The sequence below is a fragment of the Burkholderia cepacia GG4 genome, from assembly GCF_000292915.1.
Lineage (GTDB): Bacteria > Pseudomonadota > Gammaproteobacteria > Burkholderiales > Burkholderiaceae > Burkholderia > Burkholderia cepacia_D.
Genome location: NC_018514.1, coordinates 1,488,285 through 1,602,011, shown reverse-complemented (window position 1 = coordinate 1,602,011; position 113,727 = coordinate 1,488,285). Strand labels below are relative to the sequence as shown.

The window sequence follows — 113,727 nt, the reverse complement described above, 5'->3', positions numbered from 1 at the left end:
GTGCGCAGGTGCCGCGCGGGCGGGGCACCGTGGTCAGGGCTGGCGCGCGCTCAACAGTGCGGGGATTTCCTTCTTCAGCAGATCGACGACGACCCGCACGCGCGGCGGCAGCGGCCGTTGCGCCTGCACCAGCGCGTGGAGCGCGAAGTCGGGGATCGTGTATTGCGGCAGGAGCTCCACGAGCTTGCCGTGCGCGACCGCATTGATGCAGGCCGGCTCCTGCACGACGCCGATGCCGCCGCCGGACAGGATCGTATCGAACATCGGGCGCCAGTGACTCGTCGTCATCACCGTCTGGATCCGCGCGTATTCGAGTGTCTTGTCGTCGCTCTGCAGCGGCAACTGTTCGTTCGCGAAGATGCCCTTGACGCGGATGAACGGGTGATTCACCAGATCAGCCTTCGTTTCGATCGGGCCGTAGCGGTCGAGATAGGCGGGGGCGGCCACGAGCATGCGGCCGACCTTGCCGAGCGGGTGCGCGACGAAGCCGCCGTCACCGAGCTGGCCGAGGCGGATCGAGATGTCGACGCCTTCCGTGACCGGATCGACGATGTTGTCGTTCAGCACCAGGTCGATGTACAGCTGCGGATACGCGATGCGGATCTGCAGCAGCGCCTGCGGGATCACGACCTCGCCGAAGCATTGCGGCGCCGCGAGCCGGATCGTGCCGCTGAGCGTGTTTTCGGTTTTCGATACCGATGCGATGGTGTCTTCCGCCGCATCGAGCAGTTCCTTGCTGCGTTCGTAGAAGACCCGGCCTTCTTCCGTGCAGGTGAGGGTGCGTGCACTGCGCATCAGGAGTCGCGTGCCGAGAAATTTCTCGAGCTTCTCGATGCGCTCGCTCACGGCCGGTTGACCCATGTCCAGATCCCGGGCCGCGCCCGACATCGTTCCGCGCTCTACGACCCTGACGTAGATGCGCATTGTCGCCAACAAATCCATGAAGTCGCGTCTCTTGTCTGATTGATGATCGTTTCCAATCGGTATGGAAATTCGATAATTCGTTCTTCAGTGATGCGTAATTCGATTCAGTTGCGATGGATCGTCGGGAAAATAAAGCACATTCACAACCATCCGGAAATTATTTCGCGTTTCGATCGAATTTCCAAACGGAAGATGGTACTAAAGCCGCTTTCGCTGGATGATGCGCGTGAGGCCGATACTGGATATCGGCCGCGCGGGCTACCGCCAAACCCTTACACGCATTGACCTTCGCCGCGACCTGCCGTGGTTGACGGGACGTGGTTCGCGCATGCGCCCACGAAGGGCCGGCTGCCGGGCAACGCCATGCGACAACCGCGGCGATGCGCGCGGGCCGGGCGATTTTCCCCGATGCACCGCATTCGTCTCTTTCCCCGAGTCAGGCTCCCGCTTCAACGCCGATTTCCGGCGACGTTGCTTCAGGTGTTCCTTGGCGTTGGTCGGGTTCGGATGCCTCCGCCTGTTCCGATGCTTCGCTTTTTCAACAACTGGGTGATTCGCATCGCTGATCAGTTGAGCCGGAACGTTGAACCTCTACGAACAGAATAGACAGGACCATCTGGAATGAATCGATCCGCGCATGGGTAGCGGTTCACGAAAGCACCGCGGCGTGCGGAAGATCGACGCGCAGCACGCGCCGGCGCGTATCGCGCGGGCTGCTCGCGTTGCACATCGCCGCGTGTATTTGTCGACCGCCTGAGCGAGAATCGATGTCCGGTGCGATCGCACCGACCGCGCGCATCGATCGACGGGAGACGACATGACGCAACAGGACGAAGCGACGCGCACGCGATGCGTCGCATGGCAGATCGTGCAGACCTGGCAGGCGGCCGAGTGGTGCCGGCTCGTCGAGACACGCGCGGGTTTCGACCTGTCGGGTTCGGTCGCGGGCGCGATCGGCGGCACGCCGTTTCGCGTCGACTATGCGATCGCATGCGGCACCGACTGGCTCACGCGTTCGGTGCGCGTGACGCGCTGGCTCGGCACGGCGCCGCCGCGGCAGCTCGACATCGGATGCGAAGCGGGGCGTTGGACGATCGACGGGGGCCACGCGCCGGCGCTCGATGGCGCGACCGACATCGACCTCGGCTTCAGCCCGTCGACCAACACGCTGCCGATCCGGCGTCTCGGGCTGGGCGTCGGCGCGTCGGCCGTCATCTGCACCGCGTGGCTGCGTTTCCCGGACTTCGAGTTCGTGCGCGGCGAGCAGCGCTATGCGCGCACGGCGGAACGCACGTACCGCTACGCGAGCGGCACGTATGCGGCCGACATCGCGGTCGACGACGCGGGCCTCGTCACCGATTACGACGAGTGGCGGCGGATCGGCGCGGCGCGTGCGCCGTAACGGGTCGCATCGGCGGCGCGTCAGCGCGCGTTGGCGACCGTCACCTTGCCGGGAATCAGCTTCAGGGTGCTGAACGCGTCGGCGATGTTCTGCTGGTACGCGAGCGTCGCGTCGGTGATGGGCTGCACGCCGTAGCCGGCGCGTTTTAGCGCGACTTCGAGTGTCGGCGCGTCGAGGCCGACGAGCGGCGACAACTGTGCGGCGACTTCGGGAATATGGTCGCGTCCCCAGCGATCGACCGCGTCGACTTCCTCGAGCAGCGCGCGCAGCACCTGCGGCTGCGCGGCCGCGTATTTGCGCGCGGCGAGGTAGTACTGCGTGTTGCGCACAAGCCCGTCGCCGTTCGCGACCACGCGTGCGCCGAGCTGCCGCTCGGCGGCCGCCAGATACGGATCCCAGATCACCCACGCGTCGACGCTGCGCTGCACGAACGCGGCGCGCGCGTCGGCGGGCGTCAGGTAGATCGGCTGGATGTCCGCATACGTGAGGCCCGCGTGTTCGAGCGCCTTCACGAGCAGATAGTGGACGTTTGAACCCTTGTTGAGCACAACCTTCTTGCCGCGCAGCTGCGCGACGGTGCGGATCGGCGAATCGGGCAGCACGACGATCGCCTCGCCGTGCGGTGCGGGTGGCTCGTTGCCGATATAGACGAACTCGACGCCCGCTGCCTGCGCGAAGATCGGCGGCGTCTCGCCGACCGTGCCGACGTCGATCGCGCCGGCGTTCAGCCCCTCGAGCAATTGCGGGCCGGCCGGAAACTCGAGCCATTGGACCGTCACGCCCTGGCTCGCGAGCCGCTTCTCGAGCGTGCCGCGCGCCTTGAGCACGACGAAGTTGCCGTATTTCTGGAAGCCGATGCGCAGCCGCGTGCTGTTGCCCTGGGCCTGCGCGGGCAGGCCCGCGAGCGGGCCGAGCGCGAGCCCGGCCAGCCCGGCGGCCGCGCCGTGCAGCCACTGGCGGCGGCGCGGGTTCGCCGGGGTCGTTTCAACGTCTGCGTGCGGTGTGTCGTTCATCGGGGCGTCCTGCTTGCGGGTTCACGGGCCGCGCGGGGCGCGGTCGGCGCAGGACGGAAACCGGATGCGGCCGATGCGCGCAGCCGGCCGGCCCGCGCCGGATTCAGGACGATACGTCCGCGCGGGCCGGCGGCCAACCAATGAATCCGCATATGCAAATCAGCGACGGGCCGATGCGGGGACGACGGCCCGGCATGCGGCGTGCCGTTGCCGCGCACTCAATCCGTGCCGAGCGGGCTTTCCTCGATCGAGTCGACACGATCGGGATAGAACGCGAGGTGCGCGCGAATCGATTCGACGGCCGGATACGGGTGCTCGTACGTCCACACCGCATTGGTCGCGCGTTCGCCGCCGGCCGGAATCGAGTAGTACGCGCAATCGCCCTTGTACGGGCAGTACGTCGCGTGGTCGGTGCGTTGCAGCAGCGACAGGTCGGCATCCTCGCGCGGGATGTACAGCACGGCCGGATAGCTCGCCTCGCGCAGCGCCAGCGCATGGCGCGTATCGGCGACGACCTTGCCCGCGACCTTCACGACCACGCGCGACGGATGCGCTTCGATCGTGATCGGATGATCGGGGCCCGGCGACTTCACGGGGCGAGCGGGCGTATCGGGACTGATCGACATCGTGGGTCCTCCAGGAAGCGGCGACGCGCCGGCAGGCACGCCGTGCCGGAACACGCGCGCCGGGCGGATTCCCGCGCGCCGGTACCGGCGTTGGCCAATCGATACGATGCGCCGATTCCGGAGAACCTGCAGGGGGACGGAAGGCGGCGCGACGGGACTGGCACACGACGTCGACGCACGGCGCGATGCGGGCCGCTGCATCGGCGCGCATCGGCATATCCCCGGCGCTCGCATGGACATTTTCATGCAACGGCAGCGGGATGCATCCGCCGCGATAAGCAACGCGGAATTAATTGGTAAGCCATCGGCGGGAGGCGCGCGAAGATCGGCGGTCGTCATTCGCATGACAGTTCTTTCACGACCGCCACCATGAAGACTCCATTCGTTTCATCCGCCGCGCATCGTGCGCGGCGCGCGCCCCATGTCGTTGCGTCGCTGCGCCGCATCGCCGCGTCGCTGCTGCTCGCCGGCGGCCTTACGCACGCGTTTGCCGCGCCGGCCGGCAAGACGCTCGTGTACTGCACCGAAGGTAGCCCGGCCGGCTTCGATCCGGGCCAGCATACGACCAGCACCGATTTCGACGCGAGCACGTACACGGTCTACAACGGACTCGTGCAGTTCAAGCGCGGCACGCTCGATCTCGAACCGTCGCTCGCGACGAGCTGGGACGTGTCGTCCGACCAGCGCGTCTATACGTTCCACCTGCGGCGCGGCGTGAAGTTCCAGACGACCGCGTGGTTCAAGCCGACGCGACCGTTCCAGGCCGACGACGTCGTCTTCACGTTCCACCGGATGCTCGATGCGGACGATCCGTTCCGCAAGGCTTATCCGGTCAGCTTCCCGTACTTCAGCGATCTCGGTTTCGACCGCAACATCGAGCGCATCGACAAGGTCGACGACTACACGGTGCGCTTCGTGCTGAAGTCGCCCGACGTCGTGTTCGTGCGCAATCTCGCGATGGCGTTCGCGTCGATCCTGTCGGCCGAATATGCATCGCAGCTGACCGCGCGCCATCGCGAGGCCGACATCAACCAGTTCCCGGTCGGCACCGGGCCGTTCCTGTTGCGCGCGTACCAGAAGGACGCGGTGATCCGCTACGACGCGAACCTCGACTACTGGAAGCCGGACGACGTGAAGCTCGCGCATCTCGTGTTTGCGATCACGCCCGACCCGGCCGCGCGCCTGCAGAAGCTCGCGGCCGGCGAGTGCCAGGTGTCGGTGTTCCCGCGGCCGGCCGACCTGGAAACGGTGCGGCGCGACCCGAAGCTGACGCTGTTTTCGGGGATGGGCTTCAACGTCGGCTTCGTCGCGTACAACACGCAGCATCCGCCGCTCGATCGCGTCGACGTGCGGCGCGCGCTCGATATCGCGATCGACAAGACGGCGATCATCAAGACCGTGTTCAACGGCGACGCGAAGATCGCGACGAACCCGATGCCTCCCAGCCAATGGTCGTACAACCCGCGCCTGAAGGACGCGCCGCGCGATCCGGCCGCCGCGAAGGCGCTGCTCGCGCAAGCGGGATTCCCGAACGGCTTCGACCTGACGTTGTGGGCGATGCCGGTGCAGCGTCCGTACAACCCGAACGCGCAGCTGATGGCGCAACTGATCCAGCAGGACTGGGCGAAGATCGGCGTGCGTGCGAAGATCGTCAGCTACGAGTGGGGCGAATACAACCGCCGCGCGAAACGCGACGGGCAGCACGACGCGATCCTGTACGGCTGGTCGGGCGACAACGGCGATCCCGACAACTGGCTCGGCACGCTGCTCGGCTGCGACGCGGTGCACGGCAGCAACCTCGCGAAATGGTGCAACGCGGATTTCGAGCGGCTGGTTGGCTCGGCACGCACGAATGCGGACGTCGCGAAACGCACGTCGCTCTATGAGCAGGCGCAGGTGGTGTTCAAGGACCAGGTGCCGTTCACGCCGATCGCGACGTCGATCGTGTCGCTGCCGGTCTCGAAGCGCGTGCACGGGCTCACGTTCTCGCCGCTCGGCGGGCACCGGTTCGACGGCGTGTGGCTGGACTGAACGAGGGAAGACAGGCCGGCGCGTGATGGCGCGCCGGCGGTCAGGGTGCGGGTCAGTTCAAGGCGACCGCGGCCGCTGTCTCGACCGGCGAGCCTTCGAGCGCGACGGATGGCCGGCCGTCGGGGCCGACCGGCAGGTCGCCGGCGAGCGTCGTGCGGTAGAGCTGGCGGTCGAAGTCGAGATCGAAGATGTCGACGGGCGCGAGGTGCGCGGTCGCGCGGTTGTCCCAGAACGCGATGCTGCGCGGTTCCCACTTGAAGCGGATCGTGAAATCCGGCCGCGTCACGTGTTCCCACAGCAGTTCGAGCAATGCCTGGCTCTCGCGCGGCGTCAGCCCGACGATCGACTTCAGGAAACTCGGGCTCACGTACAGCGCGCGTTCGCCGGTCTCCGGATGCACGCGCACCAGCGGATGCTCGGTCACGAGCGGGCGCCGCTCGACGGCTTCGTCGAACGCACCGGTGGCACGCGCGCCGGCCGGCGGCGTGAAGCGATGGATGCCGCGCAAGCCGTCGACGAAGCCGCGCAGCGGCGCGGACAACGTCTCGTAAGCACGCACGAGGTTGGTCCAATGCGTGTCGCCGCCGTATGGCGGGATGGTCACGCCGCGCAGGATCGACGCCCATGGCGGATTGACGGCAGCCGTCACGTCGGTATGCCAGCCCGTCCATGGGCGGCGCACCGGCTCGCCTTCGAAGCGCGTCGCCTTGCGATGCTTCGCGATCGAATAGACGGCCGGATGACCGTCGACGTGTCCGAATACCGGATGACCGACGGTCGGCTTGCCGAACTGCGCGGAGAACGCGACGTGCTGCTCGTGCGTGAGGAACTGCTCGCGGAAGAAGATCACGCGCCACTTCAGCAGCGCCGCGCGAATCGCGGCGATCTGCAGCGTGGTCAACGGCTCGGTGAGGTCGATGCCGCGTATTTCCGCGCCGATGTGGGCGGACAGCGGGATCACGTCGACCGGCTGGGCGGCGGGTTCGAGTAGGGCGCTCATGCGACGCTCCTGGCGGAAGTGGACGGGGCGGACGGCCGGCGACATCGTTGCGCGTGCACGCGTCGGGCCGGTGGCGGGAAGGTCATGGTCGGATCCTCCGGTTGGGCATGCGGGAGTACAGGGCTGCACGAGGGGAGCCAGCACGGCGGCGGCCGGTGCCGCCACCGTGCGGAGAACGTCATTGCAACGTCGCGCCCGGCCCTTTCAGCACGACGCTGCGGCGGCCGTCGATGCCGACCGGCACGTCGCCGTGAACGGTCGCGCGACGCACGACGCGGCGCGCATCGCCGTAGTCGTTGATCGCATAGTGCTGCGTCGCGCGGTTGTCCCAGATCGCGACGTCGCCTTCCTGCCAGTTCCAGCGCACGGTGTTCTCGAGGCGCGTCACGTGTTCGTGCAGCACCTGCAGCAGATGCGCGGAATCCTGCGACGACAGCCCCTTGATCTTCTGCACGAAGTGTCCGAGCACGAGCGTGCGCTCGCCGGTCTCCGGATGCACGCGCACGACGGGGTGTTCGGTTTCGTAGACGGTCGACGTGAACACGTCGCGGTAGCGCTTCAGTTGCGTGTCGTCGGCATGCACGTGCGTCGACGCGTAGTCGTAGGCATTCGTGTGCAACGCCCACAGCGTGTCGGCGAGCGCGCGCAGCGAATCCGGCAGGTGCGTGTACGCGGCGGCCGTGTTGGCCCACACGGTGTCGCCGCCGAACGGCGGGATCACGACCGCGCGCAGGATCGACACCTTCGGGTACGCGTCGACGAACGTCACGTCGGTGTGCCACGAATTGGCGCGCGCGCCGTGCGCGGAATCGAGTTCGAGCAGGTGTGCGCTGCCGTCGACGGACGGCACGGTCGGGTGCGCGACGGTATCGCCGAAGCGGCGCGCGAACGCTTCCTGCGCGGTGTCGTCGAGATGGCCCTGGTTGCGGAAGAACAGCACCTTGTGGCGCAGCAGCGCAGCCTGGATCGCGTCGAACGTCGCGTCGTCGAGCGTGCCCGACAGCCGGACGCCGGCGATCTCGGCGCCGATCCAGCCGGCAACCTGGCGGAGCTGAAGCGGGGCGGCGGCCGTGTGCGGTGCGGCGGCGTGCGAAACATGCGATGACGGTTGAGCGGCGTGCTGGACTTCGGACATCGGGAGTCTCCTGGGTCGGGTCGATCGAGTCTCCATTCAAGCAGGGGCCGCGCGGAACCGGAACCGATGAATCGTCACAACCTTAGCGTGCGCCGTGATGATCGATATGCGTCGTCATGCTGAGCGATTCGCGTGCGACCACAGGCCGGGCCGGCCGCGTCACGTTGGCCTCGTCACGGCGCTACCACGCGAGCCGCCACGCGCCGATCCTGCGAGCCGCCGCTGCGCCGGCGCGGGTTCCGCCTGCGCCGCCGTCGCCCGGCGGTTCGCGATCGTCGAAATCGGCGAGCACCGTGTCGCGCAGCCGTGCGAATTCCGGCGAATCGCGCCGGCGCGGGCGCGGCAAGGCGACGTCGACGATGTGTGCGATGCGCCCCGGACGCGGCGCCATCGTGACGACGCGATCGCCGAGATAGACGGCTTCGTCGACATCGTGCGTGACGAGCACCATCGTGATCCGTTCCTGCTCCCAGATGCGCAGCAGCTCGTTCTGCATCCGCGCACGCGTCTGCGCATCGAGTGCGCCGAACGGCTCGTCGAGCAGCAACACGCGCGGGCGGTTCACGAGGCCGCGCGCGATCGCGACGCGCTGTGCCATCCCGCCGGACAGCTGGTTCGGGTACGCATGCTCGAAGCCGTTCAGGCCGACCAGCGCGATATGCTCGGCCACGGCGCGACGCTTGCCCGCCGCATCGAGCGGCGCGTTGCGCAGCGCGGCTTCGACATTCTGCGCGACGGTCAGCCACGGGAACAGCCGGTGATCCTGGAACACGATCCCGCGCTGCAGCGACGTGTCGCGCACCGGCTCGTCGCCGGCGCGGATTTCGCCGGTGTAGTCGGTATCGAGCCCGGCGATCAGCCGCAGCAACGTCGACTTGCCGCAGCCGCTCGCGCCGACGATGGTGACGAATTCGCCGGCACGCACGTGCAGCGACACGTCGTCGAGCACGGCGAGCGACGCGCCGCGTTGCGCATAGCGCTTGCTCACGTGGAGGATATCGAGCGAATCGGAAGCGAGGGTCGTCATGGCGGAAAAGAAAGCGACAGGAAGGAAGAGGGCGATCAGCGGTGCAGGTTGCCGCGGCGGGCCAGCACCTTGCGCTCGAGCGCGCGCGCGAGCGCGTTCAGCGCCCAGCCGGTCACGCCGACGACGATGATCCCGAACAGCACGAGGTCCATCCGGAATTGCTCGCTGCCGTCGATCAGCGTGTTGCCGATCCCGCTGCCCGCGACGAGCAGGTATTCGGCGCCGAGCGTCGCGAGCCACGAGTAGATGAGGCCGAGATACAGTCCGGTGAAGATCGATGGCAGTGCGGCGGGCAGGATTACGTAGCGCACGAGCTGAAGCCGCGAGTAGCGCAGCGCGCGGGCGACGTCGACGTACGCGCGCGGCACCGCATGGAAGCCGTCGCAGGTATGCGCGGTGACCGGCAGCAGCGCGGCGAGCGACAGGAACACGACCTTGGCGACGTCGCCGAGGCCGAACCACACGGAAATCAGCGGAATCCACGCGAACAGCGAGATCTGCTTGAACGTATCGAAGCTCGGCCCGACCACGCGCGCCGCGATGCGCGACAGCCCGAGCGCGGCGCCGAGCAGCAGGCCGCCGGCCGCGCCGATCGCGAAGCCGCACGCTTCACGCGCCAGCGACGCGGACAGCGCGCGGACGAGCGCACCGCTGCTCGCCTGCGTCCATGCGGTGTGCAGCACGTCGGCGGGGCCCACCAGCAACCCGCTCTTGACGAGATGGGCGGACGCGACCGCCCACCAGAGCGCGAACGCGGCGAGCGGCAGCACGAAACCGCGCCAGTCGGGCGCGCGAAGACGACGGGCGATCGCGACGGCGGGCGTTGCGGCGTCGGGTGTCGACGTGACGGAAAGCGGCACGGGAAGGCTCCTTGAGTCGGGTTCAGCCGCGGAACGCGGACGGCACGCCGCGGCGCAGCCGTGCTTCGAGCGCGTCGAGCAGCCGGTTGATCGCGAGGCCGACCGCGCCGACCACGATCACCGCCGCCATCACGAGATCGAGCTGGAACAACTGGCGGCCGTACACGATCAGGTAGCCGAGCCCTTCCGACGACGCGACGAGCTCGACGACGACGAGCGCGAGCCACGACTTCGTGAATGCGAGCCGCACGCCGGTCGCGAGCGTCGGTATGGCGGCCGGCAGCACGACATGGACGATGCGCTGGCGGCGCGTATAGCCGAACCCGCGCGCGACTTCGTCGAGTGCGGGCGGCGTCTGCCGGAATCCTTGCAACGTGCTCATCGTGACGGGCACGAGCGCCGCATGCGCGATCAGCAGGTACTTGAGCGGCTCGCCGACGCCGACGAGCAGCAGCAGGAACGGCAGCCAGCCGAGCACGGGAATCTGCACGAGCGCGTTGAAGCTCGGCAGCACGTAGGCCTCCAGCGTGCGCGACAGGCCGAGCGCGGTGCCGATGCCGAAGCCGAGCAGCGTGCCGGCCGCGAAGCCGACCAGCACACGCTGCAGGCTGATCAGCGTATGACGCGCGAGATCGCCGCTCGCCGCGAGTTCGGCGAGCGAGTCGGCCACCCGTTCGGGCGGCGGCAGGATCTGCGGCGCGATCCAGCCGCGTGCGCTGCCGATGGCCCACAAGGCGAACAGCAGCGCGGGCAGCGCCCACGGCGCGAGCAGCCATGCCACGCGCTTCGCGGCCGCGGCGCGGGACGGCCGTGCGGCGAGCGCCTGCGGGCCGGACGACGGAATCGGGATCGCGGTGTCGCTCATCGGGACGGTCCGGGTCAGGCGATGGGCTTGCCGGCCGCGTCGTAACGCGGCCAGTACTGTTCGAGCTTCAGCGTGCGCAGCGCATGGTCGAGATACTTCGGCTCGAACCAGCCGTCCACGTCGACCGGCTGGCGGATCAGTTTCAGCTTCAGTGCATCCTGTGCGACGGCCTTGTAGCGCGCGATCACGAACGGGTCGATCAGCGGCGACAGGCGGTCCTTCAGGCGCTGGTTCGCATAGTCGGCCTGCCACGACGTGTACGGCACGCCGCTTTTCGCCCACAGCTTGAACAGCGCGTCGCGGTTCGCCTCGTCGGACGACCATTGCGCGCCCTTCACGAACGCGGTGACGACGCGCTGCACGATGTCCGGATGCGCGCGCTCGAACGCATCGAGCACGAGCAGGTGGGTCTGCCGCGTGAGCTGCGGGCCGTCGTTCTGCGATTCGTAGATGATCTTCGCGAGGCCCGCGTCGCGCAGCTTGTACAGCTGATAGTCGCCGACCGATGCGTCGATGCCCTTCGACGCGAGCGCGGCGAGCGCACTCGCCGAGTCGAGGTTGATCACGCGCAGGTCGCGCTCGCCGAGGTTGTTCTTCGCGAGTGCGTTGTCGGCGACGAGCTGCAGGTTGGTGCCGCGGAAGATCGACACGCGGCGGCCTTTCAGGTCCGTGATCGAGCGGATGTCGGAGTCGGGCGGCACCGCGATCTTGACGCCCGAGCGCACGCTGGCCGCGAGCAGCAGGCGCGTCTTGATCCCGTTCGCACGCGCGAGCACAGCGGGCAAGTCGCCCTGGTACGCGAAGTCGAGCGCGTTGTCGGCGATCGCCTCGTTGACGGCCGGTCCCGCGCCCTTGAAGAACAGCCACTGCACCTTGATGCCGTCGGCCGCGAATTCCTGTTCGACGCGTTGCTGGAGCTGCACGGTGGCGGCGCTCGACCCGCCGAAGGTCGGCGGATCGCCGGCGCCTTGCTGGGCGACGCCGATGCGGATGGTGGCGGGCTTGTCGGCGTGCGCGGCGGCAGCCGGCAAGGCAACGAGGGTCGCGATCAGCAGCGATCGCAGCAGGCGCAGCGGAGACGGGAATCGATCGATCATGGCGCGTCGGGTAGCGAGGAGTGGAAGTCGGGCCGGAGGGCGTGGAACCATTCTGGAGGACGCTTCCGGCGCGGGACAAGCAACGATTTGAACTATGCTTATCGCCACTTTTCGGGTTGGCAAATCACGCGATTGCCGCGTGGAAACGGCGACGCGTGCGAGCGCGGCGTGCGGGTCTCGCACGCCGATCGGCAGTGCATCGATCGTTGGCGAGAGGGCAGTCAACCTGGATCAGCCAATATGATCGGGCTGCGTAATATTTTCTGAGGCGGGCGCACGATGCGCGAAAAGATTGCCGATCAACACGCGTGAAAGGGCCGTTTGAATTCGCCCATTCGAATCCCGCGGCATATCTAAAAACCGAATCAAAATCATTGAATTGTGCCGCGGTCGCAATAATGCATGCCGGTATTAACATTCTTACGCCAAGCCCTGCGCGGCCTAACGCACCGCGACGGAAAAGGGGTAAATGACGCGCGTGTATTTCATTGTTGGAGGGGGCTGTCCATAAATGCACTCTGACGCTAAATTATTTGAAATCGCCGACGAAATTGTGTATACCCTAGACGCAACAGACGCGCGAATTGAATGAAGCGGCCGATGCCGTTGCCGCATGCGCGCGTCGCAACGATCGAAAGGATTCCGGGGTATGCGAACGGCCCGATGCCTGGGCCGCCGCATGAGTCGAGAATGGGCGAACGCAGTGCGCCGCCACCGAAGCAACGCCGCGTCTTTACATTCAACGGTCGATCACCGACCTCGTCACACGGAGGTTGTCATGCTGCAATACGTCAAGTCCCTGCTGCGCGATGAACGTGGCGTCAGCTCGCTCGAATATGCGGTCCTGGCCGGCATCGTCGTCGTCGCACTCGCGGCGGTCGGCGTGATTCTCAGCAGCAATACCGGTGGCTTGCCGAGTGTGTTTACGGCACTGATCAACAAGGTCACCGCGCTGATCTGATCTCCTGAACCCGCGCGCCGCCGACGAACACACGGATCCGCAGCGGTACGACGTATCCAGCCGGGGCGCGCCGACGGACGGCTCTCCGATGCTCTTTCTCGTACAGTCGGCGGCGACGCTCGTGCTGGTGTCGCTCGCTGCGCAGGACCTGCGCGAGCGACGCCTGTCCAATCGCACGGTGCTGGCGTTCGCGATGCTGTATCTCGTCGCGGCGGCGCTCGCACGCGACGGGCTCGCGCAACTCGCCGGTCACATTGCGACCGCCGCGGCGATGTTGCTACTGTTCGGCGGCCTGCGTCATGCGGGCTGGCTCGGCGGCGGCGACGTGAAGCTGGCGGCGGCGGTATTCCTGTGGGCCGGCCCGACGCTGGCGCTCCCGGTGTTGACGATCGTCGGTGCGAGCGGCGCCGCGTGCGGCCTTGCCGCGCTTGCGGTCGTCGCGCGGCAGCGTCGTAGTGCGCCGGCGCGTGCGCTCGCGACGCGCGGCGTGCCATACGGCGTCGCGCTCTCGCTCGGCGGCGCGCTGGCCGTCTGGGCACCGTTTCCTCACGCGGTTTCGCTTACCTAACCGGGGCCGCACGCCGCCATGCCCAAACCCCTGAGAATGGCCGTGCTGATCATCGCTGCCGGCATCGGTGCGTTCATCCTGCGCCAGTTGTACGTCGCCGCGTCGACGCCGTCGGCACCCGGCGAAGTGGCCGAGGCACGCGTGCGTGTCGCGGCGGCCGACCTGCCCGAAGGGCTGCTGCTGCGCGACAACGATCTCGCGTGGAAGCGCGTGCCGCGCACCCAGCTGCCGCCCGGCGCGTTCGTCGAGTCGCAACCGGGCGCGGACCTGAAAGGCGCGCTGCTGCGCACCCGCGTCGACGCCGGTGCGCCGATCCGTGCGGAGAACGTGATTCCGGCCGGCGCGCCGGATTTTCTCGCGGCCGCGCTGCAGCCCGGCATGCGCGCGATCTCGGTGCCGGTCGACGACGTGTCGGGCAACGCCGGGCTGATCCAGCCGGGCGACTTCGTCGACGTGGTGCTCACGCAGCAGATCGGCGGTTCGGCGACGACGCCCGGCACGTTCGAAGCGGAGACGGTCGTGCGGCGCGCGCGCGTGCTCGCGGTCGGCTCGGAATTCCAGCGTGCGAAGGCGCCCGCGCCCGTGAGCGCACCAGATGTGCCGGTCCGCGCGCGCACGGTCACGCTCGAGGTCGCGCCGCGCACCGCGCAGGTCGTGCTGGTCGCGACGCGTCTCGGTTCGCTGTCGCTGGCGCTGCGCAGTTTCGCGACGAGCGACCGCCGCCAGGCGGCGGGCGGTGACGAACCGGAGCCCGACACGCCACCGGTATGGGCCGGCGACGTGTCGCGCGCGGCCCGCGAAGCGGCACGCGCACCGTCCGAGCGGACGGATGGCGGCGCGCGGCCGACATCGCAGGGCAATACAGTCGTGATCTATCGCGGCTCGTCGGTCGACGACGGCTCGCGCGGCGGCGGCACTGGCGCGCCGGGCGTGCCGCCGCTGCCGTCCGGGTGGCCGGGCATGCAGGCTGCGCCGGCCGGCGGCAATGCCGCCGCGGACGTGACGGCGCAACTGCCGCGGGTGGTGGCGCCGCAGTGATGGCGTGACGGGGTGACGATTCGGGCCGGCCGCCTGGCGGCCGGCATTTGACGGGAATACGCATGGTGCGCATGGTTCGTTGGATCGCTTTCTGGTGCCTGGCCTGCATCGTCGCGCCGGGTGTCGCGCTCGCGCAGCGCACGCAAGCGGCGGATGCCGGCGCGGCGCTGTCGATCGCGACCGGCAAGGGCGAGATGCTGTCGTTGCCCGAACCCGCGACGGCGATGTTCGTCGCGGACCCGAGCATCGCGGACATCCAGGTGCCGTCGCCACGCACCGTGTTCGTGTTCGGCAAGAAGGCCGGTACCACCACGCTGATCGCGCTCGGCGCGAACCATCGGCCGATCCTGCGCAGGACCGTGATCGTGCAGGTCGACACCGCGTCGCTGCAGGCGGTGCTCGACAGCCGCTTTCCGCAATTGAAGCTGTCGGTGTCCGGCGCGCCGGGCTCGCTGATGGTGTCGGGCAAGGTGCCGAGCGCGGCCGACGCGGACGCCGTGATGGAGTCGCTCACGCCGTACCTGCACGACAAGGAAAAGATCGTCAACCGGCTCACGCTGTCGCGTCCGATCCAGGTGAACCTGCGCGTGCGCGTGACCGAGGTGAGCCGCAACATCACGCAGCAGCTCGGCATCAACTGGAGCTCGCTCGGCGCGGCCGGCAACTTCATCGGCGGGCTGTTCAACGGGCGCACGCTGATCGATCCGACGACCAAGCTGTTCAACCTGTCGCCGACCGGCGCGTATTCGGTGCTCGGCGGCTTCCACGCGGGGCGCTGGTCGATCGACGTCGTGCTCGACGCGCTCGACCAGGAAGGCCTGATCACGATGCTCGCGGAGCCGAACCTCACGGCGATGTCCGGCCAGACCGCGAGCTTCCTCGCGGGCGGCGAGATTCCGATTCCGGTCGCCCAGGCCGGCACCACGACCGGCGCGATCACGGTCGAGTTCAAGCCGTTCGGCGTGTCGCTCGACTTCACGCCGACCGTGCTCGCCGACAACCGGATCAGCCTGAAGGTACGGCCGGAGGTGAGCGAGGTCGACTCGAACAACAGCGTGACGACCGGCGGCGTCACGGTGCCGGGGCTCAGCGTGCGGCGCGTCGAGACGACGGTCGAGTTGTCGAGCGGGCAGAGCTTCGCGATCGGCGGGCTGCTGCAGAGCCAGACGGCCGACACCGTATCGCAGATCCCGGGGCTCGGCCGGCTGCCGATCATCGGCCGACTGTTTTCGTCGAAGAACTTCCAGGACAACAAGACCGAGGTCGTCGTGATCGTGACGCCGTACATCGTTCAGCCGACCGGGCCCGGCCAGCTCGAGCAGGCGCTCGACACCGTCGCGCGGCCGAGCAGCGACCTCGAGTTCGCGGTGCAGCGCAATCTCGGGCTCGACCTGCTGTCGGGCGACACGCCGCGCCTCGTCGGCGCGGCGGGCTTCGTGTACTGACCGGAGGAGCGCACATGCGAATCCGACCCACCGTCTCCGTCCTGCTGCCGCTGGCGCTTGCAGGCTGCCTGTCGGCGCCGCCGCCGCTCAACCTGCCCGATGCACGCGCGATCGGCTTCGACGGCGTGCACGCGGTGCCGCCCGACTGCGCGAAGCTGATGCAGCCGTCGCATCTGGTCGATGCGGGGTTCGGGCGGCCCGGCGTGCCGTTCGGCTGCGCGACGTATACGAATCTCGCGACGATGCTGGCGCGGCCGGAGGATCTGGTTGCGCCCGTGCCGTACGGCGGCGCCGACGCGCAAGTCGCCGCCGACGCGGTGCGCCGCTACGTCGAGGATCGCGTGAAGCAGCCGGCGCCCGACAAGACGCTGACGACGACCGGCTCGCCCGGCCATTGACCCACTTCCGAGGCCATTGCGATGCTGCCCATGAACGTCCTCGATCGCCAGAACGCCAAGCGCGCCGCCGCCGCCGGAGCGGCGGATGTCGTCGCGGTCGTGTCCGATGCGGGTAGCGAAGACGTGATCCGTCGCGTCGTGCAGGACCTGTCGATCTCGCGGGCCCACGTACAGCCGGGCAACTGCGACGACGCGATCCGGTTGCTGCAGCAGCACGAGCGTTCGCCGCGCCAGTTGATCGTCGACGTGTCGGACTCGGTGCTGCCGGTGTCGGACCTGATGCGGCTCGCGGACGTGTGCGATCCGTCGGTGCGGGTCGTCGCGATCGGTACGCAGAACGACGTCGGGCTGTTTCGCAACCTGCTCGGCATCGGCGTGCAGGACTACATCGTGAAGCCGCTGACCGTCGAGCTGATGCGGCGCGCGCTGACCGCGACGGAATCGGTCGTGCAGGTGCGCACCGGCAAGATCGTCAGCTTCGTCGGCGCGCGCGGCGGGGTCGGCGCGACGACGATCGCGGTGAGCCTCGCGCGCTGCCTGGCGGGCGAGAAGCGCCGCCGCGTCGCGTACGTCGACCTGGACTTGCATGGCGGCGGCGCGAACTCGATGCTCGGGCTGTCGAGCAACAACGGGCTGATCGAATTGCTGAGCATGGAGCAGCGTCCCGACGAGGCGCTGTTCGACCGCATGTTCGTCACCAAGGGCGACCGCCTGCACGTGCTGTCGGCCGAACTGGCGTACGGCGACGACGCAACGCTGCGCGACGATGCGCTCGCACAGCTGGTCGACATGCTGAAGGACCGCTTCCACTACGTGCTGTTCGACGTGGGCGAGCGCACCGGCAGGCTGTTCGAGGATGCGCTGGAGGCATCCGATCTCGTCTACATCGTCGCCGACCGCTCGGTGCACGCCGCGTACGAGGCCGCGCGGCTGGCGCGCTTCGTGAAGGAGTTGCCGGGCGAGCGGCTGCTGTCGATGGTGCTCAACAATCCGCTCGAGCCGGTCAAGGGCCGCGTCGCGCCGGCCGATTTCGAGGACGCGTTCGGCGGCGTGCGGCTGCGCGAGCTGCCGCACGAGCCGCAGCCGCTCGCGGTCGCCGAGAACCTCGGCGAGCCGATCGAGGGCTCGAAGCGCCGTGGCTTCGTGGAGGAGATCTGGCGGCTCGCGAACGGCATCACCGGCGAATCGGCGGTCGTCGCCGGAACCGTGGTACGGCCCTCTAATCTCATCCCTACAGGCGTCGAAGGCAGCGACATGCTTGGAACCGCTGCGAATGAGCGGGGCGAGTATTTCTTCTCCGCGTGACCGACCCGTCAAGTACATCGCCGAGCAATTTTGGCGGCACTGCATGAAATGGGGTCAATCCGTCCCCGAATGGATCGACACGCGATCTCCTTCTGGCGCGATCATCATCGTTCGTCGATAAAAGAAGTGTCCGTGTCGAATTGACGGGCGCCTCATTACTGTAGATGGCGACTCGGTGCCGGCACTAGAGCACAATCATCGGCGTCGTGAATTGAATCCGTCACGTTCGCCGCGGTCCCAACGTCGCGTGATTCCGGCGGATCTCAGCAACTCCCTGGTATGTCGAGCGCAACATGCGTGGGGCTTGAGACGGAACGTCTCCATACTGCGTCGTATTTGACTGGATTAGCTGTTGCGCAGATTCGGCCGCATCCGGTCATCAGAGCGGTAAGTGAGCGTTCGCGGCTGAGGCCTGCAATATCGGTCATACCGACGGCGTCGGTCTTTAGCAATTCGTGCGACTTCATGCCTGAAACGACACAACGACCGACTCTGACCGGGGAATGAGATTTCGTGCTGATCCTGGCCGTGCGGAACATGGATCAGTACAACGCGCTCACGCGCGAGCTGTTCTTCGCGAACAACAACGTGAAGCGGTTCAAGACGCTGGTGAGCATGAGCCGCGTGAAGGTCGGGCTCGAGGTCCCGGTGGATCTCGACGCGATCCTGAACGACATGTTCGGCGTCGGGCCGATCGAGCCGCTGCTCGCCGACGACACGGTCACCGACATCCTCGTGAACGGCCCCGACCAGGTGTATGTCGAGCGCGCGGGCCGGCTCGAACTCACGTCGCTGAAGTTCCGCGACAACGCGCACGTGACCAGCGTCGCGCAGCGGATCGCGGCGGCGGTGGGGCGCCGTGTCGACGAGAGCAGCCCGATGGTCGACGCGCGCCTGGCCGACGGCAGCCGCGTGAACGTGGTGCTGCCGCCGATCGCAATGCGCGGCGCGTCGATCTCGATCCGCAAGTTCGCGAAGCGCGACATCACGCTTGCGCGGATGGCGAATCAGGGCAACATTTCGCACGGGATGCTGCAGGTGCTGAAGATCGCATGCGCGTGCCGGCTGAACATCGTGATCTCGGGCGGTACCGGCTCGGGCAAGACGACGCTGCTCAATGCGCTGTCGCAACACATCGAGGAGCACGAGCGGATCGTGACGATCGAGGACGCAGCCGAACTGCAACTGCTGCAGCCGCACGTCGTCAGTCTCGAAACGCGCCCGGAGAATACCGAAGGGCTCGGCGGGATCTCGCAGCGCGACCTGGTGCGCAACGCGCTGCGGATGCGGCCCGACCGCATCATCCTCGGCGAGATCCGCGGCGCGGAGGCGTTCGACGTGCTGCAGGCGATGAACACGGGCCATGACGGCTCGATGACGACGATCCACGCGAATTCGCCGCGCGACGCGATCAGCCGGCTCGAAAGCATGGTGATGATGGCGAACGCGAACCTGCAGCTGCTGTCGATCCGGCGCCAGATCGCGAGCGCGGTGCACCTGTTCGTGCAGGTCGAGCGGATGCGCGACGGCGTGCGCCGCGTGACCCGGATCACCGAGATCGTCGGGATGGAAGGCGAGGTGGTGATCACGCAGGACATGTTCGCGTTCCGCCAGGAAGGCGACACGACGCGCGACGCGGTGAAGGGCGTGTTCGAGGCGTCGTCGCTGCGGCCCGCATTCGCGCCGCGCGCCGCGTACTACGGCGTCGAGGATGCGCTCACCGAGGTATTCCGGCAATGAGGGCCGCAGACCTGTTCGCGCTCGGCGCGTTCGTCGTGATCCTCGCGGTCGGGGTCGCGCTGTCCGCGCTGTTCGATCGCGCGCGCCAGACGCCGGAGCAGCGTATTCGCGAACGGCTGCAGCGCCTCGCGCCGTCGCTGGCGAGGCGGGATGCCGGCGCGGCCGATCCGTCCGGCGTCGCGCTGTTCAACCTGCCGCGCCGGCAAAGCCGCGCGCGCGCGTGGCTGCAGCGCTACGTGACGCGCGTGCGCGCGGTCGGCGGCGACGCCGGGATGCGGATCGTCGTCGCCAGCACGATCGCCGGTGCGCTCGCGGCGATCGTCGCGGTGAAGCTGATCGCGCTGCCGGGCGTGCTGCATCCGCTGATCTACATCGGGTTGCCGCTGGTTGCCATGCGCGCCAGCTACCGCGGGCTGGTCGAGCGTTTTCGGCTGCGCTTTCTCGAAGCGTTCCCGGACGCGATCGACCTGATCGTGCGCGCGGTGCGCGCGGGCATTCCGGTCACGCAGGCGATCAGCACGGCCGGCGACAGCGCGGCGGAGCCGGTGCGCTCGACCTTCCGGACGATGGGCGACAGCCTGCGCGTCGGCGCGGATCTGAAGGACGTGCTGACGCACGCGGCAGACCGGCTGATGATCGCGGACTTCTCGTTCTTCACCGTCTACCTGCTGCTGCAGCGCGAGACCGGCGGCAGCCTCGGCGAGACGCTCGACGAATTGTCGAGCATCATCCGCACGCGTCGCGACATCCGCCTGAAGACGCGCGCGCTGACCGCCGAAGGGCGGATCACGACGAAGATCATTTCGGCGGTGCCGTTCGTGATGATCGGCGCGCTGTTCCTCGTGAATCGCGCGTACGTGATGCTGCTGTTCGACACCCACCCCGGACGCGTGATGCTGACGATTGCCGCCGTGCTGCTGACGATCGGACTGCTGATGATCCGCAAGATCTCGAAACTGGATACCGCTCGATGACGATGTCGATGCTGGCCGCGCGCGGCCTCGAACTGCTGCTGTTGCTTGCGTGCGTCGCGGCGGCGCTCGCGACGCCGGGTGGCGGCACGCGCCGGCGCATCGCCGCGCGCGTGCAGCTGGCGGCCGGGCAGCGGTCGCTGTCACTGGCGGCGGGGCGGCTGCAGCCGGGCGAGGTGCGTCAGGGCCTGACGCGGCGGCTTGCCCAGCTCGGCGAGCGGCTGCCCGTGCTCGACCCGCTGCAGCGCGCGAAGCTCGGGCTGCAACTGACGCGGGCGGGTTTTCGCGAACGCCGCGCGGTGTCGTCGATGATCGGCATCAAGCTGAGCTGCGGCGTGGTGTTGGCGGGCGTCGCGATCGTGTTCAGTCCGTTCATTCCGCGTTTCGGCGAATACTTCGTGATCCGCGCGGTGGCGATGGTCGCCGCGTTCGTGATCGGCGTGATCGTGCCCGAGTACGTGCTCGGCGCGATGATCCGGCGGCGCCGGCGGATCATCGCCGCGTGCTTTCCGGACGCGCTCGACCTGCTCGTGATCTGCACGATGGCCGGCAACAGCCTCGCGTCGGGCGTGCGGCGCGTCGCGCGCGAACTCGAGCGCATCTGCCCGCCGCTCGCCGACGAGCTGACGGTGTGCGCAGACGAACTCACGCTCAGCGGCAATGTGCCCGAGGCGCTCACGCATTTCGCGCTGCGCGTCGACTTCGCATCGGCACGCTCGCTGGCCACGACGCTGACGCAGTCGCAGCGGTTCGGCACGCCGATCACGCAGGCGCTGCGAACCCTGTCGCGCAGCGAGCGCATCGAGCAAATCGTCGCGCTCGAGGAAAAGGCCGCGAAGCTCGCACCGAAGATCACGCTGCCGATGATGCTGTTCATCCTTCCGACGGTCGGCCTGATCGCGGCGGGCCCGGCGGCGATCCGCCTGCTCGAGGTATTCAAATGACACGATCCGTCATCCGCGCACTCGCGTTCGCGGCCGTGCTGCCGGTGTTGGCTGGTGGCTGCGCGCCGGGCATCCAGACGCGGCCGGCGCTGTCGCACAAGAGCGACGACCCGCAGGCCGAATTGCGCATCGCGGACAGCGCGCTCACCGGCGGCAACGTCGATCTCGCGTCGACGCTGTACGGGAAGGTGCTCGCGCGGCATCCCGATTCGCTCGCGGCGCGTCTCGGCCTCGGCGACGTCAACTACCGCGCCGGCGATCTCGAGCGCGCGCGGATTCTCTATGAGCAGGCACGGCAGCAGGCACCCGCGGAGCTCGGGCCGCAGCTCGGGCTCGCGCGCGTCGCGTTGCGGCAGCGCCGGCTCGACGAGGCCGCGCAGCGCTACCGCGAGCTGCTGGCTGCGCAGCCGAACCTGCCGCTCGCGGCGGAAGGGCTCGGCACCGTGCTCGACCTGCAGGGGCGCCACGCGGACGCGCAAGTCGTGTATCGCGACGCGCTGCGCGCGCATCCGGACGCGCAGGGGCTGCGAGTCGACCTCGGCCTGTCGCTCGTGTTGAGCAACCGGCCGCGCGAGGGCGTGAACGTGCTGCTCGACGTCGCGGGGCTGCCCGATGCGCCGTGGCAGGCGCGCCAGAACCTCGCGTTCGCGTATGGCGTGCTCGGCAACACGGATTCGGCGAAGAAGCTGCTGTCCGCCGACTTGCCCGCGTCGGCGGTGACCGACAACCTGCGCTTCTACCAGGCGGTGAGGGCGCAGCTTGCGTCGCGCGGCTCCGCCGGCGGCGCCCGGCCGGTGTCGGGCGCGGCGCTGGAGCCGGGTGTCGTGCCGGCGACGGGGGCCGCAAAATGACACGCGGGGCGATGGGCGCACGCCATGCGCGCGGCGTCGTATCCCTCGAGTTCGTGCTGATGCTGCCGTTCCTGTTGATGGTGCTGATCGGCATCATCGACACGAGCCTGCTCCTGTGCGACAAGGCCGTGATCACCAACGCGAGCCGCGAGGCCGCGCGCGCGGGCGTCATGCTGCGCGTGCCGATGCTGACCACGACCCAGATCGCGAACGTCGCGCTGAGCTACACGCAGAACAGCCTGATCACCGGCGGCACTGCGACGACGCCCGCCGTGACCGTGACGCAGGCGAGCGGCACGACGGCGGGCACTGCGTTGACGGTGACGGTGACCTACACGTATTCGGGGCTGGTGCTGGGGTCCGCATTCAGCGCGCTGACCGGCCCGGTGACGGTCTCGGCCAGCTCGGTGATGCTCTATGAATGACGCCGCCGCCCCGCGCTGCACCGGCCCCGCGCGGTCGCGCGGCTCAGTCGCGCTGTTTTTCCTGCTGTTCCTGATTCCGCTGCTGTCGTTCGGCGCGCTGGCAATCGACATCGCGTGGGTCGCCACGGTGCGCAACCAGCTGCAGAACGCCGCCGACGCGGCCGCGCTCGCGGCGGCCGATGCGATGATGTCGTCGAGCGGCGGTGCGCTGAACTGGTCGCAGGCCGCGCCGGCGGCGAACGGCGTGATCGCGCAGAATTCGGCGGCGGGTGCCGCACTGTCGACCGGCACGGTGACGGCCGGGTACTGGAACGTGACGCGCACCCCCGCGTCGATGCAGGCGACCACCATCACGCCTGGCGCGTACGACGTGCCGGCGGTGCAGGTCACCGTGTCGCGTGCACCGGGCGTGAATGGCGGCTCGATTCCGCTGCTGCTTGGTGGCCTGCTCGGCATCCCGGGCGCGTCCGGCAGCGCGACCGCGGTGGCGGTGCTCGCCGCGCCCGGCGGCGTGGCGGCGGGCGGGCTCTTTCCGGTTGCGATCGACCAGTGCGTGTACAACCAGTACTGGAATACGGCGACCAACCAGCCGCTGATCAATCCGCTGACGAACCTGCCGTACGAGTTCTCGATCACGAACGGCCAGACCTACGGCGCGTTGTGCATGGGCGGACAGTGGACCTCGTTCCAGTCGACCGCGACCGACACGACCACGATGGGCGGGCTGATGGTGACCGGCAACCCGACGACGCTCAATATCGGCGACACCATCAATCTTGCGACCGGCGTGAAGGCCACGCTGTACACGTCGGTGCCGGTCGGCACGACGGTCGTGCTGCCGGTCGTCACGCAGACGTCGAGCAGCACCTCCGTGCCGATCGTCGCGTTCGCGGCGTTTCACATCGACGTGTCGCTCGGCGGCACGTACAAGTACATCCAGGGGCATTTCGTCGCCGGCGTGAAGATGACCGGCGTCGCGACGGGCGTTGGGCCGTACTACGGCTTGTACGTGCCGCCGCGGCTCGCGCTGTGAGCGTCGTGCCGCGCGCGGCGCAGCAGCACCAGCAGCGCGAAGAGCGTGACGGCCGGGCCGATCTGCGGCTGTTCCAGCCACGGGTTCAGGTAGTCGAAGAGCGGCAGCAGCCACATCAGCGCGATCGCGGTCTGCTCGCCGCGCAGCCAGCCGTCGCGCCAGCCGATCGCGAGCATGCACGCGATCGCGACGCCGAGCCACGCGAGCTCGTAGTGCCACACGTAAGGATTCGCCACGAGCGTCGCCACCGTCAGCACCGCCGCGCGCACGCGGACGTCGCGCGACTGCGCCCACACGATGCACGCGGCTGCGATCGCGAGCGCGGCGATGCATGCGTGCAGCGCATACGCGGCGCCGAGCGGCACGCCGGCCAGACGCAGCGCCGAGAACGGTGTCGGCGACGCGAGCCAGAACACGACGCCGTGCTCGAGGATGATCGCGCGCGCGAGCCCCGCGCTCGCGACGAACAGGCGCAGCGACTCGACACCGCAGACCAGCACGCTCAGCGCGACGAGCGCGCCGGTGGCGAGTGCGGCCCACGCGATCGTGCGCCACGCGCGCGTGGCGAGCAGCACGAACGGGAACAGCAACGCCATCTGCGGCTTGACCGACAGCAGGCCGATGCAGATGCCGGCCCACATCGGCCGGCGTTCGGCCCAGTAGACGGCTAGCGCTGCGCACGCCGCGGTCAGGAACGCGTTTTGCCCGAGCATCGCGGTGACGAACGTGCACGGCGCGGCGACCAGCGCGAACGCGCCGGCGCGCCGCACGCCGGGGATCGCGTCGAGGCTCGATACGCGCCACGCGGCGAAGCCGAGCACGACGATGCCGAACGCGACGAACAGCGGGTAGCTGACCGAATAGGGCAGCAGCGCGAGCGGCGTCACGAGCAGCAGATAGGTGGGGGGATACAGCCAGGCGAGGAAGCCGACGCGACGGAACGACGGGAACAGTTCGCCCGACAGCCGCGAGAAGGTCGGGAAATCGTACGCCTGCCACGGCGCGCCGTGCAGCATCACGTACGATGCCGACCAGAAGACCGAATAGTCGGCGCCCGGTCGCGACAGCGCGGCGCCGGACGCGTGATGGATGACGTAGGTCCAGATCGCGACGAACAGCGCGTAGAACGCGAGCACGAATGCGCTGTACACCACGACGCGACGCGGCGTGAGCCACGCGCGCACGGGCGGCTCTGCCGGGCGCGTCGATTGTCGGGGAATGTCCATGCGCCGCGGGCCAGCTACTTGAACGACGCTTTGCGGCCGCCTTGGCCGTTGGCCGCCGGCATCGCCGTGCGACGCCGGGCCGCGTGTACGCGCTTGACCGGGAACGGCAGCAGCTTCGACGCCGGCTGCGCGGCGGCGTCCCGCTCGGCGCGGTAGCGTCGCCGCACCAGATAGACGGGGCGCTGCTTCGACTCGTGATAGATGCGGCCGAGGTATTCGCCGATCACGCCGATGCCGATCAGCTGGATGCCGCCCACGAACAGCACGACCGAAATCAGCGACGGGTAGCCGTGCACCGGATTGCCGAACAGCAGTGTGCGCACGACGATGAACGCGCCGTACGCCAGCGACAGCATGGCGAACGTGAGGCCGACGTAGGTCCAGACGCGCAGCGGCACGGTGCTGAAGCTCGTGATGCCCTCGAGCGCGAAGTTCCAGCGCCGCCATCCGGAGAACTTCGAGCGGCCGCCGCTGCGCGGCGCGCGCGTGTATTCGACGATCGCGGTGCGGTAGCCGACCCACGCGAACAACCCTTTCATGAAGCGCCGCCGCTCGGGCAGCGCGCGCAGCGCGTCGACGACCTCGCGGTCCATCAGGCGGAAATCGCCGACGTTCTCGGGCATTGCCACTTCGGACAGCGCGTTGTGCACGCGATAGTAGAGCGCCGCCGCCGCGCGCTGCATGTACGGATCGCACCTCCGGTTGGTGCGCTTCGCGGCGACGACCTCGGCGCCGGCGCGCCAGCGCTCGATCATCGCGGGAATCAGCGCAGGGGGATCCTGCAGGTCGGCGTCGATCAGGATCACCGCGGCGCCGGCCGCTTCGTCGAGCCCGGCGGTGAGCGCGGCCTCCTTGCCGAAGCGGCGCGTGAGATCGATGACGCGCACCCGCGGGTCGCCAGCCGCGACCGCGAGCAGCCGGTCGAGCGTGCGATCGCGGCTGCCGTCGTTGATGCAGACGATCTCGAAGCGGACCGTGTCGACCGACTCGAGAACAGGCAGCGTTTCGGCAAAGAACGCGTCGATCGCTTCGTCTTCGTCGTGGAACGGCACGACGAGCGATACCAGCGGTTTTCTGGCGTACGTTGACATGCTGCGCTCCCCCCGAGAGAGCCGGCCCGCGCTGCACCGTATGGATCCGGTTGTCGTCTGCCGAACGGGCCTGCCCGGTTCGGCGCGAATTCGGTTCCGGCCTGCGTGCCCAATGCAGGCCGGACGATAGGTGTTGCGGCCATTGTACGCAGGAATCGACGATTCGTAACACGGATGCGCGGGTTCGCGCGGTGGCGCGTTTCACCCGGGGAAAGCACGGATTGTGGGTTGACGACAGGTCACGCGCGCCGGCGCTAGGATGAGGTTTTCGATGTCGAAGGAGGACGCGATGCAAGTTCAGGACCTGGCCGGCGCATCGCTCGACTACTGGGTGGCGATGTCGGAAGCGCTCGGCGCGCCGCGCGCCGACGCCACCGGATGCACGGCGATCCGCGCACCGGGCGGCGCACCGGTGCCGTTCGCGCCGTCGTCGGCGTGGGCGGACGGCGGGCCGATCGTCGAGCGGCTGCCGTTCGCGGCGTTCGAACGCGACGGCGGGCACGGCGCGTGGCGTGCGGTGCTGCACCGCGCGGTGCCGGCGGCGGGCGAGCGCTGTACCTTCAATCAGTCGGGGCCGACACTGCTGGTCGCCGCGATGCGCACGCTCGTCGCGTCGACTTTCGGCGACGACGTGCCCGATCTCGACATGTCGAAGCCGCGCTGAGCGGTTCCGGCGCCCGTTACGCGGCGGACAGGCTGCGTACCGCGATCGACGCGACGTCGACGCGTTTCGGCAGGATCGCGTCCGTGGCCGCGCGATCGGCGACGCGCTGCAGCGCGTCGATGTCCGCGCCGGTGACGCCGCGCTGCGCGAGCGCCGCACGGCGTGCGATGTCGGCGGCGGCATCGCGCGGCAGGCGCGTGAGCGACGCATAGACGGTCGCGTAATCGGCGGGGTGCGCGAGCGCCCATTGGCCGGCACGGGTGAGCCGTGCGAGCACGTCCGCCAGTGCTCCACGTTTGGCGCGATCGTCGAGCGTGTCGGCCGGCGACGTCAGGAACGCAAGCCCCGAATTGATCCCGCTGCCGTCGCGCACGATCCGCGCGCCGCGTCGTACCGCGTGCCCGTAATACGGATCGAAGGTCGCCCAGATGTCGATCCGTTGCGCCTCGAAGGCGGCGAACGCGTCGACCGGCAGCACGAAGCGCACGTCGACGTCGCCCGGTGCGAGGCCGTGTTCGCGCAGCGCGCCGTAGAGCTGGTATTGCGAGATGCTGCCGCGCGCCGACGACACGACGACGGTGCGTCCCTTCAGGTCGGCGACCGTGCGCACCGGCGAAGCGGGCTGCACGACGATGCCGAGCGACGCCGGCGAGCCGACGCGCGTCGCGACGATCCGCAGCGCCGGATCGCCTAGCGCGGCCGTCAGCACGGGCAGGTCGCCGGCCGGCGCGAGATCGATCGCGCCCGCGCGCTGCGCTTCGAACAGCGGCGCGGCGCCCTGAAAATTCGCCCAGCGAAACCGGTACGGCACACCGTCGAGCACGCGCGCGGCCTCGGCCAGCGCGCGCAGGCCGCCGGCCTGGTCGCCGAGCACCAGCGTGACGTTCGACAGGTCGGGGCCGGCCGCGCGGGCGGGCAGTGCGATGCCGCCCGCGAGCGGTGCGGCGACCAGGGCGGCAACACGCAGCAGCGCGCGGCGGCGGGCCAGGGCGGGGGGCGAAGTCATCGGCGGCAAGTCCTCGGTGATCCGCGCGCATGCCGCGCGGCTGCCGGGCAGATTACGGAATCGGTTTCGCGCCGACAAACATCGAATCGCGGAATGCTTATTCGCGCGAGGGTGGTGAGCGCGGTGGGCGTGGCCAGCGGTGGCGAGGAACGCGAGGAACGTGACGAACGTGACGAACGTGACGAACGCGACGAACGCGACGAACGCGACGAACGCGACGAACGCGACGAACGCGACGAACGGGCGGCCGCGGCCCCGCGCTACCTAGCCCGCGGCCGGAACCGTGCGCAGGAACGCTCGCACCGCGGGCGCCTTCTCGAAGCGCCGGTGCGCGAGCGCGAGTTCGGACATGATCGGCTTGCCGGCGATCGGCCGGTACACAACGCCCGGCAACGACACGCAGCCGGCGAGCGCGTCCGGAATCACGGCGACCCAGCCGTTCACCGACACGCATGCGAGCACCGCGAGCAACCCGCCCGGCCGCGCGGCGATCACCGGCGCGAAGCGGCCGCGGCGCGCGACTTCGAGCGTGCCGAGTTCCTGTTCGGGCACCGCGAAGCGCGCGTCGGCGAGATCGGCGGCGCGCACGGCCGCCATCGATGCGTAGCGCGAATCGGCCGGCACCGCCGCGACGAACACGTCGCGCTGCAGCGTGACGATCCGCAGCCCGCCCGGCAGCGGCATCGGCGGACGCACGAACGCAAGGTCGAGCCGGCCCGCGTCGAGCTGCTTCGCGACGTCGTCCATCGGCACTTCCCGCAGGTTCAGCTCGATGCGCGGATGCACGGCACGGAATGCGCCGACCGTGCGCTGCAGCGTGCCCGAATAGACGGCCGACGACACGTAGCCGATCTCGAGCCGGCCGAGTTCGCCGCGCTCGGCGAGCGTGGCGAGTTCGCGGCCGCGCTGCAGATGCTCGAACGCGGCGCTCGCCTCGGCGAGAAACGCTTCGCCGGCGGCCGTCAGCGTGACCGCGCGGCGCGACCGGTGGAACAGCCGCACGCCGAGCAGCCGTTCGGCTTCCTGGATCTGCCGCGTGAGCGCGGGCGGCGTCATGTCGAGGGCGTCGGCCGCGCGGGCGAAATGCAGATGCTGCGCGACGCTCAGGAAAGCGCGCACGTGGCGGAATTCGAGCGAGTTCATGATTGCAATTTTTATCAATAAAACTGCGTTTGTATGTCAATGACAGGCAATAGCGGACCAGCCTAGCATACGACTCGTCCCGCTTGGTCCGGAGTTGCCGATGTCCCAGTCTTCCCCCGCGTCGCGCGCAGGGGCGCCCGCCCCGCGCACGGGCGCCCGCCTGCCGGCCGCCGCGACGCTCGCGGTCGCGTCGGCGACGTGCTCGCTGATCGTGCTCGACACGAACGTCGTCGCCGTGTCGCTGCCGAGCATCGCGCGCGGCTTCCACGCGAGCTTCGCCGAAATCGAATGGGTCGTGAGCGCGTACATGACCGCGTTCGCCGCGTGCCTGCTGCCGGCCGGCGGGCTCGCGGACCGCTTCGGGCGCAAGCGGATGCTCGGCGCGGGGCTCGCGCTGTTTGCGCTGGCGTCGCTGGGCTGCGGCGTCGCGCCGTCGGCCGGCTGGCTGATCGCCGCGCGCACGGTGAAGGGCGGCGGGGCCGCGCTGTTGCTGACGGCCGCGCTCGCCGTGATCGCGAACCGTTTTCCCGACGGTCGCGAACGGGCGCGCGCGTGGGCGATCTGGGGGATGTGCATGGGGATCGCGACGGCCGTCGCGCCGCTCGCCGGCGGCGCGATCACGCAATGGATCGGCTGGCGCTGGGTGTTCCTGCTGAACCTGCCGGTGTGCGCGCTGCTGGCCGCCGGCGCGCGCGTCGCGATCGACGAATCGCGCGATCCGCACGCGAAACGGGTGGACGCGGCCGGCAGCCTGCTGTTCGGCGCGGCGCTCGCGTGCGCGATTGCGGCGTTGATCGGTGCACCGTCGCACGGCTGGCTGTCGGCCGCGACGCTCGGGCGGCTCGCGCTCGCCGCCGCGCTGCTGGCCGCGTTCATCGGCGCGGAGCGCTGGCAGGCGCGGCCGATGATCGATCTCGCGCTGTTTCGTCAGCCGCGCTTCGTCGGCGCCGTACTGGCGATGTTCGGCTATGCGGCATGCGCGCAGGTGATGATGACGTTCCTGCCGCTGTACCTGCAGAACGCGTTCGGGATGTCGGCGATCGACGCGGGGCTCGGGATGCTGCCGTTCGCGGCTGCGATGATCGCCGGGCCGTCGCTCGGCGCGATGCTCGCCGCGCGCGTGTCGTCCGGTGGCGTGCTGGCTGGCGGGCTCGCGTTGATCGGCGCCGGCAATCTCGCGACCGCGGCGCTGACGGCGGGCGGCGACTACCGGCTCGTCGCGCTCGGCATGTTCGTGACGGGCTGCGGCGCCGGCATCATGAACGGCGACACGCAGAAGGCGATCATGGCGTGCGTGCCGCCGGACCGCACCGGGATGGCGTCGGGCATCAGCACGACCACGCGCTTCGCGGCAATCGTGACGGCCGTCGGCGTGCTCGGCGCGGTGCTGGCTGCGAGCACGCACGCGCATCTCGACCGGCTGCTGTCCGCTGCACCGGGCTTGCGCGCGTTCGTCGATGCGCCGTTCATGTCGAGCCTGCTGGCCGGCGATCTCGCGCAGGCACTCGAGCGCGTGCCGCCGTCGGCCGCGCGTACGCTCGCACAGGCGGCGCCCGCCGCTTTCGCGAGCGGGTTCGCCGCCGCGCTGACGGTGAGCGGCGGGCTCGCGCTGGCTGCCGCCGTCGTTGCATACAAGTTGCTTGCGCAACCGATGCGCGACGCATGACGCGTGCCGCGAGCGACGCGCCTCCCGTTGCACGCGACGACACGGAGCCGTTAAGCTTGCGCGTTCCGGCTTCACGCAGCGTGTTCAAGATGTCATCGACGATCGAGATTCTGTTGCCCGTGTTCGGGCTCATCGCGGCAGGGTTCCTGTGCCGCCGGCGGGGCGTACTCGGGCCGGCGGCCGCATCGGAGCTCAACCGGTTCGTCGTGTGGCTCGCGCTGCCCGCGCTGCTGTTCCAGATCATGGCGCACGCGTCGTGGCACCAGCTCCATCAACCGGCTTTCGTCGCGACTTTCGCGCTGACCTGCGCGCTCGTGTTCGTCGGCGTGCTCGCATGGCGCCTGTTCGCGGGGCGCGGGCTCGCCGATGCCAGCATCGACGCGATCGCCGCGTCGTATCCGAACACCGGCTATCTCGGCTTTCCGCTATGCCTGCTCGCGTTCGGCACCGACAGTCTCACACCGACCACGATCGCGACCATTCTTGTCGCGTGCGTGCTGTTCGCCGGCGCGATCGTGCTGATCGAGATCGGGCTGCAGCGCGACCGCGCGCCGCTCAGGCTGATGTGGAAGGTGGTCGGCGCGCTGCTGCGCAATCCGCTGATCGTCGCGCCGCTGGCCGGTGTGTGCGTGTCGGCCGCGCAGGTGACGCTCGGCGCGCCCGTCGAAACGTTCCTGAAGCTGCTCGGTGCGGCCGCGAGCCCGTGCGCGCTCGTCAGCCTCGGGCTGTTTCTCGCGGAGAAGCGCGAAGCGTCCGGCGCCGCGCCGCGCGGCAGTGTCGCGCTGACGGCGGTCAAGCTGTTCGTGCAGCCGGCGCTTGCATGGTGGCTCGGCGTGCGCGTGTTCGCGATGCCGCCGGTGCTCGCGCAGATCGCCGTCGTGCTTGCCGCGCTGCCCACCGGCACGGGGCCGTACATGCTGGCCGAGTTCTACGGGCGCGAAGCGCATGTGACGTCGCGCACGATCCTGCTGTCGACGCTCGGGTCGATCGTGTCGCTGTCGGTGCTGCTCGCGATCGCGCGGCACGCTTGACATCGCGCCCGGTGCGGCGCGACACGCGCGCAGTCAGTGCGACTTCGTCGCGATCCGGTGGATGCGCGCCGCGCGCGCGACGCGCGGCCGCGCCGACGTGCCGCAATGCGTTGCCTGGCGGCGGCGCGTGCGTCGCGGCGGTTCGGGCGGGTCGTTGGCGGTCGGCGCAGGCGTCCGCGCATCCGCAGTCGCGGCAACCGCGGCGACGGCTGGTTGCGCGGCCTCCGCATCGAGCCAGCTGCGCGTCGCTTCGGCGATCAGCCCGCGCAGCCAGCGCACGCCGTCGATGCACGATCCCGATTCGTTCCAGGTCATCCGGTACACGATGTCCGGCGGTTCGGCCGGCAGCGCGACCGCGCCGAGCGGCAGCAGCTTCGCGTAGTGGCGCGCGAGCCGGTACGTGGTGGTCAGGATCAGGTCGGAGCGCACGAGCGCGTGCGCGGCAAGTTCGAAATGCGGCAGCGTGACGACGATGCGCCGCTGCAGGCCGACGCGTTCGAGCTGCCGGTCGATCGCGCCGGACGCTTCGAGCCACGACGGCGTCGGGCACAGCTGCGCCGCCTGTGCGAACTCGGCGGCCGTCATCGCGCCGCGCCGCGCGAGCGGATGCGTCGCGCGCATCAGGCACACGACGCGATCGTCGAACAGGTCGTCCTGCCGGAAGCGCGACAGGCGGGCAGGGCGGTTGTCGATCACGACGTCGAGCTCGCCGTCGGCGAGCGCGCGCTCGTCGTCGAAGCCGTCGCCGAGCGGATGGAACACGAGCTGCGCGTCCGGTGCGCGTTCGCGGAACAGCGCGACGAGCTTCGGCACGAACAGCACGTTCAGGTAGTCGGGGCAGCCGATCCGGTAGGTGCGCACCGACGTGTGCGCGTCGAACGTCGGCTGCTGGATGCGGATGAAGTCGATCACGCGCAGCGCATTGCGCAGCGGTTCGATCAGGCGCGCGCCGAACTCGGTCGGCACCATCCCGTAGCGGCTGCGTACCAGCAGCGGATCGCCGAGCAGCGTGCGCAGACGCTTGAGCGCGGCACTCGTCGCCGGCTGCGACATGTTGAGCCGCACGGCCGCGCGCGACACGGTGCGCTCGGTGAGCAGCACGAGCAGGATGCGCATCAGCCGCGCGTCCAGCACGTCGAGCGCGCCCTTTGCGTCGGACGCGTCGAGGGGAAGGCCGTTCGGCGCCGGTGCGTCCCGCATGTCGCTACGCGTTCCCGCGGCCCGTCATTTGACGAAGGTGCCCGGCCAGCCGACGATCCGCTTCGGACGCGGCGGCGCATAGGTGCGGACCTTCGACGTCTTCAGCTTCAGCCGCACCAGCGATTCGGCGAGCGCCACCGCGGCCGACACGCCATCGACCACCGGCACGCCCGTGCATTCCTCGATCTGCCGGTCGAGGCCGGCCATCCCGCCGCAGCCGAGGCAGATCACTTCCGCGTGATCGTCCTTCACCGCGCGCTGCGCCTGGCCGACGATCGATTCGATCGCGCGGGCCGGGTCCTCCTCGAGCTCGAGCACCGCGAGACCGCTCGCGCGCACCGACGCGCAGCGTGCATCGAGCCCGGCGAGCTTCAGGCGATCCTCGATCAGCGGCACCGTGCGGTCGAGCGTCGTGACGACCGAGTAGCGATGGCCGAGCAGCATCGCGACGCTCGCGGCGGCTTCGGTGATGTCGACGACGGGCACCGTCAGCAGTTCCTGCAGCCCTTCGCGGCCGTGTTCGCCGTAGCCGGCCTGGATTACCGCATCGTACGGTTCCTCGTAGCTCAACACGCGATCCATCACGGCGATTGCCGCCAGATAGCTCTCGAAGTTGCCTTCGACCGACTCCGCGCCGAAGCGCGGCGTCAGCCCGACGATTTCCGTGCCGGGCGACGCGGCGGCCTGCGCCTGCGCGGCGATGGCGTCGGTGATCGATTCGGTCGTGTTGACGTTGACTACCAGGATTCTCATCGGTGCACTCCGTATACTGCGTTCAGTGTTGGGCACAGGCGACCGCGATGTGTTCGCCCGAGCGCTCCTCGTATTGCCGTTTGCGATCGGCCGTCAGCCAGTAGACGCTGCCTGCGATGGCCGCGCCGAGCAGCCAGGAGAACGGCGTCATCGCGCTGAAGGCCGGCACGACGGCGAGCGTGATCGAGATCAGCGCGGACGGCACGAGCGCCGCGAGCGCCTTGCGGTTCACGCCGCGCGTGTAGAAATAGGCGCCGGTCGGCGCTTCGGTGTACAGGTCGGGCACGTTCACGCGCTGCTTGCGCACGAGCCAGTAGTCGACCGTGATGATCCCGTACAGCGGGCCGAGCAGCGCGCCGAGGCCGGACAGGAAGTAGACGATCACGATCGGGCTGTTGTACAGGTTCCACGGCAGGATCAGCACCGCGACCGTCGCGCTGATCAGGCCCGCGCGGCGGAACGTCAGGCGGTGCGGCGCGAGGCTCGTCAGCACGAAGGCCGGCGCGACGAAGTTCGCCATGATGTTCACCGCGACCGTCACGATCAGGAACGCGAGGCAACCGAGCACGAGGAACAGCTTGTTCGGCACCGTCGCGATGATTTCCGTCGGGCTGTGGATGATCTGGCCATTCAGCTTGAACTGCGCGCCCGCGAGCACGAAGCTGATCGTCGCGAACACCAGGATGTTGACCGGCAGGCCCCAGAAGTTGCCGACCCGCACCGTCTTCGCGCTCGGCGACGAGCGCGCGAAATCGCAGAAGTTCAGCACCAGCGTGCCGTAGATCGCGAGCCACAGCGAGCCGCCCGCGAACACCTCGGTCCACATCTTGAGGCCGGTCATCGGCTTGCCGATCGACATCGCGAGATGGCCGCCCGTGCGGCTGAACATCCATGCGGCGAGCGACAGCGTCGTGACGAGGATGATCGGGCCGGCGAGCCCTTCGTACTTGCGGACCATCTCCATCCCGTACGTGAGGATGCCGATCTGCACGAGCCAGATCGCGACGAACGTGATCCAGCCCAGCGTCGACAGCCCGAAGATCGCGTCCTGGTCGAAGGCGGCGACGCCCGGCCAGATCGCGGTGAGCAGCACGCGCAGCACGACGGATGCGAGATAGGTCTGGATACCGAACCATGCGATCGCGATCACCGCGCGGATCATCGCGGGCAGCAGCGCGCCGTAGATGCCGAAGCTCATCCGGCTGATCACCGGGAACGGCACGCCGGTCTTCTGGCCCATGTAGCCGGTGAGGTTCATGAAGCAGTACACGAGCACCGCGCCGATCGCGAGCGATGCGAGCATCTGCCAGCCCGACAGGCCGAGCGCGAACAGCCCGATCGCGAACGAGTAGTTCGCGATGTTGTGCACGTCGTTGGTCCACAGCGCAAAGATGCTGTAGCGGCCCCAGGTCCGGCCCTCGGCCTTGGTCGGCGCGAGGTCGTGATTGTGCAGGCGCGGGCTCAGCGCGGGATCGCGCACGGCCGTATCGGTTCGATGCAATGCGTCGTCCGCCCCGAGCACGATGCCCGCGCGGTGGGTAGCTTCCAGTTGCACGCGTTGTCTCCTTCCATGTACGGGGCGCGAACTGCAGCGTGTGCACGCAGCACCAGCCAGGCCGCCGTGGACGTTATGTCTCGATTTGTTCGCGAGTATGGGCGGCCGTCGCGATGATGGGAAATTAAATATTCGGCTGGGCGTCATTTGAAAAATGAATGGGGTGCGACCGGCGATGACGACAGCGGGAGGCACGCCGATTGCGGGTCAATGGGCTCCATCCACATCGACATCAGCGGAGGTGTCATGCAGCGATATTCCTTTCGTCACCTATCGCGAGCCGTCTTCGCCGGCATCCTGATCGCCGGCCTGGCGGCGGGTGCGGGCTGTCAGAAGAAGAGCGACACCGGCACCGGGGCGAGTTCTGACACGAGCGCCACGGGCGGCATGTCGGCTGCGCCGTCCGCCGCACCGTCGGGCACGCCGGGCAGCGGCGCGGCCGGCAGCGGGGCCGACAGCGGCACGACCGGCGGCGCGGCGAGCATGCCGGGCGCGGCTTCCGCGCCGACGGGCGCGAGCGGCGGCTGACCGGCGGGAGCGGATGGCGGGCGCAACAGGTGCGCGCCCGCCGCCCGCCGCCTATCACGGTAGCGTGCCGGCGCAGCACGTGCGCGTTGCGGCCCACGTGTGCGATGCAGTGCGCATGAAAGATCTGCAAGGACCGTTGTAGCGATTCCCGGACCGGCATCGACAGCAGGCCGTCCGGCATCCTGCCGCAGATCGCGACGCGCCCGCACTGACCGGTGCATCGGCTCGCCCGGGGATGGCCCGTGGATTGCCCGGCAGCGCGCGGCAACCGGAAAAAGTGACACGCCGGGCAACCACGGGCGCGCTGCGGGCCGTAAATCTTGCTGGCTTGGCCTATCGTTTAACCATTCGAAACAATGTGTTCACCGAAAAGGGCATGATCTCCGGCGATCGGGCAGGCATACTGTCGCCTATGTTGCTCAATGCCGTCGAATCGACGCGCGCTTGCCCCCAATGTCCATTTCCGTGCCTTTTCGATCCCTGCGATGGTTGACCGTCGCGACTGTTGCATGCTTGCTCGCCGCGTGTTCGACCGCATCCGACGTGACCGCGACGTCGAACCCGAACGTCTTCACCGTGACGACGCGTACGGTCGGCGTGTCGACGACGTGGGCCGACGCCCATGAAAAAGCCGTCAACGAGGCGGCCAGCTACTGCACGCAGCGCGGCATGCGCGCGAGCCTGAAGCAGGAGTCGCTGACCGGCGGCCGCCGTGTCGACGCGCGCTCCGAACTTGCGTTCGAGTGCCATCCGACCTTCGAGACGGCGTCGAACCCGCGCGGGTAAGTATCGCTCCCGTGGTCGCGACTGCCGCGCCCGCGCTGCTCCGAATGCAAACCGACCCGCGATGCCGTTGACCGGCATCGCGGGTCGGTGCACGTCCGTCGACTGCGTTACGCGGGCTGCGCTTCGTACAGCTTCACGCACGCGGAGAAGTCGAGCGCGCCGAGCCCCTGCTGACTCATCGACTGATAGAGCTGCTGCGCGAGCGCGCCCATCCACACCGGCTGCCGTGCGCCACGCGCGGCTTCGGTTGCGAGCCCGAGATCCTTCAGCATCAGGTTCGCGGCGAAACCGCCCGCATAGTCGCGTGCGGCGGGCGCAGCGTCGTTTACGCCCGGGTACGGGTTGTACGTATCCGAGCTCCAGCAGCGGCCGGTCGACGTGTTGATGATGCCGGCCAGCACGGCCGGATCGATGCCGAGCGCGGCGCCGAGCGCCATTGCTTCCGACACGCCCATCATCGAGATCCCGAGCAGCAGGTTGTTGCAGATCTTTGCGACCTGCCCGGTGCCCGTGTCGCCGCAGTGCACGACGTTCTTCCCCATGTCGAGCAGCACCGGCCGGATGCGCTCGAACAGCGCGGCCTGAGCGCCGACCATGAAGGTCAGCGTGCCGGCCTGCGCGCCGCCGGTGCCGCCCGACACCGGCGCGTCGGCGAGCGGGAAGTCGCGTTGCGCGGCGGCGTCGGCCACTGCGCGCACGGTGCCCGGATCGATCGTGCTGCAGTCGACGAACGTCGCGCCGGCGCGCGCGCCGGCCAGCACGCCGTCGTCGCCGAGGTAGACGGCGCGCACGTGCTGCGCGGCCGGCAGCATTGTGATGACCAGTACCGCGCGGGCGGCCGCGTCGCGCGGCGAGGCCGCCGCGGTCGCGCCCGCGCGCACTGCGGCGTCGACTGCGTTCGCGTCGAGGTCGAATACCGTCAACGCGTGGCCGGCCTTGAGCAGGTTGGCGGCCATGGGGCCGCCCATGTTGCCGAGTCCGATGAATGCAATTTCCATGTCCAGGTTTCCGTGTCGACCAGACTTGGCGCTTTAGCGCTTAGTCTGGTCCCATGCTTTGCGGTCGACCAGACTTGGCGCTTTAGCGCTTAGTCTGGTCCCATGCTTTGCGGTCGACCGGACTTGGCGTTTTAGCGCTTAATCCGGTCCCATGCTTTGCGGTCGACCGGACTTGGCGTTTTAGCGCTTAATCCGGTCCCATGCTTCGCGGTCGACCGGACTTGGCGCTTTACCGCTTAGTCCGGCCCCATCCTTCGCACTCAGCGCAGCGCGATCGTCGTGTTCACGCCGCCGGCCGTCGCGTCGTCGTCGAACCAGCGCGCGGTGACCGTCTTGGTCTGCGTGTAGAACTGCACGACCTGCTTGCCGTACGGGCCGAGATCGCCGAGCTTCGAGCCGCGCGAGCCGGTGAAGCTGAAGTAGGGGACCGGCACCGGGATCGGGATGTTGATGCCGACCTGGCCGATGTCGATTTCGCTCTGGAACTTGCGCGCGGCCGCGCCGCTCTGCGTGAACAGGCCGACGCCGTTGCCCATCGGGTTGCGGTTGACGAGCGCGATCGCATCGTCGAGCGTGTCGGCTTCGAGCACGACCACTACCGGCCCGAAGATTTCTTCCTGATAGATCGACATGTCGGTCGTCACGCCCGAGAAGATCGTTGGGCCGACGAAGTTGCCCTGCTCGTAGCCGGGCACCTGCACGTCGCGGCCGTCGAGCAACAGCGTCGCGCCTTCCTTCACGCCCGCGTCGATCAGCGACAGGATGCGTTGCTTCGCCGCCTTCGACACGACCGGGCCTACGTCCGTGCCGGCTTCGGCGCCCGCGTTGACCTTCAGCGCCTTCGCCTTCTCGACCAGATCCGGCAGCCAGTCGCGCGCCTTGCCGACCAGCACGACGACCGACGTCGCCATGCAGCGCTGGCCGGCTGCGCCGAAGCCCGCGCCGACCAGCGCGTTGATCGACTGCTCGCGGTGTGCGTCGGGCAGCACGACCGCGTGGTTCTTCGCGCCCATCATCGACTGCACGCGCTTGCCGTGCTGGCTGCCGAGGTTGTACACGTGGGTGCCGACGCGCGTCGAGCCGACGAACGAGATCGCCTTGATGTCCGGATGCGTGCACAGGCGGTCGACCACGGTCTTGCCGCCATGCACGACGTTCAGCACGCCCTGCGGCACGCCGGCCTCGATCGCGAGCTCGACGAGCTGCATCGTCGACAGCGGATCCTGTTCGGACGGCTTCAGCACGAACGTGTTGCCGCACACGATCGCCATCGGGAACATCCACAGCGGGATCATCCCGGGGAAGTTGAACGGCGTGATGCCGGCGCATACGCCGATCGGCTGGCGCAGCGTGTAGGTGTCGACGCCGCCCGCGACGTTCTCCGCGAATTCGCCTTGCTGCAGCGTGCCGATCGAGCATGCATGCTCGACCACTTCGAGGCCGCGGAAGATGTCGCCTTGCGCATCGGGCAGCGTCTTGCCTTGCTCGGCGGTCAGCGTGTGCGCGATCCGTTCGAGATTGCGGCGCACCAGGTCCTGGAACTTCAGCATGATGCGCAGCCGCGCGCCGATCGGCGTCGTCTTCCAGGTCTGGAACGCGCGCTGCGCAGACGCGATCGCGGCATCGACCTCGTCGAGCGTCGCGTACGGCACGCGGCCGATCACTTCCTGCGTCGCGGGGTTGACGATGTCGCCCCATTCGGCGCTTTGCGACTCGACGAACGCGCCGTCGATCAGCAGCTTGGCGGTGGGCAGGGCGAGGGTGGTCTGGGGAACTGCGGCGTTCATGGAACTCTCCGGGAAACGATGGTGCGTAGAAAAAGGGTGGCCTGCGCCCGCTGCGCGTGCATGCACGGCGGACGGCAGGTCGATCTGAACCTTGAAATCGGGCAAATGCGGACCGGTGCGTCGAGCGACGCTCAAGCGCGTGCCGGCCGCATCAATGCGGTACACACGAGCGCGAACACGCCGAAGCCGACGAGGTACGCGATCACGTAGTGAGGCTGGCCGCCGCCGGCCTTGAGCAGCGACGTCGCGATCATCGGCGCGAAGCCGCCGCCGATCACGCCGGCGAGCTGCACCGACAGCGAGATGCCGCTGTAGCGGATTTCCGCCGGGAACTGCTGCGCGAACAGCAGCGACTCGGGGGCATAAAGAATCGGGAACACGACGCCGAGGCCGAGCACGATCGCCCACCATGCGAGCGACGTCTGTTGCGTGCCGAGCATCATGAAGAACGGCGCGGCGAACGCGCACATCAGCACGAGGCCGATCGCGAACATCCGGCGCTGGCCGATGCGGTCGCTCAGGTGGCCGCACAGCGGCATCGTGACGAGCGACAGCGCCGCGCCGGCCGTGATCGCATGCAGCATCTCGGCCTTCGGCAGATGCAACTGCTGCGTCGCATAGGCGAGCGCGAACGTGACGACCATGTAGAACCAGGTGTTCTCGGCAGCGCGCGCGCCGACGATCGTCAGTACCTCGCGCGGATGGCGGCGCAGCGCGGCCGTGACCGGCGACTTCTCGGCCTTGCCCTGGCGCTGCATCTTCTCGAAGTCGGGCGACTCGGGCACCTTCGCGCGGATGAACCAGCCGAGGCCGACCAGCGCGATGCTCGCGAGGAACGGTACGCGCCAGCCCCACGACAGCATGTCGGCGTCCGGCAGCGCGGCCACCGCGGCCATCGCGACCGACGACAGGATCAGCCCGAGCCCGACGCCGGTCTGCGGCAGGCTGCCGAACAGCCCCTTGCGGCCCTTCGGCGCATGCTCGACGGCCATCAGCACCGCGCCGCCCCATTCGCCGCCGACCGCCATCCCCTGCAGGAAGCGCATCGCGATCAGCAGCGCGGCGGCCCAGTAGCCGATGCGGTCGTACGACGGGATCAGCCCGATGATCATGCTCGGCACGCCCATCAGCAGCAGCGTGATCATCAGCATCGACTTGCGGCCGATGCGGTCGCCGAAGTGGCCGAACACGATGCCGCCCATCGGCCGGCCGATGAAGCCGACCGCGAACGTGCCGAACGCGGCGAGCGTGCCGACGACCGGATCGAGCGACGGAAAGAAGATGCGGTTGAACACGAGCGCGGCGGCGGTGCCGTAGAGGAAGAAGTCGTACCACTCGATCGTCGTGCCGGCCATGCTGGCCCAGCCGGCCAGCAGGTAGTGCTGCGCGGTGCGGGCGGGCGCCGGTGCCGCGACGGCTGCATGCTCATCGAGGGTGGATCGGGTCTGCATGGTGTCTCCGTGTTTATTGCCCGTGGCTCGTGGTCCACAGGTCACGGTCGAGTATAGTTATGCGCAGATCCATGATGTACCGACAAGAAAACCGGTTGGATGTGCATTTATGCATATCGACGGCCGGCCCGGAGACTCCTGCCCTTTTTCCCGCCGATGCGATATGCCACCGAGCCGGTTTCCGGCAACCTGAACTGGGACGACCTGCGTTTCTTCCTCGAGGTCGCACGCACGCAGCGCGCGAGCGGCGCGGCGAAGCGGCTCGGCGTCGACTACACGACCGTCGCGCGGCGCATTCGCGTGCTCGAGGCCGCGATGGGCACGCTGCTGTTCGACAAGTCGCGCTCCGGCGGCTTCACGCTGACGGCCGAGGGGCAGCGGCTCGTCGCCTACGCGGACGCGATGGAGACGACCGTGCAGTCCGCGTGCGACCAGGTCGCGAATACCGGCGAGGCGCTGTCGGGCCACGTGCGGATCGGGTCGACCGAAGGGTTCGGCTGCTTTTTCCTCGCACCGCAACTCGCGCGGTTCCGCGTCGCCCATCCGCATGTGACGGTCGACCTGCTGCCGGTCCCGCATTTCGTGAACCTGCCGAAGCGCGAGGCCGACCTCGCGATCACGCTCGAGCGGCCGGAGCGCGGGCCTTACGTGGTCACGAAGCTGTGCGACTACCAGTTGCGGCTCTATGCGACGCGCGAGTATCTGGCGAACCACGAGCCGATCACCTGCACCGACGATCTCGCGCGGCACGCCTTCATCAGTTACGTCGACGATCTCGCGTTCAGCAGCGAATTGCTGTACCTGGAGCGCGCGGTGCCCGGCGCGACGGCCGGGCTGCGCACGACGAGCGTGATCGCGCAGGTGTTCGCGGCGCTGCAGGGCGGCGGGCTGGCGATCCTGCCGTGCTTCATGGCGGCCACGCAGCCGGCGCTCGTGCCGGTGCTGCCGGATGAGGTGGTCGTCACGCGCTGCTTCTGGCTGACCTGCCGCGAAGATTTGCGCAAGCTGCGGCGCGTGACGGCGCTGTGGGATTACCTGCGCGCGGCGGCGGACGCGAACCGGGCATTGTTGATGGGGGAGTCGGAGCGGCTTCGATTCGTCGGGGATCCGGATTAGCGGATGACGAACGTGGCGGCACAGCGCCGGTGGCGCGGGCGGGCGCAGCGACCAGCCGTCCCGTCCGCCAGGTATCGCGAGCGCCGGCGCGTCGTCATGCGCCGCTGACACTTAGCCCGCGCAACCGAGCCGCTCCGCAAGTTCGTGCAGGTCCTTGACGTCGAAGTCCCACGCATCGTCGGCCTTCAGGTCCGTCGTCTGGTTCGGCCCATGTTCGGTCGGCCGCAGCACGAACGCGGTCGACAGCCCGAGCTGCCGCGCGGCCGCGAGATCGCCGTTGTGCGCGGCGACCAGGCACAGCTCGGCCGGCTCGACGCCGAGGATCTCGACCGCGTCGGTATAGACCTTCGGCGACGGCTTGTACGCATGGGCGACTTCGGCGCCGAGAATCGCGTCCCACGGCAGCCCCCCATGTTTCGCGACGTCGATCATCAGCCGGATATTGCCGTTCGACAGCGGCGCGATCACGTAGCGCTGCTTCAGCCGATGCAGCGCGGTGACGGAATCGGGCCACGGATCGAGCCGGTGCCATGCGAGGTTGAGCGCGTCGATCTCCGCGTCGGGCACGCCGTCGATGCCGTAGCGGTCGAGCGTGCGCACGAGGTTCTCGCGATGCAGCACGTCGAGCCGCACGTAGCGCCTGCGCCCGCTGCGGATTTCCTCCATCGACGGCGAATACTCGCGCCGCCACGTATCGGCGAATGCGAACGGATCGAGATCCGGCGCATGGCGCGCCAGGAATGCGGCGGCATCGCGCGCGACGCCGTTTCTCCAGTCGACGATCGTTCCGAATACATCGAAAACGAGCGCCTTGATGTCGGCAGGGTTCGTCATGGGATTCCGTGCAGGTCGGTCGATGGGGACGCGCAGCGCTGCGTTGCCGCAACGCGCGACGCCGGTTCGAATGACATTGGATCACGTATTCGCACACGCGGCTGGCCGCTGAAGCGCGCGGCGCGGCATCGACGATGCGGCGTCGCGCATCGATCGCGAGCGGGACAAGCCGGCGTGCCAGCCCCGGTCACGGGTCTTCGACCCTGACTTCCGGCACATTCCGGCCCGCGAGCGCGGCGCCTACGCTGGCCTTGTCGCCGGTGCGTGCCGGTGGCGTTCCTCCACCAACCGACAAGGACATGCCATGCCGACCATCTCAGTCTACGGGTTCAATCCGGGCGGCGGCCCGAGCCAGCTCAGCGCGGAAGCCACGCGCGACAACCTCAACGAGGACCATCCGGCGTGGGCCGTGGCGCTGGCCTACACCGCGAGCACCACGACGGCCGTCTTCACGTCGGCTACCGCGTCCGATGCGGCGCTCAGGCAGGCCCTGGAGACGGCTTACCCGTCGGCGAGCTACCACGTGGTCTGAGTCCGATGACGCGCGCCCCGCCCGGGCCGGTCGGCTCGGGCGGGGCGCTCGGTGTGCTGCGGGGTGCACGCTTGCGGCTTCGACGTGCGCCGTATTCGCGCCGTATTTACCGCAATCGCGTGCCGGCCGGAATCAGCTCTTGTCGTACGAGAACTGGATGCCTGCGGTGCCGCCGGTTTCGATGAACAGGTTGATGAACGCCGGGACGGTTGCGCTGCGGGCCCAGTCGCGCTGCAGTTCGCAGAACAGCTGCGCGACGCTGATCATCTGGCCGCCGGCCTGCTCGATGCGGCGCAGCGCGGCTTCGTGCGCGGCGACCGACGTGCCGCCGACCGCGTCGACGACCACATAGACCTCGTAGCCGGCCTTCAGCGCGTCGAGCGCCGGGAAGGTCAGGCACGCCTCGGTCCACAGCGCGGTCATGATCAGTTTCTTGCGGCCGGTGGCTTCGACGGCCTTGCGGAACTCGACGTCTTCCCACGAGTTGATGCTGGTGCGGTCGTAGGTCGGATAGCCTTCGAGCGCGGCGCGCAGTTGCGGGATCGGCGGCTTGTTCAGGCCGGTCTGCACGTTGACGGTCGAGTGGACGATCGGCAGGTTGTACGCGACCGCGGCCTTCGATGCACCGACGATGTTGTTGATCAGCAGCTGGCGATCCATCGATGCGATGGAGTTCACCTGGACCGGCTGGTAATCGATGACGATGAACGCCGCGTTCTGCGGGGTGAGCAGGTGGTCGTTCGCGGGATCGCGAATCGGTTCGCTTGCCATGGTTGCCTCCAGAGACAGAGCAGGAAGTGAGAAAAATCCCGAGGGTCCAGGGTGGGGCGGCCGCGGCGTCGGGATCGTCGTCGCGGCGGTGCGCCCGTGCTGTCGCAAACGTCCGGCTGCGAGTGCGCCGCGGGCGAATGCTCCAAGCTTAGTCAATCGGTTCGGCGCGCGAGGGACCCGTTCGGGAAAATTTCCGGTCGCCGCGACAAACTCGATCCACATCGAAGAAAGATGCTATTCGCGCAACAACCGACTATCCAGTCCCTTAGAATGCCGTCAGTGTTCTATGAATGGAACAATCATGAATGACCTGAACGACCTCTACTATTTTGTGAAGGTGGTCGAGCACGGCGGATTCACCCAGGCGGGGCGCGCGCTGGATGTCCCGAAATCGACGCTGAGCCGGCGCGTCGCCGCGCTGGAAGCGCAATACGACGTGCGGCTGCTGCAGCGGACCACGCGTCATTTCACGGTCACGGAAACCGGCCGTGAGTTTTACGAGCGCTGCCTCGCGGTGCTGGTCGAAGCCGACGCGGCACGCGAGGTGATCGAGCGCCGGCATGCGGAGCCGCGCGGCATCGTGCGCGTGAGTTGCCCGACCGCGCTGCTCGAATATCGGGTGAGCGAACTGGTCGCGCGCTTCATGGCGGTCCATCCGGACGTGCAGGTGCATCTCGAAGCGACGAACCGTCGCGTCGACCTGCTGAGCGAGGGCTTCGACCTCGCGCTGCGCGTGCGCTTCCCGCCGCTGGAGGACAGCGACCTGGTGATGCGCATCCTCGGCGACAGCCCGCAGCGGCTGGTCGCCGCGCCGCACTGGCTGGACGGGCGCACCGTGCCGACGGACCCGGCCGAGCTGGCCGGCGAGCCGAGCCTCGACTGGGGGCCCGCGCGCCATCACGTGTGGCAACTGGTCGGGCCGAACGGCGAGCAGGCACAACTGCGTCACCACCCGCGCTACATCTCCGACGACATGCACGCGCTACGCGACGCGGCGGTTCACGGCGTCGGGATCGTGCAGCTGCCGTGCATGGTCGTCGAGGACGACCTGCGCGACGGCACGCTGATCGACGTGCTGCCGGGATGGGCGCCGAAGGGCGGCGTGATTCACGCGGTGTTTCCGTCGCGACGCGGGCTGCTGCCGCGCGTGCGGCTGCTGATCGACTTCCTTGCCGAACACATCCGCAAGGACTGATGGCGGCCGCCCGGTTCTGCGTGCCGAATTCATCTGATGAATCTGGCCCGGCCGGCACGCTGGACGCACCGCGCGTAAACCCCTGATGCGTGCGGATACGCTGGCGGGCGCGGATTGGTGTTAAATGTACGTTGGCGTGCCTTGGCTGGCGCGCGATTGGGGGCGCACCGGGGGCGAGTCAATCCGGGGCGATACACGGCACGAAGAATCGATTACGAATCGGGCGCATCAGACCCGGTCGAACTGACGGCAGGGTTCATCTTGAATACCGAACCGCAAAGTTCTCGCTACAGCCTCGGCCTCGCAGCGGAAGTCCTCGCGTCCGAGCAAAGCGTGCTGAGGCTGATCACGCGCAACACACCGCTGCCGGAACTGCTCGTCGAGGTGTGCCGGCGCGCCGAGGCACTGCTCGGCGAGGGGGCGTCGTGCACGATCCTGCTGCTCGACGCGGACGGCGTGCACGTGCACGTCGGCGCCGCACCGTCGCTGCCCGCGCAGTACAGCGCCGCGATCGAAGGCGCGTCGATCGGGCCCGCCGCCGGCTCGTGCGGCACGGCGATGTACGAGCGCCGGATGGTCGCCGTCGAGGACATCGAAACCGATCCGCTGTGGGCAGCATTTCGTTCGATCGCGTTGCCGCTCGGCTTGCGCGCGTGCTGGTCGGTGCCGTTTCTGGACGACACGGGCACCGTGCTCGGCGCGTTCGCCGTCTATCACCGCACGTCGCGGCGGCCGAGCGACGAGGAAACCGACCTGCTGCGCGATATCGGCAACAGCGTCGGCCTCGCGGTCCACCAGGACTCGATCGCGCGACAGCTCGCACGCAGCGAGGAACACCACCGCCTGGTCGTCAATAGCCTGAACGAAGGCATCCTCGTCGTGTCGCGCGACGGCGTGGTGATCGCGAGCAACCCGAGCGCCAACCGGATGATGCGCGTGACGGGCGAGCTCGTCGGCCGCCGGCTGTCGACGGTGGTCCTGTACAAGCTGCGCGAGGACGGTACGCCGCTCCCGCCGGACGACTGGCCGAGCCGGCTCGCGTTCAGCACCGCCACGCCGATGCTCGACTACTCGGTCGGCTTCGGGCTCGCGGACGGCGCCATCATCTGGGTGCGCGGCAACGCGGTGCCGATCGTGAAGCCGGGCGAGACGGAGCCCGAATCGGTGCTCGTGTCGTTCCACGACATCGGCCCCGTGCGCGAAGCGCAGCAGCAACTTCGCTACCTGGCGACGCGCGATGCGCTGACGGGGCTCTACAACCGACGCTGGTTGTCCGACCGGATGCGCGAGCTGTTCGGCGCGCGCGATGCGGCGGACGGGCCCGCGCGCGTCGCGATCCTGTTCATCGATCTCGTCGGTTTCAAGAAGGTCAACGACACGGCCGGCCACGACGCGGGAGACGCGCTGCTGCGCAGCGTCGCCGCGCGGCTCTCGGCGTGCGGCGGCGGCCGGCACGCGCTTACGCGCGTCGGCGGCGACGAGTTCGTGATCCTGGTCGACGACTGCGACGATCCCGACGAGCTGGCCGTGCTGGCGAACGAGGTGATCGACACGATCGCAAAGCCGTTTGCGATCGCGAACAACGAGTACTGGCTCGGCGTATCGATCGGGATCAGCGTCGCGCCGCGCGACGGCGACGATGCGGTCACGCTGATGCGCAACGCCGATTCGGCGATGTACGACGCGAAGCAGCGCGGCCGCAACCACTACACGTTCTTCACCGCGCAGCTGAACCTGCGCCTGCAGCGCCGCTTCGCGATCGAGCAGTCGCTGCGGCGCGCGCTCGCGTCGGACGCGCTACGGCTCGCGTACCAGCCGGTCGTCGACGCGCGCAGCGGCCGCACGGTCGGCGCCGAAGCGCTGCTGCGCTGGACGAGCCCCGAGCTCGGTCCGATGTCGCCGGCGGAGTTCATCCCGGTCGCGGAAGACACGGGGCTCATCGTCGCGATCGGCCAGTGGGTGCTCGAAACCGCCTGCCGGCAGGCCGCCGAATGGCGCCGCACCATCGCGCCCGACCTGATGGTGGCGGTCAACCTGTCACCGCGGCAGTTCCACGAAGGGCTCGTCGAGTCGGTCGAGCGCTGCCTCGCGCAGACGCGGCTCGATCCGGGCGCGCTCGAACTCGAGATTACCGAAGGACTGCTGATGAACGACACGGACACCGTGCTGCCGATGCTCGAGGCGCTGACGGACATGAACGTGCGGATCTCGGTCGACGATTTCGGCACCGGCTATTCGTCGCTCGCGTACCTGAAACGCTTTCCGTTGCACAACCTGAAGGTCGACCGCTCGTTCGTGTCGGGCGTGCCCGATCATCGCGATTCCGTCGCGATCACGCAGGCCGTCGTCGCGATGGCGCATTCGCTCGGGATGAAGGTCACCGCGGAAGGTGTCGAGACCGAGGCGCAGTCGTGGTTCCTGCGGCAGATCGGTTGCGACATGCAGCAGGGCTACCTGTTCGGCCGGCCGCTCGACCCGACCGACTACGCGCGCCGGCTCGCCACCATGTAGGCGCCGCGCCGGCGCCGGCGCTCAGTCGAAGCCGCCGCCGAACGGCGGGACGGGCTGCGCGGGCCGCGCATCGATCTCGACGCGGTTCTTGCCGTCGTGCTTCGCGCGATACAGCGCGCGGTCGGCCGCTTCGATCAGCGCCGTCGTCGGCAGGCCGGGGGCCGGCACGATGCTCGCGCCGCCGATGCTGATCGTCACGTAGCGGCCCGTCGACGAATGCGCGTGCTCGAGCCGCAGCGCCTCGATCGCGAGCCGGATCTTCTCGCCGAGCAGCCGCGCCGCGCCTGGCGACGTGACCGGCATCACCACCGCGAATTCCTCGCCGCCGAAGCGTGCGGCGAGATCGCCGGACTGCCCGAGACAGCGCTCGATGGTCGACGCGACCTGCTTGAGCACGCTGTCGCCCGATACGTGCCCGTAGGTGTCGTTGTACAGCTTGAAGTTGTCGACGTCGATCATCAGCAGCGACAGCTCGCTGCGCTCGCGCGCGCCGCGCCGCCATTCGGCGGCCAGGTATTCGTCGAGATAGCGCCGGTTCGACAGCCCGGTCAGGCCGTCCGAATGCGTGAGGCGCCGCAGTTCGAGGTTGGCCTCGAGCAATTGCTGCTGCGATTGCCGCAGCGCGCGATAGGCCTCGTCGCGCTGCAGCAGGTTCATGTACGAGCGCGAGTGGTAGCGGATCCGCGCGGCGAGCTCGATGCGGTCGGGCAGTTTCACGAGGTAGTCGTTTGCGCCGATCGCGAACGCGGCGCTCTTGATGATCGGCTCTTCCTGCGTCGACAGCACGATGATCGGCACGTCGCGGGTCGCCGGATTCGCGCGGTACGCCTTCACGAGGCTCAGCCCGTCGGTGCCGGGCATCACGAGATCCTGCAGGATCACGGTCGGCCGTGTCTCGATCGCGGTGGCCAGCGCGTCGTCCGAACGCGGACAGTAGTGGAAGTCGATGCCTTCCTCGTCGACGAGCGCGCGCCGCACGGCTTCCGCGACGATCGTCTGGTCGTCGACCAGCAGGACCATCACGGGAGCGTCGGCGTGCGGCGTGGGCGGCACGTGCGCGGCGTCGAACACCGCATGCAGGCCGCCGGGTGGGCGGGTGAGGTCGCTAGTCATGATTGATGCAGGGTCGCGCCATGGCTGCGATGGGTGTGGCAGGGTTTCATCCATTCTTCAGGCTCAGATCCGCGCGAGTGCCGCCAGCTCGCCCGCGATGCGCTCGAGCGGCAGGATCGCGCGTGCGGCGCCGAGCGTCGCGGCCGCTTTCGGCATCCCGTAGACGGCGCTCGTCGCCTCGTCTTGCGCGATCGTATGGTAGCCCTTCATCCGCAGCGCCTTCAGGCCGATCGCGCCGTCGCGACCCATGCCCGTCAGCAGCACGCCGATCACGCGGCCCGGCCAGTGCTCGGTCAGGCTGTTGAAGAACACGTCGACCGACGGCCGGTACGGCGTGGCGGCCGGCTCGCGGGTGTATTCGAGCGTGCCGGCGCGCGTGATGCGCAGGTGATCGTCGGTCGCGGCAAGCAGCGCGACGCCCGGCTGCGGGCGGTCGCCTTCGCGCGCGACGCGTACGGTCAGCGAGGTCTGGCCGTCGAGCCATTGGGCCATTCCTTCGGCGAACGCGCGGTCGACGTGCTGCACGATCACGATCGGCGCAGTGAAGTCGGCCGGCAGGCTGCCGAGAATCGACGCGAGCGCGCCGGGGCCGCCGGCGGACGCGCCGATCGCGATCAGCGGCCCGCCGCCGGTGCGGACGGGCGTGCCGGGCGCGCGGACGCCGCCGGGCGCGTCGAGCAGGCGGCCGATCTGGTCGATCTTCGCGAGCAGCAGGCGCGCGGTGTCGCCGGCCGCGCCTTCGCCGAGGCGCGGCGTGTCGACCGCGTCGAGCGCGCCGGCGCCCATCGCTTCGAACACGCGCCACGCGTTCGCGCCGATGCAGCTCGTCACGATCAGGATCGCGCACGGGCGGCCGGAGCGCATGATCCGCCGCGTCGCCTCGATCCCGTCGAACTTCGGCATGATCAGGTCCATCAGCACGACGTCGGGAGGCTGCGCGGCGCACAGTTCGACGGCCTGCGCGCCGTCGGTCGCGACCCACAGCACGCGATGCTCGGGCCGGCGCGCGATCGCGCGCCGCATCGCCTCCACGGCAAGCGGGAGGTCGTTGACGATGCCGATGTTCACAAGCGGGGTACTCCGGTCGGTTCGTAGTGTTGGAGATGGGCCGGGTTCATGGAAGGCGGTGCTGCTCCGGCGCCGCCGAACGGCATCGGCGGGCGGACAGCACGGAATTCTTGGTTCGGTTGGGCACGCCCGAATGCTGTCATGCGGCGCGAGCGGCGGCAATCGAAAAAATTGCGCATTGCGTCGATTCCGACCGTTTCTTCTATGGGTGCGGGGTTTTCGGCCGGTCGGGCAGCCGCACGGGATGCCATGCGGCGGTCCGGAACCGGGCCGCCGGCGCGGGCCGCGCACGCGCGCAAGCGTCGACGAGCCGGCCGCGCAACGGCCGGCACATCGAGCCCGGCGCCCAATGCGTCGTTCAATGGCTGCGCGCGTACCCCTGGATCAGCGCGCGCATCATCCCTTCGACCGTCGCGTCGAGCAGGTCGGTTTCCTGCTCGGATTCCTCGACGAGCGCGGCGTAGGCGGTGGCGAGCGTCACGCGGTCGACCTCATGGCGCTGTTCCATCAGCGTCACCATCCCGTCCTTCGCCAGATGAGCGGAGAACGCGCGGCTGCCGATGGTCTGGAATACGTCAATCATGGCGGCTCTCCCGTACGGTTCGATGCCTTCCAGTTTAGTCGGCGCACCGGCGCTCCGCCACGCGCGGCGGTGCGCACGACCCGGAAACGGCGGGCCGCCGTGCGTCGACCGCGCGCCGCCGAATGTTCGGACGAAACGCCGTCGACATGCGGCCGGTGCAAGGTCGCGGCAAGCTTCAACGTTTACCCGATGCATCAAATTGTCGACTTTTTATCGATAAAGTCTCGTGTTAGATTTTGCGGCCTGAACCCGGTCGAAACCGGGCGGGCGGCGCCTGTTCGCGGCGCCGCGCATCCAACACAAGGAGGGGCAATGCTGGTGCTGATTGGGGTGCCGATCGTCGTGATCGGCTTCGCGCTGCGCTTCAACGCGCTGCTGGTGGTCACGATCGCGGGGCTCGCGACGGGGCTGGCAGGCGGCATGAATCTCGTCGACATCGTCAGCGCGTTCGGCAAGGCGTTCACCGACAACCGCTACATGGGGCTGATCTGGCTCACGCTGCCGGTGATTGCGTTGCTCGAGCGCAACGGGCTCAAGGAGCAGGCGAAGCGGATGATCTCGCGGGTGCAGGCGGCGACCACGGGCCGCGTGCTGATGCTGTACTTCGTGCTGCGCCAGGTGACTGCCGCGCTCGGGCTCACGTCGCTCGGCGGCCACGCGCAGATGGTGCGGCCGCTGATCGCGCCGATGGCCGAGGCCGCCGCCGTCAGCCGGCACGGCGACCTGCCCGAAGCGGTACGCCAGCAGATCCGCGCGCACGCGTCGGCCGCCGACAACGTCGCCGTGTTCTTCGGCGAGGACATCTTCATCGCGATCCAGTCGATCCTGCTGATCAAGGGCTTTCTCGAGCAGAACGGGATCGCGATCGAGCCGCTGCACCTGTCGGTCTGGGCGATCCCGACCGCGGTCGCCGCGCTGCTGATCCACTGCGCGCGGCTCGCGCTGCTCGACCGGCGACTGTCGCGCGGCTTCGGGCTGTTGGGGCAGGAGGGCGCGCGATGATCGGTCTCGAACCGCTGTATACGCTCGCCGGCCTGATGTTCGCCGCGTTCGCGTGCTTCAACCTGACGGATCGCACGAACCCGCGCCGCGTTTTCAATTTCGCGTTCTGGGCGATCTACGCGCTCACGTTCCTGTTCGGCGCGCTGCTGCCGCACTTCGTGACGGGCTGCCTCGCGATCGCGCTCGCGCTGATCGCGGGCTCGGGCAAGCTCGGACGCGGCAAGTCGGACGAAGCCGGCCACGCGGCGGCCGCGCGGCGCGACGCGAAGGCGCTGCGCTTCGGCAACCGCCTGTTCCTGCCGGCGCTGCTGATTCCCGTCGTCACGCTGATCGGCACGTTCGCGCTGAAGCGGGTGCCGTTCGTCGATCCGAAGAGCGTGACGCTGATCTCGCTCGTGCTCGGCACGCTCGTCGCGTTCGCCGTCGCGCTCGTGATGCTGCGCGATTCGCCGGTTCATGCGCTGAAGGAGGCGCGTCACACGATGGACGCGGTCGGCTGGGCCGCGATCCTGCCGCAGATGCTCGCGGCGCTCGGCGCGCTGTTCGCGGTCGCGGGCGTCGGTGGCGTGGTGTCGGGGCTCGTGAAGGACTGGGTGCCGATCGACTCGCCGTTCGCGGTCGTCGCTGCCTATACGGTCGGCATGGCGCTGTTCACGATGATCATGGGCAACGGGTTCGCGGCGTTCCCGGTGATGACGGCCGGCATCGGCCTGCCGCTCATCGTCCACCAGTTCCACGGCAACCCGGCGATCCTCGGCGCGATCGGGATGCTGAGCGGCTTCTGCGGTACGCTGATGACGCCGATGGCCGCGAATTTCAACATCGTGCCGGCGGCGCTGCTCGAACTGAAGGACAAGAACGGCGTGATCAAGGCGCAGTGGCCGACCGCCGTGCTGCTGCTGGCCGTGAACACGCTGCTGATGTACGCGTTCGTATTCCGCTTCTGACGAGATGAGATGCCCATGACCGACCGATTGACCCCCGAACTCGCCTCGAAATTCGCGTCGCTCGCGCTCGCGCACCTGACCCGCGAATATCCGAACAAGCTCACGCATTCGCTCGAAGGCCCGCACGACGTGCAGGGGCCGCGCGCGCTGCACCCGATCTTCTACGGCAGCTACGACTGGCATTCGTGCGTGCACGGCTACTGGCTCGTGCTGCGCCTGCTCGAACGCTACCCGGCGCTGCCGGAGGCCGAGCGGATCATCGCGGTCGTCGATGCACATTTCACCGACGCGAACGTCGCCGGCGAACGCGCGTATCTCGCGCTGCCGCACAACAGCGGCTTCGAGCGGCCTTACGGATGGGCCTGGCTGCTGGCGCTGTCGGCGCAACTGGAGCGGCTCGCGCTGAAGGGTGTGGTGCCGCAGGCCGCGCGCTGGACGAAGACGATGGTGCCGCTCACCGACCTGTTCGTGGCGCGTTTCGAGACCTTCCTGCCGAAGGCGACCTATCCGCTGCGGGTCGGCACGCACTTCAACACCGCGTTCGCGCTGGCGCTTGCGCTCGACTTCGCGCGCGCGACGCAGCGCGACGGGCTCGCGGCGCTGATCGTCGATACCGCGACACGCTGGCACCTGGACGATGTCGCGTGTCAGGCGTGGGAGCCGTCGGGCGACGAGTTCCTGTCGCCCGCGCTGATGGAGGCGGAGCTGATGCGGCGCGTGCTGCCGGCCGCCGAATTCGACGGCTGGTTCGCGCGTTTCCTGCCGGATCTCGCGCGCGGCGAGCCGGCGACGCTGTTCGTGCCGGCGACGGTCAGCGACCGCAGCGATGGCAAGATCGCGCACCTGGACGGGTTGAACCTGAGCCGCGCGTGGTGCCAGCGCTCGCTCGCCGGCGCGCTGCCGGACGGCGACGCGCGGCGCGCGAAGCTGATCGATGCGGCCGACCGGCATCTCGCGAGCGCGCTCGCGCACGTGGCCGGCGACTACATGGGCGAGCACTGGCTCGCGACGTTCGCGCTGCTGGCGCTCGACGCGTAACGCGCAAAACCCGCGCCGGCGGCAAGGTCATGCGAGCGCGGCTATACTCGCCGCTCGGGTCGCTGCGCGCCGCATGGGTTGCGTGCAGCGGCCATCCGCCAGTTCACCGCCTCGTCATGGACAAGCTGATTGCCTACGTCGCCGCGATCCACGGGCTCGCCGGCCCGGTTTCGATCGTGTCGCACGCCACGTCGCACGACCGCTGGACCGACGATGATGTCGAGGTCACGCGCGACGAAACCGAATACCGCTTCGACAACGGTGCGATCGTGCGCCGCTCGGTCGAGCAGGACCGCGCACCGTCGGACCTGCTGTGCGCCGAATGCTGGATCGACTACGACGTGGTCCGCCATCCCGATGCGCAGCCGATCAGCCCGTCGCGGCTGACGTTCGACAACGCGTGCCGGGAGACTTTCTGGCTGCGTTACCACCTGGCGTGAACCCGGGCGTGGGTGCCCGGGGCTGCGTCGGCGGCAACGCCGCCGACCACCGCGTCACTGATAGAAGTTGAGCGTGACCATCGCCGAACGGCCCGGCGCCCACGTCGCGTAGATCGGATACGCGCTCGCGTAATACTTCTTGTCGAACAGGTTCTGCACGTTCAGCTGAACGTCCATCGTCTTGTTCACGCGCCAGGTCGCGGCTGCGTCGAAGCGCGCATAGCCAGGCGTCCATTTCTTCGTCGTCGCCGACACCGACGCATAGGTCTGGCTCATCACCGTCGCGCCCGCGCCGAGCGTCAGCTTCGGCATCACGTCGTAGCTCGTCCACAGCGTGAAGTTGTGCTTCGGCACCATCACCATCGGCAGGCCCGACGCGCCGGGGCTGCCGGGGCCCGCGTCGGTCGTGATCGCGTTCAGGTACGAGTAGCCGCCGAACACGTGCCACTTCCGCGTCAGGTTGCCCGCGAAGCCGAATTCGAAGCCGCGCACGCGCTGCTTGCCTGCGTTGACGGTGTGGCCGAGCCCATCGCTGACGCGCGCATTGGTCTTTTCGGTCTGGAACAGCGCCGACGTCAGCGACAGCTGATCCTGCAGCACGTCCCATTTCGCGCCGACCTCGATGTTGCGCGAGCGCTCGGGCGCGAGGTCCTGGTTCGTCGCGGTGATCTGGTCGGTGCCGCCGCCCAGGCCCGCGTTCGAGCCCGGCGGGTTCGACGACGTGCCGTACGACGCGTACAGGCTCACGTTGGTCACCGGCTTGAACACGAGGCCGAACTGGTAGCTGAACAGGTTCGACGTGTTCGACAGGTCGGCCACGCCGGCCTGCTTGCCGGTCGTGTCGTAGCGGTCGAAGCGCAGCCCCGTGTTGAACTGCCAGTGCTCGGACAGCTTGACCGTGTCGAAGATGTACGCGGACACGGTATCGGTGCGTGTGTTCGTCGTCGGCCCGGGGAAGCTCTTGTCGCCGTTCAGCACGATGTTGCCGGTCCACGGCATGTTCGGGTTCCAGCCGCCGGCGAGCGGCGTGCAGTTGCCGGCCACTGAGCACGGGCCGCCCGTGCGGATGTTGTTGCCGGCCGAATCCGACACGAGGTAGCCCTCGTAGCGAGATTGCTCATGGCTGAACTCGACGCCGGCCGTCATCGTGTGCTTCATCCCGAACAGGCTCGCGCTGCCGGTCACTTCGGTCTGGTTCGAGAAGCTGTTGAGCGCGTACTTGCCGCTCTTCGCCTGCAAGCCGAGCAGGTTCGGGTTCGACGCGAGGATCTGCGGATTCGTCGCCACGTAGTCGAGCGTCGAGCGCCCGAACATCGTGGTGTTCTTCAGCTTCCAGTCGTCGTTGAGCTTGTGCTCGACGCGTACTTCGCCGGTGTCGGTCTGTCCGTAGCGATAGTCGCGCGTGTTCAGCCCGAAGAACTGCCCGCGATCGGTCGGCACCGGCGTGCCGCCCGATGCGCGGAACGGCACGCTGAAGTCCGGCATGTCGTACGAGTTCATGTGGTAGTAGCTGACCGTGACCGTGGTCGGCGTATTCAGCCCGAACACGATCGACGGCGCGACGCCCCAGCGCTTGTTGTACACGTCGTTGCGGCCGGCCTGGTTCGCGTCGTGGCCCATCACGTTCAGCCGCACGGCCGTCGTGTCGTTGATCTTGTGGTTCGCGTCGACCGTCGCGCGCTTGTAGCCTTCGGTGCCGAAGCCGATGCTGCTGTTGATGAAGTTGTCGTTCTGCGGCGTCTTCGTGACGATGTCGATGCTGCCGCCCACCGAGCCGCGGCCCGCGTACACGGAATCGGGGCCCTTGATCACGCTGATCTGCTCGACGGCGAACGTCTCGCGGTTCTGCACCCCCGAGTCGCGCATCCCGTCGACGAAGATCGAGTTGCGCGATTCGAAGCCGCGGATCACCGGACGGTCGGCCGACGGGTTCGCGGCCGCGTCGCCGCCGAGGAACGTGATGCCCGGCACCGAGCGCAGCGCATCCGCGAACGACGTGACGTTCTTCTCCTTCATCAGTTGCTCGGGGATCACCGTGACCGAGCGCGGCGTGTCGAGCAACGGCGCAGTGAACTTGTACGACGGCGAGCGCTTCACCTGCAGGTCCGACAGCGCGGTCGACTGGACCGCGATCGTCGGCAGCGTCGCCGGCGTATCGGCGGCGGCAGCCGGCTGGCCGGCAGCGGGGGCGGAAGCAGGAGCGGTTTCGGCGGAAGCGAGCAGCGGCGTCAGGAAAACGGAGCAGGTCAGCGCCGATACGAGGGCACGGGGCCTCGTCTTGAACTGGGCGGGCATATCGAGAGGCAGCGGAAATATCGGTGATCGGACGCGTCGTCGCGATGCCGGGGGCAGGCCCGTGACATCGAAAGACGTCAATGTAAATGCGTATGATTCGCGTTAGCGATCGCAATTCTACGAATTATTACGGAATCTGTAAACGATCGAATGGCTTCTGTACTGAATCGGTCAGGTTCTCGTGATCCGCGCGGTGGCTTTGCATCCGGTGCAACACCGCTTTTCATCGACCGATCGGCCCGGCGCACCGGCGAGTCGATACACTGCCGTACCGGTTGCAGGGGCCCCGGCGACCAGGCCCCGATGAAGGAGACAGCACAGATGGACACCCAACGCGCAGCGGTCGTGACGTACCGCGGCAATGCGATCGAGAACACGCACGGCGCCGATGTGGCGGTGGTGGATGCCGGCGGCAGGCTGTTGTTCCGGTTCGGCGATCCGTTCCGGATGACGCTCGCGCGCTCGGCGGCGAAGCCGGCCCAGGCGCTGTCCGTGATCGAGACCGGCGCGCCCGAGCGGTTCGGCTTCGACGACGCGGACATCGCGCTGATGTGCGCGTCGCACAGCAGCGAGGAGCGGCACATCGCGCGCACGCGGGCGATGCTGTCCAAGGTCGACGCGCAGGAGTCGGATTTGCGGTGCGGCGGCCATGCGCCGTTGTCCGACGCGGTGTACCGGTCCTGGATCAAGCGCGACTACACGCCGACCGGCGTCTGCAGCAACTGTTCGGGCAAGCATGTCGGGATGCTGGCCGGCGCGCGGGCGATCGGCGCCGCGATCGCCGACTACCATCTGCCGGACCATCCGATGCAGGTGCGCGTGAAGCAGGTGGTCGCGGATGCGTGCGGCCTGCGCGACGACGAGGTCGACTGGGCGATCGACGGCTGCAACCTGCCGACGCCGGCGTTCTCGCTCGATCGCCTCGCGCGTCTTTATGCGTCGCTGGCTGACGGCGCGGATACGGTGGAAGCCAGCGGTGCAGCGGTCAGCGACCGCGTGCGTGCGCTGGCGCGCATCCACCATGCGATGACGGCCCATCCGGAGCTGGTGGCCGGGGAAGGGCGCTACTGCACGGAGTTGATGAACGCATTCGAAGGGCAGGTCGTCGGCAAGCTCGGCGCGGATGCGTGCTACGGGATCGGCGTGCGCGCATCGGCGCGCACGCGGCAACTCGGCGCCGACGGTGCGCTCGGCATCTCGGTGAAGATCGGGGACGGCAACATCGACGTGCTGTACATGGTGGTCAGCGAACTGCTCGAGCGGCTGCAGATCGGCACCGCCGCGCAGCGCGCGCGGCTGGCCGCGTTCCATCGGCCGCGGATGCTGAACACGCAGGGTGTCGAGATCGGCCGCGCGACGTTCCCGTTCGAATTGCAGCCGGCCTGAACGGCGCGATCGCGCCGATGTCGCCCGCGCGCCATGCGTGCGGCGCACATCGGCGCTTGCGGGCTGACCGGCGCGGCAACGATCGCAGGCGCTATGCGCCCGCGCTGCGAATCTTCGTCAGCTCTGCTTCCGACAACTCGCCGATGTCCGCGAGATGCTCCGCGAGAAAGTCTTTCAGCACGCGCAGCTTCGCCGAACTGCGCCGGTTCGCCAGATACGCGATATAGATGAACTCGCCGGTCAGCTTGTTCTGCAACCGGTAGCGCGGCAGCACGGCCTCGAGCCGGCCGCTCGCGAGCAGGTCGCGCACCAGCCAGATCTCGAACTCGGCGATGCCGAGCCCCGCGCAGGTCGCCTCGAGCAGCAGCTCCGAGTGATCGGTGACGAGGTTGCCGGCCGGCAGCACGCTATGCCGTGCGTCGCCGGCCACGAGTTCCCAGCGCGGATCGCCTTCCGGATGCACGTAGCGCAGGCAGTTGTGCCGCTGCAGGTCATCAGGCGTCGCGGGGCGCCCGCAACGATCGAGATAGCCGGGCGTCGCGCACAGGATGCTGTCGTTGCGCGATAGCCGGTGGACGACGAGGTTGTCCAGATAGTTCTCGCCCTCGTGAATGTCGAGGTCGAACCCGCCGGCGACGAGATCGTTGTGGTTGTCGGTGAGCCGCACGTCGAGCTGGATCGTCGGGTAGCGCGCGAGAAACGGCGCGATCAGCGGCGCGAGATGGCGGCGACCGAACGCGACCGGCGCGGTGAGCTTGAGCGGCCCGCTCGGCCGCGCATTGAGCTCGGCGACGACGCGCAGCGTGTCGTCGAGATCGGCGATCAGCGTGACCGCGCGCTCCAGGTAGATGTGGCCGGCCTCGGTCAGCGTCACGCTGTGCGTCGAGCGATGCAGCAACGCCACGCCCAGCGCCTCCTCGATCGCCGTGATCTTGCGCGCGACGGTCGACGTCGATACGTGCATCTCCTTCGCGACCGCGGAAAAACTCCCCATGTCGACGACTCGCACGAACGCGCGCATCGCACCGAGGTGATCGATGCCGGTGTCTCTCGCTGCTGTTTTCATTCGTTTCTCGCTGTTGCGTCCCACGCAAAACCGCTTTCGATAATACAGAGGCGAGCTTCTTTATGCAAAGGCATAGAATGCGATCCCGTCGTACCGGGAAGCGGCGAACGCAGCCGGTTTCCCGCGGCGGCACGGGACATTTCAGGAGGGGCACCATGACGGAAAACGGCTTCCGCGTCGAAGCAGATCTTTTAGGGAAACGAAGCATTCCGGATTCGGCGTACTACGGCGTCCATACGCTGCGCGCGAAGGAGAACTTCGACATTTCGGGGCGCACGATCGCGTCGCTGCCGTACCTGGTCATGGCGCTCGCGGCCGTGAAGGAAGCCGCGGCCGATGCGAACTGCGAGCTCGGGCTGCTGCCGCGCGCGTATCGCGACGCGATCGCCGCCGCGTGTGTCGAGATCCGCGAAGGCCGGCTGCACGACCAGTTCGTGGTGGACATCATCCAGGGCGGGGCCGGCACGTCGACCAACATGAACGCGAACGAGGTGATCTGCAACCGCGCGCTCGAACTCATGGGGCATGCCCGCGGGCAGTACGAATACCTGCATCCCAACGAGCACGTGAATCTCGCGCAGAGCACGAACGACGTCTATCCGACCGCGATCCGGATCGCGACCTGCTTCGCGGTCGAACACCTGCTCGAGGCGATGGCGCGCCTGCGCGATGCGTTCGCGGAGAAGGCCGACGCGTTCGCGGGCTTCCTGAAGCTCGGCCGCACGCAGTTGCAGGACGCTGTGCCGATGACGCTCGGCCAGGAGTTCTCGACCTACGCGGTGATGGTGACGGAGGACATCGCGCGCCTGCAGGAAGCCGGCTTGCTGATGCGCGAGATCAATCTCGGCGCGACCGCGATCGGCACCGGCATCACTGCGCATCCGCAGTACGCGGAGCAGGCGCTGGCCGCACTGCGCCGCATCACCGGGCTCGACCTGAGCACCGCGCCGAACCTGATCGAAGCGACGCAGGATTGCGGCGCGTTCGTGCAGATCTCGGGCGTGCTGAAGCGGATCGCGGTCAAGCTGTCGAAGATCTGCAACGACCTGCGGCTGCTGTCGAGCGGCCCGCGCGCGGGCTTCGGCGAGATCAACCTGCCGCCGGTGCAGGCCGGCTCGTCGATCATGCCGGGCAAGGTGAACCCGGTGATTCCGGAAGTCGTGAACCAGGTCGCGTTCGAGGTGTTCGGCAACGACCTGACGGTGACCTTCGCCGCCGAGGCCGGGCAGCTGCAGCTCAACGCGTTCGAGCCGGTGATCGCGAGCGCGCTGTTCCGCAGCTTCAGCCACCTGACGGCCGCGTGCACGACGCTCGCGGGCCGCTGCGTGAGCGGCATCACCGCGAACCCCGAGCGGCTGCGCGACACGATGGAGCGTTCGGTCGCGCTCGCCACTGCGCTGAACCCGTACATCGGTTACAAGCGCGCGACCGCGGTGGCCGCCGAGGCGCACGAGAGCGGCAAGTCGATCCGCGAGGTCGTGCTGGCTCACCAGTTGATGACCGACGCGCAACTGGACGAGGCGCTGCAGCCCGAAGCGCTGATCCGCCCGCGCGCGTACTGATTCCGGCCGCGCGGCGCCGGCGCGAGTCGCCGGCGGCTCGCGCGCAGCCGTTCCCGCGGCGCCCGTCGACGGGCGCGACACATCAAGAAACGGAGACACACCATGAAGCACGCCAGCGAGCGCCCGGCCGATACGGCCGGCGGCGCGGATTCCCGTCATGCCGACCGCGATGCGATGTTCGCGTCGCACGAAGCCGGCTATGCGAAGCATCTGAAACCCCGCCACGTGCAGATGATCGCGATGGGCGGTGCGATCGGCACCGGTCTTTTTCTCGGCGCGGGCGGCCGCCTGCAGAGCGCGGGGCCTGCGCTGGCCGTCGTATATCTCGTGTGCGGCGTGTTCGCGTTCCTGATCATGCGCGCGCTCGGCGAGCTCGTGATGCACCGGCCGACCAGCGGCGCGTTCGTGTCGTACGCGCGGGAGTTCATGGGCGAGCGCGCGTCGTTCGTCGCGGGCTGGATGTACTACCTGAACTGGGCGACCACCGGCATCGTCGACATCACCGCGGTCGCGATCTACATGAAGTACTGGGCCGTGTTCTCGGACGTGCCGCAGTGGGTGTTCGCGCTCGGCGCGCTGGGGATCGTGTCGGTGATGAACATGATCGGCGTGAAGGTGTTCGGCGAGATGGAGTTCTGGTTCTCGATCGTCAAGGTGGGGACGCTCGCGTTGTTCCTCGCGGTCGGCGCGGTGTTTCTCGCGAGCGGTCATCCGGTCGCCGGCCAGCTGCCGGGGCTGCACCTGGTCGCGGATCATGGCGGGATCTTTCCGCACGGCATCCTGCCGGCGGTGCTGATCGTGCAGGGCGTCGTGTTCGCGTACGCGAGCATCGAGCTCGTCGGCGTCGCGGCGGGCGAGACCGCCGATGCGCGCAAGGTGCTGCCGAAGGCGATCAACAGCGTGATGTGGCGTATCGCGCTGTTCTACGTGGGCTCGGTCGTGCTGCTGACGATGCTGCTGCCGTGGACCGCCTACAGTGCGCACGAAAGCCCGTTCGTCACGTTCTTCGGCAAGCTCGGCGTGCCGTACGTCGGCACGGTGATGAACGTCGTGGTGCTGACCGCCGCGCTGTCGAGCCTGAACTCCGGCCTCTATTCGACCGGGCGCGTGCTGCGTTCGCTCGCGATGGGCGGCTCGGCGCCGCGCTTCGTGTCGCGGATGAACGCGCGCGGCGTGCCGTACGGCGGGATCCTGGTCACGGTCGCGGTCAATGCGATCGGCGTGCCGTTGAACTACATCGTGCCGGCGCAGGCGTTCGAGATCGTGCTGAACATGGCGTCGCTCGGGATCATCACGACCTGGGGCTTCATCGTGATGTGCCAGATCCTGTTCCGCCGCGCGGTCAATCGCGGCGAGCTGAGCCCGGTGTCGTTCCGGATGCCGGGCGCGCCGTTCACGTCGTGGCTCACGCTCGGGTTTCTCGTCACCGTGCTGGTGCTGATGGCGTTCGACTACCCGGGCGGCACGTGGACCGTCGGGATGATTCCGGTGGTCGTGCTCGCGCTGGTGGTCGGCTGGAAGCTGGCGAAGCGCGGCGCCGCGCGTGAAGCGGCCGCCGCCGCCGCGCCGATCGGCGCCGATCCGGCGAGCAACGTCTGACGATACCGACGATCCGCACGGGCGGGGCGACCGCCCGGTGCGCTCAGTTCAACCCGGCGCGTGCGCCGACCCAGCGGCTGAAGTCGCCGGCCATCTCGGCCGTGAGCCCGTGGCCGGCGTCGTAGAGCCGCGTATCGTGCGTGACGCCGAGCGCCGTCAGCTTCGCGTCGGCCGTGGTGGCCCACGCGACCGGCAGCTTGTCGTCGAAGCGGCCGTGCATCACCAGCCCGTGCAGCGGGCTCAATGCATCCCGCGGCGCGATCAGCGGATCGATCTCGGGCAGGATGCGCCCGCACAGCACCGCGAACGCGGCGACGTCAGCCGGTGCCGTGAGCGCGACACTCGCGCTCATGATGCCGCCCTGGCTGAAGCCGGCGATCACGGCCGGCAATGCGGGGTTTTCGCTCGACGCGTCGCGGGCGCTCAACGCACGCAGCAGCGCGATCAGCTGCACGCGGCTCGCATCCGCGCGGGCCGCATCGATTTCCGGGCCGTTCGGGCCGAAGCGCACCGGAAACCACGCGTGCTGGTTCGGGCCGAACGTCAGCGGGCCGCGCACGAATGCGATTTCGATGCGGGGATCGATCGTGCCGGCCAGGTTCAGCAGGTTGGTTTCGTTGCCGCCGACGCCGTGCAGCAACAACAGGCGGCCCGCGGGGCGGCCGGCGGCCGGGCGCAGCCGGTACTGAAGGCCGGATTCGGAGTCGGTGGTCAGCGGCAGGACGTCGGTCATTGCTAGGGTCCGGTAGGGGAATGAACCGACAGTCTAGAGCGCACGGACGGGGAGGTGAATCGCCGGATGGCGATTGATTATTTCCTGTCTGGAATGAATCGACTGGATTGAACGATGTTCGTCAGGATCGGGTGCGGCTTCGGAGACGGTAGCGGATCTGATGGCTTCGACGAAACAGTTCGAAGCCAACCAAGCCAAAGCGGCACGGCTTCCCGACGATACCGGGTTCCAGGCCGGCAATTCCCGTGAATCCGGGCGGAGCGCAGTGAGCACGAACAAGCCGGTTCCGGAGAGTCGGGCGTGGTTGTTGCCTTTGATCGGACCGGTAGATCCGGACTTTGAACACGTACTCACCATGCGGCCCGTTAATTCAGACGGGAGCGGATGCATCTGACCTTGCAGCAACGAGACGTCAGGATACGGATGCATTGGTGCTCCCGGAGCACGGACATCACCGCAACCGAATCACCGTCGACTTCAACTCCGTGTATTTCTCCAGCGCATGCAGCGAGTTGTCGCGCCCGTTGCCCGACTCCTTGAAGCCGCCGAACGGGAAGTTCATGTCGTCGGTTTCCTCGTAACCGTTCACCCACACCGTACCGGCCCGCAGCCGGCGCGCGGTTTCATGCGCGGTCGTCAGGTTTGCCGTCCACACCGAGGCCGCGAGCCCGTAGCGCGTGTCGTTCGCGAGCGCGACGGCCGTATCCAGATCGTCGAATGCCGTGACCGCGAGCACGGGCCCGAAAATCTCCTCGCGCACGATCCGCGCATCGGCACGCGGACAGTCGAACACGGTCGGCTCGACGTACTGGCCGCCGCTGGCAGTGCGCGCGCGCTTGCCGCCCGTGATCAGCGTCGCTTCGTCGCGGCCGGCGTCGACGTAGCCGAGCACGCGCTCGACCTGCGCGGCATCGATCAGGCTGCCCATCCGGGTGTCGGGCGACAGCGGATCGCTGGGTGCGTACTCGGGCGCGATCGCGAGCACGCGCGCGACGAGTGCGTCACGAATCGCGCGATGGACGAGCAGCCGCGAGCCGGCCGTGCACATCTGCCCGGTGTTGTAGAACACCGCATGCGCGACGGTGCGCGCCGCGCGTTCGAGATCGGGGCAGTCGGGCAGCACGATCTGCGGCGACTTGCCGCCGAGCTCGAGCCACACGCGCTTCAGGTTCGAATCGGCCGCGCAGCGCGCGACCTGGTGGCCGACCGCGGTCGAGCCGGTAAACGCGATGCAGTCGACGTCCGGATGCCGCGCGAGTGCTTCGCCCGCGTCGCCGAAGCCCGGCAGCACGTTCAGCACGCCGGCCGGCAGCCCGGCCTGCGCGGCCAGCGCCGCGAGCCGCAATGCACTGAGCGGCGATTTCTCGGACGGCTTCAGTACGACGCTGTTGCCGGCCGCGAGCGCGGGCGCGCATTTCCACATCGCGATCATCGCGGGGAAATTCCACGGAACGACCGCCGCGACCACGCCGATCGGCTCGCGTGTGACGAGCCCGACGAGATGCGCGTCCGCTGGCGCGACTTCGCCACCGGTCTTGTCGATCGCCTCGGCGAACCACTCGGCGCAGTACGCGGTGGACGGAATGTCGATCGTGGTCGTATCGCCGATCGGCTTGCCGGTGTCGAGCGTTTCGAGCAGCGCGAGATCGTCCGCGTGTTCGCGGATCAGCGCGGCCCAGCGCAGCAGCACGCGCTTGCGTTCGCGCGGCGACGCGTCGCGCCACGTGCCGCGTTCGAAAGCGCGCCGCGCGGCCGCGACCGCGAGGTCGGCGTCGGCCTGACGGCAATGTGCGACCTGCGCGAGCACGCGGCCGTCGATCGGGCTCGTGCATGTGAAGGTGGCACCGTCGTGCGCGTCGCGGAACGCGCCGTCGACGAATGCGCGGGAATCGATGTCGAGCTGGCCGGCGCGGCTGCGCCAGTCGTCGTGCGTCTGCATGGGAAGGCTCCGTCGTGGTTCGGCGTGGTCAGCGGGAAGCGGAAGAAGCGGAAGAAGCGGAAGAAGCAGGGGCAGCGCGGCGGATCGCGATCGCGCGGCCCGCGTGTGGCTCGCGTGGCGCGCGCGCATGTTCGGCGTGAATCGCGTCCAGATGCCGGCGGATTGCATCGGGGAACGGCGTCGAGCGCTTCGCGCGCATGTCCACGTGGGTCAGCAGCTGTTCGCCGGTCGCGAGCTGCGCGCCGGTCGTCGCGTGATGCATCGAATGGAATACGTGCAACCTGCGGTCGTCCACGTCGAGCAGCCTGACCGTGAGCCGCAGCGGCTCGCCGAGCATCGCTTCGCGCAGGTGGCGGATGTGCGTTTCCGCGGAATAGATCGAGCAGCCGGCTTCGCGATAGCCGTCGTCGATGCCGAAGTAGCGGAAGAACGCGTCGCTGCTGTCGCCGAACACGAGCAGGTAGCACGATTCGCTCATGTGGCCGTTGTAGTCGACCCACTCGGGCTGCACGGTGCAGCGATGCAGTGCGAGCGGCGTCGCGATCGGCGCGCCGGGATCGTACGGGCGCGACTTCTGTCCTTCGTAGGCCGAGCGCAGGCGCGGCTCGGCGGCGGGGCTGAGATGGGTCGTCATCCAGTGCACTCCGGGGTTCGGAACGGGCCCGCACGTCGTCCGCGGGGGCTGCCGGTCGATGTTATGACGGGTTGAACGTTTTTTCAATAATGAAATCGCCGATGGGTGTAAACACCGGTACGGATCGACCTCTCCGTCAATTGAACATTCATTCAACTGAACCTATACTCGCCAGCGCCGCGGTGCCGAAGCGAAGCAGGCGGGCGGCGTTCACGCACAACGAAAAATCGAGCCGCCGCGCGCGGCAACCGGAGACACCGCAAATGAAGAAGCGCTTCCTGCTGGCCGGCATGATGTCGGTGATGGTCCACGGCTACGCCCATGCCCAGAGCAGCGTCACGCTGTACGGGATCATCGACGGCGGCATCACCTACGTGAACAACACGGGCGGTGCACATGCGTACCTGTTCGACGACGGCGTGTCGTACGGCAACCGCGTCGGCCTGATGGGCACCGAGGATCTCGGCGGCGGCAACAAGGCGGTGTTCAAGCTCGAGAGCGGTTTCCGGCTCGGCACCGGTCGGCTGAACCAGGGCGGCGCGATGTTCGGGCGGCAGGCCTACGTCGGGCTCGGCAACGACTGGGGCACGCTGACGTTCGGCAACCAGTACGACTTCGCGTTCGACTTCACGGCCGCGTACAACGTCAGCGCGTTCGGCAGCGGCTACGGCGTGCACCTCGGCGATTTCGACCGCCAGAGCGGCGACCGGCTGCAGAACGCGGTGAAATTCGTCAGCAACAGCTTCCACGGGCTCGTGGTCGGCGGCATGTATTCGTTCAGCAACGACGCGGGCAGCTTCCACGACGGCAGCGCATGGAGCGTGGGCGCAAGCTATACGCACGGCGATTTCTCGGCGGGCGGCAACTACACGCGGCTCAATGCACCGCGCGGGCTCGCGGCGCTCGATCCGTATGCGCAGATGGGCGTGAGGACGATGCTCGGGCAGACGGTCGCGACGGTCGATCCGGCGACGGGCGCCGTCACTGACCTGCACGACTCGACGCCGTTCGCGATCGACTCGCAATCGATCTTCGGGATCGGCGCCTCGTACACGCTCGGCAAGCTGACGCTCAACGCGGACTTCAGCAACACGACGTTCAAGGGTTACGGGCAATCGTCGACGATGCGCGTGTACGAGGCGGGCGGCGTGTACCAGGCGACCGTGCCGCTGTCGCTCGTCGCGGGCTACCAGTACACGACGTTCGAAGGCCATCACTGGCACGAAGTCGCGCTCGGCGCGCATTACGCGCTGTCGAAGCGCACCGACGTGTATGCGGCGGTCGACTGGATGCGCGCGTCGAACGGCGTCGACGCGGTGATTGGCTACAGCTTCGCGCCGTCGACGAGCCGCACCCAGGCCGCCGCGCGCATCGGCATGCGGCATAATTTCTGATCCTTTCTCGTTCCCGGGCCGGATACGGCCGGCCCCGTCGATCATGTCCGATCCATCCTCGAACGGCGACGTCGTCGCCGCGCTGCGCGACGCGCTCGGCGCCGATTGCGTGAGCACCGGCGACGCGATCGGCGCGCGCCATTTCACCAACTACGGCGAAGCAGCCGGCGTGCGGCCGCGCGCGCTGCTGCGCCCACGCAGCGTCGACGACGTGAGCCGCGCGCTCGCGATCTGCTGCGCGTACCGGCAGACCGTCGTGCCGCAGGGCGGGATGACCGGGCTCGCGGCCGGCGCCGAGCCCGGTGCGCAGGACGTCGTGCTGTCGCTCGAACGCATGAAGGGTGTCGCCGAGATCGACGCGGATGCGGCCACCGTCACCGCGTGGGCCGGCACCACCCTGCAGGACCTTCAGGAAGCGGTAGACGAAGCGGGCTTCGCGCTCGGCATCGATCTCGGTGCGCGCGGGTCGTGCCAGATCGGCGGCAACGTCGCGACCAATGCGGGCGGCAATCGTGTGATCCGCTACGGCACGACGCGCGAGCAGGTGCTGGGCCTCGAGGTCGTGCTGGCCGACGGCACCGTGCTGAGTTCGCTGAACAAGATGCTGAAGAACAACGCGGGCTACGACCTGCGGCAGATCTTCGTCGGCAGCGAAGGAACGCTCGGCGTCGTCACGCGGGTCGTGCTGCGGCTGCATCCTCGGCTCGCCGCACCGTCGACCGCGCTGTGCGCGGTGCGCGATACGGCCGCAGCGCTCACGCTGCTGCGCGAGGCGCGCGCCGCGTGTGCGGACTTGCTGAGCTTCGAGGCGATGTGGCCGGCGTTCTACGGCTACGTGTGCGAGCACACGCCCGGCATGCGCGCGCCGCTGCCGGCGGACGACGGCGTCAAGGTGCTGATCGAATGCGCGAGCGGCGAGGCCGCACCGACGGCCGAACGGTTCGAAGCCGTGCTGGCCGACTGGCTCGAGCGCGAATTGATCGACGATGCTGCGCTCGCGCAGACCGCGGCCGACGCACAGGCATTCTGGACGGTGCGAGAAGGGCTTGCGATCGACAATCTGCCTGGCCTCGTCAATTTCGACGTCGGGATTCCGCCGCGCGAGACGGCGGCCTTCATCGACGCGTGCGATCGCGCGCTGAAGGCCCGCTGGCCCGGTGCGCACGTGTTCTTCTTCGGCCACCTCGGCGACAGCAACCTGCACGTGTGCGTGTCGGCACCGTACGCGGCGGGCGAGAGCGCGCACGACGTCGACGCGGTGCTGTATCCGCTCGTGCGCGACGCGGGCGGCTCGGTGTCGGCCGAGCACGGGATCGGCCGCTACAAGCGCGACTGGCTCGGCTGCTCGCGCAGCGACGCCGAGATTGCTGCTATGCGCCGCCTGAAGCACGCGTTCGATCCGCTCGGGCTGCTCAATCCCGGCAAGGTGATCTGAGCGACGTAGTGTGCTTCATCGTCGACAAGCCACGGCCCGCTCGCGTAGCGCGTGAGCGGGCCGTGGCGTTTCATGCCGGCGTCACGCGTCGAGCCTCACCAGCGCATCGACGGCCACCGCGCCGCGTTCCATCACGAGCAGCGGATTGACGTCGAGCTCGACGAGCGTATCGGCATGTGCCTGCGCGAAGCGCGCGATCGCCATCACGTTCGCGACCACCGCGTCGAGATCGGCCTTTGGCCGCCCGCGATAGCCGGTCAGCAGCGGGCCGAGCTTCAACCCGAGCAGCGCGTCGCGCACGTCGCTTTCGCGCACCGGCAGCAGCAGCGTCGCGGTGTCGCGGATCAGCTCGACCAGCACGCCACCGGAGCCGAGCACCAGCGCGAGGCCGAAATTCGGCTCGCGCTTCACGCCGACGATCAGTTCGAGCAGCGGCGCGTCGGCCATTTTCTCGACGAGGATGCGCTCGACGCGCACGTCGGGCGCGTAACGGGCGACCTGTTCGGTCATCCGCCCGACCGCCGCGGCGACGGCCTCGGGCGACGCGAGCTTCAGCGCGACCGCGCCGGCCTCGGTCTTGTGCGGCAGGCGCTCGCTGACGACCTTCACGCAGACCGGAAAGCCGAGCCGCTGTGCGGCGGCTGGCGCATCGGCGGGCGCGACGCATTCGGCCGGCGGCACGTCGAGCCCGTGCGCGGCCAGCATCCGCTTGCTCGCCCATTCGTCGTGCAGCGTCGCGGTGCCGTCGCCGCCGTTGCCGGCCCGCAGCACCGGCAGCGCGTTCAGCGCATCGGCGTCGAGCACGCGGCGCCGCGTGTCGCCGTAGGTCATCGCCGCGCCGATCGCGTCGAGCCCGTCGGCGAGCCCCTGCAGCGGCGCGATGCCGGCCGCGGCCATGCGCGCCGCGTGGTCGGGCGGCGTCAGGTCCGGGAACACCGAGATCACCGCGCCGACCACGCCGTGCTGGCGTGCGGACGCCGCGAATGCGTTCGCCGCGATGTCGCACAGCGGCCGCTCGCCGGTCGCTTCCTGCGGATAGTCGAGGATCATCGCAGCCGCGCCCGGGCGGTCGGCCAGGAGCGCGTCGCAGCACGCGCGCATCTTGCCGGGGTCGCCCCACGGCGTCGTCGTGAAATCGAGCGGGTTCGCGATCGTCGCGTAGGCGGGCAGCACGTTGCCGAGCGCGTCGCGGCCCGCGTCGCGGACTGGCGGGAATTCGATGCCGCGCGCTTCGCCGAGATCCGCGACGAGCCCTGCGTCGCCGCCGGATGTCGCCAGCGCGGCGAGCGTGCGGCGCTCGGGAACGCCGGCGATCGCGAGCAGCTTCAACGTCTCGACGAGGCCGACCGGGTCCTTCACGCGGATCACGCCGAGCCGCCGGAACAGCGCGTCGTACAACGCGTCCGAACCCGCGAGCGAGCTCGTGTGGCTCATCGCGAGCTGCGCGCCGAGCGTCGACGTGCCGCTCTTCAGCGCGACGATCGGCACGCCGTGCGCGAGTGCGCGGGCGGCGGCCTCGCTGAACGCGCGCACGTCCTTCAGCCCTTCGAGATGCACGCCGATCGCGCGGATGCGCGGCTCGTCGACGAACGCATCGACGAGCCGCGCGATGTCGACCGACGCCTGGTTGCCGACGCTGGCCAGGTACGCGAATGGCACCGAGCGTGCGCTCATCGACAGGTTGTACGCGAGGTTGCCGCTCTGCGTGATCACCGCGACGCCCGATTCGACGCGCGGCGCGCCGTGCGCGACCGGCCACAGCGCGCAGCCGTTCAGCCCGTTGATCAGCCCGTAGCAATTCGGTCCGAGCACGGCCATGTCGCCGGCCGCGTCGACCAGCGCCTGCTGCAGCACGGCGCCGTCGGCGCCGGTTTCGGAGAAGCCCGACGCATACACGATCGCACCGCCGGCGCCGCGTTCGGCGAGCGCGCGCACGACGTCGATCGCCTGGCGCGCAGGCACCGCGACGAACACGGCGTCCGGCGCGGCGGGCAGGTCGGCAACGCTCGCATGGCAGCGCACGCCGTCGATCTCTGCATGGTTCGGATTGACGAGCCAGATGTCGCCGGCATAGCCGTAATCGCGACAGCGCTGCACGGCGCCCGCGATGCCGCGTCCGCCGACGAACGCGATGCTGGCTGGCTCGAGCAGCCGGCGCAAATTGGCCGCGGCGGCCGCGCGGCGATCCCTGACTGCGGGAGAGGAGGTCATGAAAGGTCCTTTCGGAACGCGCGCCGGACGTGCCGGCGCGACGGTTCACGTCAGCTGTAGCGTCGGAGGATTTCCTTGGACAGGATGTGGCGCTGGATCTCGGACGTACCTTCCCAGATGCGCTCGATGCGCGCATCGCGCCAGAAGCGCTCGATCGGCAGTTCGTCCATCAGCCCCATGCCGCCGTAGATCTGCACCGCGTGATCGGTCACGCGGCCGAGCGTCTCGGTCGCCAGCAGCTTTGCGAGCGCGGCGTCGCCGTCGGTCATCGTGCCCTGATCGAGCTTCTGCGCGGTGTAGAGCGTGACGAGTTCCGCCGCGCGGATCTCGGTCTGCATGTCGGCGAGCTTGAACGACGTGCCCTGGAAATCGCCGATGCGCTTGCCGAACTGGTGACGCGTCGCGGCCCATTCAGCGGCCATCTCGAACGCGCGCTGCGCGCGGCCGATGTTGTTCGCGGCGACCATCACGCGGCCGGCCGTCAGCCAGTCGTTCGCGAGCTCGAAGCCGCGATGCTCTTCGCCGAGGATCTGCGCGGCGCTCACGCGGCAGTCGCTCAGGAAGATCTCCGACTGGTGGTAGCCACGCAGGCTCGTGCAGTGCGGGCCGCGCCGCACGGTCATGCCCGGCGTGTCCTTGTCGATCAGGAAGCAGGTCACGCGCTTGCGCTTCTGGCCGCGCACTTCCTCCTCCCCGGTGACGGCGAACAGGATCACGAAGTCGGCCGTATCCGCGTGGCTGATGAAGTGCTTGCTACCGTTGATCACGTAGTCGTCGCCGTCGCGCACCGCACGCGTGCGGATGCCCATCGCGTCGGAGCCGGCGCCCGGCTCGGTCAGCGCGAAGCAGTCGACGCGCTCGCCGCGCACGGCCGGCTTCAGGTAGCGCTCGATCTGGTCGCCCTTGCACGCCATCAGGATCTTGCTCGGCCGCGCGACGAACACGTGCAGCGCCCAGCTCGTGCGGCCGAGCTCGCGCTCGACCAGCGCCTGCGTCACGTAGTCGAGGCCGGGCCCGCCGGCGCTCTCGGGCATGTTGAACGCGTAGAAGCCGAGCTCGAGCGACTTGCGGCGGATCGAATCGGCGAGTTCGGGTGGCACGTCGTCCGCGCGATCGACCGCGAATTCATGAGGCTGCAGTTCCTTCTCGACGAACTGACGCAGCGACGTCACCAGCATTTCCTGCTCATGGGTCAGCGAAAAATCCATGAATCATCTCCCGACAAAATGAGGTGCGCGCCCCTCGACCGACGCGCGTAGCGCTTCCTGGCCGTCCTCGCTGTGACCGCAAGCGACGCCGGCTGCGAGCTCGCCGCGCAACTGCTCGGCGAGGGTATGCGTGAGCGACTGCGCGAGCAGCGCCTTGGTATGGCCGAACGCGACGCTCGGCCCCTGTGCGAGACGCGCGGCGAACGCGGCGACGTGCTGTGCGAAATCATCGGCGTCGACGACTTCGGACACGAGCCCGGCCGCGAGCGCGTCCTGCGCGTTCCAGCGTTCGTTCAGGAAGATGAAGCGGCGTGCGACGTCGGGGCGCGCGACGCGCGGCAGGAACCAGCTTCCGCCCATGTCGGGGCTGTAGCCCATGCCCGTATACCCGCAGCGCAGCGTCGCGGCCGTGCTGGCGATGCGGAAGTCGCACGCGAAGCCGATGTCGGTGCCGGCGCCGACCGTCGAGCCGTTCAGCGCGGCGATCGTGGGGCGCGGAAATGCGGCGAGCGCCTGCACGAAGCGGTGCGCGCGCTCGGTCCACCCGTAGGTGTCGAGTTCGCCGTTGCGCTCGGCCTCGGCCCATTCATCGACGTCGGCGCCCGCACAGAACGCGCTGCCGGTGCCGGTCAGCACGACGCAGCGCACGGCCGGATCGTGCGCGAGCGCGTCGAGCGTCTCGCGCAGAAAGTCGAGATGCGGCCGAGCGAGCGAATTGCGTTTCGCCGGGCGGTTCAGGCGAAGGGTCACGACGCCGTCGTGCCGTTCGATTCGGATGTCCTCGATGCTCATGCTGATCACTGTCTCCTGGTCGTTTTGTATCGGGGTTGTGTCAGAGCCGGCAAGGGTCGCCGCTACTTGCGGACCGCATTTCGGCATAGTATAAGTTCTGTTAAATGAACGTTCAACCCAATTGTGAGTCGACCAGGAGACACACGATGAGCGCGGTGATGGAGACGTCGGCAGGTGTGGAGGAGGGAAGGCCCGGTGCGCACCCGGCATCCGCGGGGCGCATCGCGAGCGGTGCGGGGCTGCAGATCGATCGCGTGTCGAAGCGCTACGGCAGCGTGCACGCGCTGCGGGAGACGACGCTCGACATCCCTCGCGGCGAATTCCTGACGATCCTCGGGCCGTCGGGTTCGGGCAAGACGACGCTGCTGACGATCGTCGCGGGCTTCGAGCATCCGAGCACCGGCGACCTGCGCGTCGGCGGCCGCAGCATCGTCGCGTTGCCGCCGGAGAAGCGCAACTTCGGGATGGTGTTTCAGGGCTATGCGCTGTTTCCGCACATGACAGTCGAGCAGAACGTTGCGTATCCGCTGATGGTGCGCAAGCAGAAGGGGCCCGACGCGGTGAAGCGCGTGAAGGCCGCGCTCGAGCTCGTGCGGCTCGGCCAGCTCGCGGATCGCCTGCCGCGCCAGTTGTCGGGCGGCCAGCAGCAGCGCGTCGCGATCGCGCGTGCACTGGTGTTCGATCCCGATCTCGTGCTGCTCGACGAACCGCTCGGCGCGCTCGACCGCAAGCTGCGCGGCGAGGTGCAGGTCGAGCTGAAGGCGCTGCACGAACGGCTCGGCGCGACGTTCCTGTTCGTCACGCACGACCAGGAGGAAGCGCTGTCGATGTCCGACCGGATCGCGATCATGCGCGACGGCCGGCTCGAGCAGATCGGCACGCCGGACGGGCTGTACGAGCAGCCGGCCAACCGCTTCGTCGCCGATTTCCTCGGCAAGAGCAACTTCATCGAAGGCGTTGCGCTCGGCGGCGATGCGGCGGCGACGCATTACCGCGTCGGCGATGCGCGGTTCGTCGCGCCTGGATGCGGCGCGCGGGCCGACGAACCGCTGCTGTTCGCATTGCGCCCGGAGAAGGTCGCCGTGTCGGCGACCTCGTGCGGTGGTGTGCACAACGAAGTGCCTGGCCGCATCCGTCACTGGAGCTACTTCGGTTCGTCGTACCGCTTCGAGATCGAGACGCCGGTGCTCGGCTGCATGACGGCCGACGTGCCCGCGTGGCGCGGGCTCGCGTCGCCGCGCACGGGCATGGACGTGTTCGTGCAGTGGGAACGCGACGCGACGTGCCGGATCACGGCCGACTGACGCGGCGAACCTTGTACCCCGCGCGACGCGGCGCCTGCCGCCGTCGCCGGCCGATTCACCGGCGTCCGGAAACGACGAGATGCGTGCGGCCGCCGTCCAGCCTGGAGGAGACACCATGACGAACCGCTATCTGCAGGACCTGCTCGACCAAGCACGCGACCTTCAACCCGCGACCTCGCAGCGTCGCCGCGATTTCCTCCGGCTGTGCGCGGCCGCCGGCATCGCGCCGACGCTGCTGTCGCTGGGGGCGAAGGGTGCGCTGGCCGCGAACCCGAAGGAAATCGTGCTCAGCGCCTGGGGCGGCGAAGCGCGCTCGGCGTTCCGTTCTGCGTACATGGACCCGTTCACGAAGGCGAGCGGGATCCGGATGGGCTACGACTCGTCGCCGGAGGACGGCAAGATCAAGGCGATGGTCGAGAACAGGAACGTGATCTGGGACGTGATGGATCTCGACGGCTTCGCGGCGATCAAGCTCGGCAAGCAGGGCTTCCTGCGGCCGATCGATTATTCGGTCGTCGGCCGCAATGCGCTGCCGGGACTCGCGTCGGACTTCGGCGTGCCGTCGTATCTGCTGAGCTACGTGCTCGTCTACGACGCGCGCAAGTTCGGCGCGAATCCGCCGAAGAACTGGGCCGATTTCTGGAACGTCGGCAAGTTTCCGGGCAAGCGCGGGCTGTGGAAGTGGATGGGCGGCGCACTCGAGGCCGCGCTGATGGCCGATGGCGTCGACAAGGACCAGGTCTATCCGATCGACGTGCCGCGCGCGCTGAAGAAACTGAAGGAACTGCGCTCGAACGTGCTGCTCTGGGATTCGGGCGCGGACAGCCTGCAGCTGCTGCGCAACGGCGAAGTCAGCATGGCGTGCATCTGGCATACGCGTGCGAACGTGATCCAGCGCGAGAGCAACGGCCGGTTCCGCTATACGTGGGAGCAGGGGCTCGCGTCGTGCGACGTATGGGGCGTGCCCAAGAACAACCCGTCGGGCGATGCCGTGTGGCAGTTCATCAAGTTCGTGCAGGGCGTCGAGCCGCAGGTGCGCCTGCTGTCGCTGCTCGGCAACGGGCCGGTGACGCCGGCCGCGACGGCCGCGGTGCCGCAGGCGCTGCGCGCCGACAATCCCGGCACGCCCGAGAACTGGGCGAAGCAGTGCAAGGTGAATCCCGAGTGGTGGGCGCAGCACTACGAAGCGACGCTCGCGCAGTACACCGACCTGATGTCGTCCTGAGCCGCCGCCTCGTGAGCCTGACGCCATGAATACCCTGTCTACTCCCGTCGCGGGCGCCGTCCCGCTCGGCCGCGCGAAGGCCGACCGCTACTGGCCGCTGGTCGTGCCGCTGCTCGCGGTGCTGATCGTGCTGTACGTCTATCCGCTCGTGCGCGTGCTGTGGCTCGGCTTCACGGTGCCGGAGCCCGGCCTGCAAAACTATGCGCGGCTGCTGGACAACCACGGCGTGCACCGCGTGCTGTGGACCACGCTGCGCGTGTGCGCGGTCACGACCGTGTGCTCGGTCGCGCTCGGCTACGCGATTGCCTATGCGATGGCGCACGTCGGCCCGCGCCAGCGGATGGCGCTGATGTTCGGGCTGCTCGTGCCGTTCTGGGCGTCGGTGCTGGTGCGCGCGTTCTCGTGGCTGTTCCTGCTCGGCGAGCAGGGGCTCGTCAACACGCTGCTGCTGCGCATCGGGCTGATCGACGCGCCGCTGCCGCTGATGCGCAACGAGATCGGCGTCGTGATCGGGATGATCCACTTCATGATTCCGTACGCGGTGCTGCCGCTGTACGCGAACATGAAGGGCATCGACCCGCAGCTCGCGCGTGCGTCGCAGGGGCTTGGCGCGGGTGCGCTCGTCACGTTCCGCAAGGTGTATTTTCCGCAGACGCGGCCGGGCATCGTCGGCGCGGCGATCCTCGTGTTCATCTTCTCGCTCGGGTTCTACGTGACGCCGGTGATCCTCGGCGGCGGCCGCACCGTGATGATCGCCGAATACATCAGCACGCAGATCCTGCAGCTCGTGAACTGGGGCAGCGGGGCGGCGCTCGCGTCGCTGCTGCTGGCGTCTATCCTGGCCGCGCTCGCGCTGCTCGCGCGTTTCGTCGACCTGCGCGAGCTGTTCGGCGCGCGCTGACCCGACCGGAGGACATCCGATGAAAACCCGAATGACCGCAGGACGCGCGCTGGTGGTCGGCGTCGCGTGGGCCGCGATCCTGTTCCTGATGCTGCCGCTGCTCGTGTCGGTGCCCGTGTCGCTGACGCCGAGCGACTACCTGTCGATGCCGGACGGCGCGCTGTCGCTGCGGCACTACCGTGTGCTGCTCGACGACGACGGCTGGGTGTCGAGCTTCCTGCAGAGCGGGCTGATCGCGCTGGTGTCGTCGGCGCTCTCGGTCACGCTCGGCACGCTGTGCGCGATCGGGTTGTGGAAGGTCGCGTCGCGGCGCGGCGAATTCGTGCGCGGCGTGATCCTGTTCCCGCTGATCGTGCCGCCGATCGTGTCGGCGCTTGCGTTCTACCGGCTGTGGGGCGAGCTCGGCGTGCTCGACAGCTATCCGGCCGCGATCCTGTCGCACGTCGTGCTGTCGGTGCCTTACGTGGTGGTGGCCGTGTCCGCGTCGCTCGCGACCGTCGGGCTGCGCATCGAGCAGGCCTCGCGCAGTCTCGGCGCGAACGTCGCGCAGACGCTGCGCTACGTGATCCTGCCGTCGATCAAGCCGGGCGTGCTGTCGGCTGCCGTGTTCGCGTTCATCCTGTCGTGGGACGAACTCGTCGTCACGCTGTTCATCTCGAGCCGGAACGTATACACGCTGCCGCGCCGCATGTGGGACGGGATGCGCGAGAACGTCGATCCGGCGATCGCGTCGGTGTCCACGCTGCTGCTCGTCGCGACCTGCGTCGCGATCGGCCTGTCGCTGCTGCGCAAGCGCGCGGCCGGTTCCGTCTGAATTCAACTGTTCAACGTTACGTTGCGGAGAAAACTCGCACCATGAAAGTCCTGATCGTTCACGCCCATCCGGAACCGCAGTCGTTCACGACGTCGATGCTGCACCGCGCGGTGAGCACGCTCGAAGCGCAGGGGCATACCGTGACGGTGTCCGACCTGTACGCGATGCAGTGGAACCCGGTCGCGAGCGCGGCCGATTTCGGCGTGCGCAAGAACGCCGACTATCTCGTCTACGCGCTGGAGCAGCGCGAGAACGTCGCCGCGCACGCGATCGCGCCGGACATCGCCGCGGAACTCGACAAGCTGGCCGCGTGCGACCTGCTGATCCTGAGCTTTCCGCTGTTCTGGTGTTCGGTGCCGGCGATCATGAAAGGCTGGATCGACCGCGTGCTCGTGTCGGGCAAGGTGTACGGCGGCGTGCGCTTCTACGATCGCGGCGGGATGCGCGGCAAGCGTGCGCTGCTCGCCTATACGTGTGGCGGCCGCGACTACATGTTCGGCGCAAACGGCGTGCACGGCGAGATGGACCTGATGCTGCGCCACGTGCTGCGCGGCACGCTCGGCTACGCGGGCTTCGACGTGCTGCCGTCGTTCGTCGGCTATCACGTGCCGTATATCGGCGCTGCGGAGCGCGCGGCGGTGCTGGCGCGGTACGACGACTATCTGGCGCACCTCGACCGGCTCGAGCCGATGGCGTTTCCGACGCTCGACGACTTCGACGGCGACATGCGGCCGCGCGAACGCGCGCCGCAGGAAGCCGCGCAGGACTGAACGCAAACCCGGCCGCGTTGCCTGTGCACCCCATCTCCACCCGATCGCATGTGAGTTCGAGCGATGACCCTGACGTCCAGCGACGTGCTGCTGTTCCTGACCGGCCTGCTGACGCTGTTCTGTCCGCCGGTCGCGATCCCGATGTACGCGGCTGTCACCGGGCACTTTCCCGACGTGACACAGCGGCAGATCGCGGTCAGGCTGTTCGCGTGGATCGCGGCGCTGATGGTCGGCGCGGTATGGGGCGGCCAGTTCCTGCTGCGCATGCTCGGCCTCACGCTCGGCGCGCTGACGCTGACGGGCGGCCTGGTGCTGTGCCTGTGGTCGATCCCGATGATGCGCGGCACGGCGAACGACGAACGCAGCGGCGGCGACACGCGGCTCGAGTATGCGCAATGGCGCAATTACATCGCGGTGCCGCTGATCTTCCCGCTGTCGATCGGCAGCGCAGTGATGTCGCTCGTGATCACGACCGCGACGCGCTTTCATACGCCGGCCGACCTGCTGACGCTGAGCGCGGCCTGCGTGCTGCATGCCGGCGTGATCGGGCTCACGTATGCGTGCTCGGCGTCGTGGTGCCGCCGGCTCGGCGAGATCGGCAGGACGCTGGTCGAGCGGCTGTCGGGCATCGTGCTGACCGCGATCGCGTTCCAGATGCTCGCGCAGGGCGTGCGCGAGCTGCTGCCGGGGCTCGCGCATTGATGGGCCCGCGGGCTACTGCGTGATCCATCCAATTACCTGAACAATGGAAGCGACATGAAAACAGTAGGCATGTACCTGGTCGATCTGCTCGCCGCATACGGCGTCGACACCGTGTTCGGCATTCCCGGCGTGCATACGATCGAGCTGTATCGCGGGCTGGCCGGCAGCGCATTGCGGCACGTGAGCGCGCGCCACGAGCAGGGGCTCGGCTTCATGGCGGACGGCTATGCGCGCGCGACCGGCAAGCCGGGCGTGTGCTTCGTGATCACCGGCCCCGGGATGACGAACATCGCGACGTCGATGGCGCAGGCGTATGCGGATTCGATTCCGATGCTGGTCATTTCCAGCGTCAACGCATCCGGCGACATCGGCTCCGGCAACGGTCATCTGCACGAATTGCCGGACCAGCACGCGTTCGCGGAGAACATTGCGGCCTTTAGCTACACGGTGCCGCGTGCCGAAGCCTTGTCGCAGGCGATCGCGCGCGCGTTCGCGGTGTTCTCCGGCGGGCGGCCGCGTCCCGTGCATCTGCAGATTCCGCTCGACGTGCTCGCGGCGCCGGCCGACGCGTTGCCGCCGGTGCCCGCCGCGCCGCCGCGCATCGCGCCCGGCCCCGCATCGGCCGACGGCATTGACGCATTGCGCGCGAAGGCCGCTGCCGCGCGCGCGCCGCTGATCCTGGCGGGCGGCGGTGCGCTCGCCGCGGCCGACGACGTGCGCTGGCTCGCGGAAACGCTCGACGCGCCGGTCGTGATGACGATCAACGGGCGCGGCGTGCTGGCACCCGCGCATCCGCTCGGCATCTCATGGTCGGCATCGAGCGACGCGGTGCGCGCGCTGATGCGCGACAGCGACCTGATCGTCGCGCTCGGCACCGAGCTCGGGCCGACCGACTACGACCTGTACGCGACCCGCAGCTTCTCGATGCCCGCGTCGCTCGTGCGGATCGACATCGATCCGCAGCAGCTGTGCCGCAATGCAGTCTCCGCGCTGCCGCTGCTCGGTGACGTCGGCGAAACCCTGCGCGCGCTGCGGCGCGTATGGCCGGCCGCTGCGCGGGCGCGCACCGATGGCGACGGCGTCGAACGCGCGGCGGTGTGCCGCGCGGCGGCGCGGCGGGAGCTGAACGACGAAATGCAGCGCGATCTCGCGCTGCTCGACAGCGTGCGCGACGCGCTGCCCGATGCGGCGATCGTCGGCGATTCGACGCGCATCGTCTACGCGGGCAACGTCGGGTTCGCGGCGCCGCGCCCGCGCAGCTGGTTCAACGCGTCGGTCGGTTTCGGCTCGCTCGGCTACGGGCTGCCGGCCGCCGTCGGCGCGAGCCTCGGCGATGCGTCGCGGCCGGTGGTCTGCATCGCCGGCGACGGCGGGTTCCAGTACACGCTCGCGGAACTCGGCACCGCGGTGCAGCATCGCGCACGCGTGATCGTCGTGCTGCTGAACAACGGCGGCTACGGGGAAATCAAGCGTGCGATGATCGACGGCGGCGTCGACCCGGTCGGCGTCGATCTGCATACGCCGGATTTCGTCGCGATCGCGCGGGCGTACGGTTGGGGTGCGCAGCGGGTCAATGAGGGTGCGTCTCTGGCCGGAGCGCTCGGTGAAGCGGCCGCCCACGATGCGCCGTACCTGATCGAGATTCGCACGGCCTGAAAATGCGAACGGCCTCGCAATTGAGCGAGGCCGTCGTGTGCGCCGCCGGATTCCCGCGGCGACGCTACGTTCCTGCGTTCGTCAGGCGCGTTTGCGCGCCGTCTTCGACGGCGGCAGGAACGTATCGACGACGCGCAGGCAGCTCGTCAGTGCATCTTCCGCGGTGAACGACGTCGGGTCGCGCGCGAGTTCGAGCCAGAAGCCGTCGATCACGGCCGTCAGCGTCAGCGCCGCGAGCTCGCTGTCGACGGTGCCGCCGCGCACTTCGGCGATCTGGTCGAACAGCTTCTTCAACGCCTGCCGGTAGCCGCTGTACAGCTCCTTGTGCGCCTTGCGGATCACCGGGTCGCTGTGCGCGACGCTCCAGAAGCCGAGCCATACCTTCACGTTCTTCGGCGCGAACACCGGCGCGGCGAAACACACCTTGATGATCGCGTCGAGCTTGTCCTCGGGGCCCGTCGCGTTCGCGGCGGCCGCACGCGACACGTCGAGCAGGTCGGCCGCGAGCCGCTTGTAGGTCTGCGCCATCAGTTCGTCTTTCGACTGGAAGTGATGGTTGATCAGCCCGCGCGACACCTTCGCTTCCGCGCAGATGCGGTCGATCGTGGTTTCCGAATAGCTGTAGCGCGCGATGCAGCGCATCGTCGCGTCGATGATCGATTGCTGCCGCACGGCGGGCGTTTCTCGGATGCCGCGGCTGCGGGTCGGAACCGGTGCGCTGCCAGGAGTCTTTTTCACGGAGTGACCTTAACGGATCGTCATGGCACCGATTATAGGGGAGTGTCGGACGCTTGTTCAATTACAGCGGCGAAAGCCGCGCGGAACCCGCGAAAACCCTCGGCTCCGGATTGTTGAAATCTGTTGAACCACTGTTCAACAGCGCCTATACTCGACTCCGCATGAGGTTGGTCGGCCATTCAACAAGACGCCGCGATCCCGCGCGGGACGGGCGTGAGAATTCGACACAGGAGACAGCATGTTGGCGCGGGTGGAGAGCGTGAAGACGGCCGTCGAGGAACGCGTGCAGGTGACCGACCTGCACAAGCGGTTCGGCGAGCTGGAGGTGTTGAAGGGCGTGTCGCTGAGCGCGCGCGAAGGCGAAGTGATCTCGCTGATCGGCGCGAGCGGCTCGGGCAAGAGCACGCTGCTTCGCTGCATCAACCTGCTGGAGACGCCGACCCGCGGGCGCATCGTCGTCGACGGCGAAGAGATCGGGCTGAAGCTCGACCGCAAGGGTCGCACCGTGCCGACCGATCCGCGCCAGGTCGAACGCATCCGCACGCGGCTCGGCATGGTGTTCCAGAGCTTCAATCTGTGGGCGCATCGCACGGTGCTCGAGAACGTGATCGAGATGCCCGTGCACGTGCTGCGCGAACCGCGCGCCGAAGCGATCGCGCGCGCCGAGCAGCTGCTCGAGCGCGTCGGCCTCGCCGACAAGCGCAATGTCTATCCCGTGTTCCTGTCCGGCGGCCAGCAGCAGCGCGTCGCCATTGCGCGCGCGCTGGCGATGCGACCGAAAGTGATGCTGTTCGACGAGCCGACCTCCGCGCTCGATCCCGAACGCGTCGGCGAAGTGCTGAAGGTGATCCGCGATCTCGCGTGCGAAGGCCGCACGATGATCCTCGTCACGCACGAGATGGCGTTCGCGCGCGACGTGTCGAACAAGGTGCTGTTCCTGCACCAGGGACGCGTCGAGGAGAGCGGCACGCCGGGCGAGATCTTCGATGCGCCGCAGAGCGAACGCTGCCGCCAGTTCGTCAACGCGCACCGGCAACGCCACTGAACCGCGGGCGCGGCCGGCCCGATCGATGCCGGCCGCACCGATCCCTATCTTTCCTGCAAGGAGTCCGACCATGAAGCGCGTCGTACGCAGTCTGCTGTGCCTGTTGAGTCTCGTTCTCGCGGCGCTTGCGCCGCTCGGTTCCGCGCACGCGTCGTCGGGCGTGCTGCGCTTCGGCGTCGCCGCCGAGCCGTATCCGCCGTTCCTGATGAAGAGCCCGACCGGGCAGTGGAGCGGCTTCGAGGCCGACCTGATCCGCGCGCTGTGCGAGCAGATGAAGGCGAAATGCGAGATCAAGGAAGTCGCGTGGGACGGCATCATCCCGGCGCTGCTCAGCGACAAGATCGACGTGATCTTCAACTCGATGTCGATCACGCCGGAGCGCCAGAAGGTAATCGCGTTTTCGCGGCCGTACTACGAGACGCCGGGCACCTTCGTCGGTGCGAAGAACCAGAAGCTCGCGCTGACGCCGGACGGCCTCAAGGGCAAGGTGATCGGCGTACAGGGCTCCACCGCAAATGCCGAGTTCATCAAGATGGCGTACGGCAAGAGCGCGACGGTGCGCCTGTACAACACGCAGGACGACTGCAACGCCGACCTCGTCGCGGGCCGTATCGACACGATGTATCTCGACCAGCTCGGCATCCTCGATTTCCTGAAGTCGAAGGACGGCTCCGCGTTCGAGCTGAAGGGCCCCGGCAGCGTGAAGATGGACCCGGCGATCTTCGGCTACGGCGTCGGCGCGGGGATGCGCAAGGCCGATGCGCCGCTGAAGCAGCAGATGGACCAGGCGCTGGAACAACTGCACGCATCGGGCAAGTACGCGCAGATCGCGAAGAAGTATTTCCCGATCGACCTCTGGCCGCACTGATCGCACGCACACGAGCGCCACGCACGGACGAGGAGGCGGCATGGACGGTTGGGGATGGGTGAGCTACCTGGGCATGGACCCGGACGGCTGGGGCGTCGCGCTGCTGCAGGGCGCGGGCGTGACGCTCGAGATTTCGCTCGGCGCGTTCGTCGTCGGCATCGTGCTCGGGCTGCTGGGCGCTGCCGCGAAGCTGTCCGGCGTGCGCGTGCTCGAACGGCTCGCGCAGGGCTACACGACGCTGTGCCGCGCGGTGCCTGAGCTGCTGCTGATCCTGCTGCTCTATTACGCGGGCACCGATGCGATCAACCTGCTGATGACGGCGATCGGCGTCGGGCCGGTCGCGGTCAACGGCTTCGCGGCGGCGGTGATCGTGCTCGGCATCGTGCAGGGCGCCTATGCGGCCGAGATCATCCGCGGTGCGATCCTCGCGATTCCGTACGGGCAGATCGAGGCCGCGCGTGCGTTCGGCGCGTCGCCGACGCTCGTGTTCCGCCGCGTGACGCTGCCTGCGATGGCACCGTATGCATTGGCCGGCTTCACGAACCTGTGGCTGATCCTCGTGAAGGACAGCGCGCTGATCAGCGTGGTCGGCTACAGCGAGCTGCTCTACACGGCGAAGCAGGCGGCCGGTTCGACGCGCGAGTACATGCACTACTACCTGATGGTCGCGGCCGTGTACTTTGCGATCACGTCGCTGTCGGGCATGCTGTTCCGCGAGATCGAGCGGCGCTTCGGCCGCTGGATGCCGGCATCGTGAGCCGCGTCGTGCCTGTCCACGCATTTCTCGAGCGAACCGGAGCCACGTCATGGATCTGAGCGTACTGTCTTCCTACGGATCGCTGCTGCTGCTCGGCGTGCTGACCACCGTCAAGCTGCTCGTCATCTCGGCCGTGCTCGGCTTCGGGCTCGCGATCGCCGTCGCGTTCGCGCGGCTGTCGGGCAATCCGGTCGTCGCGCGCGTCAGCAAGGCCTTCACCGAAGTGATCCGCGGCACGCCGCTGCTGGTGCAGATCTACCTGATCTACTATGGCGTCGGCTCGCTGTTCGCCGGCTGGCCCGCCTTGCGCGACAGCGTGCTGTGGCCGTTCCTGCGCGACGGATTCTGGTATGTCGCGTTCGCGCTGGTGATCAGCGTCGGTGCGTATGTCGGCGAAGTGCTGCGCGCGGGCCTGCGCGGCGTGCCGAAGGGTGAGATCGAGGCCGCACGCGCGATGGGGATGCGCCCGTCGATGATCGCGCGGCGCGTGTGGCTGCCGCGCGCGATCCAGATCCTGCTGCCGACGCTCGCGGGCGAGACCGTGATGCTGCTGAAATCGACCGCGCTCGCATCGACGGTCGCGGTGATGGACGTGCTCGGTGCCGCGAACTACATCCGCGCGCAGACGCTGCGGACCTACGAGCCGCTGCTGGCGATCGCGGTAATCTACGTCGTGCTCGCGTTCGTGATCGAGCGCGCGTTCGGCCGGCTCGAGCGGCGTGTGCCGGTGCGCATGCCGCGTTGAACGAACCACTGACGGCGCGGCGGCCGGGCGGGCGCCGTGCGAGGGAGAACGCATGAACTATTCGAAGCTGGTCGATCGCCTGCAGGGCAAGCGCACGACCGCATGGGACATTCATTACGCGGCGCAGCGCGCGGTCGCGGCAGGCGAGCCGGCGATCATCCTGAGCGTCGGCGATCCGGATTTCGCGACGCCCGACGTGATCGTCGAGCGCGCGGTGACGGCGCTGCGCGGCGGCGATACGCACTACAGCGAGGTGCGCGGCCGCGCCGAGCTGCGCGCGGCGATCGCGCGCGAGCATGCGAAGGCGTCCGGCCAGGCGGTCGACGCCGAGCACGTGATCGTGACGGCCGGTGCGCAGAACGCGCTGTTCGCGATGGCGATGTGCCTGTGCGAGGCCGGCGACGAGGTGATCGTGCCGGAGCCGATGTACCTGACGTACGAAGCGAGCGTGCGGGCCTCTGGCGCGACGCTCGTGCCGGTGCCGGTCGATGCGGCGCGCGGTTTTCATCTCGACTTCGACGCGCTCGAGGCGGCCGTGACGCCGCGCACGAAGGCCATCTTCTTCGCGACGCCGTGCAATCCGACCGGCGTCGTGATGCCGCGCGCCGATCTCGAACGGATCGCGCGGCTCGCCTGCGAACGCGACCTGTGGGTCGTATCGGACGAGGTCTATGCGGAACTGACGTTCGAGCGCGACACGGTCAGCATCGCGTCGCTGCCGGGGATGGCCGAGCGCACGGTGACGATCGGCAGCCTGTCGAAATCGCATGCGATGCCGGGCTGGCGGGTCGGCTGGGCGATCGGCCCGACCGAGCTGATTGGGCATGCGGAGCGGCTCGCGCTGTGCATGCTGTACGGGCTGCCGGGTTTTATCCAGCAGGCGGCCATTGCCGCGCTCGACAACAAGGCTGCGATCGTCGCGGACATGCGCGAGCTGTACCGGCGCCGCCGCGACCTGGCCTACGCGCGGCTGCGCGACGTGCCGGGGCTGCGCTGCCTGCTGCCGGAGGCCGGGATGTTCATGATGGTCGATGTGCGCGGCACGGGGCTGGATGCGCATGCATTCACGTGGGGGTTGTTCCGCGCGAAGCAGGTCGCGCTGCTCGACGCGAGCGCGTTCGGCGATACCGCGTCGGGCTTCGTGCGCTTCGGCTTCGTCGTCGACGATGCGAAGCTGGCCGACGCGTGCGAGCGCATCGCGGCATTCGTCGCCGGCCTCGGCGCGGATGCGCGCGCGGCGTCGTGATGCTCGGGCCGCCGCAACAGGAGGACGGACGATGATCGAAACGCTGACATGGCAGGTGCCTGGCGACGGTGGGCAGCCGCTCGCGATCCGCGCGTGGCGGCTGTCGGGTGGCGATGGGCCGCGCGTGCACCTGCAGGCCGGCGTGCATGCGGACGAGATCGCCGGCATGCTCGTGCTGCACCGGTTGCTGCCGCAACTCTGCGCGGCACACGATCGCGGCGTGCTGCGCGGCACGGTGACGGTCGTACCGCAGGCGAACCCGCTCGGGCTCGCGCAGTTCCGGCAGGGGCGGCTGCTCGGCCGCTTTCACGACGCGACGCACCGCAACTTCAACCGGCATTTCCACGAATCGGCGGCGACGCGCCGGCCCGCGACGACGTTCGCCGCGTGGCAGCGCACGCTGTTCGACGCCGCGCGCGATGCAGACCTCGTGCTCGACCTCCATACCGATTCCGACGCGCTGCCCTATCTCTACTTGCATCGCGACCTGTGGCCGGCCGGCCGCGATCTTGCCGCGGCGCTCGGCGCCGACGTCGTGATCCTGTGGGACGAGGACGACGACGGCGCATTCGAAGGCGCGATCGCCGCGCACTGGGCGCGCACCGGCCGCCTGCACGAGCGGCTCGTCGCGACCGTCGAGCTGCGCGGTCAATCCGACGTGTCCGACGCGCTGGCCGAGCGCGACGCCGACGGCATACTCGCGTTCCTGCGCGGCCGCGGCGTGATCGCGGAGCCGCCCGGCGCGCCCGAATGGGGCGGCGACGCCGTGCCGATCGCGCACATGGAGACGGTGCTCGCGCCGGTGTCGGGCGTGCTCGTGTACGAACGCGAACTCGGCGCGTCGGTCGCGGCGGGCGAGCGCATCGCGCGGATCGTCGCGCATCCGGGCGTGCCCGGCAGCGAGCATGTACTGGTCGCGCCGCAGGCCGGACGGATCGTCACGCGCAATCGCGAGCGGCTGGTCGCGCAGGGCGACGTCGCGCTGAAGCTGACCGGGTCGCGGCCGTCGGCCGGGTGGTCGGGCGGTGCACTCGACCCCTGAACGATGAAGGCGCGGGCCGCCGACGGCCCGCGCATCGAATCCGCGGCCGCGAGTAAAAGGCTGCATCAACGCTGCGATTCGTAGATAATGCGCAAACGTTTTACCGGTATTCGACCGGATTGAATTGCCGGATCAAGAATAAAAGAATGAATACCCGCAATTCGCTATCTTCGGCCGGCTTGAAAGCCCCGCCGTGCCTTACAGGCCAGAGGTTAACGGCCCGCCAGCGAAAAACTTTAGGGTTTTCTCGCGGTAATTGATCATTGCGATTTTCTCAATGACCGATTGATTGTTGGTCATCGGACAGTCATACACCATCCCCGATAATTCGGCGCTCACATTCTTTCAATAGATCAAAGGGCGATCGAAGCCGGATCGCTGCGGGGAGCTGTACTCATGACCATCCGTCATCGCATTACGCTGCTAGTCGTCCTGACGTTTTTCGCGCTATCCGCGATCGGCGTGTACGCCGTGTACCAGACGCGCAAGAGCGCGTCCGAGGTGCGTCAGGTTACCCAGGGAATCGTGCCGAGCGCGCTCGCATCGGCGGATCTCGTCGCCGACGTGAAGAACATCCAGATCGCGACGATGACGCTGGTGTACGCGCCCGACGCGAACACCGCCGCGCAGGCGCGCGACGAGCTGAAGGCGAAGCAGGGCGCATTGCGCGCGGCGCTCGACGCACAGCAGAAATCGGCGGTCGGCCGCGCACAGGAAGGCCTCGTCGCGCAGGCGAAGGACAGCGCCGCGAACTACTTCGCGGCGATCGACGACACCGTGAAGATGAAGACCGACGGCAAGCCCGAGATGGCGCAGGCGTACCTGTTCGCGAACGTCGCGCAGTATCGCGACGAACTCGAAAGCATCGTCGACACGCTGCGCGTCGAGAAGAACCGCCAGAAGGACGACGCGATCCGCGCGCTGAACGGCATGCTCGCGACGACGGCGACCGCGATCGCGGGCGTCGCAGGCACGGTCGTCGTACTGCTGACCGCGCTCGGCTTCGTGCTGTACCGCCAGATCACGCGCCCGCTGAGCCGGATGCAGACGATGATGAGCGAGATCGCGACGAGCCAGGACTTCACGCGCCGCGTGCCGGTGGGCCGGATGGACGAGATCGGCCATTCGATCGTCGCGTTCAACGGGATGATCGAGAAGATCCAGGAGAATGCCGCGCAACTGAAGCAGAAGACGGCCGACATCCAGGCGATGCTGCAGAACATGCAGCAGGGGATCCTGACCGTCGTCGAAGGCGGCGTCGTGCATGCGGAGTATTCGGCTTACCTCGAGACCATCTTCGAAACCAGCGACATCGCCGGCCGCGACCTGATGGCGCTCGTGTTCGACGATTCGAGCATCGGTGCCGACGCGCGCTCGCAGGTCGACGCGGCCGTGCATGCATGCCTCGGCGAGGACAGCATGAACTTCGCGTTCAACGAGCACCTGCTCGTCAACGAAGTCGCGAAGCGGATGCCGGACGGCCGCGAGAAATGGCTCGACCTGAGCTGGTCGGCGATCACCGACGAGACCGACACGGTGGTTCGGCTGATGCTGTGCGTGCGGGACGTGACCGAGATTCGCGAGCTGACCGCGCAGGCCGGCGAGCAGCAGCGCCGCCTCGAGATGATCGGCGAGATCCTGTCGATCAGCCAGGACAAGTTCCACGACTTCGTGCACAGCGCGAAGGGCTTCCTCAGCGAGAACGAGCGGATGATCCGCCAGCACGACCGCGCGGATCACTCGATCGTCGCGGCGCTGTTCCGCAACATGCACACGATCAAGGGCAACGCACGCACGTACAGCTTGCAGCACCTGACCAACATCGTCCATGAAGCGGAGCAGGCGTACGAATCGCTGCGCCACGTGGACGGCGGCCCCGAGTGGAACCGCGATGCGCTGATGGACGACCTGTCGCGCGTGCGCGAGGCGGTCGACCACTACGCGACGATCAACGCGGTCACGCTCGGCCGCAGCGGCGACGCGGCGCAGCATGGCGGCGCCGACTACCTGATGGTCGAGCGCGCGCATATCAGCGAGAGCCTGCGCGTGCTCGACGGCGCCGACCCGGCGAATGCGGGCGACTGGCACGCGGCGCGCGATTCGGTCCGCCGCCTGCTGAGCCAGTTTGGCACGCAGGGCATCGGCGATGCGCTGGGCGGCGTGATCGAGTCGCTGCCGTCGCTCGCGGCCGAACTCGGCAAGCCGGCGCCCGTCGTGCATATCGACAGCAACGGCCATCGCGTGCGCAGCGAGATCGGCGCGACGCTGAAGAACGTGTTCATGCACCTGCTGCGCAATTCGATCGACCACGGGATCGAGTCGTCCGAAGAGCGGCGCGCGGCCGGCAAGGCGGCGTCCGGCACGATCGACATCGCGGTCGGTGTGGGTGGCGGCGAGCTGTGGTTCGTGCTCGGCGACGACGGCCGTGGCCTCGCGCTCGACCGGATTCGCGGGATCGCGCGCGAGCGCGGCTGGATCGACGCCGGCAACGAAGCGGCGCTGACTGATGAAGCGGTGGCCGAACTGATCTTCCGTCCGGGCTTCTCGACCGCGCGCGCGGTGACCGAAGTGTCGGGCCGCGGCGTCGGGATGGACGCGGTGCGCAATTTCCTGAAGCGCGACGGCGGCGACATCGCGCTGCGCTTCACCGACGATCGCGTCGGCGCGTCGTATCGCGCGTTCGAGACGATCGTGTCGCTGCCGGAGCGCTTCGCGGCGGACGGTGCGACGCACGACGCCGAGCCGCAGGCACGCGCCGGCAGCGCGAACGTCGACGTAGTGGAGTGAACGTGCAAGCGTGGATGATCCCGATTGGCGCCGCGCTGGCAGGCGGCGTGGTGGTCGCGGCAATCGCCGCGATCGTGTGTCGCATCGCGCGAGCCCGGCTAGTTGCCGCGCTGACGCGCGAAGCGGATGCGTTACGCGACGCGCTCGGCGTGGCCGACACGCGGGCCGATGAAGCGCTGTCGGCGCATTCCGAGGCGGCCGACGCATGGGCGCGGCGGGAAGCGGCGCTCGAGGACGCGCTGGCGCGCGAGGCGACCGGTACCGGCGAGCAGCGTGATGCGCTGCAGGCGCTCGCGGCCGAGCGCGCCGCGCTGGCGCAGCACGCGACGAAGCTGGCCGACGAAGCCGCGCGGCTACGTGGGCTGGCCGGCACGTTCGAACGCTGGCACGAGCAGATGATCTCGCTGACCACGCAGAACCAGGACATGCGCATGAAGAACCAGGAGCTGTCGGCGATCGTCGCGCACGTCTCGATCGTGTCGCTGAACGCGTCGATCGAGGCCGCACGCGCGGGCACGGCAGGGCGCGGCTTCTCGATCGTCGCGAGCGAGGTGCGTGGGCTTGCCGCGCGCTCGCAGCAGCTGTCGAACAGCTATCGCGACAGCCTGAACCGCAACGATCTCGTGACGGCGGCGACGTTCCAGGACATCCAGGCCGGCGGCAAGATGATCACGGCCGCGCTCGCGACGGTCGAGACGCTGGCCGGGCAGCTGCATGCACGGCTCGAAGGAGCAGCGGCGTGATCAGCGCGCAGGCCCGGGCCGGCTTCGAGCGGATCTTCTTCGATGCGGCGCGCACGCGGCTCGCGTCCGGCGGCGCGTGCGAGATCCGGCCGGCCGCCGGCGCTGCGCACGACGCGTCGCACGATCCGTCACGCACGAAGTCGCGCGCGACGCCGAAGGTGCCCGAGCACGTCGCGGTGCTGACGATCTCGGCGCTGCACTTCCGGCTGCTGCTCGCGCTGCGCTTTCGCGACGACGATGCGACCCGCCGCCATTTCGGTGCGGCGGCGCAGGGCGGCAGCATGCAGCGGCCGCTGCCCGAAGCGTTCATGGAAATCGCGAACCTGTGCTGCGGCGCGATCAACCAGGCGCTGACCGCGCCGTTCCCCGATCTCGGGATGTCGACGCCGTACCTGCTGAGCGGCGCGAGCGTCGACTACCTGCCGGCGCTGAATCCTGACCACGTGGCCGCGTACGACGTGACGCTCGACGGCGATGTGCGGATCGGCGCGACGCTGTGCGTGTGCGCGAATGCGCCGATCGATTTCCACGTGCCGGAAGCGGCCACCGTGGACACGGGCGGCGAGCTCGAACTGTTTTGACCGATTCAGAGGACTCCGCGAGATGACCGAAGACCAACCCGTCAGCAAGGTGCTGGTGCTCGACGACAGCCGTGCGCATGCCGCGACGATCAAGCGCTTCTGCGACGAGCACAACCTGGTCGGCCTGACCGTGCGGCGCAACCGGCTGCTGAAGGTGCTGCGCTCGAACATCGATCTCGGTGCGATCCTGCTCGCCGAGGACTACGGCGGCTCGCCTGCCGAGAGCGCGATCATCGCGACGCAGATCGATGCGCTGCGGCCCGAGCTGCCGATCATCCTGCGCCGCGCGTCGGATGCGTCGCGCGACGGGCTGCCCGATGCGCTCGCACGGGTCGCATGCGCGGCCTACGTCGCCGACGACCTGACGCCGCTCAAGCGCGCGATCGACGAATACCTGTTCGGCCGCGACTACCCGAACGCGCTCGTGCGCGGCATCGCGGAGATTACCGAGGCGCGGCTCGACAGCCTGTTCCCGGGCCTGGCGATCGAGCGCGACACGCCGTGCATCGTCCGCGACCAGATCATCTTCGGCGAGGTGTTCAGCCTGATTGCGCTGGAAAGCGCCTGGTGCCGCGGCTACATGCTGCTGCAGACGAGCGAGCAGCCGCTGCTCGACATGATCGGCGGCACGCGCGACGACGGCCGCGCGCCCGATTTCCGCGACGTGAACAGCGTGCTCGGCGAGCTGACCAATCTCGTGTGGGGCGCGTTCAAGAACCGCTATCTCGGCGACGCCGAGGCACTGGCGCGCCATCCGGTGCAGGTGCCGCTCGTCGTCAATCACAAGCAGAAGTTCATTTCGTTCGGCGGCGACTGTCCGCAGCTCTGTTTCAAGTACCGGATGACCGACCCCGCATCGGGGCGGTCGGTGCGTCTCGACCAGCGTTTCGTGTTCAGCCTGAGCTGGTCGCCGGAGGATTTCCGCGAATCGGTGCCGGACGTGGGGCCGATGGTCGAATCGGGCGAACTCGAACTGTTTTGAATTCAGCAACAACGAAAGGGGAATACGGCATGGCAAAGATTCTGGTGGTCGACGATTCGGGCACGGTGCGCGATGAAGTCGCGGGTTTCCTGCGCAATCACGGGCTCGACGTCGCGACGGCGGTGGACGGCAAGGACGGGCTCGCGAAGCTCAAGATGACGCCCGGCGTGCGCCTCGTGATCAGCGACGTGAACATGCCGAACATGGACGGCCTGACGATGGTCGAGAAGATCCGCGGCGAACTGGCGAACGCGTCGGTCAACGTCGTGATGCTGACGACCGAAAGCAGCCCGGCGATGAAGGAACGCGGCAAGGCCGCCGGCGTGAAGGGCTGGATCGTGAAGCCGTTCAAGGGCGACGCGGTGCTCGATGCGCTGAAGAAGCTCGCGGGCTGACCGCGCGGCCGGGTCGGCGCGCGCCCGACATCCAGCGACCTCCCCGTTGGACTATATTGATGTGTTATCGCATCGCGATCACTTTCGAATTGGGGACGTCATGGACTCGAATCCCGCTTCAGCGGAACCCATCCTGCTGCGCGACGTACGCGACGGCGTCGTCACGCTGCGGCTGAACCGGCCGCAGCAGTTCAACGCGCTGTCCGAGGCGATGCTGGCGAGCCTGCAGGACGCGTTCGATTCGCTGGCCGCCGATCCGCACGTGCGATGCGTCGTGCTCGCCGCGCAAGGCAAGGCGTTCTGCGCGGGCCACGACCTGCGGCAGATGCGCGGCAAGCCCGAGCTCGACTACTACCGCACGCTGTTCGCGCAGTGCAGCCGCGTGATGCTCGCGATGCGCGCGTTGCCGGTGCCGGTGATCGCGCGCGTGCACGGCATCGCGACGGCGGCCGGCTGCCAGCTCGTCGCCGCGTGCGATCTCGCCGTCGCGGCCGATACCGCGCGCTTCGCGGTATCCGGGATCAACGTCGGGCTGTTCTGTTCGACGCCGGCCGTCGCTTTGAGCCGCAACGTGTCGGCGAAGCGCGCATTCGACATGCTCGTCACCGGGCGGTTCGTCGATGCGGCGACGGCCGCCGCGTGGGGGCTCGTCAACGAGGCCGTGCCCGAAGATGCGCTCGACGCGGCCGTCGCGCGCAAGGTCGCGGAGATCGTCGCGAAGAGCCCGGCGGCGGTGCGCTACGGCAAGCAGATGTTCTACCGGCAGCGCGAACTGCCGCTCGACGACGCGTACGCGTATGCCGGCGACGTGATGGCGCGCAACATGATGGAAGAGGACGCCGGCGAAGGGATCGATGCGTTCCTGGAGAAGCGCGAGCCGACCTGGCGTTCGTAGCGCCTGGCGCAGCGGCGGGGCGGAGCGCGTGGTCGCCAGCGGGGCATGCGTCCCGCATGCGCCGCGCATGCCGCACAAGCAAACGGGCCGCTCGACACGGCCCGCAGGTGGATAGCGACACGCAAGCGCGCCGCCGCACCCAAGCCCCGCGTTATCGCCCGTAGCTGCCCGTGCGCAGTGCCGGCTGCAGCGTCGACGCGCCGGGCGGCTCGATCACGACCGGCACGCGGCGTGCGAGCGCGCACATCAGCTCGTAGCCGATCGTGCCGCTGGCTTCCGCGACGTCGTCGACCTTCACCTGATCGCCCCACAGCTCGACGCTCGAGCCGATGCCCGCGTTCGGGCACGGCGTCAGGTCGACGGTCAGCATGTCCATCGATACGCGGCCGACGACGCGCGTCATCACGCCGTCCACCGCGATCGGCGTGCCGGTCGGCGCGTGACGCGGATAGCCGTCCGCGTAGCCGCACGCGACGACGCCGATCCGCATCGGCCGGTCGACCGTGAAGCGGCGGCCGTAGCCGACGGTTTCTTCCGGCGCGAGCGTCTGCACGCCGATGATCTTGCTGGTGAGCGTCATCGCGGCCATCAGCGGCGTGTCGGCGATGTGCCGTGCCGCACCGGTCGGCGATGCGCCGTACAGGATCGTGCCCGGCCGCACCCAGTCGCGGTGCGCCCGCGGATGCCACAGCACGGCCGCCGAATTCGATGCCGAGCGCTCGCCCGGAATCCCGGCCGTGGTTGCATCGAACTGCTCGAGCTGCCAGTCGACTTCGCCTTCGTCGGCGTTCGCGAAATGCATCATCAGCGTGATCTTGCCGATCGACGGCGCGGCCGCCGCGCGTTCCCACGCGGCGCGGAACGCGTCGGGCCGGTAGCCGAGCCGGTTCATCCCGGAGTTCATCTTGAGCTGGATGTCGATCGGCTGCTGCGGCTTCGCGGCGATCAGCAGGTCGAGTTGCTGATCGCAATGCACGGCCACCGTCAGCCGGTGGCGATCGGCCAGTTCGACGTCGGCCGGCTCGAAGATCCCTTCGAGCAACAGCACCGGCTTGTCCCAGCCGAGCTCGCGCACGCGCACGGCTTCGTCCAGATCGAGCAGCGCGATGCCGTCGGCGGCCGCGAGGCCGGGATAGATCCGCTCGACCCCGTGGCCGTATGCGTTGGCCTTGATCACGGCCCACACGCGCGATTGCGCGGCGGTGCGGCGGATGAAGTCGAGGTTGTGGCGGACCGCGTCGGGGCGGATATGGGCGACGATGGGACGGGGCATGGGGCGGCTCGGGTCGAAAGTCGTTCGGCGCGCGCGGCGGCGCGACGCGGGTCAGCAGGCTGGCGCGGCAACCCGCCGAGCCAGTGTTGAGCGCTATCTTATTGGTGTTCGACCAGTTTTAATTAACGTATTTGTCGACGATTTGGTGGATTTTTTGGTGCTGAATCCATGCCGCAAGGGCCTTCGGCAGTCTGCATTGCCGAGTCTCCCGTCTAGAAAACCGGTGCGCGAACAGCACGGCACAATGCTAAGCTCTGCGCGACCCTGTCATTGATCAATGTAATCATAAAGGAGGAGACTTTGATGACGACGTCCCAGCTGTGCCTGTTCATCGCGGCGCTGTTGCCGTTCCCGCTGACGTTCCTGGCCAAGGCCCGCAAGGGCTACGACAACCACGCGCCGCGCGAGTACCTCGCGAAGCTCGAAGGCTGGCGCGCGCGGGCGCAGGCCGCGCACCAGAACGCGTGGGAAGCGCTCGCGCTGTTTACAGCCGCGCTGGTCGTCGCATGGCACAACGGCGCGAATGCGCACCACGTCGACCAGCTCGCGATGGGGTTCGTCGCGATCCGCGTCGTCTATATGGTGATGTACCTGCTGAATTGGGCGTCGCTGCGCTCGCTCGTGTGGTTCGGCGGGATGGCGTGCGTCGTCGCGCTGTTTTTCGCGACGCCGTGACGACGGCGTGAAGGGGCGAGGCTGGCGCCGGCTTCATGTGCCGGCTCGCTACGCGCCTCCCGCGCCGCGCGCGTGACTGTCGTTGGATGCGGGCGCAACGATCTTGGCGAGCGTGGCCGGCGGCGCGTCGGCTTCGCGGCGCAGGAACGCGAGCAACGGATCGAGCAGCCGGTGCCGCGCCGACGGATTGCGGCGCAGCACGAAGCGCCATGACGCATTGCGCGCGAGGCCCGGCACCAGCGGCACCAGACGGCCGCTGCGCAGTTCGGGCTCGATCAGCGGCACCCGCCCGAGTGCGATGCCCGCACCGCCGACCGCCGCGCCGATCACCTGGCTGAAACTGCTGTAGCGGACGATTTTCGTCTCGAAGTCGCCCGGCAGGCCGAATTCCGATGCCCAGTTGCGCCAGTCGATCTCGGGGCTGTCCTCGTGCATCTCCTGCAGCAGCCGCGAGCGGCACACATACCCCGACGCGTACGGGAACAGCTCGGGGCTGCAGACCGGAAACACGGTCTCCCGCATCAACACGTCGTCGGCGGCGCGCAGCCGGTGCGCGGGCACGTGCACGATCGCGAGATCGACGCCGCTGCGCGCGAAATCCGGTTCGTCGTCGACCACGACCGCATGCAGCGGCGTTTCGGGATGAAGCGACGAGAATTCCGCGAGGCGGCGCGCGAGCCACATCGACGAAAACGGCGCGTTGGCGGATACCGTCAGCCGTTGCGTGGTGGTGCCGCGAATTTCGGCGCACGCGTCGGTCAGTTTCGACAGCGCATCGCTGACGGCCGGCAGCAGGCGAGCGCCCGCCTGCGTGAGACTGATGCCGCCGAGCCCCGTGCTGCGTTCCAGCAGCCGTGCCCCCAGCGATTCCTCGAGCGAGCGGATCTGGTGACTGATCGCGCTCGTCGATACGTTCAGCTCGGCCGCCGCGCGCGCGAACCCGCCGAGGCGGACAGCCGCCTCGAAAGCACGCAACGCGCTGAGGGGAGGAAGGTGCGACATGCGGGGTATTGTAGTTGACTCAACACCCGTTGAAAAATCATCTTTTGCCGCGCATCGGGTGCGCGCGTAGCCTTGGTCCGGTCAATAAAACCGCAACGAAAAAACCGACCGGAGGGCTTCATGTATTTCGACCGACGACTATGGGCGATGATGGCGGGATTGCGCTGGCGGGTCGCGGCCGCGGTCGCGCTCGGGCTGCTCGCGATGGGTGTCGGCATCCTCCGGTTCGTGTTTCTCGGCCGCGTGCTGGCGCTCGTGTTTGCCGGTGCGCCGGTGCTCGATATCGGCGCAACCGTCGCTGCAACGGCGGCCTGCGTGCTGCTGCGCGCGTGGCTCGACCATCGCCGCACGGTGCTCGCGCAGCACACGGCCGGGCGCGTGCAGTCCGCGCTGCGCGCGCGGCTGTTCGACCGGATCGCGGCGCTCGGCCCCGCGTGGTTCAGCGGCGAGCGCACGGGCGGCGTGATGCTGGCCGTCGTCGACGGCGTCGAGCAACTGCAGACCTTCTTCGGCGTCTACCTGCCGCAGCTCGTGATCGCCGCGTGCGCGCCGCTGATGATCTTTGCGGTGCTTGCATGGTGGGACGTGCCGACGGCCGCGATCCTGCTGGTCGCGGCGCTCGTCACGCTCGCGCTGCCGCAACTCGTGCATCGCGCCGACCGGCGCGCGGCGCTCGCGCGCTCGGCCGCGTTCAAGGCGTTCGGCGAGGCGTTTCTCGACGCCGTGCAGGGCCTGCCGACGCTGAAGGCGTTCGGGCAGAGCGGCGCGTTCGGCGCGAAGCTGGCGGCGCAGGCGCGCGCGCTGTCGGACAGCACGTTCTGGGTGCTCGCGCTGGGGCTCTTGACGCGTCTCTTCACCGATCTCGGCACGGGCCTCGGCGCGGCCGCGGCGATCGCGGTCGGCGCGTGGCGCGTGCGCCACGGCGACATGAGCCTCGAGGCGCTGCTGATCGTGCTGATGGCCGGCAGTGAAATCTTCCGGCCGCTGCGCGACCTGCGCGGCGTGCTGCACCAGGGGATGATCGGCCAGTCGGCGGCGAACGCGATTCACGCGCTGCTCGACGCGGGCAGCGCCGCGCCGGCCGCCGCGGCATCGCGTGTGCCGCACGTGCGGCCGGAGATCGTGTTCGACGGCGTCAGCTTCGCGTATCCGGGGCGCCGCGCGGACGCGCATGCGGCGCTGGGCTTCACGGTGCGTGAAGGCGAGACGGTCGCGATCGTCGGCCCGAGCGGCGCGGGCAAGTCGACCATCGTGCGCCTGCTGCTGCGCCAGCACGATGCGCAGGGCGGCACGATCCGCATTGGCGGCCACGACGTGCGCACGCTCGATGCCGACCAGGTGCGCGAGATGATCGCGGTGGTCGCACAGGACGCGACGCTGTTCGACGGCAGCGTCGCCGACAACCTGCGGCTCGGCCGCCCCGGCGCGAGCGACGCGGACATGATCGCGGCCGCGCGTGCGGCCAACGCGCACGATTTCATCTTGGCGCTGCCCGACGGCTACGCGACGCGCATCGGCGAACGCGGGCTCATGCTGTCGGGCGGCCAGCGCCAGCGGATCGCGATCGCCCGCGCGCTGTTGCGCGACGCGCCGATCCTGCTGCTCGACGAAGCGCTGTCCTCCGTCGATGCGGAGAACGAAGCGCTGATTCAGCAGGCGCTCGACCGGCTCACGCGCGGGCGCACGACGCTCGTGCTCGCGCACCGGCTGTCCAGCGTGATCGGCGCCGATCGCATCATGGTGCTCGACCAGGGGCGGGTGGTCGACGAGGGCACGCACGCGGAACTGATCGCGCGTGATGGCCCGTATCGCCGGTTGATGGGGCCGCAGGTGGAGGCGGCCGCCGAAGCCGTCGGCGCGGCCGCGACCGTCGGCGGCACGGGCGCACGTGCCGCGTCGGGGCCGCAGGTCCGGCCGCTGAACGACGATGCGGAGACGATCGAATGGCCCGAAACCTTGCGCACGCTGCTGCGGTTCGTCCGCCCCTGGAAGGGCAAGGTCGTGCTGACCGTGCTGTTCGGAATCGGCCGCGTGCTCGCGTTCATCGCCGTCGGCGTGATCGGTGCACTGGTGGTCGGCGGCGTGTCGCGCGGGCACGCGAACGGGGCGCTCGTCGCGGCGCTGCTCGTCGTCGCGCCGGTCGCGGCAGTGCTGCACTGGCTCGAATCATGGCTCGCGCACGACATGGCGTACCGGCTGCTCGCGGAGATGCGCATCGCGCTGTTTGCAACGCTCGAGCGGCTGGCGCCGGCCGGATTGCTGCGCCGTCGTTCCGGCGACCTGGTCGCGCTCGCGACGCAGGACGTCGAGACCGTCGAGTATTTCTACGCGCATACGCTGGCACCCGCATTCGTCGCGGTGCTGGTGCCGGCCGGCGTGCTGGTGCTGCTTGCGTCCGTCGCGTGGCCGCTCGCGCTGGTGCTGCTGCCGTTCCTGCTGTGGGCCGGGCTCGCGCCCGTGCTGGCGCGGCGCGACGTCGACCGGCTCGGCACCGGCGCGCGCGACGCGCTCGGCCAGCTCGGCGCGCACCTGACCGAAACGATCCAGGGGCTCGCGGAGCTGACCGCGTTCCAGGCGATCGCGCGGCGGCGTGCTGCGTTCGTCGCGCAAGCCGACGTGTACGGGCAGCAGCGCGCGAAGTTGCTCGACGATCTGTCGGCGCAGAGCGCCGCGCTCGAAGTCGCGAGCGGGCTCGGCGGGCTGGCCGTCGCGGCGCTCGGCGCGCTGTTGTGCGCACGCGGCTGGTTCGCGCACGAAGCGTTGCCGCTGCTGGTGCTGGTCGCGGTGGCCGCGTTCATGCCCGTGGCGGAGATCGGCCAGGTCGCGCGGCAACTGGCCGACACGATCGCATCGACGCGGCGCTTGCGCGCGCTCGAGAAGGAGCCGGTGACGGTCGTCGACGGCACGCAGGCGCTGTCCGGCAACGCGACCGTGCGGTTCGAGGAAGCGGATTTCACGTACCCCGGCCGCGCCGTGCCCGCGATCGATCGCGTGAGCTTCGAGGTGCCGCCCGGCAGTACGGTCGCGCTGGTGGGCGCGTCGGGCGCCGGCAAGTCGACCGTCGCGAGCCTGCTGCTGCGCTTCTGGGATCCACAGCACGGGCGTGTGACGCTCGGCGGGGTCGACCTGCGCGACCTGCGGCTCGACGATTTGCGCCAGCACATCGCGCTCGTCGCGCAGGATACCTATCTGTTCAACGACACGCTCGAAGCGAACATCCGGCTGGCCGCGAACGATGCGTCGGATCAGGACGTGCAGCGCGCGATCGACCACGCGGCGCTGGGCGAATTCGTCGCGCGGTTGCCGGACGGGCTGGCGACGCGCGTCGGCGAGCGCGGCGTGCAGCTGTCGGGCGGGCAGCGCCAGCGGGTCGCGATCGCGCGGGCGTTCCTGAGGGATGCGCCGGTGCTGATCCTCGATGAAGCGACGTCGCATCTCGACACGATCAGCGAGCAGCAGATCCGCGCGGCGCTGGAGGACCTGATGGCGCAGCGGACGTCGGTCATCATCGCGCACCGGCTGTCGACCGTCCGCAATGCGGACACGATCCTCGTGATCGAGCACGGCAGGATCATCGAGGCGGGAACGCATGCGGCGCTGATCGCGCGGCAGGGCGCGTATGCGCGGCTGGTCTCGCATCAGGCGAGCGGGGTGGCGGCGTGACCGATCCCGCTTCGGGGCCGCGCCGGCCGGCGTGGCCGCTCGACGCACACCCCGTCCGTTGAGCCGCGCCGGCGGTGCCGGCATCCGGAACGTCGCGGCTTCGGCGTGTACGCTCGCACTGTCGCACTGTCGCACTGTCGCACTGAATCGCTGAATCGCTGAATCGCTGAATCGCCGAATCGCCGAATCGCCGAATCGCCGAATCGCCGAATCGCCGAGCGTCGGCACGTCGGCACGTCCGCACGTCCGCACGTCCGTTCGTGCGGCGGCGCACGCCGCGCTCATCGTCGCGCGTGCCATCCCCGACTTCACGCTTTCGCGTCCGCCCCGCGCGATCCCGCCCGAACGTCCCCGTCGCCGTTCCCCCATCCGTCGGCGTTTCCTTTTCCTCTGATCTATCCCGCCCGCGCGGCTCGGGTTTGTCTCGATGAATTTTTCCCTTGCGTCTTTTTTTGTTGTCGTAGTATCCGTGTTGACAACACTTGTTGCACTAATGTCTAATTCAACATCGCATGTTGCGGTGCGGCTTGATGTCGTCGTTCCCCGGCCAGCCGGCCGGTTACATCGCTCAATCATGCGGAGAAATACCATGAGTCGCCGTTCCTTCCTGAAAGCCGTCGCGGTAATCGCCGCGCTCGGCGCCAGCATCGCGCACGCGGATACCAAGACGCTCGTCGTCGGGACCGATACGTCGTTCATGCCGTTCGAGTTCAAGCAGGGCGACAAGTACGTCGGCTTCGATCTCGACCTGTGGGCGGAGATCGCGAAGGACCAGGGCTGGAAATACACGATCCAGCCGATGGATTTCGCGGGCCTGATCCCGGCGCTGCAGACGCAGAACATCGACGTCGCGCTGTCGGGGATGACCATCAAGGAAGAACGGAAGAAGGCGATCGACTTCTCCGCGCCGTACTACGACAGCGGGCTCGCGGCGATGGTGCAGGTCGACAATACGTCGATCAAGTCGATCGACGACCTGAACGGCAAGGTGATCGCCGCGAAGACGGGCACCGCGACGATCGACTGGATCAAGGCGCACCTGAAGCCGAAGGAGATCCGCCAGTTCCCGAACATCGACCAGGCGTACCTCGCGCTCGAGGCCGGCCGTGTCGATGCGGCGATGCACGACACGCCGAACGTGCTGTTCTTCGTGAACAACGAAGGCAAGGGCAAGGTCAAGGTCGCGGGCCAGCCGGTCAGCGGCGACAAGTACGGGATCGGCTTCCCGAAGGGCAGCCCGCTCGTACCGAAGGTCAACGCGTCGCTCGTGAAGATCAAGGCCGACGGCCGCTACGCGCAGATTTACAAGAAGTGGTTCGGCGCCGAGCCGCCGAAGATGTGAGCGTGACGGCACATCATGGCGCGGCCGGGCGGCTGCGCCGTTCTTGAATCGAACGGGGAGCGACACGTGAATTTCGATTGGTCGGCGATCTGGGCGGCGTTGCCGGACCTGATGGAAGGGGTCCGGTTGACGGTGTTCATCGCATTTTTCGGGCTGGTGGGCGGGTTCATCGTCGGGATGATCGCGGGCATGTTCCGCGCATACGGACCGAAGGCGATGAACGTGCTCGCACAGGTTTATATTGAACTGATCCGCGGCACGCCGATCGTCGTGCAGGTGATGTTCCTGTACTTCGCGCTGCCGCTGCTCGCGCATATCCGCATCGACGGTCTGACGGCCGCGATCATCGCGATCACGGTGAATTCGGGCGCGTATCTCGCGGAAGTGGTGCGCGGCGCGCTGCTGTCGATCCCGAAGGGGCTGACGGAAGCGGGGCTCGCGATGGGCCTGTCGATGCCGCGCGTGCTGCTGAAGGTGGTCGGGCCGCTTGCGTTCCGGCGGCTGATTCCGCCGCTCGGCAACCAGTGCATCGTGAGCCTCAAGGACACGTCGCTGTTCATCGTGATCGGCGTCGGCGAGTTGACGCGCAAGGGGCAGGAAATCATCGCGGGCAATTTCCAGGCAGTTGAAATCTGGACTGCGGTGGCCGTCATCTACCTGATGCTGACCGGCGCGATGACGCTGACGCTTCGGCTCGTCGAAAAGAGGATGAGGATCCTATGAGCATGATCGAATTCCAGAACGTGTCGAAGAGCTTCGGCCACGTGCCGGTGCTGAAGCATATCGACCTGAAGATCGACGCGGGCGAAGTCGTGGTCGTGATCGGCCCGTCGGGCTCGGGCAAATCGACGATGTTGCGCTGTATCAACGCGCTCGAGAAAATCACCGGCGGCGAGCTGCTGGTCGACGGCCAGAGCGTGCGCGGCAACGCGTCGACGATCCGCAACATCCGGCTCGAGGCAGGCATGGTGTTCCAGCAGTTCAACCTGTTTCCGCAAATGACCGCGCTCGAGAACGTGATGTTCGGGCCGATCCAGGTGCGCGGTGCGTCGCGTGCCGATGCGCGCGACCAGGCGATGGCGCTGCTCGACAAGGTCGGCCTCGAATCGCGCGCGAATCATTATCCGTCGGAGTTGTCCGGCGGCCAGCAGCAGCGCGTCGCGATCGCGCGTGCGCTGGCGATCCGGCCGCGGCTGATGCTGTTCGACGAGCCGACCTCGGCGCTCGATCCGGAATTGCGCCACGAAGTGCTGAAAGTGATGCAGGATCTCGCGACCGAAGGGATGACGATGATCGTCGTCACGCACGAGATCGGCTTCGCGAAACGGGTCGGCACGCGGCTGCTGTTCATGGATCAGGGCGGCATCGCCGAGGACGGCCATCCGGTCGACCTGATCGACCGGCCGCCGACACCGCGCCTGAAGGAATTCCTCAAACACGTGTCCTGAACGAAACCGAACCATCCGACATGCCGCTTTCCCTTTCCCCCGTCATCGCCGGCACGCCGTTCGACATCGGCGTGCGCCTCGGCGAGCTTGCCCGCCCCGTGTTCGATACGTACATGCAGCAGAGCAGCGCATGGCAGGCCGTGCGCCGCTGGCGCGGCCATCCGTTCGTCGCCGCGCTGCGGCAGGCCGCGCTGGCCGCGTACCCCGAGCTCGTCGCGGAACTGGACGGGATCGCAGCGGGTGTCGGCTGGCCGGCCGAGGACATCTTCCTGTGGAACTGTCGCGGCGAACTGATCCACAACGCGCCGGACGGCTGCACGACGCTCGCCGCGCGCGACGCTCACGGTACGCGCTGGATCGCGCACAACGAGGACGGCGATCCGTACCTGCGCGAGCGCTGCCTGCTCGTCGACGTGCAGCCGCACGGCAAGCCCGGCTTCATCAGCTTCTATTACCCGGGCTCGCTGCCGGGGCATACGTTCGCCGCGAACCGCGCGGGCATCGCGCAGGCGATCAACAACCTGCGGATCCGCACGCCCGCGGCCGGCGTGCCGCGGATGATCCTCGCGCGCGCGGTGCTCGATACGACGTCGCTCGATGCAGCCGCCGGCGTGCTGCGCACGCATGCGCGCGCGAGCGGCTTTCACCACACGCTCGGCGCGACCGGTGACGCGCGCCTGCTGAGCATCGAGGCGAGTGTCGCGCGTTGCTCGGTCGTCGAAGTGTCGCACCTCACGGGCCACGCAAACCATCTCGTGCATTCCGGGTGCGATGCGGAAGCGCAGATCGTCACGCAATCGTCCGGCGATCGCCAGCGGCGCGTCGATGCACTGACGCCGGGCATCGACGCGATCGACGAAGCCGCGCTGCTGCGCGTACTCGGCGATCGCGCGCCGGAAGGGTTGCCGATCTATCGCGACGATCCGGCCGACCCCGACGACGAAAACACGCTGGCGACCGCCGTGTTCGCGATTCGCGACGCCGCGATCGACTTCACCATTCATCAACACGGCACGCAGCGCTTTGCGACGCGCATCGTGCCGTCCGCGCACGCGCCCAGCGCGTCCTGATCCATGAGGCAACGCATGACGACCGTTTTTCATCGCGCTCCGCGCGCCACCTTGCCCGTCGCCGTCGCAGGCGACGGCATCGAGATCATCGATTCGACCGGCAAACGCTATATCGACGCGTGCGGCGGCGCGGCCGTGTCGTGCCTCGGGCACAGCAACCAGCGCGTGATCGACGCGATCAAGCGGCAGGCGCAGCAATTGCCGTACGCGCATACCTCGTTCTTCACGACCGACGTGGCCGAGGAACTGGCCGACCGGCTCGTCGAGGCCGCGCCGACCGGGCTCGAACACGTGTATTTCGTGTCGGGCGGCTCCGAGGCGATCGAGGCCGCGCTGAAGCTCGCGCGCCAGTATTTCGTCGAGAAGGGCGAGCTTCAGCGCCGCCATTTCATCGCGCGCCGCCAAAGCTACCACGGCAATACGCTCGGGGCGCTGGCGATCGGCGGCAACGCCTGGCGGCGTGAGCCGTTCCTGCCGCTGCTGATCGAAGCGCATCACGTGAGCCCGTGCTACGCGTATCGCGACCAGCAGGCCGGAGAAACCGACGAAGTCTATGCGCAGCGCCTCGCGGACGAGCTCGAGCAGAAGATCGTCGAACTCGGCGCGGAAAACGTCGCGGCGTTCGTCGCGGAAACGGTGGTCGGCGCAACAGCCGGTGCGGTGCCGCCGGTGCGTACCTACCTGAAGAAGATTCGCGCGGTATGCGACAAGTACGGCGTGCTGCTGATCCTCGACGAAATCATGTCGGGGATGGGGCGTACGGGTTATCTGTTCGCATGCGAAGAAGACGGCGTCGCACCCGACCTGCTGACGATCGCGAAAGGGCTCGGCGCGGGTTACCAGCCGATCGGCGCGACGCTGGTGAGCGACCGTATCTACCGGACCATCGTCGACGGCTCGGGCTTCTTCCAGCACGGCCACACGTATCTCGGCCACGCAACCGCCTGCGCGGCCGCACTCGAAGTGCAGCGCGTGATCGCCGAAGAGCAACTGCTCGACAACGTGAAGGCACGCGGCGAGCAACTGCGGGCGTCGTTGCGCGAGCATTACGCCGCGCATCCGCATGTCGGCGACGTGCGCGGCCGCGGGTTGTTCGTCGGCGTCGAACTCGTGCGCGATCGCGACAGCAAGGCGACCTTCGATCCCAAGCTGAAGCTGCATGCGGCGGTCAAGCGCGAGGCGATGCAGCGCGGCCTGATGGTGTATCCGATGGGCGGCACGATCGACGGCGTGCACGGCGATCACATCCTGGTCGCGCCGCCGTTCGTCTGCACCGCGCAGCAGATCGACACGATCGTCGAACGCCTGTCCGGCGCGATCGCTGCGGCGCTCGCATCGGCCGGCGCGTGAGCAACGACTTCACCGAACCCTCACCATGACAGACCGACTGCCTCCCTTCGATCCCGCGTCGGCCACCGACGCGCAGAAAGCCGTGCTGGCCGACATCCTCAGCGGCCCGCGCGGCAACCTGAACGGGCCGTTCCTCGGCTGGATCGCGAGCCCCGAACTCGCTCAGCATGCACAGCAGCTCGGCGCGTTCTGCCGTTATCGCACGGGCTTGCCGCTGCGCCTGTCGGAACTCGCGATTCTCGTGACCGCCGCGCGCTGGCGATCGCAGGCCGAGTGGCACATCCACCATCCGATCGCGCTCGACGCGGGCGTGCCGGCCGCGACGGCCGAAGCGATCCGGCGCGGCGTCGAGCCGTCGTTCGAAGCGGACGACGATGCGCTGATCCATGCGTTCGCGACCGAGCTGTACGACACGCGGCGCGTGAGCGACGCGACGTTTGCGCGCGCGCAGGCGCGTTTCGGCCACGAGACCGTCGTGAACCTCGTCGCGCTGCTCGGCTATTACGCGCTCGTCGCGATGACGCTCAACACGTTCGGGATGCGCGCAGACGGGCAAACCGATTTGCCGTTTCCGGAATAATCGCCGCACACGCGCGCGTCGGCCGGTGCCGCGCGCGCGTTCCGTTTGCCCTCGAAGCCCGTCCGCACGGGCTGTTCGGCGTTTCGACGCAGGTCGAGCGGTATGCCGCGCCGCATCCGTCCGCGCCGGCCTCGTGTCCGTGCCCGGTCGAGATCCTGACGCGGATTCCGTCGATCGAGGCCGCGATGTTCGCACAGCTGCCGCCGGGCGGCAGGCTCGGGCTGCATCGCGACCCGTATGCGGGCTCGCCGCGCTGTCACCTCGGGCTCGACACGCCGAACGACGCCGCGTGCCGCATCGTCGACGACGGCGAGTCGTATGCCTGGCGCGACGGCGAGGCCGTGATGTTCGACGAAACCTGTCTGCGCTGGGCCGAGAATCGCATCGGGCACGATCGCGTGATCCTGTTCTGCGATATCGACCGCCCGATGAAATATCGCTGGGCGCAGCACGTCAACGATACGTTCGGACAACTGCCGATGCGCGCGGCCGCGTCGCCGAATGAAACGGGGACCGCACTGTCGGGCTCAACCGCGCATTCAAGTACCTGTATGCGATACGCCGTGCCGGCAAGCGGCTGAAGGCGTGGAATCGCACCGTGTACTACATCGTCAAGTGGGCGCTGTTCGGCGGGATCGCGGCTGCGATCTTCTGCATCTGATGGGCGGAGGCGGGCGGTTTTTAACTGTCTGACGATAGCGTGGCGCTGCGTGATGCGGCCCCGACGACCCGTCGCCGCTATCAATGCAACCAATTGTATTCATGCGGGATCAAGCGCAAACGCACGCGTATGATGGCTTGTTCACTTTGATCAGATCGGTGAGCAAGCATGACAAGTACCCGAAAGACATTGATGATCGTCGGCGGATTGCTGGCTGCCGCGGCCGCTAGCGGCTATGTGATGCTGCTGCGCGCGGACCACCGTGCGATCGCGGAAGCCGGCATCGGCGATTCCGCTGCGCCCGTCGTGGCGACTGCCACGACTCCCACGACTCCCACGACTGCTCCCGCGGCCCCGGCGGACGACGGTCACACCGCGCAAGGCGCTATTGCGCCGCCTGCGCCAGCCGTCGCGCTTTCCGCGCATGTAGACGATGCGGTGCCGCAACAAGCGGCCGTGCCGCCACCTGCCGCGACGCCTGCGCGCACGCGCGCGGCGCCGGCATCCGACGCCGTCGCGCCGGTCATCGCCGGGCAGGCGCTGCCGGCGAAGCCGAGCCCGCCGCCGACCGTCCATGTCGTGACGGTCGAGCCGGAGGATGCGCCCCCCTCGAAGGCGCAGGCTGCACAACCGGCGCAACCGGTGCAATCGACTCCGCCGGTGCAAGCGGCTCCACCGGTCCAGCCTGCGCAGGCGGCCCGGCCGAGCCAGCAGGCGGCTCAGCCGACCCAGCGCGCAGCGCGCAAGCGCGACGGCCTCGAGCGGCATGCGGCGGCGACGCCGGTCACGAAATCCGAAACACCCGAGACGGCTCAACTCGTGCGCGAATCCGCGAAACTCGATCCGTCGTTGCCGCCGCCCCAATACGTGGCGACGCCGGGTGCGGATCGACAGCACACGTCGGCTGGTGCGAACGCGGTCGGCGCCGCGATGACCGACCAGCTGGTCAGGCAGTCGAGCAGCTTCAAGACGCCCGCACCGGTGAACGCCGGCCCCACCGCGACCCAGTGAGCATCGGTATCCGGCACGCTCGCGCAGCGCCGCTCGACGCCGGATGAAAAAGGACCCCGCACGCCGACCAGGGCACGCGGGGCCAAGAGAGACGAACCGGTGTGATGCGGTGCGCGTTACGCGGCGACCGCTTCTTCAGCCTGCCGCGCATCGGCCGCGGCAGCGGCCGGCGTCACGTCCTGCCGGATCAGGTGGTCGAACGCGCCGAGCGACGCCTTCGCCCCTTCGCCGACCGCGATCACGATCTGCTTGAACGGCACCGTCGTCACGTCGCCGGCCGCGAACACGCCCGGCACCGACGTCGCACCGCGCGCATCGACGACGATCTCGCCGTGCTTCGACAGTTCGACCGTGCCCTTCAGCCATTCGGTGTTCGGCACGAGGCCGATCTGCACGAACACGCCTTCGAGGTCGATGCGCTTCGCTTCGCCCGAACGCAGATCCTTGTAGACGAGCCCGTTCAGCTTGCTGCCGTCGCCGGTCAGCTCGGTCGTCTGCGCCTGCGTGACGATCGTCACGTTCGGCAGGCTGCGCAGCTTGCGCTGCAGCACTTCGTCCGCGCGCAGTTGCGCACCGTATTCGATCAGCGTGACTTCCTTCACGATACCGGCCAGGTCGATCGCGGCCTCGACGCCCGAGTTGCCGCCGCCGACCACCGCGACGCGCTTGCCCTTGAACAGCGGGCCGTCGCAGTGCGGGCAGTACGCGACACCGCGGTTGCGGTATTCGCGCTCGCCCGGCACGTTGATTTCGCGCCAGCGTGCGCCGGTCGCGAGAATGATCGTCTTCGCCTTCAGCACCGCGCCGTTCGCGAGGCGGATCTGGTGCACGTCACCCGGAATCAGCGCATCGGCGCGCTGCACGTCCATGATGTCGACGTCGTATTGCTTCACGTGCTGCTCGAGCGCGACGGCGAACTTCGGCCCTTCGGTTTCCCGCACCGACACGAAGTTCTCGATCGCCATCGTGTCGAGCACCTGGCCGCCGAAACGCTCGGCGACCACGCCCGTCGCGATGCCCTTGCGCGCCGAGTAGATCGCGGCTGCCGCACCGGCCGGGCCGCCGCCGACGATCAGCGTGTCGAACACCGGCTTGTTCTCGAGCGACTTCGCGGCGCGGGCGCTGGCGCCCGTGTCGAGCTTCGCGAGGATTTCCTTCACGCTGCTGCGGCCCTGGCCGAACGATTCGCCGTTCAGGAACATGGTCGGCACGGCCATGATCTGGCGGGCCTCGACTTCGTTCTGGAACAGCGCGCCGTCGATCGCGACGTGGCGGATGCGCGGGTTGATCAGCGACATCACGTTCAGCGCCTGCACGACTTCCGGGCAGTTCTGGCACGACAGCGAGAAATACGTCTCGAACGCGTAATCGCCGTCGAGCGCGCGGATCTGTTCGATCACGTCGTCGTCGAGCTTGATCGGGTGGCCGCCCGTCTGCAGCAGCGCAAGCACGAGCGACGTGAATTCATGGCCCATCGGGATGCCGGCGAAACGGATGCCGGCCGGCTTGCCGGGCTCGCCGATCGAGAACGACGGCTTGCGCTCGGCGTCGTCGCGGCGTTCGGTCACGGTCACGCGCGACGTCAGCGACGCAATCTCGTTCAGCAGCGCAAGCAGTTCCTGCGACTTCGCGCTGTCGTCGAGCGAGGCGACGAGTTCGATCGGGCGCGTGATCTTTTCGAGGTACGCTTTCAGTTGGTTCTTGAGATTGGCGTCGAGCATGGCGTTTCGGATTCCGTATTGATGAGGCTGGTCGGGCACGTCGTGCCGGAGGAGGGCGCGGACCGCGCGAGGCGGCCCGTAGCGTACATCTTGCGCGCCTCGTGCGAGGCGCGCGGGGCGATCGTCAGATCTTGCCGATCAGGTCGAGCGACGGGGTCAGCGTTTCCGCACCCGGCGTCCACTTGGCCGGGCACACTTCACCCGGGTGTGCCGCGATGTATTGCGCAGCCTGCACCTTGCGCAGCAGTTCGCCTGCGTCGCGGCCGATGCCGTTGTCGTGGATTTCACACAGCTTGATCTCGCCTTCCGGGTTGATCACGAACGTGCCGCGCAGCGCCATCCCTTCTTCCTCGATCAGCACGTCGAAGTTGCGCGACAGCGTGAGCGTCGGGTCGCCGATCATCGGGTACTTGATCTTGCCGATCGTGTCCGACGTGTCGTGCCATGCCTTGTGCGTGAAGTGCGTGTCGGTCGACACGCCGTAGATTTCGACACCCAGCTTCTGGAATTCCGCGTAGCGGTCGGCGAGGTCGCCCAGCTCGGTCGGGCAGACGAACGTGAAGTCGGCCGGGTAGAACACGACGACGGACCACTTGCCCTTGAAGTTCTCTTCGGACACGGGCACGAAATCGCCGTTGTGGTATGCGGTTGCCTTGAACGGTTTGATTTGGGTGTTGATGATCGGCATCTTGCGAGTTCCTTTGCGTTGGTGTTGATGAAGTGTTGCCAGTATCCGGGTTCACCCTGAGTTTGTGAAATTGCTTGTTTCAATCCGCGGCATCGGGAATTTCTATCTGCTTCCGGCCCCCGTTCCGGCGGGCCGTCCGGACGGCCCGTGCCATCCGGTCCGGGCCTTCCGGCGGATTCCGGCCGGCCGGCGCTTCTGACACATTGGGCGTGCGGGAGGGCGTGGCGCCGGGCGACGGCGCTGCGCCCCGCGCAAGGGCCCGGCGCCCGTTCGGCACGAACGGTTGCGCGGTCGTTCGACACGCTCCTTCCCACTGCGCCATGAACCTCTTTTCCGGACGCGCCGCGCGCGCGCTGCTTGCGTGGTTCCGCGACATCCGTCCCGAGCGCCGATGCCTGGGTCGGTACTTGCGCGGCACGGTCTGCGTACTCATCGCCGTGTCGTGCGCCGCGCGGGCGCTGGCCCTCGATGCATCTGCAGCGGCCGCGGCGGCGACGCCGACCACCACGTCGACCGGGCTCGTACGGATGCCCGACGGCCGGCTGCTCGCGCCCGAGTTCGCGCGCATCGTCACGCGCGGCGTGCTCGTCGTCGCGGTGCTCGGCGTCGATCAGCCGCCGTTCTTCATGTCGCGCCACGGCGCACTGGCCGGCGTCGACATCGATCTCGCCGACCAGCTCGCGAAAAAGCTTGGCGTGTCGGTGCAGTTCGACCGCGATGCGCGCACCTTCGACGACGTCGTGCATCTGCTCGCAACGGGGCAGGCCGACGTCGCGATCAGCAAGCTGTCACGCACGTTGCCGCGAGCGCAGGTGGTCCGCTTCAGCACGCCGTACATCAGCCTGCGGCGCGCGCTGCTGATCAACCGCGTCGGCTTCGCGGAACTCGCGAAAGGGCGGTCGCTGCCCGAAGTCGTGCGCGACTACCGCGGCACGATCGGTGTCGTCGCGGGCTCGGCCTACGCGGAATACGTGCGCAACGACTTCCCGGCCGCGCAGGTGCGCACCTATCCGAGCTGGCCGGCGACGCTCGACGCGCTGAACGCCGGCGCGGTATCGGCCGTGTATCGCGACGAACTCGCGATCAAGCTCGTGATGCAGGACGACCCGACCGCGCCGATCCGGCTGCGCGTCGCGACCTTCGACGACCTGACCGATGCGCTTGCCGTCGGCGTGCCGGTGTCCGCGCCGACGCTGCTCGCGTTCGTCAACCAGTTCCTGGCCGAGCGCAACAAGCGGCTCGACGTGAAATCCCTGCTCGATGCGATGGGTCGCTAACATGAACATGAACGAGAACATCAGGATCACCCCGCGCATCGAGCGGCTGCATGCGCTGGCGATCCATCCGCTGACGGTATTCGGCAGCCTCGCGCTCGGGATCGTGGCCGGCATTCTGTGGCCGGCCGCCGCGCCGAAATTCGACTACGTCGGCCAGGTGTACGTCGGCCTGCTGAAGATGACGGCGCTGCCGTTCATGACGGCCGCCGTGATTTTCAGCCTGCAGCGGCTGCTGCGCGACGGCAACGCGTCGGATCTGGTGATGCGCGTGATCGCGACGTTCGGCTGCGTGTCGGTGTTCGTGGTGGTGGTCGGCGCGGTCGTGCTGGTCGCGATGCGGCCGGGCGAGCACCTGTCGACCGCGACGCTGAAGGCGTTCGGCGCGCTGGTTGGCAGCGACGGCGCGGCGAGCGATACGGTGATGACGCTGTACGGCACCGATCCCGCCGAGAAGTCCTCGGGCCTCGCCGATATGCTGATCGCGCTGGTGCCCGGCAATTTCTTCGCGGCGCTCGCGAGCGGCGACACGCTGAAGGCGCTGGTGTTCTCGCTGTTCTTCGGGTTTGCGTCGGGGCGCGTGCCCGCGAGCATCTCGGCGGCGCTGAGCCAGACGCTGGAGACTGTCTATTTCACGTGCCAGAAGATCATGCACTGGCTCGCGTATCCGACGCCGATCGTGCTGTTCTGCGGCGGCGCCGCGCAGATCGGCACGTCGGGGTTCGGGCCGCTCGAGGCGATGTTCCGCTTCGTCGCGGCGTTCTGCGTCGTCGCGCTCGTGCTGATCGCGGCGGCGATCGTCGTGATCTGGAAGCGCTCGGGCGCCACGCTGTCCGCGACGCTCGCCGGGTTGCGCACACCATTCGCGATGGCGCTCGCCACCCGCAGCAGCGTGGCCTGCATGCCGAGCATGATCGAGTGCCTGGCCGACGGGTTCGGCTTCGCCCGCGCGCGCGTCGAGCTGGTCGTGCCGCTTGCCGTGTCGCTGCTGCGCGTCGGGCCGATGGTCTATTACGCGAGCGCGACGCTGTTCGTCGCGCAGCTCTACGAGCGTCCGCTCGGCCCGGGCGAGCTTTGCGTCGTGCTGGTGGCGTCGGTGCTGGCCGGGTTCGCGTCGACCGGCACGTCGGGGGTCGTGACCGTGTCGCTCGCCGGGATGGCGTGCGCGGCGCTGCATCTGCCGTTCGAGGCCGCGTTCGTGCTGTTCGCGGCGGTCGATCCATTCTGCGAGATATTGCGCACGCTGTTGCTGGTGATCGGCAACTCGGCCGTGGTGTCCGCAATCTGCGCGCGGCCGTCGCGCGCGTGAAGGGGGCATCATGGCGCTCGTCGGCGTGTTGGGTGGAATGGGGCCGCTGGCCACGGTCGACTTCATGCATCGCGTGATCCGCTTGACGCGGGCGCGCTGCGATCAGGAGCATCTGCCGATGATCGTCGCGAATCTGACGCAAACGCCTGATCGTTCGCGTGCGATCGTCGACGGCGGGGCCGACCCGCTGCCGGCGCTGCTCGACGGCGTCGGGCTGCTGAATCGGTGCGGCGTCGACGTGATCGCGATCCCGTGCAATTCGGCGCATCACTGGTATGAGCCGATGCGCGAGCGCAGCGCGGCGCCGATCCTGCATATCGTCGATGCGTCGGTGGCCGCGTTGCCGGCCGGCGTGCGGCGCGTCGCGGTGCTCGCGACCGGCGGCACGCTGGTGTCGGGGTTCTATCAGGCGGCGCTGCGCGCGCGCGGCTTCGAGCCGGTGATGCCGGGCGCGGCCGCGCAGCGCGATATCGCGGCGTGCATCGCGGCCGTCAAGGCAGGCAGGATCGATGCGTCGGTGCGGTGCCTGTCGCGTGCGCTCGCGACGCTGGTGCGACGGGACGTCGGCGTTGCCGTGATGGGCTGCACGGAAATCCCGATCGCCGCGCGCGCGTTGCGCGACGCGCCGTTCGCGTTGATCGACAGCACGCAGGAACTGGCGCGCGCGACGGTCACGTACGCGCTCGAGCGAGGGTGGGGGCGGACCGCGTGACGCGTGGCGACGGCGGGACGCGCGGATGTCCGGCACGCAGGACGGGCAGCGCTCGCGCTAGATCTGATAGGGCGCCCGGACGCCCGGTTCGGTGAGGGGGAAATCCTTCGTGTTGCGCGACACGAGCAGCAGGCCGTTCACTTGCGCCGACGCCCATATGATCGCGTCGGGCAGGCGAATGCGGCGTTCCTTGCGAATCGTTACAGCGCGATTGGCCACCGTGCTGTCGACCGGGATGATATCGAACGACGCAAGCCACGTGCGGATCGCCGCATCGTCGCCGGGCGTCGCGCCGACCAGGACTTCCATCCAGGTCACCATGCTGATCGCCCGGTAGTCGTAGCGGGCAAGCTCCGCGCGCGCGGCCTCCACGCCACCGAGATAGTCGATCAGGATGTTGGTGTCGAAGAGTGCGTTTACCATTCCGCGCGCAGCGCCTCCTGATAGGCGAGCCCGTTGAGCGCACGAACTTTCCAGAGACCGAATACGGTGTCGGCATGCGGCGGCCGGTGCTGCGACGGGCAAGCGTCGGCCGGGGTCGCGCGGCCTGGATAGCCGGCCGCGCTGGGGGGGGTGATAAGTGCTTTTACCATTCTGAACGCAGCGCCTCCTGATAGGTGAGCCCGTCGACCACGCGATCTTTCCACAGACCGAATACGTTATCGGCATGCGATCGCTTGTGCTGCGCGATATACGCGTCGATCGCATCGCGAATGATCGCAGCGCGAGGGCGTTGCTCAGTCTCGACGATGGCGGCCAGTTCGTCGAGCTGGCCGTTCGACAGATCAATCAGGATACGGCTCATTGCAACCTCCGATATATGATATGCATATCATATATATCCAGATGGTCGCCCGCAAGGCGTCGATGCTTGCCGGGCAAGCGTGACGGGCTGCCGCCACGCTGCGGCCCGGGCGCTCAGGCAGCGATCTTCCTCAGCCAGTCGGCGAGCCGTCTCGCCCCGTCCGGCATGTCCGCATCCTCGCGCGTGCACAGGTAGTAATCGCGGCCGTCGTCGAGCGCGTGGTCGAACAGCTTCACGAGTTCGCCGCTCGCCAGTTCGCGCTCGACCAGCGGCGCGCGCAGCAGCGCCGCGCCGAGATCCGCGCGCGCCGCGCTCAGCGTCAGCTGCCCGTCCTCGAACATCGGCCCCACCGCATGCGACACATGCCGCACGCCCGCGCCGTGCAGCCAGTTGACCCACGTGCTGCGATCCTCGTCGTGCACGAGCGGCGCTTGCGCGAGATCGGCCGGCGTGCGGAACGGCCCGTGGCGCTTCAGGAACGACGGGCTGCACATTGGCACCATCGCGCCCGGCAGCAGCCGCTCGCAGCGGTAGCCAGGCCAGTCGCCGGTGCCGAAGCGGATCGACAGGTCCGACGCGTCGCTTCGATAGTTGCGGTGATGCGCATACAGCACGGTCACGTCGACGTCGGTGTTGTCGGCGAGGAATGCATGCAGGCGCGGAATGAACCAGCCGATGCCGAGCAGCGGGATCAGGCTGATCGTGATCTGCCGCAGCGACGAACGATCGCGCACGAAGCGCGTCGCGCTGCGCAGCACCGAGAACGCGGCGCTGATCGAGCGGTAATAGTCGCGCCCCTCGTCGGTGAGCGCGAGCAGCCGGCCTTCGCGCACGGTCAATGGCGTCTGGATGAACGCCTCGAGCAGTTGCAACTGATGGCTGACCGCGGACGGCGTGATGTCGAGTTCGTGCGCGGCCGCAGTGACCGACCCGAGACGCGCGAATGCCTCGAACGCGCGCACGGCGCGAAGCGGCGGATCGTACGGCAATTGTTCGATA

103 protein-coding genes and 3 pseudogenes (1 of these 106 cut by a window edge) are annotated in these 113,727 nt (G+C 68.5%); 65 read left to right on the top strand and 41 right to left on the bottom strand.

Annotated elements, in window-relative coordinates:
• Positions 1-33 precede the first annotated feature (33 nt).
• Positions 34-942, bottom strand: coding sequence for a LysR family transcriptional regulator (locus tag GEM_RS22895; protein WP_014899779.1), 909 nt, complete (start codon positions 940-942; stop codon positions 34-36).
• Positions 943-1,526: 584 nt separating this feature from the next.
• On the opposite strand from GEM_RS22895, the gene GEM_RS32535 reads away from it, so the two are divergent.
• Together GEM_RS32535 and GEM_RS22890 are read left to right on the top strand one after the other, a co-directional pair.
• Positions 1,527-1,745 carry an ESPR domain-containing protein gene (locus GEM_RS32535; protein ID WP_148283928.1) on the top strand — a complete coding sequence of 73 codons (219 nt, stop codon included), beginning with the start codon at positions 1,527-1,529 and terminating at the stop codon, positions 1,743-1,745.
• Positions 1,742-2,326, top strand: a complete 585-nt coding sequence (locus GEM_RS22890; RefSeq protein WP_014899778.1) for a putative glycolipid-binding domain-containing protein — start codon at positions 1,742-1,744, stop codon at positions 2,324-2,326. Before GEM_RS32535 ends, GEM_RS22890 begins: the two co-directional genes overlap by 4 nt.
• A 20-nt stretch (positions 2,327-2,346) precedes the next feature.
• Here GEM_RS22890 and GEM_RS22885 read toward each other — a convergent pair whose 3' ends face one another.
• Positions 2,347-3,339, bottom strand: a complete 993-nt coding sequence (locus GEM_RS22885) for a sulfonate ABC transporter substrate-binding protein (RefSeq protein ID WP_014899777.1) — start codon at positions 3,337-3,339, stop codon at positions 2,347-2,349.
• 218 nt (positions 3,340-3,557) lie between these two features.
• Positions 3,558-3,965 (bottom strand): DUF427 domain-containing protein, encoded by a 408-nt coding sequence (locus GEM_RS22880; protein ID WP_014899776.1) that lies wholly within the window; start codon positions 3,963-3,965, stop codon positions 3,558-3,560.
• Positions 3,966-4,334: 369 nt separating this feature from the next.
• Between GEM_RS22880 and GEM_RS22875 the strand changes: the two genes are divergently transcribed.
• Complete coding sequence (locus GEM_RS22875; protein ID WP_014899775.1) at positions 4,335-5,996, top strand: ABC transporter substrate-binding protein; 1,662 nt, start codon at positions 4,335-4,337, stop codon at positions 5,994-5,996.
• A 52-nt stretch (positions 5,997-6,048) separates the two neighbouring features.
• Here the strand turns inward: GEM_RS22875 and GEM_RS22870 are convergent, their stop codons facing one another.
• From GEM_RS22870 to GEM_RS22845, 6 genes are all read right to left on the bottom strand, one after another.
• Complete coding sequence (locus tag GEM_RS22870; RefSeq protein WP_014899774.1) at positions 6,049-6,996, bottom strand: TauD/TfdA dioxygenase family protein; 948 nt, start codon at positions 6,994-6,996, stop codon at positions 6,049-6,051.
• 178 nt (positions 6,997-7,174) lie between these two features.
• A complete protein-coding gene (locus tag GEM_RS22865) occupies positions 7,175-8,131 on the bottom strand; it encodes a TauD/TfdA dioxygenase family protein (RefSeq protein WP_014899773.1) in 957 nt (318 codons plus the stop codon).
• A gap of 181 nt (positions 8,132-8,312) precedes the next feature.
• The gene (locus tag GEM_RS22860) at positions 8,313-9,158 is read right to left on the bottom strand and encodes an ABC transporter ATP-binding protein (RefSeq protein WP_014899772.1); all 846 of its coding nucleotides are present in this window, start codon (positions 9,156-9,158) and stop codon (positions 8,313-8,315) included.
• 35 nt (positions 9,159-9,193) lie between these two features.
• Positions 9,194-10,018 (bottom strand): ABC transporter permease, encoded by an 825-nt coding sequence (locus tag GEM_RS22855; protein WP_014899771.1) that lies wholly within the window; start codon positions 10,016-10,018, stop codon positions 9,194-9,196.
• 22 nt (positions 10,019-10,040) lie between these two features.
• Complete coding sequence (locus GEM_RS22850) at positions 10,041-10,883, bottom strand: ABC transporter permease (RefSeq protein WP_014899770.1); 843 nt, start codon at positions 10,881-10,883, stop codon at positions 10,041-10,043.
• A gap of 14 nt (positions 10,884-10,897) precedes the next feature.
• The gene (locus GEM_RS22845) at positions 10,898-11,980 is read right to left on the bottom strand and encodes an ABC transporter substrate-binding protein (protein WP_014899769.1); all 1,083 of its coding nucleotides are present in this window, start codon (positions 11,978-11,980) and stop codon (positions 10,898-10,900) included.
• A 778-nt stretch (positions 11,981-12,758) separates the two neighbouring features.
• Between GEM_RS22845 and GEM_RS22840 the strand changes: the two genes are divergently transcribed.
• The 12 genes and pseudogenes from GEM_RS22840 (at position 12,759) to GEM_RS22785 (ending at position 23,659) form a co-directional block, all read left to right on the top strand.
• On the top strand, positions 12,759-12,941 hold the full coding sequence (locus GEM_RS22840) for a Flp family type IVb pilin (protein ID WP_014899768.1): 183 nt from the start codon (positions 12,759-12,761) through the stop codon (positions 12,939-12,941).
• An 88-nt stretch (positions 12,942-13,029) separates the two neighbouring features.
• Positions 13,030-13,509, top strand: coding sequence for an A24 family peptidase (locus tag GEM_RS22835; RefSeq protein WP_014899767.1), 480 nt, complete (start codon positions 13,030-13,032; stop codon positions 13,507-13,509).
• 18 nt (positions 13,510-13,527) lie between these two features.
• Entirely contained in the window at positions 13,528-14,547 is a 1,020-nt protein-coding gene (cpaB, locus tag GEM_RS22830; protein ID WP_014899766.1) for a Flp pilus assembly protein CpaB, read from the top strand.
• Positions 14,548-14,609: 62 nt separating this feature from the next.
• A complete protein-coding gene (locus GEM_RS22825) occupies positions 14,610-15,992 on the top strand; it encodes a type II and III secretion system protein family protein (RefSeq protein ID WP_014899765.1) in 1,383 nt (460 codons plus the stop codon).
• A gap of 14 nt (positions 15,993-16,006) precedes the next feature.
• Positions 16,007-16,390 carry a CpaD family pilus assembly lipoprotein gene (locus GEM_RS22820; protein WP_014899764.1) on the top strand — a complete coding sequence of 128 codons (384 nt, stop codon included), beginning with the start codon at positions 16,007-16,009 and terminating at the stop codon, positions 16,388-16,390.
• A 21-nt stretch (positions 16,391-16,411) separates the two neighbouring features.
• Positions 16,412-17,615 (top strand): annotated as a pseudogene (locus tag GEM_RS22815) (AAA family ATPase); the annotation flags it as partial.
• Positions 17,616-18,255: 640 nt separating this feature from the next.
• Positions 18,256-19,435, top strand: a pseudogene (locus GEM_RS22810) (CpaF family protein); the annotation flags it as partial.
• A complete protein-coding gene (locus GEM_RS22805) occupies positions 19,432-20,409 on the top strand; it encodes a type II secretion system F family protein (RefSeq protein WP_014899761.1) in 978 nt (325 codons plus the stop codon). The pseudogene GEM_RS22810 and the gene GEM_RS22805, both read left to right, overlap by 4 nt.
• Positions 20,406-21,350, top strand: a complete 945-nt coding sequence (locus GEM_RS22800; protein WP_014899760.1) for a type II secretion system F family protein — start codon at positions 20,406-20,408, stop codon at positions 21,348-21,350. Before GEM_RS22805 ends, GEM_RS22800 begins: the two co-directional genes overlap by 4 nt.
• The gene (locus tag GEM_RS22795) at positions 21,347-22,201 is read left to right on the top strand and encodes a tetratricopeptide repeat protein (RefSeq protein WP_014899759.1); all 855 of its coding nucleotides are present in this window, start codon (positions 21,347-21,349) and stop codon (positions 22,199-22,201) included. Before GEM_RS22800 ends, GEM_RS22795 begins: the two co-directional genes overlap by 4 nt.
• Positions 22,198-22,626 (top strand): TadE/TadG family type IV pilus assembly protein, encoded by a 429-nt coding sequence (locus tag GEM_RS22790; RefSeq protein ID WP_014899758.1) that lies wholly within the window; start codon positions 22,198-22,200, stop codon positions 22,624-22,626. Before GEM_RS22795 ends, GEM_RS22790 begins: the two co-directional genes overlap by 4 nt.
• On the top strand, positions 22,619-23,659 hold the full coding sequence (locus GEM_RS22785; protein ID WP_014899757.1) for a TadG family pilus assembly protein: 1,041 nt from the start codon (positions 22,619-22,621) through the stop codon (positions 23,657-23,659). Before GEM_RS22790 ends, GEM_RS22785 begins: the two co-directional genes overlap by 8 nt.
• Here GEM_RS22785 and GEM_RS22780 read toward each other — a convergent pair.
• On the bottom strand, positions 23,623-24,885 hold the full coding sequence (locus tag GEM_RS22780; RefSeq protein ID WP_041490793.1) for a glycosyltransferase family 87 protein: 1,263 nt from the start codon (positions 24,883-24,885) through the stop codon (positions 23,623-23,625). The genes GEM_RS22785 and GEM_RS22780 overlap by 37 nt on opposite strands.
• Before the next feature lie 14 nt (positions 24,886-24,899).
• Positions 24,900-25,976: a glycosyltransferase family 2 protein gene (locus GEM_RS22775; RefSeq protein ID WP_014899755.1), complete on the bottom strand. Its 1,077-nt coding sequence runs from the start codon at positions 25,974-25,976 to the stop codon at positions 24,900-24,902.
• 289 nt (positions 25,977-26,265) lie between these two features.
• Between GEM_RS22775 and GEM_RS22770 the strand changes: the two genes are divergently transcribed.
• The gene (locus tag GEM_RS22770; protein WP_041490980.1) at positions 26,266-26,640 is read left to right on the top strand and encodes a phage protein NinX family protein; all 375 of its coding nucleotides are present in this window, start codon (positions 26,266-26,268) and stop codon (positions 26,638-26,640) included.
• A 16-nt stretch (positions 26,641-26,656) separates the two neighbouring features.
• Here GEM_RS22770 and GEM_RS22765 read toward each other — a convergent pair whose 3' ends face one another.
• The gene (locus GEM_RS22765; RefSeq protein ID WP_014899753.1) at positions 26,657-27,646 is read right to left on the bottom strand and encodes an ABC transporter substrate-binding protein; all 990 of its coding nucleotides are present in this window, start codon (positions 27,644-27,646) and stop codon (positions 26,657-26,659) included.
• A gap of 264 nt (positions 27,647-27,910) precedes the next feature.
• A complete protein-coding gene (locus GEM_RS22760; protein ID WP_014899752.1) occupies positions 27,911-28,789 on the bottom strand; it encodes a LysR family transcriptional regulator in 879 nt (292 codons plus the stop codon).
• Between the two features lie 100 nt (positions 28,790-28,889).
• Here GEM_RS22760 and GEM_RS22755 point away from each other — a divergent pair, with 100 nt between their 5' ends.
• The gene (locus GEM_RS22755; protein ID WP_014899751.1) at positions 28,890-30,455 is read left to right on the top strand and encodes an MFS transporter; all 1,566 of its coding nucleotides are present in this window, start codon (positions 28,890-28,892) and stop codon (positions 30,453-30,455) included.
• 89 nt (positions 30,456-30,544) lie between these two features.
• Positions 30,545-31,486 (top strand): AEC family transporter, encoded by a 942-nt coding sequence (locus GEM_RS22750; protein ID WP_041490979.1) that lies wholly within the window; start codon positions 30,545-30,547, stop codon positions 31,484-31,486.
• A gap of 33 nt (positions 31,487-31,519) precedes the next feature.
• On the opposite strand, the gene GEM_RS22745 is transcribed toward GEM_RS22750, so the two are convergent.
• Genes GEM_RS22745 through GEM_RS22735 form a run of 3 tightly spaced genes read right to left on the bottom strand, consistent with a single transcriptional unit; the run spans position 31,520 to position 34,994 of the window.
• The gene (locus GEM_RS22745; protein ID WP_014899749.1) at positions 31,520-32,686 is read right to left on the bottom strand and encodes a LysR family transcriptional regulator; all 1,167 of its coding nucleotides are present in this window, start codon (positions 32,684-32,686) and stop codon (positions 31,520-31,522) included.
• Between the two features lie 24 nt (positions 32,687-32,710).
• Positions 32,711-33,439, bottom strand: coding sequence for an aspartate/glutamate racemase family protein (locus tag GEM_RS22740; RefSeq protein ID WP_014899748.1), 729 nt, complete (start codon positions 33,437-33,439; stop codon positions 32,711-32,713).
• Positions 33,440-33,461: 22 nt separating this feature from the next.
• Entirely contained in the window at positions 33,462-34,994 is a 1,533-nt protein-coding gene (locus tag GEM_RS22735; RefSeq protein WP_014899747.1) for an NCS1 family nucleobase:cation symporter-1, read from the bottom strand.
• Positions 34,995-35,204: 210 nt separating this feature from the next.
• On the opposite strand from GEM_RS22735, the gene GEM_RS30415 reads away from it, so the two are divergent.
• Positions 35,205-35,522: a hypothetical protein gene (locus GEM_RS30415; protein WP_272148387.1), complete on the top strand. Its 318-nt coding sequence runs from the start codon at positions 35,205-35,207 to the stop codon at positions 35,520-35,522.
• Positions 35,523-35,975: 453 nt separating this feature from the next.
• Entirely contained in the window at positions 35,976-36,308 is a 333-nt protein-coding gene (locus tag GEM_RS22725) for a hypothetical protein (protein ID WP_014899745.1), read from the top strand.
• A 107-nt stretch (positions 36,309-36,415) separates the two neighbouring features.
• Here GEM_RS22725 and mmsB read toward each other — a convergent pair whose 3' ends face one another.
• From mmsB to GEM_RS22710, 3 genes are all read right to left on the bottom strand, one after another.
• Positions 36,416-37,306, bottom strand: coding sequence for a 3-hydroxyisobutyrate dehydrogenase (gene mmsB, locus GEM_RS22720; RefSeq protein ID WP_014899744.1), 891 nt, complete (start codon positions 37,304-37,306; stop codon positions 36,416-36,418).
• 260 nt (positions 37,307-37,566) lie between these two features.
• Complete coding sequence (locus GEM_RS22715) at positions 37,567-39,093, bottom strand: CoA-acylating methylmalonate-semialdehyde dehydrogenase (RefSeq protein ID WP_014899743.1); 1,527 nt, start codon at positions 39,091-39,093, stop codon at positions 37,567-37,569.
• A 131-nt stretch (positions 39,094-39,224) separates the two neighbouring features.
• Positions 39,225-40,544, bottom strand: a complete 1,320-nt coding sequence (locus tag GEM_RS22710; RefSeq protein WP_014899742.1) for an MFS transporter — start codon at positions 40,542-40,544, stop codon at positions 39,225-39,227.
• A 156-nt stretch (positions 40,545-40,700) separates the two neighbouring features.
• On the opposite strand from GEM_RS22710, the gene GEM_RS22705 reads away from it, so the two are divergent.
• Positions 40,701-41,660 (top strand): LysR family transcriptional regulator, encoded by a 960-nt coding sequence (locus tag GEM_RS22705; RefSeq protein ID WP_014899741.1) that lies wholly within the window; start codon positions 40,701-40,703, stop codon positions 41,658-41,660.
• A gap of 111 nt (positions 41,661-41,771) precedes the next feature.
• Here the strand turns inward: GEM_RS22705 and GEM_RS22700 are convergent, their stop codons facing one another.
• Entirely contained in the window at positions 41,772-42,494 is a 723-nt protein-coding gene (locus GEM_RS22700; RefSeq protein ID WP_014899740.1) for a haloacid dehalogenase type II, read from the bottom strand.
• Positions 42,495-42,798: 304 nt separating this feature from the next.
• Here GEM_RS22700 and GEM_RS22695 point away from each other — a divergent pair, with 304 nt between their 5' ends.
• Positions 42,799-43,026 carry a hypothetical protein gene (locus GEM_RS22695; RefSeq protein WP_014899739.1) on the top strand — a complete coding sequence of 76 codons (228 nt, stop codon included), beginning with the start codon at positions 42,799-42,801 and terminating at the stop codon, positions 43,024-43,026.
• A gap of 132 nt (positions 43,027-43,158) precedes the next feature.
• On the opposite strand, the gene GEM_RS22690 is transcribed toward GEM_RS22695, so the two are convergent.
• A complete protein-coding gene (locus tag GEM_RS22690) occupies positions 43,159-43,797 on the bottom strand; it encodes a hydrolase (protein WP_014897373.1) in 639 nt (212 codons plus the stop codon).
• 301 nt (positions 43,798-44,098) lie between these two features.
• Here GEM_RS22690 and GEM_RS22685 point away from each other — a divergent pair, with 301 nt between their 5' ends.
• Positions 44,099-44,992, top strand: coding sequence for a LysR substrate-binding domain-containing protein (locus GEM_RS22685; protein ID WP_014899738.1), 894 nt, complete (start codon positions 44,099-44,101; stop codon positions 44,990-44,992).
• Positions 44,993-45,253: 261 nt separating this feature from the next.
• The gene (locus GEM_RS22680; protein ID WP_014899737.1) at positions 45,254-47,503 is read left to right on the top strand and encodes a putative bifunctional diguanylate cyclase/phosphodiesterase; all 2,250 of its coding nucleotides are present in this window, start codon (positions 45,254-45,256) and stop codon (positions 47,501-47,503) included.
• A gap of 21 nt (positions 47,504-47,524) precedes the next feature.
• On the opposite strand, the gene GEM_RS22675 is transcribed toward GEM_RS22680, so the two are convergent.
• From GEM_RS22675 to GEM_RS22665, 3 genes are all read right to left on the bottom strand, one after another.
• Positions 47,525-48,616: a diguanylate cyclase domain-containing protein gene (locus tag GEM_RS22675; RefSeq protein ID WP_014899736.1), complete on the bottom strand. Its 1,092-nt coding sequence runs from the start codon at positions 48,614-48,616 to the stop codon at positions 47,525-47,527.
• Positions 48,617-48,679: 63 nt separating this feature from the next.
• On the bottom strand, positions 48,680-49,684 hold the full coding sequence (locus tag GEM_RS22670) for a chemotaxis response regulator protein-glutamate methylesterase (protein WP_014899735.1): 1,005 nt from the start codon (positions 49,682-49,684) through the stop codon (positions 48,680-48,682).
• Positions 49,685-50,042: 358 nt separating this feature from the next.
• The gene (locus GEM_RS22665; RefSeq protein ID WP_011355611.1) at positions 50,043-50,267 is read right to left on the bottom strand and encodes a hypothetical protein; all 225 of its coding nucleotides are present in this window, start codon (positions 50,265-50,267) and stop codon (positions 50,043-50,045) included.
• A 312-nt stretch (positions 50,268-50,579) separates the two neighbouring features.
• Between GEM_RS22665 and GEM_RS22660 the strand changes: the two genes are divergently transcribed.
• The 4 genes from GEM_RS22660 (at position 50,580) to GEM_RS22645 (ending at position 53,694) form a co-directional block, all read left to right on the top strand.
• The gene (locus tag GEM_RS22660) at positions 50,580-51,269 is read left to right on the top strand and encodes a DUF969 domain-containing protein (RefSeq protein ID WP_014899734.1); all 690 of its coding nucleotides are present in this window, start codon (positions 50,580-50,582) and stop codon (positions 51,267-51,269) included.
• A complete protein-coding gene (locus GEM_RS22655; protein WP_014899733.1) occupies positions 51,266-52,216 on the top strand; it encodes a DUF979 domain-containing protein in 951 nt (316 codons plus the stop codon). Before GEM_RS22660 ends, GEM_RS22655 begins: the two co-directional genes overlap by 4 nt.
• Positions 52,217-52,231: 15 nt before the next feature.
• Complete coding sequence (locus tag GEM_RS22650) at positions 52,232-53,254, top strand: DUF2891 domain-containing protein (RefSeq protein WP_014899732.1); 1,023 nt, start codon at positions 52,232-52,234, stop codon at positions 53,252-53,254.
• Between the two features lie 116 nt (positions 53,255-53,370).
• Positions 53,371-53,694 carry a hypothetical protein gene (locus GEM_RS22645; RefSeq protein WP_014899731.1) on the top strand — a complete coding sequence of 108 codons (324 nt, stop codon included), beginning with the start codon at positions 53,371-53,373 and terminating at the stop codon, positions 53,692-53,694.
• A gap of 54 nt (positions 53,695-53,748) precedes the next feature.
• Here GEM_RS22645 and GEM_RS22640 read toward each other — a convergent pair whose 3' ends face one another.
• Positions 53,749-55,989: a TonB-dependent receptor gene (locus tag GEM_RS22640; RefSeq protein WP_014899730.1), complete on the bottom strand. Its 2,241-nt coding sequence runs from the start codon at positions 55,987-55,989 to the stop codon at positions 53,749-53,751.
• Between the two features lie 321 nt (positions 55,990-56,310).
• Between GEM_RS22640 and GEM_RS22635 the strand changes: the two genes are divergently transcribed.
• Positions 56,311-57,375: an asparaginase gene (locus GEM_RS22635; RefSeq protein WP_014899729.1), complete on the top strand. Its 1,065-nt coding sequence runs from the start codon at positions 56,311-56,313 to the stop codon at positions 57,373-57,375.
• Between the two features lie 91 nt (positions 57,376-57,466).
• On the opposite strand, the gene GEM_RS22630 is transcribed toward GEM_RS22635, so the two are convergent.
• A complete protein-coding gene (locus GEM_RS22630; protein ID WP_014899728.1) occupies positions 57,467-58,441 on the bottom strand; it encodes a LysR family transcriptional regulator in 975 nt (324 codons plus the stop codon).
• A 155-nt stretch (positions 58,442-58,596) separates the two neighbouring features.
• Here GEM_RS22630 and aspA point away from each other — a divergent pair, with 155 nt between their 5' ends.
• Together aspA and GEM_RS22620 are read left to right on the top strand one after the other, a co-directional pair.
• A complete protein-coding gene (gene aspA / locus GEM_RS22625) occupies positions 58,597-60,003 on the top strand; it encodes an aspartate ammonia-lyase (RefSeq protein ID WP_014899727.1) in 1,407 nt (468 codons plus the stop codon).
• A gap of 102 nt (positions 60,004-60,105) precedes the next feature.
• Positions 60,106-61,602, top strand: a complete 1,497-nt coding sequence (locus tag GEM_RS22620) for an amino acid permease (protein WP_014899726.1) — start codon at positions 60,106-60,108, stop codon at positions 61,600-61,602.
• 43 nt (positions 61,603-61,645) lie between these two features.
• Here the strand turns inward: GEM_RS22620 and GEM_RS22615 are convergent, their stop codons facing one another.
• From GEM_RS22615 to GEM_RS22605, 3 genes are all read right to left on the bottom strand, one after another.
• Positions 61,646-62,335 carry an alpha/beta hydrolase gene (locus GEM_RS22615; protein WP_014899725.1) on the bottom strand — a complete coding sequence of 230 codons (690 nt, stop codon included), beginning with the start codon at positions 62,333-62,335 and terminating at the stop codon, positions 61,646-61,648.
• 451 nt (positions 62,336-62,786) lie between these two features.
• Entirely contained in the window at positions 62,787-64,274 is a 1,488-nt protein-coding gene (locus GEM_RS22610; RefSeq protein ID WP_014899724.1) for an aldehyde dehydrogenase, read from the bottom strand.
• Positions 64,275-64,302: 28 nt separating this feature from the next.
• On the bottom strand, positions 64,303-64,908 hold the full coding sequence (locus GEM_RS22605; RefSeq protein WP_014899723.1) for a thioesterase family protein: 606 nt from the start codon (positions 64,906-64,908) through the stop codon (positions 64,303-64,305).
• 263 nt (positions 64,909-65,171) lie between these two features.
• Between GEM_RS22605 and GEM_RS22600 the strand changes: the two genes are divergently transcribed.
• Both GEM_RS22600 and GEM_RS22595 read left to right on the top strand, forming a co-directional pair.
• Entirely contained in the window at positions 65,172-66,302 is a 1,131-nt protein-coding gene (locus tag GEM_RS22600) for a porin (RefSeq protein ID WP_014899722.1), read from the top strand.
• Between the two features lie 43 nt (positions 66,303-66,345).
• Positions 66,346-67,737, top strand: a complete 1,392-nt coding sequence (locus tag GEM_RS22595) for an FAD-binding oxidoreductase (protein WP_014899721.1) — start codon at positions 66,346-66,348, stop codon at positions 67,735-67,737.
• 81 nt (positions 67,738-67,818) lie between these two features.
• Here the strand turns inward: GEM_RS22595 and GEM_RS22590 are convergent, their stop codons facing one another.
• From GEM_RS22590 to GEM_RS22580, 3 genes are read right to left on the bottom strand one after another with little or no spacing between them, the layout of a single operon-like run.
• Positions 67,819-69,948, bottom strand: coding sequence for an acetate--CoA ligase family protein (locus tag GEM_RS22590; protein WP_014899720.1), 2,130 nt, complete (start codon positions 69,946-69,948; stop codon positions 67,819-67,821).
• 50 nt (positions 69,949-69,998) lie between these two features.
• Positions 69,999-71,156, bottom strand: a complete 1,158-nt coding sequence (locus GEM_RS22585) for an acyl-CoA dehydrogenase family protein (RefSeq protein WP_014899719.1) — start codon at positions 71,154-71,156, stop codon at positions 69,999-70,001.
• Between the two features lie 3 nt (positions 71,157-71,159).
• Positions 71,160-71,948 carry an enoyl-CoA hydratase/isomerase family protein gene (locus tag GEM_RS22580; protein ID WP_014899718.1) on the bottom strand — a complete coding sequence of 263 codons (789 nt, stop codon included), beginning with the start codon at positions 71,946-71,948 and terminating at the stop codon, positions 71,160-71,162.
• A 146-nt stretch (positions 71,949-72,094) separates the two neighbouring features.
• Between GEM_RS22580 and GEM_RS22575 the strand changes: the two genes are divergently transcribed.
• From GEM_RS22575 to GEM_RS22545, 7 genes are all read left to right on the top strand, one after another.
• On the top strand, positions 72,095-73,252 hold the full coding sequence (locus GEM_RS22575; RefSeq protein ID WP_014899717.1) for an ABC transporter ATP-binding protein: 1,158 nt from the start codon (positions 72,095-72,097) through the stop codon (positions 73,250-73,252).
• Positions 73,253-73,367: 115 nt separating this feature from the next.
• Positions 73,368-74,477, top strand: a complete 1,110-nt coding sequence (locus tag GEM_RS22570) for an ABC transporter substrate-binding protein (RefSeq protein WP_014899716.1) — start codon at positions 73,368-73,370, stop codon at positions 74,475-74,477.
• A gap of 25 nt (positions 74,478-74,502) precedes the next feature.
• The gene (locus GEM_RS22565; RefSeq protein ID WP_014899715.1) at positions 74,503-75,378 is read left to right on the top strand and encodes an ABC transporter permease; all 876 of its coding nucleotides are present in this window, start codon (positions 74,503-74,505) and stop codon (positions 75,376-75,378) included.
• Positions 75,379-75,409: 31 nt separating this feature from the next.
• Positions 75,410-76,192 (top strand): ABC transporter permease, encoded by a 783-nt coding sequence (locus tag GEM_RS22560; RefSeq protein ID WP_272148386.1) that lies wholly within the window; start codon positions 75,410-75,412, stop codon positions 76,190-76,192.
• A 41-nt stretch (positions 76,193-76,233) separates the two neighbouring features.
• Positions 76,234-76,962, top strand: a complete 729-nt coding sequence (locus GEM_RS22555; RefSeq protein WP_014899713.1) for an NAD(P)H-dependent oxidoreductase — start codon at positions 76,234-76,236, stop codon at positions 76,960-76,962.
• A gap of 63 nt (positions 76,963-77,025) precedes the next feature.
• The gene (locus tag GEM_RS22550; RefSeq protein ID WP_014899712.1) at positions 77,026-77,664 is read left to right on the top strand and encodes a MarC family protein; all 639 of its coding nucleotides are present in this window, start codon (positions 77,026-77,028) and stop codon (positions 77,662-77,664) included.
• A gap of 54 nt (positions 77,665-77,718) precedes the next feature.
• A complete protein-coding gene (locus GEM_RS22545; RefSeq protein WP_014899711.1) occupies positions 77,719-79,320 on the top strand; it encodes a 5-guanidino-2-oxopentanoate decarboxylase in 1,602 nt (533 codons plus the stop codon).
• Positions 79,321-79,401: 81 nt separating this feature from the next.
• On the opposite strand, the gene GEM_RS22540 is transcribed toward GEM_RS22545, so the two are convergent.
• Complete coding sequence (locus GEM_RS22540) at positions 79,402-80,058, bottom strand: TetR family transcriptional regulator C-terminal domain-containing protein (protein WP_014899710.1); 657 nt, start codon at positions 80,056-80,058, stop codon at positions 79,402-79,404.
• Positions 80,059-80,296: 238 nt separating this feature from the next.
• On the opposite strand from GEM_RS22540, the gene GEM_RS22535 reads away from it, so the two are divergent.
• From GEM_RS22535 to GEM_RS22480, 12 genes are all read left to right on the top strand, one after another.
• Complete coding sequence (locus GEM_RS22535; protein WP_014899709.1) at positions 80,297-81,103, top strand: ABC transporter ATP-binding protein; 807 nt, start codon at positions 80,297-80,299, stop codon at positions 81,101-81,103.
• Between the two features lie 70 nt (positions 81,104-81,173).
• Complete coding sequence (locus tag GEM_RS22530) at positions 81,174-81,971, top strand: transporter substrate-binding domain-containing protein (RefSeq protein ID WP_014899708.1); 798 nt, start codon at positions 81,174-81,176, stop codon at positions 81,969-81,971.
• 40 nt (positions 81,972-82,011) lie between these two features.
• The gene (locus GEM_RS22525; RefSeq protein ID WP_014899707.1) at positions 82,012-82,728 is read left to right on the top strand and encodes an ABC transporter permease; all 717 of its coding nucleotides are present in this window, start codon (positions 82,012-82,014) and stop codon (positions 82,726-82,728) included.
• Positions 82,729-82,777: 49 nt separating this feature from the next.
• A complete protein-coding gene (locus GEM_RS22520; RefSeq protein ID WP_014899706.1) occupies positions 82,778-83,473 on the top strand; it encodes an ABC transporter permease in 696 nt (231 codons plus the stop codon).
• Positions 83,474-83,525: 52 nt separating this feature from the next.
• Positions 83,526-84,719: a pyridoxal phosphate-dependent aminotransferase gene (locus tag GEM_RS22515; protein WP_014899705.1), complete on the top strand. Its 1,194-nt coding sequence runs from the start codon at positions 83,526-83,528 to the stop codon at positions 84,717-84,719.
• Positions 84,720-84,750: 31 nt separating this feature from the next.
• The gene (locus GEM_RS22510; protein ID WP_014899704.1) at positions 84,751-85,761 is read left to right on the top strand and encodes a succinylglutamate desuccinylase/aspartoacylase domain-containing protein; all 1,011 of its coding nucleotides are present in this window, start codon (positions 84,751-84,753) and stop codon (positions 85,759-85,761) included.
• 396 nt (positions 85,762-86,157) lie between these two features.
• Complete coding sequence (locus GEM_RS22505) at positions 86,158-88,548, top strand: MCP four helix bundle domain-containing protein (protein ID WP_014899703.1); 2,391 nt, start codon at positions 86,158-86,160, stop codon at positions 88,546-88,548.
• Between the two features lie 2 nt (positions 88,549-88,550).
• A complete protein-coding gene (locus tag GEM_RS22500; protein WP_014899702.1) occupies positions 88,551-89,291 on the top strand; it encodes a methyl-accepting chemotaxis protein in 741 nt (246 codons plus the stop codon).
• Complete coding sequence (locus GEM_RS22495; RefSeq protein WP_014899701.1) at positions 89,288-89,872, top strand: hypothetical protein; 585 nt, start codon at positions 89,288-89,290, stop codon at positions 89,870-89,872. Before GEM_RS22500 ends, GEM_RS22495 begins: the two co-directional genes overlap by 4 nt.
• Positions 89,873-89,894: 22 nt before the next feature.
• Positions 89,895-90,854 carry a chemotaxis protein CheX gene (locus GEM_RS22490; RefSeq protein ID WP_014899700.1) on the top strand — a complete coding sequence of 320 codons (960 nt, stop codon included), beginning with the start codon at positions 89,895-89,897 and terminating at the stop codon, positions 90,852-90,854.
• Between the two features lie 29 nt (positions 90,855-90,883).
• Positions 90,884-91,249 carry a response regulator gene (locus tag GEM_RS22485; protein WP_014899699.1) on the top strand — a complete coding sequence of 122 codons (366 nt, stop codon included), beginning with the start codon at positions 90,884-90,886 and terminating at the stop codon, positions 91,247-91,249.
• A 100-nt stretch (positions 91,250-91,349) separates the two neighbouring features.
• Complete coding sequence (locus tag GEM_RS22480; RefSeq protein WP_014899698.1) at positions 91,350-92,144, top strand: enoyl-CoA hydratase; 795 nt, start codon at positions 91,350-91,352, stop codon at positions 92,142-92,144.
• Positions 92,145-92,295: 151 nt separating this feature from the next.
• Here the strand turns inward: GEM_RS22480 and alr are convergent, their stop codons facing one another.
• On the bottom strand, positions 92,296-93,417 hold the full coding sequence (gene alr / locus GEM_RS22475; RefSeq protein WP_014899697.1) for an alanine racemase: 1,122 nt from the start codon (positions 93,415-93,417) through the stop codon (positions 92,296-92,298).
• 303 nt (positions 93,418-93,720) lie between these two features.
• On the opposite strand from alr, the gene GEM_RS22470 reads away from it, so the two are divergent.
• Positions 93,721-94,092, top strand: a complete 372-nt coding sequence (locus GEM_RS22470; protein ID WP_014899696.1) for an MAPEG family protein — start codon at positions 93,721-93,723, stop codon at positions 94,090-94,092.
• A gap of 48 nt (positions 94,093-94,140) precedes the next feature.
• Here GEM_RS22470 and GEM_RS22465 read toward each other — a convergent pair whose 3' ends face one another.
• Positions 94,141-95,094 (bottom strand): LysR family transcriptional regulator, encoded by a 954-nt coding sequence (locus GEM_RS22465; protein WP_014899695.1) that lies wholly within the window; start codon positions 95,092-95,094, stop codon positions 94,141-94,143.
• 120 nt (positions 95,095-95,214) lie between these two features.
• Here GEM_RS22465 and GEM_RS22460 point away from each other — a divergent pair, with 120 nt between their 5' ends.
• The 9 genes and pseudogenes from GEM_RS22460 to GEM_RS22420 all read left to right on the top strand — a co-directional run bounded on the left by GEM_RS22460 (position 95,215) and on the right by GEM_RS22420 (position 106,219).
• Positions 95,215-98,757 (top strand): ATP-binding cassette domain-containing protein, encoded by a 3,543-nt coding sequence (locus tag GEM_RS22460; protein WP_014899694.1) that lies wholly within the window; start codon positions 95,215-95,217, stop codon positions 98,755-98,757.
• A 589-nt stretch (positions 98,758-99,346) separates the two neighbouring features.
• Positions 99,347-100,099, top strand: a complete 753-nt coding sequence (gene glnH / locus GEM_RS22455) for a glutamine ABC transporter substrate-binding protein GlnH (protein ID WP_014899693.1) — start codon at positions 99,347-99,349, stop codon at positions 100,097-100,099.
• Between the two features lie 15 nt (positions 100,100-100,114).
• The gene (gene glnP / locus GEM_RS22450; RefSeq protein WP_187293278.1) at positions 100,115-100,822 is read left to right on the top strand and encodes a glutamine ABC transporter permease GlnP; all 708 of its coding nucleotides are present in this window, start codon (positions 100,115-100,117) and stop codon (positions 100,820-100,822) included.
• On the top strand, positions 100,819-101,547 hold the full coding sequence (glnQ, locus tag GEM_RS22445) for a glutamine ABC transporter ATP-binding protein GlnQ (protein WP_014899691.1): 729 nt from the start codon (positions 100,819-100,821) through the stop codon (positions 101,545-101,547). Before glnP ends, glnQ begins: the two co-directional genes overlap by 4 nt.
• Positions 101,548-101,567: 20 nt before the next feature.
• Complete coding sequence (locus GEM_RS22440; protein WP_014899690.1) at positions 101,568-102,617, top strand: C45 family autoproteolytic acyltransferase/hydolase; 1,050 nt, start codon at positions 101,568-101,570, stop codon at positions 102,615-102,617.
• A gap of 15 nt (positions 102,618-102,632) precedes the next feature.
• Positions 102,633-103,967, top strand: coding sequence for an aspartate aminotransferase family protein (locus GEM_RS22435; protein ID WP_014899689.1), 1,335 nt, complete (start codon positions 102,633-102,635; stop codon positions 103,965-103,967).
• Between the two features lie 25 nt (positions 103,968-103,992).
• Positions 103,993-104,547 carry a carboxymuconolactone decarboxylase family protein gene (locus GEM_RS22430; RefSeq protein WP_014899688.1) on the top strand — a complete coding sequence of 185 codons (555 nt, stop codon included), beginning with the start codon at positions 103,993-103,995 and terminating at the stop codon, positions 104,545-104,547.
• A gap of 101 nt (positions 104,548-104,648) precedes the next feature.
• Positions 104,649-105,208: pseudogene (locus GEM_RS22425) on the top strand (aspartyl/asparaginyl beta-hydroxylase domain-containing protein); the annotation flags it as partial.
• A 168-nt stretch (positions 105,209-105,376) separates the two neighbouring features.
• A complete protein-coding gene (locus GEM_RS22420; protein ID WP_014899686.1) occupies positions 105,377-106,219 on the top strand; it encodes a hypothetical protein in 843 nt (280 codons plus the stop codon).
• Positions 106,220-106,335: 116 nt separating this feature from the next.
• Here GEM_RS22420 and ahpF read toward each other — a convergent pair whose 3' ends face one another.
• Entirely contained in the window at positions 106,336-107,940 is a 1,605-nt protein-coding gene (gene ahpF / locus GEM_RS22415) for an alkyl hydroperoxide reductase subunit F (RefSeq protein ID WP_014899685.1), read from the bottom strand.
• A gap of 124 nt (positions 107,941-108,064) precedes the next feature.
• Complete coding sequence (gene ahpC, locus GEM_RS22410) at positions 108,065-108,628, bottom strand: alkyl hydroperoxide reductase subunit C (protein ID WP_006488685.1); 564 nt, start codon at positions 108,626-108,628, stop codon at positions 108,065-108,067.
• Between the two features lie 320 nt (positions 108,629-108,948).
• Here ahpC and GEM_RS22405 point away from each other — a divergent pair, with 320 nt between their 5' ends.
• The 3 genes from GEM_RS22405 to GEM_RS22395 are packed head-to-tail and all read left to right on the top strand — an operon-like array spanning position 108,949 to position 111,923.
• Entirely contained in the window at positions 108,949-109,905 is a 957-nt protein-coding gene (locus GEM_RS22405) for an ABC transporter substrate-binding protein (protein ID WP_014899684.1), read from the top strand.
• A 1-nt stretch (position 109,906) separates the two neighbouring features.
• Positions 109,907-111,211: a dicarboxylate/amino acid:cation symporter gene (locus tag GEM_RS22400; protein ID WP_014899683.1), complete on the top strand. Its 1,305-nt coding sequence runs from the start codon at positions 109,907-109,909 to the stop codon at positions 111,209-111,211.
• 10 nt (positions 111,212-111,221) lie between these two features.
• Positions 111,222-111,923: an aspartate/glutamate racemase family protein gene (locus tag GEM_RS22395; RefSeq protein ID WP_014899682.1), complete on the top strand. Its 702-nt coding sequence runs from the start codon at positions 111,222-111,224 to the stop codon at positions 111,921-111,923.
• Positions 111,924-111,980: 57 nt separating this feature from the next.
• Here the strand turns inward: GEM_RS22395 and GEM_RS22390 are convergent, their stop codons facing one another.
• From GEM_RS22390 to GEM_RS22380, 4 genes are all read right to left on the bottom strand, one after another.
• The gene (locus GEM_RS22390; RefSeq protein ID WP_014899681.1) at positions 111,981-112,346 is read right to left on the bottom strand and encodes a type II toxin-antitoxin system VapC family toxin; all 366 of its coding nucleotides are present in this window, start codon (positions 112,344-112,346) and stop codon (positions 111,981-111,983) included.
• Positions 112,340-112,516, bottom strand: a complete 177-nt coding sequence (locus GEM_RS31950) for a hypothetical protein (RefSeq protein WP_014899680.1) — start codon at positions 112,514-112,516, stop codon at positions 112,340-112,342. The genes GEM_RS22390 and GEM_RS31950 overlap by 7 nt, the downstream gene beginning before the upstream one ends.
• Positions 112,510-112,728 carry a ribbon-helix-helix protein, CopG family gene (locus GEM_RS22385; RefSeq protein ID WP_014899679.1) on the bottom strand — a complete coding sequence of 73 codons (219 nt, stop codon included), beginning with the start codon at positions 112,726-112,728 and terminating at the stop codon, positions 112,510-112,512. The genes GEM_RS31950 and GEM_RS22385 overlap by 7 nt, the downstream gene beginning before the upstream one ends.
• A gap of 113 nt (positions 112,729-112,841) precedes the next feature.
• A protein-coding gene (locus GEM_RS22380) for a LysR substrate-binding domain-containing protein (protein ID WP_014899678.1) crosses the window boundary here: on the bottom strand, positions 112,842-113,727 show its 3' portion. 8 nt of this gene lie beyond the right edge of the window; only the last 886 of its 894 coding nucleotides appear in the window; the start codon falls outside the window, past its right edge; its stop codon occupies positions 112,842-112,844.

Bases quoted from the DNA above. Each gene is read 5' to 3' on its own strand.
- GEM_RS22640 (WP_014899730.1), bottom strand. From the start codon at position 55,989: ATGCCCGCCCAGTTCAAGACGAGGCCCCGTGCCCTCGTATCGGCGCTG.
- GEM_RS22860 (WP_014899772.1), bottom strand. From the start codon at position 9,158: ATGACGACCCTCGCTTCCGATTCGCTCGATATCCTCCACGTGAGCAAG.
- GEM_RS22880 (WP_014899776.1), bottom strand. From the start codon at position 3,965: ATGTCGATCAGTCCCGATACGCCCGCTCGCCCCGTGAAGTCGCCGGGC.
- GEM_RS22615 (WP_014899725.1), bottom strand. From the start codon at position 62,335: ATGACCGACGTCCTGCCGCTGACCACCGACTCCGAATCCGGCCTTCAG.
- GEM_RS22870 (WP_014899774.1), bottom strand. From the start codon at position 6,996: ATGAGCGCCCTACTCGAACCCGCCGCCCAGCCGGTCGACGTGATCCCG.
- GEM_RS22675 (WP_014899736.1), bottom strand. From the start codon at position 48,616: ATGACTAGCGACCTCACCCGCCCACCCGGCGGCCTGCATGCGGTGTTC.
- GEM_RS22470 (WP_014899696.1), top strand. From the start codon at position 93,721: ATGACGACGTCCCAGCTGTGCCTGTTCATCGCGGCGCTGTTGCCGTTC.
- GEM_RS22565 (WP_014899715.1), top strand. From the start codon at position 74,503: ATGAATACCCTGTCTACTCCCGTCGCGGGCGCCGTCCCGCTCGGCCGC.
- GEM_RS22490 (WP_014899700.1), top strand. From the start codon at position 89,895: ATGACCGAAGACCAACCCGTCAGCAAGGTGCTGGTGCTCGACGACAGC.
- glnH (WP_014899693.1), top strand. From the start codon at position 99,347: ATGAGTCGCCGTTCCTTCCTGAAAGCCGTCGCGGTAATCGCCGCGCTC.
- GEM_RS31950 (WP_014899680.1), bottom strand. From the start codon at position 112,516: ATGGTAAAAGCACTTATCACCCCCCCCAGCGCGGCCGGCTATCCAGGC.
- GEM_RS22630 (WP_014899728.1), bottom strand. From the start codon at position 58,441: ATGAAAACAGCAGCGAGAGACACCGGCATCGATCACCTCGGTGCGATG.
- cpaB (WP_014899766.1), top strand. From the start codon at position 13,528: ATGCCCAAACCCCTGAGAATGGCCGTGCTGATCATCGCTGCCGGCATC.
- GEM_RS22515 (WP_014899705.1), top strand. From the start codon at position 83,526: ATGAACTATTCGAAGCTGGTCGATCGCCTGCAGGGCAAGCGCACGACC.
- GEM_RS22480 (WP_014899698.1), top strand. From the start codon at position 91,350: ATGGACTCGAATCCCGCTTCAGCGGAACCCATCCTGCTGCGCGACGTA.
- GEM_RS22770 (WP_041490980.1), top strand. From the start codon at position 26,266: ATGCAAGTTCAGGACCTGGCCGGCGCATCGCTCGACTACTGGGTGGCG.
- GEM_RS22750 (WP_041490979.1), top strand. From the start codon at position 30,545: ATGTCATCGACGATCGAGATTCTGTTGCCCGTGTTCGGGCTCATCGCG.
- mmsB (WP_014899744.1), bottom strand. From the start codon at position 37,306: ATGGAAATTGCATTCATCGGACTCGGCAACATGGGCGGCCCCATGGCC.
- GEM_RS22700 (WP_014899740.1), bottom strand. From the start codon at position 42,494: ATGACGAACCCTGCCGACATCAAGGCGCTCGTTTTCGATGTATTCGGA.
- GEM_RS22385 (WP_014899679.1), bottom strand. From the start codon at position 112,728: ATGAGCCGTATCCTGATTGATCTGTCGAACGGCCAGCTCGACGAACTG.
- GEM_RS22685 (WP_014899738.1), top strand. From the start codon at position 44,099: ATGAATGACCTGAACGACCTCTACTATTTTGTGAAGGTGGTCGAGCAC.
- GEM_RS22805 (WP_014899761.1), top strand. From the start codon at position 19,432: ATGAGGGCCGCAGACCTGTTCGCGCTCGGCGCGTTCGTCGTGATCCTC.
- GEM_RS22780 (WP_041490793.1), bottom strand. From the start codon at position 24,885: ATGGACATTCCCCGACAATCGACGCGCCCGGCAGAGCCGCCCGTGCGC.
- GEM_RS22715 (WP_014899743.1), bottom strand. From the start codon at position 39,093: ATGAACGCCGCAGTTCCCCAGACCACCCTCGCCCTGCCCACCGCCAAG.
- GEM_RS22655 (WP_014899733.1), top strand. From the start codon at position 51,266: ATGATCGGTCTCGAACCGCTGTATACGCTCGCCGGCCTGATGTTCGCC.
- GEM_RS22690 (WP_014897373.1), bottom strand. From the start codon at position 43,797: ATGGCAAGCGAACCGATTCGCGATCCCGCGAACGACCACCTGCTCACC.
- aspA (WP_014899727.1), top strand. From the start codon at position 58,597: ATGACGGAAAACGGCTTCCGCGTCGAAGCAGATCTTTTAGGGAAACGA.
- GEM_RS22485 (WP_014899699.1), top strand. From the start codon at position 90,884: ATGGCAAAGATTCTGGTGGTCGACGATTCGGGCACGGTGCGCGATGAA.
- GEM_RS22645 (WP_014899731.1), top strand. From the start codon at position 53,371: ATGGACAAGCTGATTGCCTACGTCGCCGCGATCCACGGGCTCGCCGGC.
- glnP (WP_187293278.1), top strand. From the start codon at position 100,115: ATGGCGCGGCCGGGCGGCTGCGCCGTTCTTGAATCGAACGGGGAGCGA.
- GEM_RS22505 (WP_014899703.1), top strand. From the start codon at position 86,158: ATGACCATCCGTCATCGCATTACGCTGCTAGTCGTCCTGACGTTTTTC.
- GEM_RS22460 (WP_014899694.1), top strand. From the start codon at position 95,215: ATGTATTTCGACCGACGACTATGGGCGATGATGGCGGGATTGCGCTGG.
- GEM_RS22745 (WP_014899749.1), bottom strand. From the start codon at position 32,686: ATGCGGGACGCACCGGCGCCGAACGGCCTTCCCCTCGACGCGTCCGAC.
- GEM_RS22395 (WP_014899682.1), top strand. From the start codon at position 111,222: ATGGCGCTCGTCGGCGTGTTGGGTGGAATGGGGCCGCTGGCCACGGTC.
- GEM_RS22650 (WP_014899732.1), top strand. From the start codon at position 52,232: ATGACCGACCGATTGACCCCCGAACTCGCCTCGAAATTCGCGTCGCTC.
- GEM_RS22585 (WP_014899719.1), bottom strand. From the start codon at position 71,156: ATGGATTTTTCGCTGACCCATGAGCAGGAAATGCTGGTGACGTCGCTG.
- GEM_RS22535 (WP_014899709.1), top strand. From the start codon at position 80,297: ATGTTGGCGCGGGTGGAGAGCGTGAAGACGGCCGTCGAGGAACGCGTG.
- GEM_RS22760 (WP_014899752.1), bottom strand. From the start codon at position 28,789: ATGAACTCGCTCGAATTCCGCCACGTGCGCGCTTTCCTGAGCGTCGCG.
- GEM_RS22660 (WP_014899734.1), top strand. From the start codon at position 50,580: ATGCTGGTGCTGATTGGGGTGCCGATCGTCGTGATCGGCTTCGCGCTG.
- GEM_RS22865 (WP_014899773.1), bottom strand. From the start codon at position 8,131: ATGTCCGAAGTCCAGCACGCCGCTCAACCGTCATCGCATGTTTCGCAC.
- GEM_RS22435 (WP_014899689.1), top strand. From the start codon at position 102,633: ATGACGACCGTTTTTCATCGCGCTCCGCGCGCCACCTTGCCCGTCGCC.
- GEM_RS22600 (WP_014899722.1), top strand. From the start codon at position 65,172: ATGAAGAAGCGCTTCCTGCTGGCCGGCATGATGTCGGTGATGGTCCAC.
- GEM_RS22405 (WP_014899684.1), top strand. From the start codon at position 108,949: ATGAACCTCTTTTCCGGACGCGCCGCGCGCGCGCTGCTTGCGTGGTTC.
- GEM_RS22785 (WP_014899757.1), top strand. From the start codon at position 22,619: ATGAATGACGCCGCCGCCCCGCGCTGCACCGGCCCCGCGCGGTCGCGC.
- GEM_RS22845 (WP_014899769.1), bottom strand. From the start codon at position 11,980: ATGATCGATCGATTCCCGTCTCCGCTGCGCCTGCTGCGATCGCTGCTG.
- GEM_RS22605 (WP_014899723.1), bottom strand. From the start codon at position 64,908: ATGACGACCCATCTCAGCCCCGCCGCCGAGCCGCGCCTGCGCTCGGCC.
- GEM_RS22795 (WP_014899759.1), top strand. From the start codon at position 21,347: ATGACACGATCCGTCATCCGCGCACTCGCGTTCGCGGCCGTGCTGCCG.
- GEM_RS22825 (WP_014899765.1), top strand. From the start codon at position 14,610: ATGGTGCGCATGGTTCGTTGGATCGCTTTCTGGTGCCTGGCCTGCATC.
- GEM_RS22595 (WP_014899721.1), top strand. From the start codon at position 66,346: ATGTCCGATCCATCCTCGAACGGCGACGTCGTCGCCGCGCTGCGCGAC.
- GEM_RS22740 (WP_014899748.1), bottom strand. From the start codon at position 33,439: ATGAGAATCCTGGTAGTCAACGTCAACACGACCGAATCGATCACCGAC.
- GEM_RS22635 (WP_014899729.1), top strand. From the start codon at position 56,311: ATGGACACCCAACGCGCAGCGGTCGTGACGTACCGCGGCAATGCGATC.
- GEM_RS22465 (WP_014899695.1), bottom strand. From the start codon at position 95,094: ATGTCGCACCTTCCTCCCCTCAGCGCGTTGCGTGCTTTCGAGGCGGCT.
- ahpF (WP_014899685.1), bottom strand. From the start codon at position 107,940: ATGCTCGACGCCAATCTCAAGAACCAACTGAAAGCGTACCTCGAAAAG.
- GEM_RS22525 (WP_014899707.1), top strand. From the start codon at position 82,012: ATGGACGGTTGGGGATGGGTGAGCTACCTGGGCATGGACCCGGACGGC.
- GEM_RS22570 (WP_014899716.1), top strand. From the start codon at position 73,368: ATGACGAACCGCTATCTGCAGGACCTGCTCGACCAAGCACGCGACCTT.
- GEM_RS22610 (WP_014899724.1), bottom strand. From the start codon at position 64,274: ATGCAGACGCACGACGACTGGCGCAGCCGCGCCGGCCAGCTCGACATC.
- GEM_RS22885 (WP_014899777.1), bottom strand. From the start codon at position 3,339: ATGAACGACACACCGCACGCAGACGTTGAAACGACCCCGGCGAACCCG.
- GEM_RS22575 (WP_014899717.1), top strand. From the start codon at position 72,095: ATGAGCGCGGTGATGGAGACGTCGGCAGGTGTGGAGGAGGGAAGGCCC.
- GEM_RS22835 (WP_014899767.1), top strand. From the start codon at position 13,030: ATGCTCTTTCTCGTACAGTCGGCGGCGACGCTCGTGCTGGTGTCGCTC.
- GEM_RS22550 (WP_014899712.1), top strand. From the start codon at position 77,026: ATGACCCTGACGTCCAGCGACGTGCTGCTGTTCCTGACCGGCCTGCTG.
- GEM_RS22710 (WP_014899742.1), bottom strand. From the start codon at position 40,544: ATGCAGACCCGATCCACCCTCGATGAGCATGCAGCCGTCGCGGCACCG.
- GEM_RS22695 (WP_014899739.1), top strand. From the start codon at position 42,799: ATGCCGACCATCTCAGTCTACGGGTTCAATCCGGGCGGCGGCCCGAGC.
- ahpC (WP_006488685.1), bottom strand. From the start codon at position 108,628: ATGCCGATCATCAACACCCAAATCAAACCGTTCAAGGCAACCGCATAC.
- GEM_RS22890 (WP_014899778.1), top strand. From the start codon at position 1,742: ATGACGCAACAGGACGAAGCGACGCGCACGCGATGCGTCGCATGGCAG.
- GEM_RS22875 (WP_014899775.1), top strand. From the start codon at position 4,335: ATGAAGACTCCATTCGTTTCATCCGCCGCGCATCGTGCGCGGCGCGCG.
- GEM_RS22440 (WP_014899690.1), top strand. From the start codon at position 101,568: ATGCCGCTTTCCCTTTCCCCCGTCATCGCCGGCACGCCGTTCGACATC.
- GEM_RS22580 (WP_014899718.1), bottom strand. From the start codon at position 71,948: ATGAGCATCGAGGACATCCGAATCGAACGGCACGACGGCGTCGTGACC.
- GEM_RS30415 (WP_272148387.1), top strand. From the start codon at position 35,205: ATGGGCTCCATCCACATCGACATCAGCGGAGGTGTCATGCAGCGATAT.
- GEM_RS22390 (WP_014899681.1), bottom strand. From the start codon at position 112,346: ATGGTAAACGCACTCTTCGACACCAACATCCTGATCGACTATCTCGGT.
- GEM_RS22755 (WP_014899751.1), top strand. From the start codon at position 28,890: ATGTCCCAGTCTTCCCCCGCGTCGCGCGCAGGGGCGCCCGCCCCGCGC.
- GEM_RS22775 (WP_014899755.1), bottom strand. From the start codon at position 25,976: ATGTCAACGTACGCCAGAAAACCGCTGGTATCGCTCGTCGTGCCGTTC.
- GEM_RS22510 (WP_014899704.1), top strand. From the start codon at position 84,751: ATGATCGAAACGCTGACATGGCAGGTGCCTGGCGACGGTGGGCAGCCG.
- GEM_RS22840 (WP_014899768.1), top strand. From the start codon at position 12,759: ATGCTGCAATACGTCAAGTCCCTGCTGCGCGATGAACGTGGCGTCAGC.
- GEM_RS22790 (WP_014899758.1), top strand. From the start codon at position 22,198: ATGACACGCGGGGCGATGGGCGCACGCCATGCGCGCGGCGTCGTATCC.
- GEM_RS22530 (WP_014899708.1), top strand. From the start codon at position 81,174: ATGAAGCGCGTCGTACGCAGTCTGCTGTGCCTGTTGAGTCTCGTTCTC.
- GEM_RS22850 (WP_014899770.1), bottom strand. From the start codon at position 10,883: ATGAGCGACACCGCGATCCCGATTCCGTCGTCCGGCCCGCAGGCGCTC.
- glnQ (WP_014899691.1), top strand. From the start codon at position 100,819: ATGAGCATGATCGAATTCCAGAACGTGTCGAAGAGCTTCGGCCACGTG.
- GEM_RS22420 (WP_014899686.1), top strand. From the start codon at position 105,377: ATGACAAGTACCCGAAAGACATTGATGATCGTCGGCGGATTGCTGGCT.
- GEM_RS22725 (WP_014899745.1), top strand. From the start codon at position 35,976: ATGTCCATTTCCGTGCCTTTTCGATCCCTGCGATGGTTGACCGTCGCG.
- GEM_RS22545 (WP_014899711.1), top strand. From the start codon at position 77,719: ATGAAAACAGTAGGCATGTACCTGGTCGATCTGCTCGCCGCATACGGC.
- GEM_RS22765 (WP_014899753.1), bottom strand. From the start codon at position 27,646: ATGACTTCGCCCCCCGCCCTGGCCCGCCGCCGCGCGCTGCTGCGTGTT.
- GEM_RS22430 (WP_014899688.1), top strand. From the start codon at position 103,993: ATGACAGACCGACTGCCTCCCTTCGATCCCGCGTCGGCCACCGACGCG.
- GEM_RS22555 (WP_014899713.1), top strand. From the start codon at position 76,234: ATGAAAGTCCTGATCGTTCACGCCCATCCGGAACCGCAGTCGTTCACG.
- GEM_RS22895 (WP_014899779.1), bottom strand. From the start codon at position 942: ATGGATTTGTTGGCGACAATGCGCATCTACGTCAGGGTCGTAGAGCGC.
- alr (WP_014899697.1), bottom strand. From the start codon at position 93,417: ATGCCCCGTCCCATCGTCGCCCATATCCGCCCCGACGCGGTCCGCCAC.
- GEM_RS22620 (WP_014899726.1), top strand. From the start codon at position 60,106: ATGAAGCACGCCAGCGAGCGCCCGGCCGATACGGCCGGCGGCGCGGAT.
- GEM_RS22400 (WP_014899683.1), top strand. From the start codon at position 109,907: ATGAACATGAACGAGAACATCAGGATCACCCCGCGCATCGAGCGGCTG.
- GEM_RS22705 (WP_014899741.1), top strand. From the start codon at position 40,701: ATGCGATATGCCACCGAGCCGGTTTCCGGCAACCTGAACTGGGACGAC.
- GEM_RS22590 (WP_014899720.1), bottom strand. From the start codon at position 69,948: ATGACCTCCTCTCCCGCAGTCAGGGATCGCCGCGCGGCCGCCGCGGCC.
- GEM_RS22820 (WP_014899764.1), top strand. From the start codon at position 16,007: ATGCGAATCCGACCCACCGTCTCCGTCCTGCTGCCGCTGGCGCTTGCA.
- GEM_RS22665 (WP_011355611.1), bottom strand. From the start codon at position 50,267: ATGATTGACGTATTCCAGACCATCGGCAGCCGCGCGTTCTCCGCTCAT.
- GEM_RS22800 (WP_014899760.1), top strand. From the start codon at position 20,406: ATGACGATGTCGATGCTGGCCGCGCGCGGCCTCGAACTGCTGCTGTTG.
- GEM_RS22560 (WP_272148386.1), top strand. From the start codon at position 75,410: ATGACCGCAGGACGCGCGCTGGTGGTCGGCGTCGCGTGGGCCGCGATC.
- GEM_RS22520 (WP_014899706.1), top strand. From the start codon at position 82,778: ATGGATCTGAGCGTACTGTCTTCCTACGGATCGCTGCTGCTGCTCGGC.